77 protein-coding genes and 1 pseudogene are annotated in these 96,515 nt (G+C 69.7%); 32 read left to right on the forward strand and 46 right to left on the reverse strand.

Features of this window, described 5'->3' with window-relative positions; genetic code table 11:
* The 4 genes from GA0115233_RS14660 to GA0115233_RS14675 all read right to left on the reverse strand — a co-directional run.
* Positions 1-1,214, reverse strand: a 1,214-nt coding sequence (locus GA0115233_RS14660; protein ID WP_093720703.1) for a hypothetical protein, incomplete at its 3' end; no start/stop codon positions are given.
* On the reverse strand, positions 1,211-1,855 hold the full coding sequence (locus GA0115233_RS14665; protein ID WP_093720642.1) for a WhiB family transcriptional regulator: 645 nt from the start codon (positions 1,853-1,855) through the stop codon (positions 1,211-1,213). The genes GA0115233_RS14660 and GA0115233_RS14665, both read right to left, overlap by 4 nt.
* 154 nt (positions 1,856-2,009) lie before the next feature.
* On the reverse strand, positions 2,010-2,726 hold the full coding sequence (locus GA0115233_RS14670; protein ID WP_093720643.1) for a zinc finger domain-containing protein: 717 nt from the start codon (positions 2,724-2,726) through the stop codon (positions 2,010-2,012).
* A gap of 2 nt (positions 2,727-2,728) precedes the next feature.
* The gene (locus GA0115233_RS14675; protein ID WP_093720644.1) at positions 2,729-3,616 is read right to left on the reverse strand and encodes a helix-turn-helix domain-containing protein; all 888 of its coding nucleotides are present in this window, start codon (positions 3,614-3,616) and stop codon (positions 2,729-2,731) included.
* A gap of 849 nt (positions 3,617-4,465) precedes the next feature.
* Here GA0115233_RS14675 and GA0115233_RS14680 point away from each other — a divergent pair.
* From GA0115233_RS14680 to GA0115233_RS14705, 6 genes are all read left to right on the forward strand, one after another.
* Entirely contained in the window at positions 4,466-4,936 is a 471-nt protein-coding gene (locus tag GA0115233_RS14680) for an XRE family transcriptional regulator (RefSeq protein ID WP_255310188.1), read from the forward strand.
* Positions 4,937-5,007: 71 nt separating this feature from the next.
* On the forward strand, positions 5,008-5,484 hold the full coding sequence (locus GA0115233_RS14685) for a hypothetical protein (protein ID WP_242705806.1): 477 nt from the start codon (positions 5,008-5,010) through the stop codon (positions 5,482-5,484).
* Positions 5,481-6,689: an MAB_1171c family putative transporter gene (locus tag GA0115233_RS14690; protein ID WP_093720645.1), complete on the forward strand. Its 1,209-nt coding sequence runs from the start codon at positions 5,481-5,483 to the stop codon at positions 6,687-6,689. Before GA0115233_RS14685 ends, GA0115233_RS14690 begins: the two co-directional genes overlap by 4 nt.
* The gene (locus GA0115233_RS14695; RefSeq protein WP_093720646.1) at positions 6,686-8,110 is read left to right on the forward strand and encodes an amidase family protein; all 1,425 of its coding nucleotides are present in this window, start codon (positions 6,686-6,688) and stop codon (positions 8,108-8,110) included. Before GA0115233_RS14690 ends, GA0115233_RS14695 begins: the two co-directional genes overlap by 4 nt.
* 194 nt (positions 8,111-8,304) lie before the next feature.
* Positions 8,305-8,427 carry a hypothetical protein gene (locus tag GA0115233_RS41710; protein ID WP_255310189.1) on the forward strand — a complete coding sequence of 41 codons (123 nt, stop codon included), beginning with the start codon at positions 8,305-8,307 and terminating at the stop codon, positions 8,425-8,427.
* Positions 8,428-8,843: 416 nt separating this feature from the next.
* Positions 8,844-9,278 carry an NUDIX hydrolase gene (locus tag GA0115233_RS14705; RefSeq protein WP_093720648.1) on the forward strand — a complete coding sequence of 145 codons (435 nt, stop codon included), beginning with the start codon at positions 8,844-8,846 and terminating at the stop codon, positions 9,276-9,278.
* An 87-nt stretch (positions 9,279-9,365) separates the two neighbouring features.
* On the opposite strand, the gene GA0115233_RS14710 is transcribed toward GA0115233_RS14705, so the two are convergent.
* The 23 genes from GA0115233_RS14710 to GA0115233_RS14820 form a co-directional block, all read right to left on the reverse strand.
* On the reverse strand, positions 9,366-9,545 hold the full coding sequence (locus GA0115233_RS14710; RefSeq protein ID WP_176711780.1) for a hypothetical protein: 180 nt from the start codon (positions 9,543-9,545) through the stop codon (positions 9,366-9,368).
* A 60-nt stretch (positions 9,546-9,605) separates the two neighbouring features.
* Positions 9,606-10,805: a bifunctional class I SAM-dependent methyltransferase/NUDIX hydrolase gene (locus tag GA0115233_RS42210; protein WP_093720649.1), complete on the reverse strand. Its 1,200-nt coding sequence runs from the start codon at positions 10,803-10,805 to the stop codon at positions 9,606-9,608.
* 28 nt (positions 10,806-10,833) lie between these two features.
* Complete coding sequence (locus tag GA0115233_RS14720) at positions 10,834-11,604, reverse strand: NUDIX domain-containing protein (RefSeq protein WP_255310190.1); 771 nt, start codon at positions 11,602-11,604, stop codon at positions 10,834-10,836.
* A 233-nt stretch (positions 11,605-11,837) separates the two neighbouring features.
* Positions 11,838-13,328 carry an NUDIX domain-containing protein gene (locus GA0115233_RS14725; protein ID WP_093720651.1) on the reverse strand — a complete coding sequence of 497 codons (1,491 nt, stop codon included), beginning with the start codon at positions 13,326-13,328 and terminating at the stop codon, positions 11,838-11,840.
* A 56-nt stretch (positions 13,329-13,384) separates the two neighbouring features.
* A complete protein-coding gene (locus tag GA0115233_RS14730; protein ID WP_093720652.1) occupies positions 13,385-14,524 on the reverse strand; it encodes an NUDIX hydrolase in 1,140 nt (379 codons plus the stop codon).
* 60 nt (positions 14,525-14,584) lie between these two features.
* Positions 14,585-16,525: an ATP-binding cassette domain-containing protein gene (locus GA0115233_RS14735; RefSeq protein WP_093720653.1), complete on the reverse strand. Its 1,941-nt coding sequence runs from the start codon at positions 16,523-16,525 to the stop codon at positions 14,585-14,587.
* A 214-nt stretch (positions 16,526-16,739) separates the two neighbouring features.
* A complete protein-coding gene (locus GA0115233_RS14740; RefSeq protein WP_176711781.1) occupies positions 16,740-17,873 on the reverse strand; it encodes a hypothetical protein in 1,134 nt (377 codons plus the stop codon).
* A 4-nt stretch (positions 17,874-17,877) separates the two neighbouring features.
* On the reverse strand, positions 17,878-19,923 hold the full coding sequence (gene fxlM / locus GA0115233_RS14745) for a methyltransferase, FxLD system (protein ID WP_093720654.1): 2,046 nt from the start codon (positions 19,921-19,923) through the stop codon (positions 17,878-17,880).
* A gap of 35 nt (positions 19,924-19,958) precedes the next feature.
* The gene (locus tag GA0115233_RS14750; RefSeq protein ID WP_093720655.1) at positions 19,959-21,029 is read right to left on the reverse strand and encodes a lanthionine synthetase LanC family protein; all 1,071 of its coding nucleotides are present in this window, start codon (positions 21,027-21,029) and stop codon (positions 19,959-19,961) included.
* Positions 21,026-23,065 carry a lantibiotic dehydratase family protein gene (locus tag GA0115233_RS14755; protein ID WP_255310191.1) on the reverse strand — a complete coding sequence of 680 codons (2,040 nt, stop codon included), beginning with the start codon at positions 23,063-23,065 and terminating at the stop codon, positions 21,026-21,028. Before GA0115233_RS14755 ends, GA0115233_RS14750 begins: the two co-directional genes overlap by 4 nt.
* Before the next feature lie 87 nt (positions 23,066-23,152).
* Positions 23,153-23,338 (reverse strand): FxLD family lanthipeptide, encoded by a 186-nt coding sequence (locus GA0115233_RS14760; protein ID WP_093720656.1) that lies wholly within the window; start codon positions 23,336-23,338, stop codon positions 23,153-23,155.
* A 129-nt stretch (positions 23,339-23,467) separates the two neighbouring features.
* On the reverse strand, positions 23,468-23,935 hold the full coding sequence (locus GA0115233_RS14765; protein WP_093720657.1) for a DUF6082 family protein: 468 nt from the start codon (positions 23,933-23,935) through the stop codon (positions 23,468-23,470).
* Between the two features lie 71 nt (positions 23,936-24,006).
* The gene (locus GA0115233_RS14770) at positions 24,007-24,582 is read right to left on the reverse strand and encodes a DUF6624 domain-containing protein (RefSeq protein WP_093720658.1); all 576 of its coding nucleotides are present in this window, start codon (positions 24,580-24,582) and stop codon (positions 24,007-24,009) included.
* Entirely contained in the window at positions 24,579-25,142 is a 564-nt protein-coding gene (locus GA0115233_RS14775) for a hypothetical protein (protein WP_093720659.1), read from the reverse strand. Before GA0115233_RS14775 ends, GA0115233_RS14770 begins: the two co-directional genes overlap by 4 nt.
* Before the next feature lie 83 nt (positions 25,143-25,225).
* Positions 25,226-25,705, reverse strand: a complete 480-nt coding sequence (locus GA0115233_RS14780) for a LuxR C-terminal-related transcriptional regulator (protein WP_255310193.1) — start codon at positions 25,703-25,705, stop codon at positions 25,226-25,228.
* Positions 25,706-25,845: 140 nt separating this feature from the next.
* Positions 25,846-27,099: an acyl-CoA dehydrogenase family protein gene (locus tag GA0115233_RS14785; protein ID WP_093720661.1), complete on the reverse strand. Its 1,254-nt coding sequence runs from the start codon at positions 27,097-27,099 to the stop codon at positions 25,846-25,848.
* Positions 27,100-27,184: 85 nt separating this feature from the next.
* A complete protein-coding gene (locus GA0115233_RS14790; RefSeq protein WP_093720662.1) occupies positions 27,185-27,826 on the reverse strand; it encodes a GAF domain-containing protein in 642 nt (213 codons plus the stop codon).
* On the reverse strand, positions 27,807-28,454 hold the full coding sequence (locus GA0115233_RS14795; RefSeq protein ID WP_107406432.1) for a GTP-binding protein: 648 nt from the start codon (positions 28,452-28,454) through the stop codon (positions 27,807-27,809). The genes GA0115233_RS14790 and GA0115233_RS14795 overlap by 20 nt, the downstream gene beginning before the upstream one ends.
* Before the next feature lie 7 nt (positions 28,455-28,461).
* Positions 28,462-28,881, reverse strand: a complete 420-nt coding sequence (locus GA0115233_RS14800; RefSeq protein ID WP_093720663.1) for a DUF742 domain-containing protein — start codon at positions 28,879-28,881, stop codon at positions 28,462-28,464.
* Positions 28,878-29,393: a roadblock/LC7 domain-containing protein gene (locus GA0115233_RS14805; protein ID WP_093720664.1), complete on the reverse strand. Its 516-nt coding sequence runs from the start codon at positions 29,391-29,393 to the stop codon at positions 28,878-28,880. Before GA0115233_RS14805 ends, GA0115233_RS14800 begins: the two co-directional genes overlap by 4 nt.
* 32 nt (positions 29,394-29,425) lie before the next feature.
* Positions 29,426-30,937: a sensor histidine kinase gene (locus tag GA0115233_RS14810; RefSeq protein WP_093720665.1), complete on the reverse strand. Its 1,512-nt coding sequence runs from the start codon at positions 30,935-30,937 to the stop codon at positions 29,426-29,428.
* Between the two features lie 26 nt (positions 30,938-30,963).
* Complete coding sequence (locus GA0115233_RS14815; RefSeq protein WP_093720666.1) at positions 30,964-32,865, reverse strand: glycoside hydrolase family 15 protein; 1,902 nt, start codon at positions 32,863-32,865, stop codon at positions 30,964-30,966.
* Between the two features lie 229 nt (positions 32,866-33,094).
* A complete protein-coding gene (locus GA0115233_RS14820) occupies positions 33,095-33,592 on the reverse strand; it encodes a DUF6415 family natural product biosynthesis protein (protein WP_255310194.1) in 498 nt (165 codons plus the stop codon).
* A 189-nt stretch (positions 33,593-33,781) separates the two neighbouring features.
* Between GA0115233_RS14820 and GA0115233_RS14825 the strand changes: the two genes are divergently transcribed.
* Entirely contained in the window at positions 33,782-35,170 is a 1,389-nt protein-coding gene (locus GA0115233_RS14825) for a Tat pathway signal protein (RefSeq protein ID WP_176711782.1), read from the forward strand.
* A gap of 72 nt (positions 35,171-35,242) precedes the next feature.
* A complete protein-coding gene (locus tag GA0115233_RS14830; protein WP_093720709.1) occupies positions 35,243-35,740 on the forward strand; it encodes an SAM-dependent methyltransferase in 498 nt (165 codons plus the stop codon).
* Between the two features lie 280 nt (positions 35,741-36,020).
* Here the strand turns inward: GA0115233_RS14830 and GA0115233_RS14835 are convergent, their stop codons facing one another.
* Positions 36,021-36,362 carry an ATP-binding protein gene (locus GA0115233_RS14835; protein ID WP_255310195.1) on the reverse strand — a complete coding sequence of 114 codons (342 nt, stop codon included), beginning with the start codon at positions 36,360-36,362 and terminating at the stop codon, positions 36,021-36,023.
* 278 nt (positions 36,363-36,640) lie between these two features.
* Here GA0115233_RS14835 and GA0115233_RS14840 point away from each other — a divergent pair, with 278 nt between their 5' ends.
* Positions 36,641-38,044 (forward strand): helix-turn-helix domain-containing protein, encoded by a 1,404-nt coding sequence (locus GA0115233_RS14840; RefSeq protein WP_093720668.1) that lies wholly within the window; start codon positions 36,641-36,643, stop codon positions 38,042-38,044.
* Positions 38,041-38,922 (forward strand): aminoglycoside phosphotransferase family protein, encoded by an 882-nt coding sequence (locus GA0115233_RS14845; protein ID WP_093720669.1) that lies wholly within the window; start codon positions 38,041-38,043, stop codon positions 38,920-38,922. The genes GA0115233_RS14840 and GA0115233_RS14845 overlap by 4 nt, the downstream gene beginning before the upstream one ends.
* 302 nt (positions 38,923-39,224) lie before the next feature.
* Here GA0115233_RS14845 and GA0115233_RS14850 read toward each other — a convergent pair whose 3' ends face one another.
* Positions 39,225-39,743 carry a hypothetical protein gene (locus GA0115233_RS14850; protein WP_093720670.1) on the reverse strand — a complete coding sequence of 173 codons (519 nt, stop codon included), beginning with the start codon at positions 39,741-39,743 and terminating at the stop codon, positions 39,225-39,227.
* 159 nt (positions 39,744-39,902) lie between these two features.
* Between GA0115233_RS14850 and GA0115233_RS14855 the strand changes: the two genes are divergently transcribed.
* The 3 genes from GA0115233_RS14855 to GA0115233_RS14865 all read left to right on the forward strand — a co-directional run bounded on the left by GA0115233_RS14855 (position 39,903) and on the right by GA0115233_RS14865 (position 43,681).
* Positions 39,903-40,208, forward strand: coding sequence for a hypothetical protein (locus GA0115233_RS14855; protein WP_093720671.1), 306 nt, complete (start codon positions 39,903-39,905; stop codon positions 40,206-40,208).
* A 1,864-nt stretch (positions 40,209-42,072) separates the two neighbouring features.
* Positions 42,073-42,378, forward strand: coding sequence for a helix-turn-helix transcriptional regulator (locus tag GA0115233_RS14860; protein ID WP_176711783.1), 306 nt, complete (start codon positions 42,073-42,075; stop codon positions 42,376-42,378).
* A 130-nt stretch (positions 42,379-42,508) separates the two neighbouring features.
* Entirely contained in the window at positions 42,509-43,681 is a 1,173-nt protein-coding gene (locus tag GA0115233_RS14865) for a tyrosine-type recombinase/integrase (protein WP_369691368.1), read from the forward strand.
* A 144-nt stretch (positions 43,682-43,825) separates the two neighbouring features.
* Here the strand turns inward: GA0115233_RS14865 and GA0115233_RS14870 are convergent, their stop codons facing one another.
* Both GA0115233_RS14870 and GA0115233_RS14875 read right to left on the reverse strand, forming a co-directional pair.
* Entirely contained in the window at positions 43,826-45,355 is a 1,530-nt protein-coding gene (locus GA0115233_RS14870; RefSeq protein WP_093720674.1) for a helix-turn-helix domain-containing protein, read from the reverse strand.
* Between the two features lie 140 nt (positions 45,356-45,495).
* Positions 45,496-46,116, reverse strand: a complete 621-nt coding sequence (locus tag GA0115233_RS14875; protein WP_093720675.1) for a DUF6985 domain-containing protein — start codon at positions 46,114-46,116, stop codon at positions 45,496-45,498.
* A gap of 226 nt (positions 46,117-46,342) precedes the next feature.
* Here GA0115233_RS14875 and acnA point away from each other — a divergent pair, with 226 nt between their 5' ends.
* Positions 46,343-49,060, forward strand: coding sequence for an aconitate hydratase AcnA (acnA, locus tag GA0115233_RS14880; protein WP_093720676.1), 2,718 nt, complete (start codon positions 46,343-46,345; stop codon positions 49,058-49,060).
* A 61-nt stretch (positions 49,061-49,121) separates the two neighbouring features.
* Here the strand turns inward: acnA and GA0115233_RS14885 are convergent, their stop codons facing one another.
* Positions 49,122-49,805 (reverse strand): hypothetical protein, encoded by a 684-nt coding sequence (locus GA0115233_RS14885; protein ID WP_093720677.1) that lies wholly within the window; start codon positions 49,803-49,805, stop codon positions 49,122-49,124.
* A 28-nt stretch (positions 49,806-49,833) separates the two neighbouring features.
* On the reverse strand, positions 49,834-50,448 hold the full coding sequence (locus GA0115233_RS14890) for a Uma2 family endonuclease (protein ID WP_093720678.1): 615 nt from the start codon (positions 50,446-50,448) through the stop codon (positions 49,834-49,836).
* Positions 50,449-50,700: 252 nt separating this feature from the next.
* On the opposite strand from GA0115233_RS14890, the gene GA0115233_RS14895 reads away from it, so the two are divergent.
* Positions 50,701-51,795, forward strand: a complete 1,095-nt coding sequence (locus GA0115233_RS14895; protein ID WP_176711784.1) for a lytic polysaccharide monooxygenase auxiliary activity family 9 protein — start codon at positions 50,701-50,703, stop codon at positions 51,793-51,795.
* Positions 51,796-52,021: 226 nt separating this feature from the next.
* Positions 52,022-53,530 (forward strand): GH39 family glycosyl hydrolase, encoded by a 1,509-nt coding sequence (locus GA0115233_RS14900; RefSeq protein ID WP_093720679.1) that lies wholly within the window; start codon positions 52,022-52,024, stop codon positions 53,528-53,530.
* A gap of 201 nt (positions 53,531-53,731) precedes the next feature.
* On the opposite strand, the gene GA0115233_RS14905 is transcribed toward GA0115233_RS14900, so the two are convergent.
* From GA0115233_RS14905 to GA0115233_RS14920, 4 genes are all read right to left on the reverse strand, one after another.
* Positions 53,732-54,937 carry a vWA domain-containing protein gene (locus GA0115233_RS14905; RefSeq protein ID WP_093720711.1) on the reverse strand — a complete coding sequence of 402 codons (1,206 nt, stop codon included), beginning with the start codon at positions 54,935-54,937 and terminating at the stop codon, positions 53,732-53,734.
* A gap of 137 nt (positions 54,938-55,074) precedes the next feature.
* Positions 55,075-56,310: an AAA family ATPase gene (locus GA0115233_RS14910; RefSeq protein ID WP_093720680.1), complete on the reverse strand. Its 1,236-nt coding sequence runs from the start codon at positions 56,308-56,310 to the stop codon at positions 55,075-55,077.
* Positions 56,311-56,363: 53 nt separating this feature from the next.
* On the reverse strand, positions 56,364-57,731 hold the full coding sequence (locus GA0115233_RS14915; RefSeq protein WP_093720712.1) for a hypothetical protein: 1,368 nt from the start codon (positions 57,729-57,731) through the stop codon (positions 56,364-56,366).
* A gap of 137 nt (positions 57,732-57,868) precedes the next feature.
* Entirely contained in the window at positions 57,869-61,657 is a 3,789-nt protein-coding gene (locus GA0115233_RS14920) for a GH92 family glycosyl hydrolase (RefSeq protein WP_176711786.1), read from the reverse strand.
* Between the two features lie 344 nt (positions 61,658-62,001).
* On the opposite strand from GA0115233_RS14920, the gene ngcE reads away from it, so the two are divergent.
* The 10 genes from ngcE to GA0115233_RS14970 all read left to right on the forward strand — a co-directional run bounded on the left by ngcE (position 62,002) and on the right by GA0115233_RS14970 (position 75,647).
* A complete protein-coding gene (gene ngcE / locus GA0115233_RS14925; RefSeq protein WP_093720681.1) occupies positions 62,002-63,447 on the forward strand; it encodes an N-acetylglucosamine/diacetylchitobiose ABC transporter substrate-binding protein in 1,446 nt (481 codons plus the stop codon).
* 78 nt (positions 63,448-63,525) lie between these two features.
* Entirely contained in the window at positions 63,526-64,455 is a 930-nt protein-coding gene (locus GA0115233_RS14930; protein WP_093720682.1) for a carbohydrate ABC transporter permease, read from the forward strand.
* Between the two features lie 19 nt (positions 64,456-64,474).
* Positions 64,475-65,395, forward strand: coding sequence for a carbohydrate ABC transporter permease (locus GA0115233_RS14935; RefSeq protein WP_093720683.1), 921 nt, complete (start codon positions 64,475-64,477; stop codon positions 65,393-65,395).
* Between the two features lie 240 nt (positions 65,396-65,635).
* The gene (locus GA0115233_RS14940; protein ID WP_093720714.1) at positions 65,636-66,835 is read left to right on the forward strand and encodes an ROK family transcriptional regulator; all 1,200 of its coding nucleotides are present in this window, start codon (positions 65,636-65,638) and stop codon (positions 66,833-66,835) included.
* Between the two features lie 133 nt (positions 66,836-66,968).
* Positions 66,969-68,066: a substrate-binding domain-containing protein gene (locus GA0115233_RS14945; RefSeq protein ID WP_176711789.1), complete on the forward strand. Its 1,098-nt coding sequence runs from the start codon at positions 66,969-66,971 to the stop codon at positions 68,064-68,066.
* A gap of 183 nt (positions 68,067-68,249) precedes the next feature.
* Complete coding sequence (locus GA0115233_RS14950) at positions 68,250-69,041, forward strand: ATP-binding cassette domain-containing protein (RefSeq protein WP_176711787.1); 792 nt, start codon at positions 68,250-68,252, stop codon at positions 69,039-69,041.
* Entirely contained in the window at positions 69,038-70,339 is a 1,302-nt protein-coding gene (locus GA0115233_RS14955) for a sugar ABC transporter permease (protein ID WP_093720686.1), read from the forward strand. The genes GA0115233_RS14950 and GA0115233_RS14955 overlap by 4 nt, the downstream gene beginning before the upstream one ends.
* A gap of 203 nt (positions 70,340-70,542) precedes the next feature.
* Positions 70,543-72,462 carry a 1-deoxy-D-xylulose-5-phosphate synthase gene (gene dxs, locus GA0115233_RS14960; RefSeq protein ID WP_093720687.1) on the forward strand — a complete coding sequence of 640 codons (1,920 nt, stop codon included), beginning with the start codon at positions 70,543-70,545 and terminating at the stop codon, positions 72,460-72,462.
* Positions 72,463-72,602: 140 nt separating this feature from the next.
* Complete coding sequence (locus GA0115233_RS14965) at positions 72,603-74,126, forward strand: amino acid permease (protein ID WP_093720688.1); 1,524 nt, start codon at positions 72,603-72,605, stop codon at positions 74,124-74,126.
* A gap of 75 nt (positions 74,127-74,201) precedes the next feature.
* Complete coding sequence (locus GA0115233_RS14970) at positions 74,202-75,647, forward strand: glycosyltransferase family 39 protein (protein ID WP_093720689.1); 1,446 nt, start codon at positions 74,202-74,204, stop codon at positions 75,645-75,647.
* A 2-nt stretch (positions 75,648-75,649) separates the two neighbouring features.
* Here the strand turns inward: GA0115233_RS14970 and GA0115233_RS14975 are convergent, their stop codons facing one another.
* Positions 75,650-76,039 carry an NTP pyrophosphohydrolase gene (locus tag GA0115233_RS14975; protein WP_093720690.1) on the reverse strand — a complete coding sequence of 130 codons (390 nt, stop codon included), beginning with the start codon at positions 76,037-76,039 and terminating at the stop codon, positions 75,650-75,652.
* Between the two features lie 214 nt (positions 76,040-76,253).
* Between GA0115233_RS14975 and GA0115233_RS14980 the strand changes: the two genes are divergently transcribed.
* The 4 genes from GA0115233_RS14980 (at position 76,254) to GA0115233_RS14995 (ending at position 84,924) form a co-directional block, all read left to right on the forward strand.
* Entirely contained in the window at positions 76,254-82,571 is a 6,318-nt protein-coding gene (locus tag GA0115233_RS14980) for a polymorphic toxin-type HINT domain-containing protein (RefSeq protein WP_255310196.1), read from the forward strand.
* Complete coding sequence (locus GA0115233_RS14985; protein ID WP_093720692.1) at positions 82,568-83,074, forward strand: hypothetical protein; 507 nt, start codon at positions 82,568-82,570, stop codon at positions 83,072-83,074. The genes GA0115233_RS14980 and GA0115233_RS14985 overlap by 4 nt, the downstream gene beginning before the upstream one ends.
* Positions 83,075-83,313: 239 nt before the next feature.
* Positions 83,314-83,772: a hypothetical protein gene (locus GA0115233_RS14990; RefSeq protein ID WP_141689511.1), complete on the forward strand. Its 459-nt coding sequence runs from the start codon at positions 83,314-83,316 to the stop codon at positions 83,770-83,772.
* A 138-nt stretch (positions 83,773-83,910) separates the two neighbouring features.
* On the forward strand, positions 83,911-84,924 hold the full coding sequence (locus GA0115233_RS14995) for a hypothetical protein (protein ID WP_093720694.1): 1,014 nt from the start codon (positions 83,911-83,913) through the stop codon (positions 84,922-84,924).
* Between the two features lie 57 nt (positions 84,925-84,981).
* On the opposite strand, the gene GA0115233_RS15000 is transcribed toward GA0115233_RS14995, so the two are convergent.
* From GA0115233_RS15000 to GA0115233_RS15025, 6 genes and pseudogenes are all read right to left on the reverse strand, one after another.
* Positions 84,982-87,111: a 3-hydroxyacyl-CoA dehydrogenase NAD-binding domain-containing protein gene (locus GA0115233_RS15000; protein WP_093720695.1), complete on the reverse strand. Its 2,130-nt coding sequence runs from the start codon at positions 87,109-87,111 to the stop codon at positions 84,982-84,984.
* Positions 87,108-88,334 carry a thiolase family protein gene (locus tag GA0115233_RS15005; protein ID WP_093720696.1) on the reverse strand — a complete coding sequence of 409 codons (1,227 nt, stop codon included), beginning with the start codon at positions 88,332-88,334 and terminating at the stop codon, positions 87,108-87,110. The genes GA0115233_RS15000 and GA0115233_RS15005 overlap by 4 nt, the downstream gene beginning before the upstream one ends.
* A 118-nt stretch (positions 88,335-88,452) precedes the next feature.
* A pseudogene (locus GA0115233_RS15010) lies at positions 88,453-89,473 on the reverse strand (LacI family DNA-binding transcriptional regulator).
* Between the two features lie 154 nt (positions 89,474-89,627).
* On the reverse strand, positions 89,628-90,956 hold the full coding sequence (locus GA0115233_RS15015) for a ribonuclease D (RefSeq protein WP_093720697.1): 1,329 nt from the start codon (positions 90,954-90,956) through the stop codon (positions 89,628-89,630).
* A gap of 174 nt (positions 90,957-91,130) precedes the next feature.
* Positions 91,131-91,790, reverse strand: a complete 660-nt coding sequence (locus GA0115233_RS15020) for a helix-turn-helix transcriptional regulator (protein WP_015657165.1) — start codon at positions 91,788-91,790, stop codon at positions 91,131-91,133.
* A 251-nt stretch (positions 91,791-92,041) separates the two neighbouring features.
* Positions 92,042-92,704: a DUF3000 domain-containing protein gene (locus GA0115233_RS15025; protein WP_093720698.1), complete on the reverse strand. Its 663-nt coding sequence runs from the start codon at positions 92,702-92,704 to the stop codon at positions 92,042-92,044.
* Between the two features lie 115 nt (positions 92,705-92,819).
* Here GA0115233_RS15025 and hemE point away from each other — a divergent pair, with 115 nt between their 5' ends.
* Positions 92,820-93,875 (forward strand): uroporphyrinogen decarboxylase, encoded by a 1,056-nt coding sequence (gene hemE / locus GA0115233_RS15030; RefSeq protein WP_093720699.1) that lies wholly within the window; start codon positions 92,820-92,822, stop codon positions 93,873-93,875.
* Position 93,876: 1 nt separating this feature from the next.
* Here hemE and GA0115233_RS15035 read toward each other — a convergent pair whose 3' ends face one another.
* Positions 93,877-94,698: a rhomboid family intramembrane serine protease gene (locus tag GA0115233_RS15035; protein WP_093720700.1), complete on the reverse strand. Its 822-nt coding sequence runs from the start codon at positions 94,696-94,698 to the stop codon at positions 93,877-93,879.
* Between the two features lie 114 nt (positions 94,699-94,812).
* Here GA0115233_RS15035 and GA0115233_RS15040 point away from each other — a divergent pair, with 114 nt between their 5' ends.
* Positions 94,813-95,121, forward strand: a complete 309-nt coding sequence (locus GA0115233_RS15040; protein WP_093720701.1) for a hypothetical protein — start codon at positions 94,813-94,815, stop codon at positions 95,119-95,121.
* Here the strand turns inward: GA0115233_RS15040 and GA0115233_RS15045 are convergent.
* Positions 95,118-96,503: an FAD-dependent oxidoreductase gene (locus GA0115233_RS15045; protein ID WP_093720702.1), complete on the reverse strand. Its 1,386-nt coding sequence runs from the start codon at positions 96,501-96,503 to the stop codon at positions 95,118-95,120. The genes GA0115233_RS15040 and GA0115233_RS15045 overlap by 4 nt on opposite strands.
* Positions 96,504-96,515: the final 12 nt, after the last annotated feature.

The raw sequence follows: 96,515 nt of genomic DNA on the forward strand, positions 1-96,515 counted from the left end.
CCGGTGGGCTCGGTCCCCGTGTCGGTGTCCTTCGGTCCCCGATGCGGGTCCGGGCCCTGAGCAGGCGATTCTCGCGAAGTTCTGTCGGTCCCCGCGCCTCCCGGGTCCCCCTGCAAGGCTTCCGGATTGGCACGACCGGTCCCCGGGACCGCACCTGCTTCTGGGGCCTCGATCTCCACCCTGATCCCCGCGGTCTCGCCCTCGGTCCCCGCGCTAGCTGGCTCCTTCGGGTCCGCGATTTCGGGGACCGGTCCCCTCGGAGCGCTCGGTCCCCAGTCCCCGACCGACTCGTCGGAACCGTCTACAGGGACCGGCGCTTTCGAGGCAGGCTGTGAGGGGACCGTGGCTGCCGTCGAGGTGGTGTGCGCCGGGGACCAGGGGGAGGGAAGCGGGACCGTGGCGAGCGCGAGTGCGTGCCGGCGCGCGGCGAGCTGGTCGAGCAGCTGCGCGCGCTGGCGGGAGTCGGTCCCGACCGAAGCCCTGCCCACCGCCTTCGACAGGCGCCGCGTCAGCCGCCGACCGCGCCGGCTCTGTTGCTGCTCGGGTGTGCGTTCGGCGAGGCGAGCGGCGAGGGCGACTGCGCGGGCGGTGGCCCGGTCCCGGGTGATCTGCGCCGCGTCGCGGTCACGTGCGGCGATCCCGAGGCGGGACAGCAGCCGCTCGCGTGCTTCCCGCCCCAGGACGGCGATCAGTCCGTGGGAGGCGGCACCCGGGGTGCGCAGGCGCAGCTCGATCCCCATCGCGAGGTGCCACAGCATCGCCGCCATGACCGGCCCGACGAAGGCCCTTACCGTGCCGCCGATAGGACCGCTCTCGGCATAGGCGGGGATCACCTGCACTGTGGTGATCACCCAGACCAGCGTGCCCGGCAGGCCCGGGGCGCCCTCGGTGGCCAGGTTCTGGCGTGCCATCAGCGCCGTCGCGAAGAGCGCCAGCTCGGCCGCGGCGAACATGCCGGCGCGCTCGGCGGCGCCGGCCATGTCGAGGTAGTCGGCGGCAAACCGCCAGCTCGTGTCCGCGGAGTAGCAAGTACAGCCGAGGGCGGCAAGGGCAGCGACCTTGACCGCCGGACCGCTGAGACGTTTCTGCGGGCGCGTGCCCCGGCGCCGGATCGTCCAGGCTGTCAGCACCAGCACGACGGCGGCGGTCACGACGGCGGCGAGGAGGAGAGAGGGGCCCGGAGCGGCGCTGAGGGACAGGAGGGGGTGGGTCATGCGGCCTTTCCGAGAGAGGCGTGCGCCGGAGTCGACGCTGCCGGGCGGGCTGCCGGCTGCTGTGTGCCAGGTGCTGCGGCGGGCGCGGGGCCGCTCGCTGCTGGGGCGGTCTTCTTCCGCTTCTTCTTGGGCCGCGGCACGCCGTAGGTGCGGTCGCGGTCGAACACCTTGTTGGCCGCCTGCCGGAGCAGGTCACGGGCGTGCTTGTGGCTGATCTGCAGGGCGGTGGCGAGCCGGTCGGGCCGCCAGCCGCGTACGTAGGCGTGGTCGATGACGACCTGCCGCTCGGCCTCGGTCAGATGCACGTCGCGTCCCAGGAAAAAGGAGGTGACGCGTCGGTAGTCGAGGCGCTGGTGCAGTCCGTCGTGCCAGGGACGCCGCTCGGCCTCGGTGAGGCCACCCCAGATGCCCTCCTTGAGAACGTTCTCCAGGGCGAAGTTGAGGCAGTCGCTGCGTACCGGGCACCAGCCGCACAGCTCCTTCGCCTCGGCTATGGCTTCGTGGTCCCGCGGGAGCGGGAAGAAGACGGCGTCAGCGTCCTCGACGTCCATGCCGTGGCACGCTCCCTGGGTGTGCCAGCTGGTGTCTCCGATACTGCGCAGGCCGGTGGCCGGCGCGTCGTGGGTGGTGATGTGACGCAAGGGTGGTCTCCGATGTGCTGCCGCGTCGGCCGGCTGGGCGGGCGCTGGGCGCGGCGTCGGGTGCCGGCTACGGCGCGCGGGCGTGCGCCGCATCCGGGGCGGGACGGTGATGTTGGGGTGGCGGTGCGCCGGGAGGCACGCGCCGATGCGCCGGTCAGGCCAGCGCGGGCTGCTGGACCTGCTCGCTCTGCTGGGCCTGCTGGGCGGCGGCGAGGTCGACGCGGCCGGGGTGCGGGGTGGCGCGCGGGGCGGTCGTGCGTACCCCGTCGTCGGGACCGATCCGGCGGCGACGACACGGCTCGCCGGGCTGGGCCAGGCACCACTCGCACTTGACGCTCAGGGCGTCGGGCAGCCCCTGCGCGACGGCGGCCTCGCGGGCTGCGCGGGCGGGCCGGTAGGGGGCGAGGGCGGCGCGGGCGGCGGGCGGTATGCAGGAGCCGATCTGCCGCAGCCTCGCCTCCAGCCTCGGGTCGATCCGGTCGCGACCGCTGGTGATGGCTCTGGCCTGGGCGGGCTGCGCGGTGCCGGCGGCGACGGCGCGGCGGGTGCCGACCAGCTCGGCGGTCCAGGCTGCCTGGTCGTCCGGGTCGGCGGACGGCGTGGGATCGGAGTGCCGGGCCAGGCGGTCCCGCCGGTAGCCGTCCCAGGGGCGGGCCACGTCCGCGGGCAGGATCTGGTACGGCGAGACCCTGATGTGCTGGCGGGCCGCGACGCGGGCGTCCCAGCCGTGCGGAGTGGCCATCGGCACGTCGCCGAGCAGCTCGTGCCACTGGGCGAGCTGGTCGCGTGCCTCGCCCTGGTCGGTGCGGATGGTGCGGGGGTCGAGTCGGCCGATGTAGGCCAGCAGGGCGGCGATTTCGCGGCGGTCCACGGCTACTGCTCCGTTCCGGTCGGCTCGTTCAGGGCGGCGAGGAGGGCGGCGGTGTGGGCCTCTGCCCGCGTCATACCACCGGGTTGGCCGGGACCCGTGCCGGGTACGGCGTAGAGGTTCGGGCGGCCAGGGGGGTGCTCCCGGGCGACCCAGGAGCGCCAGTCGGCAGCCCAGGCAGCCGCCGGCCTCGGCTTGAAGCCGGCCCGGTGGGCACGCCACTTCGCGTCGGCCGCCTGCAGGCCCTGCTCGCCAAGGCGGTCGAGGTGTCCCTGCTGGCGGGCCCAGGTGTGGGTGGCTGGGTCGACCTGCCACTCGGCAGCCGAGAGGACGGCAGCACCACCACTGCTGTACCTCCGGTTCAAATCAGGTTCACTACGGTTCTGTGTGCCGGATTCCGGTACATCGCTGTGCCGGTTTCCGGCACGTCGAGGTGCCGGTTTCCGTCGGGACCTGCCGGATTCCGGTACTGCCGGTTTCCGGGCCCTCGCAGGGGATTCCGGCACCTCACGCGGGCGGATGTTGAAGCGCCGCAGGGTTGAGATGCGGAGCGCCGGGGTGGCCTCAGTCCCCGCCGGCGGCGCATGGTCGCCATCCTCGTCGTCCACGGTCTCTGCCAGGGCCTTGGCGGCGAGGGGGAGGCGGTAGACGGTGCTGCGCTGCGGGCCGGTGAGGTCGTCAAGCTGCTCAAGCTCACCGGCGTCGACCAGACGGTCGATGGCCTCGCGGACCGTGGAGACGGAGGCGCGGGTGCGCTTGGCCAGGCTCGACAGCGAGGCCCAGGAGACGCACTGCTCGTCGCCCACCCGGTCGGCGATGGACAGCAGGACCAGACGCGCCGTCCCCCGGCTGCAGCTGTGCTCCCACACCCAGTCGCGGGCTTCGCTGCTCATCGGCAGCTCTTGACGAGCGGGCGGGTCCAGCGGCTAGGCGGGGCCATAGTGGTGCGGTCCGGCTCGGGGCGCTGAGGCGCCGAGGCGGAGATGGCTGCTGCGCAGGCCAGGCGAAAGGGCCTTTTGCGCAGGGCAGGAGGCATGCGATACTCCCCTTTGCAGTGTTGCCACGCTGACGCGCCCCTTGGAAGGACTCAGCGTGGTGATGGTGGGCAATCTCCGCCCTTGCCGGGGCGGGTATGCCGCTTAGCGTTCGGCGTCCGTGAGTTACCGCTCCCGGGCGCCGTCGCTGTTTGTGGACCTTCGCGGTCCGGTCCGTCCTCGTGCTCTCCTCATGTCCGTCGCTGCGGGCGGGCTGCCCGGGACGACGAACATACGCACGGACCCGTATCAAGATCCAGACTTGGTTCTTAAACTCTGTACTGGTTGCAGAGAGTCATCGGATGATCGTGTGCCGCAAGTGTCCGTACGGCGCGACCTGAGGCGCACCGCCGCGTCGAAGCGCACCATTGCCGCGGTTGCCTCGAATGCCGAGAGCGTGTCACTGTGTCCGAATTGGAACGGGTGTCTGTTATTCCCTGCAGTGGAAATGCGAGGCGGATGGGGTGTTTCCACTGCCGCCTCCGCGCTTTCCGATCGAAGATAAAATCCTGCGTGCCAGACGTGACCTATGTCGCTGGCTGAATGTGGCTTATGCCACGTCACCCGGCATACTCCTGCCGGTGGAAACGGACAGGCCGACCTGAAACAGGCGGTACGCGTCGCACGGAAACGTGCTGGCGGGGTAGAACTTTCCATACAGTGGATCAGCTCGTCAACTCACGTTTATCGCGGGGTAGGGTGCTTGAAGTGACGACGAAGTCCACCCAGGAAAGGATCATGAAAGAATCGACCGAAGGTCAGGTGAGCCCCAAGGGGCTCATGGACCGCCTAAACCGCCTGTTCGACACAGTGCACCCGCCCGACCGTGGCCCCTTCAGCAACGCCGAGGTGGCCGAACTCATGGAGAAGCGCGGGCTGGGCAAACTGTCGGCCCAGTACCTCTGGCTCCTGCGGACCGGGCAGCGCGATAATCCGACGAAGCGTCACCTCGAAGCGCTAGCAGGGTTTTTCGGCGTGGATCCCGCATACTGGTTCGACGACGCCGTCGCCGAAAAGACCGTGCAGGAACTTGAGTTGCTTGCACTACTTCGCGACGCGAAGATCAAAAACGTGCTCCTTCGCCTGTCCGACGTTTCCGCAGACGGAAAGGATGCCGTCCTGGGGATCGTCGAGAGCGTACGAAAATCCGAGGGGTTGCCACCCTCAACTGGCTTGTAAAACGGCCGCGTTCAGTAAGTGATCAAGGAAAAGCAATGTGGTCCGCACGTAGGCTGCGCCGGCCTGACCTCTTGGCCGAGCTGCAGCTCCCGCACGTCACCAATATCCGCGACCTCAGCGACGAGGTCTCACGCCGCACGGGACGGAAGGTGGTCCTGGAGGCCCGTGAGCAGGCGCCCTCCGTGTGCGGGGCATGCGCCGTCACGGAGAGTGCCTTCCACGTGTACTACGACCCGCGGACCAGCTCCCTGCACCAGGACCACATCATCGCCCACGAGTTCAGCCACCTGCTGCTCGGCCACCACAAGAACCGCCCGGCGTCCGCGCTCTCCTCAACGATCTTCACCAGCGTGGGCTCGGCCACCGTCGAGATGATGTTGGGCCGTACCAAGTACGACGAGGACGAGGAGCGGGACACCGAGCTCCTCGCCTCGTTGATCCAGCGCCGGATCATCGACCGGTGGCTGCGCAGCGACGAGTCCTCCGGTGACGAAGTGCAGGACCGGGTCACGCACACGCTGCTGCGCCGACGGGAGGCCCGGCCGTGAAGGACCTGCTCCACCCGATCAGCCTCGTCATCGCCACGCTCGGCTTCCTCTGCTTGCTGCGGGACGTGCCGACCCGCCGCCGAGACCCCGCCTTCACCGCGCTGGCCGCCGTCTTCCTGCTGTCAGGGCTGTCGTTCCTGTTCTCCATCACACTGATGTGGCAGTACCTCGACCATGTCCTGGGCGTGGTGAACCTCTCCGTACCCCTGGCGATGGGGTGCGTGGTCGCGCTGCTCGCCTGCCAGCAGATCGTCCTCACCTACTGGGGATCACCCCCCGAAGTTGCCCGCAGGAGGGCACAGGAGTGGCTAGCCGCAGGCTTCGCTGTGATCGCCGGGCTGCTGGTGCTGTTCGCCCTGCTGACACCGAACGCGCCGCGACCGATCAACTTCACGCTGTACTACGCGCATGATGGCTGGTACGCCGCGTATCTCACCCTGTACGTTACGGCCTACACCATCGGTGAACTGTCCCTCGCCCGTGCCTGCTGGCGCCTGGCCCGCCGCAGCACCCGCGGGTCCGTCCGTATCGGCTTGCGCATCGTCGCCCTCGGCGCGACCGTCACTCTCGGATACAGCGCCGTGCGCATCGGGAACGTGATCGCCGGCGCCTTCAACGCGTCGCTCGCAGAGTGGGAGGGCTTCGCGTGGACCTGCGGCGATGTCGGCGCCATGCTCACGCTCATCGGCTGGCTAGTGCCCACAATCAACGATCAGGCTCAGAGCCTCCAGTACCGGATCAAGCAATACCGCAGCTACTACGGCCTACGACCCCTGTGGCTGGCGTTCTACAGCGAGGCGCCCGAGATCGCACTGCCGATCGACCGAGTCGACCCGGCCCAGAGGCGCCGCTTCCGCAGCATCTCGATCCGGCTCTACCGCCGAGCAGTCGAGATCAGAGACGGACGGTTCGTGATCCGTCAGTACCTTGATGCCGCAGTCCGCGAGGCCAGCGAAGCCCGCCACCGGGCCCGAGGGCTTCACGGAGAAGAGCTGTCCGCGGCCGTCACCGCCGACCAGATCCTCGCCGGAATCGCCGCCCGGGCTGCCGGCGCCCGCCCGGAGACCGACCAGCTCGCCGAGTTCGCCGACTCCGAACGCCAGACCAGCAGGCCCATGGACGACATCGACGCTCTCCTCGACGTCGCGCGCCACCTGCCCCGCCAGCCCGCACGAGCCCCCCACCTTGAGCAGGTCTCCGCATGACGACCGACCTCACCCACCAGCCCGCCCACGTCCAGCTCCAGGCCCTGGATCGCCGCGAGATCTCCAGCCGCGAACTGCTCGACCTCCACCTGGCGCAGATCGACGCCAGCCAGATCAACGCCGTCGTCACCCGCGACGACAGCACCGCCCACGCCGCCGCGCATGCGGCCGACGAACGCCGCGCCCGCAACGAGAGCACCGGCATCCTCGACGGCCTTCCCCTCACCATTAAGGACAGCTTCGAGACGGCCGGCCTGCGCACCACCAGCGGCGCCGAAGACCTCGCCGATCACGTCCCCGCACGCGACGCCGTCGCCGTCGCCCGGCTCCGCCACCAAGGCGCCGTCATCATGGGCAAGACGAACACCCCGGCGTACTGCCAAGACCTGCACACCGACAACAGCCTGTTCGGCCCCACGCTCAACCCGCACGACCCCAAGCGCACTACCGGCGGCTCCTCCGGCGGCCCCGCCGCCGCCGTCGCCGCACACCTGACCCCCGCCGACCTCGGCAGCGACCTCGCCGGCTCTCTACGGCTCCCCGCTCACTACTGCGGCGTCTACGGCCTGCGCCCCACGCATAGACTCGTCCCGGCTCGTGGCCACATCCCGCGCCCGCCGGGATGGATCACCAGCAGCGACATGGTCACCCCAGGCCCCCTGGCCCGCCACCCCCGCGACCTCGACCTGCTCCTCGACGCGCTGACGACACCGTCGCCCGCCGAGAACAGTCCCTGGATCATCAAGCTGCCCACGGCGCGGCGCCCAGTCGATCAGCTCCGCGTGGCGGTGTGGGCCGAGGACGCGAGCTGCCCCGTCGACCGTGACACCGCCGATGCTCTCGCCGCCGTGGAGCAGGCACTTGCCTCCGCCGGCGCGAACGTCCGCCGCACCGCGGGACCGGTCCGCTTCGCCGACTCTCTGCAACTGTTCGAGCAGCTTCTCCACGCCACCGCGACGGCCACCACCGACGATGAAGCCGGCGCGGCCGAACTCGCGGCGGCGCGAGACCTGCGCGAGGACGACGCGAGCCCCCGGGCCGCCTTCCTCCGCCACCGCACGCAGACACACCGCTCCTGGCTCCGCGCCAACGAGGAGCGCCTCCGGCTTCGGGAGACGTGGCACCGGTTCTTCGCCGACGCCCAGCACGACGTCCTCATCACCCCCGCCGCGCCCACCGCGGCGATCCCGGCCGGCAGCCGCTGTCTCACGGTTGACGGCGTCGAGCGTAGCTTCTTCGACCAGACCGGCTGGGCCAACCTCACCAGCCACGTCGGCCTGCCCAGCCTCGTCGTACCCGTCGGTCGGAACGCGGACGGTCTCCCGATCGGCGTGCAGCTCGTGGGACCGGCGCACGCGGACCGGACCCTGCTGGCCATGGCCGAAGACCTGACGTCGCTTCTCGGCGAGGCGGCCGGATAACTCAGCTCCCGATGCCTGCGGTCAGGGGGACGAGAGTGCAGTTCGGACCGTGTTCGGGATCCAGCGGCGATCCCGCGGGCCATTGAACATCTCACGGGGCAGTGGGACCGCCTCGCTGCTGAGCGGTTCAGGTGGATCGCGCGGTGCAGTCCGTCAGGGAGGCGGCGCTGCACGCGACGCCCGCTACCGTCACCATGAACCCTGTGTGGCCAGGCCCGAGCACCGTGACCATCGCCATCTACCTCGAGGAACCGCTCGCCGCCATCAACGCCCTGGTACGCGACGCGCGGCCAGACCCGGTCTCCGGCTTCGCGTAATTTGTACACCGGGCGCGGTCGAGATCCTCATGGGGCGGCCGGAGTTCGAGCGGTGGGGACACAGCGAGCACCTGTACGCGGCTGTCGAGGAAGAGTACTCGCCTGCCGACGAGCTAGAGGCCCAGCCACTCTTACGCGGGAAACAGGTCTGGTTCCGGCTCAGCAATACCGCTGATGGTGTCGTAGCGGAGGGGCAGTGCTGACCACCCGGAGGCTGTCCAGCCTCTCCTCACCTTCCTGATCCGCAAGCCAGTTCGACTATTTTCGGGCTGTCGGAACATCCGGTCGCACGGCCTAGACTCAGGGCCGTTTGCCCGGCGTCAGCTGCCCGTCACCGGGAGGTGTACGCGGCTGTGCGTCATGTTCTCGGGCGCCGACCGTGCGTTCGGTTCCGACGTATGAAGAGGGGTGTTCCCGTGCCCGAGAAGGTCACTAAGGACAAGGTGCTGTGCTACGTCGTGCGCGCCGGAAAGCTGCTGGTGTTCCGGCACACCGACTACAGCTACGAAGAGGTTGGCATCCAGGTCCCGGCCGGCAGCATTCGCGACGGCGAGACTCCGGAGGACGCGGCCCTGCGCGAGGCCCGCGAGGAGACCGGCCTGAAGGACTTCAAGCTCGTGCGCAAGCTCGGCGAGACCGAGTACGACATCAGCCCGTACCGGTTCGAGCTCCAGCGCCGCCACGTCTTCCACCTGGAGCTGACCGAGCCCACCCCGGAGCGGTGGATGAGCCAGGAGGATCACGACGGCGAGCAGGTGCCCACCCACTTCGAGTGCTTCTGGATCCCGCTGGAGGCCGCCCACATCCTCCAGTCCGGACAGGGTGCTCTGCTGGGACGCCTGTACGACTGATCCCCATCCGGTCACGGCCACGCGCTGGAGCGCGGGGGACCGGTAGCCCTCGACGATGAGGAGGCGAAGTCCCGTCGGGAGAAGCTGCTAGGCGTGTTGCAGCCGGTCGACGAGGCCGCGCCGTAGCTGCGCGTAGTGGCCGTCCTTGTCCCGCTTGCGTTCATCGACGAGGAACAGACCGGTTGCCCGGGTGTCGATGAGTCCCTCGCCGCAGTCTTGGACAGGGATGGCGGCCACATGGGGGTCGGAGATCAGCACGATCTTCAACTACGTCTCCTTCGGGGCGAAGGTCGAGGTGGCGCCACAGGCTCGAGTCTGTGCTGGCTGTCATGCCAGCGTGTCGACCGGCGTGGTGGGTGTGCCGGGGGCGAATTGAGTGAAGTGCGCGGGCGGGTGATCGATGGCCAGGTCGGGCCGCCATGCGGTGAGGATCTGGGCGCTGCACACGAACAGGCCGTCGGGGAGCTGATCGAGGGGGTGCCACGTCCAGTCGCCGACGCTCTCGTCCAGCTGTGTGGCTGGCTGTCCCTGCCATGCGTGGACGAGTGCGCCGACGGTGACCCGTAGGACCCCTTCGACGTGGTCGACGAGCGTACCCAGAAGCCTGACGTCCCCGACGCGCGCGATCAGGCCGGTCTCCTCAGCGAGTTCACGGATCACCGCGGCTTCGAAGGACTCACCGGCCTCCACGGTCCCTCCCGGCAGTTCGAGGGTGCCGCGATGGTGACGGCCCAGCAGGACGCCCTGCTCGCTCAGGAGGATCGCTCCGACGCCGACGGCTGCGTGTGCCGTGGGCGCTTTGGCGCTGCGGGGGCGGCTGGAGATCCGTGCCGGCCGGTCGGGCAGGCGCCGGGCTCGGATGAGCTGCTGGATGACCGGGGCGCTCTCGTCGGGGTGAGGCAGCAGGTCGATGGCCTCGACGCGGAAGCCGTACTCGGTGAGCAGGTCCTCCCACAGTTGCGGTGCCAGGACCCACATCTGCGTCGGCAGGGGTGGATCGTCGCGCAGCAGGATCATCTGCTCGCGCGGAGCCACCTCCGTGGACGGACCGCTGCCGTGCAGGTCGGTGTGCAGGAGCGAGAGAATAAGGGGTGCGCCGGGACGCAGTCCGTCGCGCAGTGCCGGCAGCGAACGGTGCGGGTCGATGAACCCCAGTGTCCCGATCGCGTACGCGGCGTCGAACGGCTCGGCCCTGGCCAGGTACTCGGTCGCATCTCCTTGGACGAACTCCACGTCTTGAACGTTCGTGTGGGTGGAGACGGCGCGTTCGTGCTGGGTCGGAGACAGCTCGATTCCGGTGACTCGGGCGCCGTGAGCCTGTACGAGATGGACGGCGTGGTGGCCGGCTCCGGAGCCGACGTCCACGACGCGGCGGCCGGTGATGTCCCCCAGGATTTCAGCTCCCGGTCCGACCCCCTCCCAGGGCGTCCAGGACATCCGGTCGGGGATGGGCGGCGTGTAGGCGCGGGCCAGTTGGCGCTGGCCGTAGACCTTCCAGGCTTGGGTATTGATGTCTTCGACAGGCAAGATGCCTCCTGGTGGGCGCGCTCCGAGTTCAGGTGTGCGTGATGAGGTAGGAGGGGCCCTCGCCGCGACGGGCTCGTTCGATGGCGTCGAGACGGGCGAAGGCCCGCGGCGCCATCAGCTCCTGCCAGGTGGCGAGGTCGTGGGCGGCCCACATGTCGTGTTCGGCGGGATCGAGTCGGATCCGGCCGAGCTCGTCTGCGGTCAGCTGTCCTCCGTCGAAGATGAGACCCACCTTGTTCAGCGGCAGGCGGGGCCCGGCGTGCAGGAAGTGGGTCAGGAGCAACCTCGGTGTATTCAGGCCGAGTTCGAGGCCGGTCTCTTCGACCGCTTCGCGCCGGGCGGTCTGGAGCGGGTCCTCTCCCTGGGCGTCCAGGTTGCCACCCGGGAACTGCCAGAGGCGCGAGCCGTAGACCGAGCGCAGCTGGACAGGCCGGTCGAGCTCGTCACGGATGTACAGGCACCCGTACACCGTGTGGTGGGGAACGGTCTGTGCGTACTGCGTGGGCGTCATCGGCATCGGGCGGCCCGGACGCGCAGGGCGATGGTCGAATTCGAGGGCGAGGACGCTGAGCGCTTCCTTGGCCGCCGGGTAGATGCTCTGGAGGTTGGCGAGGAGTGCTCCGGGAGGCCCGTCCGGGTCGATGCGCGTGATGTCCTCCGTGCCCAGCAGATCCTCGAAGGAGGGGTATCGGGTGATCCGCTGCACGATGACGTCGAGTTCCCTGCCGGTGTCCCGGTCGTGGAAGACGACCGTGTCGCCGACTGCGACAGCGAGCTTTTGCGGGGTGGCTACCCTCACTTCGACCGTCTTACGGCCTGCCTCCACTTGACGGTAGTACTGCGGGAGCAGGTGCATGTGATGCTCTTGCCGTTCATCTCCTGTCGCCGGACTAGGGACGGCTGAGATCGCCTGTTGGGTGTCGTCAGGCACGCGTGCCTCCGATCGCTGATGTGGCTGGTCGGTTGCGGTCTGTGGCCCGTGGAAGACGAACCGGGGTCGCTGCGCGGCAGAGTTTTCGGGCGTGGCCGTGCTCATGCCCATCCCGCTTCGGAGTAGAGGCGGCCGGCTCGGATGCCCTCGATGACCACCCGCGTGTAGGGGACGAGGTCTTCGGGGAGTGCCGCCGGGTCCCAGAATGTCCACTGGGTGCACTTGTCCGGCTCGCGCAGTTCGGGCTCGCCGGTCCAGGTCCGGGCGCGGAAGAACAGGCCCATGCGGGGCTGGTCCCCGGCATTGTCAATGTGGTGGACGACGTGGACGAGTTCGACGTCCTGCGGCTCGATCTGCAGACCGGCCTCCTCTCTGGCCTCCCTGATCAGGCACGTGATCGCGCTCTCCTGCTCGCAGTGACCGGCCAGGACGTGCCAGGTGGAGGGCGCGAACGCGGAGTCGGGGTGGCGCAGCCCGAGCAGCACCGTTCCGTCGGGACGCTCCAGGTAGAGGTGCACGCCGATGACGTTGAGGACCGTCCCGTGCGGGGAGGTTGGTCGGCGCTCATCGTTCGGTGCGGCCCCGCTCTGCGACGCAGTGCAGGAAGCACTGGCCGTACGGCTGGCGGCGTGGCGTCGTACGAGGTCCCTGGTGGTGGGTGCGATGCGTAGGCGGTGGAGGTCGTCGGGGCCGAACCAGGCCAGCATCACCCCTTCCGTCAGGTGGAGTTCGCGGGGATCGCCGTTCCAGCGGCCGGCGTAGATGGCGATGGGCACGGTCGCGCCGGCGTCGTTGGTTGCTTCCTCGATGCCGAACGGGGTCAGGTCGGCGATGTGGAGGCCAGCTTCCTCGTCCAGCTCGCGCCGCACGGTGTGTTCCAGGGTGGCGTCCTGGGGCTCTCGGCCGCCGCCCAGCAGTGACCACATGCCCGGCTCCCAGATCTGGCCGGGGAAGTAGTCGCGCAGGTGGAGCAGGTACTCGCCTCGGTCGTTGTAGATCAGGGCCGAGGCATTGGCGGTCTCCGGTTCGACGCCGGGCGTGAGCTTGAGCAGCTTCTCGCGCAGGGAGGGGGAGGTCACCTTGTCCATGGGCCTCCACTCGATGCCACCGACTTCTTCTTCCTGCAGCACAACCGGCACCTCCGTCGCCGTGTGCAGGCGGAAGAGGAAACGCAGGTCGAAGTGCTGGTGCCCGGGTTCGCCTTTGTCCGGGCGGACGTCGATGTCGTGGATGTCGATGTCGAACGGCACGGTCTCGTATCCGGGCCACGGTGCCACGGCCTGGGGTGAGATCCCGGTCTCCTCGTGCAGCTCCCGAAGGGCTGTCCCTGCCAGGGACTCGTCTTCGGGCTCGGCGTGTCCGCCTGGAGGGAGTACCTTCCCGCTTGCCAGGTGAAGCACGTGCAGGACGCGGCCGAGCTGGTCGACGACGATGGCGCCGCAGGTAACGTGCCCGGAAAAGGTAAAGCGACTGGCGATGCTGGTGGGCAGCTCGAGGGCTTCCAGGAGGCCGCCGAGTTGCGGCCGCTCGTGAGGGTGACGAGCGAGGTAGGTCTCGACGGTGGTGCGGATGTGGTCGTGCGACAGCGGCATGGGTGTACCTCAGAGAGCGCAGAGCGGAACGAGTCGAGGCGGGGTGGTCCTTCGCGTCAGCTCAGCCGCATCCCCTCCACAGGGACTTCCTCGATCCTGGTGCGGCCAGCGGTGGGCAGGGCCCAGCGCTCCCGGGCGGTTTCAGCGGCGAGTCGGGCTTGCCGCTCCCCTGGCGGCCCCCATCCCAGAAGGGCGGCTGCCTGGACGGGGGAGACGAGCAGGCGGGCGAAGGGGCGGCCGGTGGCAGGGTCGACGGCCGCTGGCCCGATGGCGGTGACCTGGGCGGCCAGGCGGAGCCGGGCGTTGGGCCCCACTCCGCCGTAGACCTCGCCGGTCTCGTCCAGCACCCATCCCAGTCGCACCGGGTCGGTCAGAGTCAGCTGAGCTTCCTCGGCGGCTTCGCGGTGGAGGGTGTCCTCGGGCGTCGTGTCGGTCTTCTCCACGGTTCCGCCGGGCAGCATTGGCAGCGCGCCCCGGGGGCCGGGGTCGGCCACGAGGACGACCCGGCCGTCGGGGACGAAGCACCACGCCCAGGCTTGCTGCACGGGGAGCCGCTCGGGGACAGGCGCACGGTTGAGGGGGCTGTCCCACAGGGGCCGGTAGCGGACGTGGACGTCATGGCGATCCAGCGCCGGGACGTCGAGGATGTGCCGGCCGTCGGCGAGGTGGGCGGTGGCGGTGTTCCCGAGCCGGGCACGGTAGGCGGCGAGCATGATCTGCCCGTCGACGGGGCGCAGCCGTTGCACCGCGTCCCGGGTCTCGAAGAAGGCGAACTCGGACAGCTCCTCGCGAGGCAGGCGGATCGCCTCCACCTGGTCGGGGGTGAGGGATCCGCCGTCGAAGACGTATCGGATCTCTCCGGGACAGGGCATGCCGGGCCTGATGTCGGGATGGTGCGGCGAGAGGGAGTGGACGGCGAGCACGCCCGACAGGGGCAGGTCCGGCAGGCCCAGTTCCTCGGTGATCTCGCGTCGGCAGGCGACGTGCGGGTGTTCGCCGGGTTCGACGACTCCTCCGGGTAGCAGCCACCGGCCGTCCTTGCGGTAGGTGGGGTGCACCAGCAGGACGCGGCCGACTTGGTCGGTGACGATCGCGGCGGCGCCGAGCCACACTGCGTGCCGGGACGCGGCGTACTGCGCTGCGGACAGGGTGGCACGCGGTGCACCGTGATCCGAAGGTGAGAGGGGAGAGGTCACGAGACTCTGCCTTTCAGAACGGTGGGCGGACGTGTATGCGGCGCGGCCGGGGAGTGGTGATCAGGGTGTGCCGCCGCTCATCCGGCGCTGCAGCTCCCACAAGGACTGGAAGAGCCCCGGCTCCTGGGTGAGCTGGTCGTAGGTGCCCTCCTGGACGATCCGTCCCTCGTCCAGGACCACGATCCGGTCGGCGACGGCCACATTGGTGAGCCGGTGCGTGATCAGCAGAATGGCGCGGTCCTTGGCCAGTTCGCGCAGCCCGGAGAAGATTCGGTGCTCCGCCCGTGCGTCGAGGGCGGCCGTGGGTTCGTCCATCACCAACAGCGCCGCCTGCCGGTGGAATGCGCGGGTGAGGACGAGGCGCTGCCACTGTCCGCCGGATAGCTGCTGACCGCCGAACCACTCGCTGGTCAGGAGGGTGTTCAGGCCGGAGCGGAGGTTGGGCAGCATCTCCGCGGCGCCTGAAGCCTCGCACGCGGCGAGCAGCGCCGCGTCGCTGGTGTCGCCCTGTCCGAAGGTGATGTTGTCGCGCATCGTCAGCGGCAGATACGTGAACTTCTGCGGCACCAGAGCGACGTGCTCCCACGACCTCCATGGGTCCAGGTCCGCCGTGGAAGCGTGATCCCAGGCGACGTCACCCTCGGTGGGCAGCAGCAGTCCGCACAGGAGGCGGGAGAGGGTCGTCTTGCCGGAGCCATTCTCTCCGACCAGCGCCACGATCTCGCCGCGGCGCACGTGGAGGGAGACGCCGCTCAGGCTGTCCTTCGGCGCGCCGTCGTAGCGGTAGGTGACGTCGCGGACCTCGAAGCGCTCCGGGGCTGCGGTCAGGGCCGCGGTGCCGCGGGAGTCGGTCATCGCCTGGCCGTGGGCGTTGTCGAGGAAGTTCTGCCAGTCCTGCACGTACCAGCCGGTGCGCACCAGGCGGGCCCCGCCGTTGATGATGCCGCGCACCGAGCCGGTGGCCGTCTGAAGAGCGAAGACGGCGCCGCCGCCGGCCGCCAGGCTCATGCGGCCGGAGGCCAGGAGCCACAGCAGTGCTGCCCACACGGCGGTCGAGGCGATCCCGCCCGCGATGGCTCCGGCCAGTCCCATCCAGGCGCCGGTGTTGGCGGCCTTGCGTTCGGCCGCGTTGACCGAGGCGGCCAGCTTCCGATACCGGCCGATCAGGAAGGGGCCGGCCAGGCAGGCTCGCATCTCCTCGCTGGACTCCATGTAGGCCATGTGCCAGCGCAGTTTGCCCAGCATCCGGCGCCGCCCGGAGGTCTCCAGGCTGGCGAGGTAGATCACGCGGGCGGACCGGACGTAGGCGGCGGCCTGCGGCAGGCACGCGAGGAAGAGGAGAGGAAGGAGCAGCGGGTGCAGGACGGTCAGGACGGCTGCGCCGGCCGCGAGCGTCGCGGTCGCCGCGAGGACGTCCTGTGCTTCTTCCACGAGGTCGGGGGTGACCTGGGCGCCGCGGTCGGCGATGTCGTAGGCGTCGTTGTAGCCGGGCTTGTTGTTGGCGGCCAGTTCCGCTCCGAGCGCGGCCTCGACCATCGTCAGCTCCGCTGCCCGGCCGAGCACCGGGCGCAGACGCCCGGTCAGCCAGACGACGGTGATGCCCAGCAGCGTGCGCAGGCCGGTGGCGGCGGCGATGACGGTCAGTTGCGGAGCGGCGTCCCACAGCCGCTTGGTGATGTCGCCCGAGGAGATCAGTGCGGTGATCGTGCCCGTGACGGCCAGGAGGCCGAGGGCCGCGAGGACGCCCGTCCCGATCTGGCACACCAGCAGTCCGATGGTTGCGCCGCGGTCCACCCGCCAGGCCATCTGCACCGAGCGCCGTACGAGCGAGGGCAGACGCCGAGCCATGGTGCGGGAGGTCAGCAACGATCCTGCCTGGAGCCGTGATTCGTCGCGATAGAGGTATTCCTCCTCTCGAACACCGGCCCCCTGCGGTGAGTCGTCCTGCGAGGTGCTTTCCGATGGTTGTGGCGGCTGATCCTGTGTGATGGCCGAGGTCATCGTTCCCCCTAGGACGGTCGCTGCGGCAGAGTCATGAGGTCTAACGACATGGCAGCGATATCGAACACACGTCATTCGGTCGGGCTGGGAAGCCCGCTCTTTCCTGCGTGAGGAGACCTAGCGAGCCCGTGATCCCTGGTCTGGCAGGGAGCAGCTCCGGGCCGGAAATGGCCGAAACGCCGACACCGCCGAGCGGCGAGGACGCTACGGCAGGTCATCCCGGTCGGCGCCCCGCCTGGCTCAGAGCGGGCGCGGTCCGCAGCAGCCCTTCCAGCTCTGTCTCGGCGTGGACGACCGCGCCCGTCAGCGCCTCGCGGTGGTGGGCATGCAGGACGCCGGCGCCCAGTCCCGCAGCCGCGATCACCGCGCTGAGAGCGTCTGTCGAGTCGGCGCTCAGGGCGGATGCGGCGACGGGATGGTGCAGTACGTCGCGTGCCGCGTAGGCGTCGAGCCGGGCGACCTCGACGAGGGCGTCGAGCATCGGGGCTGCGTGCCGCCCGGAGGAATCCAGTTCCAGGGCAGACAGGCCCGTCCGGGTCTGGAAGGCGGCGGTCGACGGTTCGGAGCGGGCAAGGATCAGGGTGGCTTCGTGCAGGGTGCGGTCGAGGTCGGCTTCGGCGACGGGTGTGTTCGTGGGACGGCAGTGGGCGTGCAGGAGGAGGGCAATGGCTCTCTCCCAGGGCTCCGTTGGCTGGGTGGTGTCGATCAGGTCGCGGGCTTGCTGGTCGAGGCCCTGTTCCATCAGGGCCATGATTTTGATCTGGCGGCCGTCGAGGAGCCGGTTGCCGATGCCGTGGTGCTGGGCCATGGCTTCGGCTGCTTCGGTCCACCGGCCTATGCGGGCGAGTGCGCGGGCGCCGTCCACGAGCAGGGTGACGTACAGCTCCTGGCACACCGTGCGATGGTCCTTTTCCGTACCGGTCAGGGCGGACAAGTCGATGGTGCGGCCGTCGATCTCGGTTTTCTCTCGCTGCCGCGCGGCGTGGTTGAGGCGGACCAGCAGGTCGTAGGCGGCTTCGCCCTGGCCGTCGCGGGTCAGCAGCCGGGAGAGGTTGACCAGCGGCATCAGCGACATGACCGCGATCGATCCGCTCAGGCGCCCGGCGTCGGCGAAGACCTGGTGCTGGCGCCAGCACAGGTCGGCGGCCAGGTCGGGTAGGCCGACGTCGGAGGCGATAAGTGCGGCGTAGTTGAGGACCCCGCAGGCGCGGGCCACCAGGTCGTGGTGGCCCGCGCCCGCGGGCGCGACGGTCAGCCCGGTGAGGTGGTTGATGCGCTCCTGCAACGGGAGCGCGGGCGCCTTGGTGCGGCGGACCAGGGGGATGCGGCTGGCTATCGCGGGGATCACCGGCTCAGCCCTTGCGCGCCCAGTCGACGACGAGTCGGCTGTAGGGCTTGTCGACGATGAAGCGTGGATCGTCCGCAGTCAGCCGCTCACGCTTATCGGCGACGGCCATCCGGAAGGCCGGCTCAGGGGCGTCGTTGCCGCCGCTGGCGTCCCAGGCACGGATCTCGTTCACGACGCGCTCGGCGAGTTCGGCGCCGGCATCGCCGTGGCCGATTACGCCGACCTCCCAGTAGCGGCCCTTGTCGTCTTCGCCCTCGCGGATGGTCAGGTACGCCAGCGATCCACCGTCGAGGGCGGCCATGGAGCCCCACCCGAAGTGCGGGGTGAATCCCGGGCGCTGGCCCGGCAGGCGGGACAGACCGTTGGGCAGCACGCAGGCCAGGTACAGGTAGAGCCACTCCCACGGCGAGCCCTGTCGGAACTTCACCCCGGTGTAGATCTTGGTCTGCTGCTGGTCGAGGACGCAGCGGAGTGCGTAGCGGTCGACGTCCTGCTCGCTGAACGTCTCCAGGCGGACGTTGCCCTCGCCGGCCATCGGCACGAGGGTGTAGACGTCGTCGCAGACGCCCTTGCGCAGGGGGATGAAGGTAGCCATCTCGCAGGAGACGGTCTTCCACGTGTCTCCGTCGCGTTCGAAGGCGAAGGAGCGGGAGATGCTGCCGCGGATGCGCATCGGCAACACCAGGCGTCCGTCGGGGGCGAGCTGGTCGAGGATCTTCACGGGGACGTCGCCGGCGCCGACGGTGAAGATGATCCGGTCGTAGGGGGCGTGCTCAGTCAGACCGGCCGCGCCGTCGGCCATCACCGCGGTGGCGTTGTCGACGCCGCCCTGGGCGAGGTTCTTGCTCGCGCCGGCGACGAGGTCTTGGTCGACGTCGAGGGTCCATACCTGTCCGCCGGGGGAGACGATCTTGCCGAGGAGGGCGGCGTTGTAGCCGGTGGCGGCTCCGGCTTCCAGGACCTTGTGACCGGGCTGGGCGTCGAGCTGTTCGAGCTGGGTGGCGACGATGGACGGCGCGGAGATGCAGGAGATCATCTCCCCGTGCTCGTCGTGCTTGATCGGCACCGCGTCCTCCTTGTACGCGGCGTCCAGGTCGATGCCGGGCAGGAAGGCGTGCCGGTCGGTGGTGCGGAAGGCGTCGATGGCCGCCTTGCTGCGCAGGTGACCGCTGTCGACGAGTCGCTGGGTGAGGGCTTCGCGCAGCTCGTGGGGGTCGGTTACGGGTGTCACGGTAGTTTCCATCCGAGGGAGGTTAGGGTCCGCCGGGGCGGACTTGCGGGTAGACACGTCAGCTCCTTCTCCGGTGGAGAAGGCGACGTGACGGCCGAGCCATGCGGTGGCGGCCTGCATGTCGGCAGGCACGCCCGCACGGTTGAACGCGAAGATCGCGTGGTGGGCGATGACGCCCCGGATTCCGCGTATCAATCGGCCGTCGGCGGCGAGCCGGCGCAGGCGGCGGCCGGCGTCCTCGAACGCGGTGACACGTTCGTCCCAGCCCGCCTCCGCGTCGGGGCGTCGGGCGGCGTCCGCGTTCATCAGCCGCCGCATCGCGGAGACGGCTTTTTCCAGCGCGGGTCCCTGGGGCGGGGAGATGGTGGGCCGCAGGGCGGCCCACCGGGCGTAGACGTCTCCGGCTTCGAACGGGTCCAACCCGGCCTCGCGGATCATGGAGGACAGCAGCATCACGCTTCTCTCGCGGGCACCGGGGTTGCCGGTCTCCGCGAGCGCGGCCGGGCTGTCGGCGCAGAACACGTCGTGCGCGACCTGCATGCCCTCGGGGCCGCCGAAGGCGTGCGTCTCCGGCTCGTAGATCCCGCTCGTCCAGCCGATGATGTGCTGCTCGGCGACGAGTTGGTCGAGCAGGTCGGCGGCGGGCTGTTCGATGCGCAGGCGCACGCCGGCGTCCTTGCGCAGGAAGTGGAAACGGCGCCCGGTCAGTGCGGTCGCCAGGGCGTGGGCTGCGTCCGTGTGCGGGTCGGGGAAGGCTACGGAGGCGTGCCACCAGGACGTGTCCGGTGGGATCGGCAGGTTCTCGTCGTCGAGGGTCATTGGCAGGAATCTCCTTGCGAGGTGGCGGGGGAGGGTCAGGTGAGCAGGAGGACGCGGGTCCAGCCGGTGGTGTCGGTGCCCTTCAGGGCGAGTTGGGCTCCGGCGCGGCCTTCCATGAATCCGGGTTTGGGCAGGCGTTCCCAGTCGGCGGCCAGCCGTTGGTGCAGGTCCGCGGTGATCGGGGTGAAGCGTGCGGGTGCGGGGCTGTCGGCGGCGACTGCGCGGGTGAGAGTCAGCAGGCCAGCCCAGCCGTGGCAGAGGGTCGAGTCGGTGATGCGGGCCAGCTGCAGCGGATCGGTCAGGAGGGTCTCGACGGTGTCCTCGGCTGCTTGGCGCCGAGCGGTGTCGCCGAGGGCGAGCGCGGCGAGCTGCTGGGCGCGGGCGATGCCGGGCTGGCCGTAGCACCAGGAAGGTCGGCCCGGTTCCGCTGCGGACGGCTGAGAGGCGTCCAAATGTGCTGCGGTGACCCAGTAGTGGGCGCCGTGCCGGTCGAGCCAGGTCGTGAACGTGCCGACGGCTTCCTCCTGGCCGGGGACGCTGACGCCGGCGCGCAGGGCGAGGGCGAGCACGGCCAGAGGTCCCGCGATGCCGTGGGCCATGCCGTTGTTGCCGTGCCCGCCGGTCATCTCCTTCCCGTCCGGGCCGACCGGCGACCACCACCCGGGAAGCATTCGGCCGTCACTGCGGCCGGGGTGTGCGAGCGCGACCAGGCAGGTGAGTACGTCGGGCAGGCGGGGCGCGGTCGGGCGGCGGTCCAGCAATAGGGCGGCGAGCCCGGTCAGGCCGCGGATGAGGTCCCATTCGGCGAGGTGGGGCAGCGCGCCGGCCGCTTGACGGTGGTGAGCGGCGGCGAGCCGGGCATCCACGACGTGGTCGACGGCCGCGCGGACGTCGTCGCTGGCCGCGTGGGCGCGGGCAAGGACGAACTCCAGGGCGGGTGCACCGTGGAAGAGGGATGCGTTGCTGCCTGTGCTCACCCCCCGGGCGGTGGCCTGGGCGAGGTGGCGGCGGGCGGTGGACAGGTCGTGGCGCTCGATGTCGAGCAGGGCCATCCCCAGGGCGCCCTCGGACAGGTCCTGCGTACGCGGAGCGGTCGCCGTGGTCATGAGGCCCTGGCCAGGGGCAGAACGATGCTGTGGGCCCGGCCGCCGATCCACCCGTCGGCGTCCGGCGGGGGCGCCTCGTGCAGCGTGGCGATGCCGAAGGGGGTGGCGTCCAGGTGCGCGCGCAGCAGGTCCAGGTCGACGTCGCGGGTGAGGTCAAGAGGCAGCTGCTGGTCGTCCTCGGCGAGCAGGACCTGCCCCGGCACCCGGAAGCGGGCACGCCAGGCTTGGAGTTGGTCCGCCCACTGCTGAAGCGGTGCGGTGCGGTCAGGCAGTGTCCGGCTGCGGATCTTCCACCGGGCGGCCGTGAGGATGGTGCGTCGGTAGGTGAGGGCCGGGGTGAAGGGCAGGGTCCAGGCGGCGCCCCAGTCGAACCAGGTCACCTGCGGGGTGGCGGCCCGGCTGATCTCGCCGAGGAAGCGGGCCATGGGCGGGGTGTAGTTGTTCCACAGGAAGTTGATGGCGGTGGGGGCCAGCAGCTCAAGTCGCCTGCCCGTCGCGGACTCCACCAGCTGGGGGCGGCCGTCGGTGACGGTGACCGACAGGTCGCGGGGGAAGAGGACGTACGGGGCGGGATGGCGGAATTCGCCGACGCTGACGATCCGGGGCAGGGCCTGCGGCGCGCGGGTGAGCAGGTCGGCCGGGATCCGCCCGGCGTGGAAGGAGAGCTGCGCCAGTTCTGCCTCCGGATCGACGGTGGGCAGGTGGGTGTACGTCGCCTCGGTGCCGGGGAACAGGTGCCAGAACCGACCGGTCATGGAACCGGCTGAGCGGGAGACGGTCACAACGCGCAGCCGGAAGTCGCCCCGGTCAAGGGCTGGAAGAGAGACGGCGTGGACTTGGGCGGCGAGTTCGAGGTGGGGCGCCATGTCGTGGGGCTTGTCGCCAGCTGCCGCTTCCAGTTCCTCGATCATCGCCCCGGTCACCGCGACGGTGCGGCTGCCCTCGGCGGCGGCGGTGCCGGCCAGTTCCAGCAGCAGGCGGTCGCGCCGAGACATCGGCCGGGGTGGTTCGCTCGCGGTGACGAATCCATCTGGGAAGCCCACCCCCCGGTCGGGGTCCGTGGCCATCTCCACCGGAACGTTGGTGTTCTCGCCGTAGCGCTCGGTGAATTGCTCGATCCACCGGCTCCAGGTCGGTGTCCCGTTCGGATGGGTGGCCAGGCGAGCCAGGACGGTCGCCGCGGTCCCCGCTTCGGCCAGCACCTGATTCGGCAGCCGCACTTCGGCGTTCAGCCGCAGGTCGCACGCTGTCCGCAGGCCGGCTGCCGTGGTGCGCGCCGCAGGCGGTAAGACGACCGTGGGGTCGGCGACGGTGGCGGGTGCGCGCAGTGAGGAGCGCAGCAGCCGCACCCGCAGCAGTTCGCCCAGGAGCCGTTGGCATGCTCTCTCGCCCACGGTGGGGAACTCCGCGGCCAGCTTGTCGACCAACTGCCGGTACGGGACCGGAGAGTGGGCGAGGTCGAGCACGAGACGCAGGGCGGGATTGAGAGCGAGGCGGAATTCGGCGTCGCCCTCGGACGGCACGTGGATGTGCTGGCCGCGCTGCCAGATCAGTGTGTTGACGCACACCTCCGTGTCGGCCATGTGCGCGGCGTTGCTCTCCCAGGCACGGAGCATCTCGTCGAGCCCGACCGGGTCGGGGCGGGTGACGGCCTGATGCTCCTCACCGAAGCGGAGGGACGCGGCCGGGCCGAAACTGAGCGGTGCGACACCGGCGAAGCGGCCATAGGGGGTGGAGCGGCGGGCGTAGCGGATCGCGTAGCGGGCGGTGGCCAGGGCTGCCCGGCGCATCCGTCGCACCTTCGGTGTGCGGCCGTTAAGGATGGCCTGCACCTGCTCGGCCAGGTGAGGGCTTGCCTCCGAAACGGTTCGGCGAAAGGCAGTGTCGGACCACACCTTGCTCAGCCACGCGCGCCACTGTTCCACGGGTTGCGTGGACGCCGGCCAGGGCGGCATGGCGGGCTCGCTCGCGTGAACCGCGGCGCGCAGCAGGGCCTGCCCGGTGCCCTCGTACAGGTTGGGCCGTCGCCGTGTCATCGACGCTCTCCTTTCTTCTGGCGTGGCGGGCGGTGCGGGCCGGAGGGGCAGAGCCCCGTCCGGCCCGCACCGCCGGGGCGGCCTGGCTTACGAGGTGGTGCAGGCGCTGGGGCAGGAGCTGCCGCAGGTGTCGCCCGTGCTGCACATCAGGGCCGTCTCGGTCGCCGGCGTGCCCTCGATGAAGGTGATGTCGAGCCTGAAGGGGTCGTCGTCGGACTTCACGAGGTCCGCCTGCACGGGAGCGGTCGGCCTTTCGGTCTGGATGGCGGTCACGCTTGCCTCCTAGGAGTGGTGGATGGTGCGGAATACCGAGACCCGGTCGGGTCCCGGAGATCGGTGCCAGACGGCGGTGGCCGGCGAAGTCGCCTGACCCGCGGTGTCTGGGGTGGGTGTGCGGTGCCGTCAGGCCGCTGCGGGCTGCGATTGCGCGCGGTGCTTTGCGGCCTGGTCGAGCACCTTGGTGAAGTGCTCGGCGCGCTCATCACCTTCGGCCTCCTGGGTGCGGAGGTCGCCGAAGCGGTCCCAGTAGCGCCGGCAGACCTCGCTTTCCATCAGCTTCGCGGCGTAGAACGGCAGGTGGCTGTGACGGACGAAGCCGAGGCGGTCGCGCAGGCTGAGGATGCAGATGAGCTGGTTGGCTTTCACCAGCTGCATGTACTCCTTGACGTCCATGTCCTCGGGCGCCCAGAGCTTGGCGAGGTCGGGGTTGGTGGACAGCTGCGCCAGCCAGTCGAGCTGGTTGCGCGTGAGGACAGCGTCGTTCCGCTCGCTCTGGTGCCGCGCGTTCTGCTTCAGCTGGGCGACTCCGACCGCGGCGGTGGTGAGGGAGAGGGCGGCGCCGACGGTGAGGACGGCGGTGGTGAGCTTCACGGGGAGAACAGTCCTTTCGGAAGGCGAGGTTGTGGACGAGCGTCCAGTCGGCGGAGGGGCAGCGGCTGCGTTCATGCGACCTGCCGGAGCGCGACGGCCAGGGCGTCCTCGGCGCGGTGATCCGGGGCGTACCGGCGGCGCACCGCTTCCAGGGCGACGGCGATGGGGGGCAGCCCCACGCTGGCCCTTCGCTCGTCCAGCAACTGCGGCGCATGCACTGGGTACAGCACGACGCCGTCAGCGCGGAGGAGGAACTGGGTGCCGTACATCTGGACGCGCCCGCTATTGACCAGGGCGCGGTCGTGCAGGTGCGCCCAGTGCTGGACGAGCGCATCGCCGGCCCGCACCGCCCGCTCCAGCAGGGTGGTGGCGGCGCGCTGGAAGTCGGGTGCGTCGTCGCTGTGAAGAGCGATGCTCCAGGCGGCGCGGGCGGCGGCAGGGCCGACGAGGCGGTGGCCGGGCCAGTCGTGCTCGGCCAGGATGCGGCGCAGCACGTTGGTGTTGGCGTGGTCGGAGTGTCGGCCCTGGCCGAGTTGGACGGCGTCGAGCTGGTTGCGCGCTCGTTGGGCCCTGCGGGTGGCCGCCTCTGCCGCGCGGGCGAGCAGCTCGCGGGCAAGGTCAGGCCGCTGTGGTCCGGCGGTCCTCACGCGCTGCCCCGATCGTCCGAGGCTGCCTGTGGCTCGTCGACGCGGCAGCCGATCAGCGCACTCAGCCCGGACCGGCGCTCGGCGGCGAGTTGAAGGCGGGCGACTCGGTCACCCTCTCGTCCTGTGCCGGCCCCCTGTGCATCCCAGCCCATGTCGGTGAGCCGGCGCAGCAGCGTGGCGGTGGGCTGGGCGTCGAGGGCATGACGGGCCGGTGTTTCGGCCCGTACGAGGGGGAGGTCGAGGCGGGCGGCGAAGTCGGATGCCCACAGGGTGATCAGCCGGGTGATGTCGTCGGACTGGCCGGGCAGGGTGTGGAAGCAGTGGAGGAAGAGGCACGGCCCCTCGCCCCATCCCAGGGCGGGTCCGCGCTCGGGGATCATGCAGGCCAGCAGCTTCCCGTCCTCGAACATGCCGGCCGGCCGCGTCTGAGGGTCGCGGAAGAGCGCCGGGACGTCGGTTCGGGCCGGTACCGGCAGACCACGCAGGGTGAGCCAATGCTGCCGGTCCTCGACGAGGGCGGCAGCTTCCTCCCGCTCGGCGTCCGTGCGTAACGTGCGCACCTCATATACGGCGGCCAGGGGCGGCGGGGCAAGCGGTACCGCAGCCGCTCGCTCCTCACCGTGCGTGGGAGCCGGGGGCCAGCTCACTGGTCCGCTCCGCTCCGCGTCGCGTGGGCTTGCCCGGCCGTCAGCAGCCTCCAGCCGTGCGCCAGGATCACCAGCCGGGTGGTGTCCTGTGCGTCCGTGTCAGCCAGGAGCTGGTCGAGTGCGGCACGCAGGTCGGCCGGGGCGATCTTGGCGGCGACGGCGATGTCGCGGGCGTCGCTGTGCTCAGCGACGGCTCGCAGCAGCAGCAACTGCTCCGGGCGGAGTTCCGGCGCCGACCTGTCCGCCGTGGGAGAGTCCACCTGCTGAAGGGTGAACAAGCGGTGCACGATCACCGGGGGCTTGCAACGAGGCGGGCAGTGGAGGCTCTCGCGTATGTCGCGGATGTACTGGCGGACGGTGACGGCCGACAGACCGGTCTGCGTGGCGATCTCTTGGGCGGTGAGGCCGCTCGCGAAGTGCTGGGCGACGCGTTGCAGGGTCGGCGTCAGGGGAGTGATCGGTGCGCTGGTCGTCACGGGCGGAGTCACGGTGTCTCTTTCTCGGCTGGGGTGGACGGTCACTGGGCGGGGTGCCGTCGGTCCCCGCGGGGGACGGGGGCCGGCGGCACAGGCCCGTGCGCGGCGGTTGGGATGCACGGGGCGCCGCGCACGGGGGCTTATGCGGGTGTCGGGTCGGGGCGTGCCCAGGCGGCTTCGGCGGCGAGGCGTTCGGACCACTGGATGAGGTCCTCGTCGAAGGCGGCGTCGGCCAGGCGTATGCGCTGGACCTCGCCGGTTCCGGCGGGCGGGTAGGTGTGCTGGATGTCGCGCCACAGGCGTTGGAGGACGTACTCACCGTCGAGGGCCTGGGCGCCGTGAAGTTCCATGGCGTCCTGGACGGATTGCATGGCCCACTGGTGGCCGAGGTACTTGGCGTTGATCAGTTCGGGGTCGCAGGGCAGGCCCTGGTCGAGAAGGTGCACGGACTGGTAGGCCAGGATCCGTGCTGCGCGCAGCCGGGCCTCCATGTCCCCGACGCGGTCCCGCACGACCGGCAGATCAGACAGTGCGCCTCGGTAGCGGGAGCGCGCCTTGAGGCGGGCGGTGGTGGTGGCCAGGACGGCTTCATGGATGCCCAGGCTGACGGCGGTCAGGTTGGGGCGGCCGTACAAGATGCTGCTGCTCTGGGCCACGGCCAGCCCCTGGCCGATCTCTCCGACCACGTTGTCCTCGGGTACGCGGACGTGGTCGAGGTCGAGGCGGCCGGCGGAGAAGCCGTGCAGGCCGAGGCCGGCCTGGTGGTCGGGGATGGAGAGTCCGGGGCGGTCGGCTTCGACCATGAACGCGGTCAGGGCCTGGGAGGTGCTCACGCACGTCACGGCGGTGCGGGCGATGACGAGGTGGGCTCCCGCGAGGTGGCTGTTGCCGATATGGATCTTGCTGCCAGTGATCACCCACTCGTTGCCGACGCGTTCGGCGGTGGTCTCGATGCCGCCGATGTGCCCGCCGGCGGTCGGTTCGGTCACGGCGATCGACAGCAGCAGCGACCCGTCCGCGACCCGGGGAAGCCAGCGGCCCTTCTGCTCGTAGGTAGCGAAGTGCAGCAGAGCGCCTACAGGAATCAAAGTGGCCTGCAGAATGGCTGCGGCAGCCGCCGAGATGCGCGCGAGGCGGTGGATCAGGATGGTCTTGGCCACGTGTCCGGCACTCAGCCCGCCGAAGGCGGCCGGGACGGTGACGGCGAACCAGCGCCGTGCGGCCATCAGGGCGGCGACCTTGCGCTCCACTCGGCCCGGAGCGGCCTCCATCCGCACGGCGCGCGGTGCGGCGTGCTCGGCCGCGAAGGCGTCCGCTTCCTGCCAAAGCAGTTCGTGGCGGGCGGTGAGGTAGGGACGCAGCGCCGGTGGCGGCGGGGTGAGTGTGGCGGACATGGTCTTCCCTCTCCCTGGCTGAAGGTCGCAACGTGGAGCGGCTGGGGATCGCCTGCGGCTCCCGGGTGGGGGGTGGTGGAACGGCCTAGCGGACGGGGGCGCGGGTGATGTGGTCCATCACTTGGGCACCGGCGTCGATGACGATGTCTCTGAGCCGTCGGGCCTGGCTCAGGGGCCGCTTCTCGGGGTCGATGACGCACACCGTGCCCAGCACGGTGCCGCTGTCGTGAATGAGCGGGGCGCCGAAGTAGGAGCGGATGCCGACCGCGTCGACCACGTGGTTGCCGCTGAAACGGGGGCTGGCGTGCACGTCGTGCAGGGGCAGGGCCTTCCTTCGGGCCATGACCTCCGGGCACCAGCCGTGGTCGCGGCTCATGGTGCGGCCCACGATGACGTATCCGCTGTCTGCCGGCGGCTGGTGCAGCCCGACGAAGGTCTGCTCCTCCAGGAAGAGGTTGACGAACCCGTACAGGAATCCGGCCCGCCTCGCCATCTCGCAGGCCAGCTCGTCGAAGTCCTCGCTGGCCACGGTGGACACGCCCAGGCGTTCGAGCAACTCGTAGCGCTGCGCCAGCTCAGGTGCCTGCTGCCCCTGGGGGCCGGTGGCGGCGGTGGCGGAGGGCACGAAGAGGCCGCGAGCGGTGTCCCGGCTGTCGCGACGTGGCAAGGACATCGCAGCCGGGGGGATCGGCGGTGCGAGTTGGGGATTACTGGGGTGCTGTGACATCAGGCGTCCTGGAGAGTGGTAGGGGTGCGTGATCAACACGGCTCGCGGATGACTTCACGGCGTGGTCGACGAGGGTCAGCAGGACGCCGGCGACATGGTTCGGGTCGCGGGCGTCGCAGGTCACCACCGGTACTGAGGCGGGCAGTTCGAGGGCGGTGCGGACCTGCTCGGGGTGGTAGCGGTGGGCTCCGTCGAACTGGTTGACGGCGACGACGAAGGGCAGGTGGATGTCTTCGAAGAAGCTGACGGGGGTGAAGCTGCTCTCCAGGCGGCGGGTGTCGACCAGGACGACTGCGCCGACGGCTCCCCGGGAGAGGTCGTACCAGAGGTCGACGAACCGGTCCTGGCCGGGCGTGCCGAACAGGAACAGCTCCAGGGGCACGGGCGCGTCGGGCAGGCTGAGCCGGCCGAAGTCGAAGGCGACCGTGGTGGTCTGCTTGGCCTCGACGCCCGCCAGGCTGTCCACGTCCGCGCTCGCCTCGGTCAGGTACTCCTCCGTGCTCAGCGGTGTGATCTCGCTGACGGCGCCCACGGCGGTGGTCTTGCCCGCACCGAAGCCGCCCGCGATCACGATCTTCAGCACGGTCGGTGCGCCGCCATGCGGGCGAGACGGCGTCCGCAGCACCATGGCCGGGTCACCCGGCCTGCGGGTAGGCGATGGCATGAGGCCACTTCCTCTTCAGGCCCGCCGAGAGGGCCGCCAGTAACTGGGTGGAGGGACCGGCATCCGAGTCCGAGTCCGTGTCGGATGCGGCATAGGGGGAGGTGACGGGGACGACCAGGGCGTCGGCGTCCAGAAGGTCCGAGACGAGGACCTTCACCGCGGTGACGGGGCGGCCGAGCCGACCCGCCAGCTCGGTCACCGAACGCCGGCGCTTCCGGCACAGGGCGAGGATCTCCACGCATTCCTCGGCCTGCGCCGGGCCGGGCCTCCCCGGTCCGGCGTCCAGCACGGTGTCCAGAGCGAGCGGGTGCCGCGGCCTGGTCCGCCCGCGCGTCAAGGTGTAGGTCCGCACGAACGCCGACTCCTCGGCCGCGCGGCCGTGCGCGGTCACCGGACCTCAGCACCCGTGCCGACGCGGACGGGGATCTGCATGTAGGGGGCGAACTTCTCCACCAGCCGGCCCGTCTCGTACCCGACGGTGCCCGCGTCGGCGTCCGTGGTGGCGATGACCGCCAGAACGGTGTCCACCACCCCGCGTTCGTTGCCCGGGTGGTTCTCGAAGGCGGCGCTGCGACCGGCGCTCTGGACGAAGAACAGACAGTCGTCCCGCTCGATGATGACCTGCCGGGCCGGCCTCTTCTTGTGGGTGGGGCCGGTGATGTTCGCCGCGAGGGAGGACACTCCGCTGAACGCGGCCGACAGCTCGTCCGCCCAGTCCTTGTCAACGTCGCTGTCCAGCAGCCGCAGCCCGTCCCTCGACAGCAGCACGGCGTGCGTGACGCCAGGGACGTCGGAGGCGAACTGCCGCAGCAGCCAAGCCATGTTCTCCCGCTGTCCGCTTGGTGTCGTTCCGGGCGCGGGGGCGCCGCCGGTCGCGTTGTTCATCTCAGGGTGGGTGCTCATAGAAGTCGCTCCAATGGGGGGAAGGGGGCGAGTCAGGGCTTGGGCTGCTCTGCCGCAGGCGGCGAAGATCCGGCGGTTGCGCTGGCCTGGTAGCCGTTGCGGAAGGCGGCTGCGAGCCCTGGCGTCGCCGCGGTCAGGGGGGCTTGCTCCCGCTCACCTGGCGGACGGAACGAGCCGGCCTGACGCCTACGCGTGGGAAGAGCGGGCGCAGCAGAGTGATGTGCCTCTGCGGCGTCCGGCGTCCCTGCCGCGCCGGAGTGTGCGGCCTGCTCCGCTCCCGGGGTGGCTGGAGCGGCGGCAACCGGCTGTGGCTGCGGCACGGTGGTACGGGTGTCCATGGACGGCGCGCTCGCACTGTCGACGGGAGGAATCGCTACCAGGAGCCGCGCCGGGATGACGACGAGGGCGGTGGTGCCTCCTGTCACGTTCTCCTGCAGGAGAACGGACATCCCGTGTGACTGGGCGATCTTGGCCGCGACCAGCAAGCCGAGTTGGCCGGCCCGGACCTGGCCGCTGACGTCGACCTCGTCCGGGGCTTGGAGCAGGCGGTTCATCTGCACTCGCGTCTGCGGATGCATGGGGATGGCCCGGTCCTCGACCTCGACCGCCAGCCCGTTCGCCACCCGCTGCGCCCGCACCATCACCTTCGTCGCCGGATCGGAGCACTCACAGGCGTTCTCGATCAGCTCGGCCAGCAGGTGTGTCAGGTCCGGACCCACATGGCCGGGAAGGCCCAGTTCGGCACCCACCGACCCGGCGGCGACGGCAACCCGCGGATACTGCACGACCTCGGAGACGGCGCCGCGTAGAGCCGTCGCGACAGGCACAGGCTGGCGCACACTGCGCAGGGACTGCCCGCCCAGCACCGCCGTGCTCTCGACCTGGCGACGCATCCGCGTTACCAGGTGATCGATCTCGAAAATCTTCGCCAGCAGCTCCGGGTCGTCGGTCAGCATCTCCAGCTGGCTCAGGGCCTGTAGCGCCTTGCCGACCAGGGCGTGCTCGCGCATGGCCAGGCGGCGCAGCACTTCCAGGAGAACGACGGACTGGGACTCGTCGTGCACCCGTATCAGCGACGCGATGGCCTGCGCCTGCAACGCGCTGAGCGCCTTGTCGATCTCGGTGTGGGCACTGGGCGATGGTGAAGCCTGCAGGTTGGGCAGCGGCGGGCGCTCCCCGCGGCACAGCTCGTCTGCCGACCACTGCACCGACTTCTCGACGGCCGCCGCTGCACCCGCGACCGCCGTCAACGCCGCTGCCCGGGCCTCTTCTGTAGCCGCCTGCACGGCTGCTGCGACCGTGCGCGCTCCGCGAGCCGCCACGGCGGTGACCCCAGCCAGACCGCAGACCAGGCTGACCAGCACCCAGCCCGGTCCTGCCGCGGACACCGACCAGAGAGGCAAAAGGGCACTCAGCAGCGCGGCAAGTAGCACCAGGGGCAGTGCCACAGCACGGCGGGCATGGTGCAGCGTGCCCCCGTCGATCTCAGGTCGCCGTCTGCGGTGGCCGGTGGCCGGCCGTGCCGGGAAGGCGCTGTCAGGCATGGGAATCCTCGTCAGAGTGGGGGTGGCTAGGCGTGCTGCGGCATCAGGTCTGCACGGGTCTGGCGTGTGCTGGGCGAAGTGGAACAGGGCGCCGGAACTGCGACCGCACCGTGGGGGCGGGAGGACCGCATCGCCAGCAGATGCAGGAGTCGGGCGCTCTGGATCAGCCCCATGTGGCTGAATGCCTGCGGGAAGTTGCCGACCTGGCGCTGCCGGACGGGGTCGTACTCCTCAGCCAGGAACCCGAGGTCGTTACGCAGCGCGAGGAGACGTTCGAACAGGGCGTGGGCCTCGTCGAGGCGGCCGGTCAGGGCCAGAGCGTCGACGAGCCAGAAGGAGCAGAGGACGAAGGTGCCCTCGTCTCCGGTCAGGCCGTCCATTCCGGCGCGGCCCCCTGTGGTCGGGTAGCGGCGCACGAGCCCGTCCGGCGTGGCCAGTTCACGACGTACGGCGTCCACGGTGCCGATGACGCGCGGGTCGGTCGGCGGCAGGAAGCCAACGCAAGGGATCAGCAGCGTGGCGGCGTCCAGTTCCTGGGAACCGTAGGACTGGGTGAAGGTGTTGCGCACCCGATCGAAGCCCTTGGTGCAGACCTCGTTGTGGATGGTTGCCCGCAGCTCGATCAGAGGGGCCACGTCGATGTCGAGGGCGCCGGCCTCGGCCAGGCGGATGGTGCGGTCGACAGCCACCCAGGCCATGACCTTCGAGTGGACGAAGTGCCGGCGTGCCCCGCGGATCTCCCAGATCCCCTCGTCGGGCTCCTGCCAGCGCCGGGCCAGGTGCTCGACGAGCCGCTGGTGCAGCACGGCGGTGTCGGCGCAGTGGGCCACCCCGCTCTCGTGCGCAAGGTACAGGGTGTCGATCACCTCGCCGTACACGTCGAGCTGCAGCTGGTCCGCTGCCCCGTTGCCGACCCGCACCGGGGTTGAGCCCTCGTACCCGGGCAGCCAGGGCAGCTCCCGTTCCTGCAGATCACGCTCCCCGGTGATCCCGTACATGATTTGCAGGTTCTCCGGATCACCGGCCACGGCACGCAGCAACCAGCGCCGCCATGCCTGCGCCTCTTGCAGGTACCCGGTGCCCAGCAGCGCGGCCAGCGTTGTGGAGGCGTCCCGCAACCAGGTGTAGCGGTAGTCCCAGTTCCGGTTGCCGCCGATCTCCTCCGGCAGCGACGTGGTCGGCGCCGCGACGATTCCACCGCTCGGCTCGTACGTCATCGCCTTCAGCGCGATCAAGGATCGAACCACGGCCTCGCGATATGGCCCCTCGTAGGTGCAGTCCCGTGTCCAGTCCTCCCAGAACGTGAGTGTCTCGGTCAGCGCGGCCTCGGGGTCGGGAACGTCGGGCGCCGCTGCGTGGGACGGGCACCAGCTGAGGACGAATGCCACGCTCTGCCCGGCGGCGACGGAGAAAGCACTGACCATGACGCCGTCCTTCTCCACCTGCGGGACGCAGGTGTCGAGCCACAGAGCGTCCACGCCGGCCTCCGCGACCATGCGCCCACCGACTTCGTGAATCCACGGGCTGACGCTGCCGTACCCCGGCCGTGGACGCATGGCCGAGATCATGGAGACCTCACCGGTCAGGCCCTCGACGATCCGGATCACCTGCGGTGCCCCGTCGCGCGGTGGCATGAAGTCCCGGACACGGACCGAACCGGCCTCGGTGCGCCATACGGATTCGAGGACGAGCGAGTCACCGCGGTACCGGCGCTCGGCGACTGCTTCGGAGCTCGAACGGTCGGCAGGAGCGGCCGGAGCGATCCGCCAGGTGCCGTGTTTCGGCGTGCCGAGCAAGCCGGTGAAGACGGCCGGCGAGTCGAACCGGGGCAGGCACAGCCAGTCGATCGAACCGTCATCGCAGACGTGGGCACTGGTCTGCATGTCGCCGATCAATCCGTACTGCTCGATGCGCGGAATCCGTTTCATCGTGTGGATCTCCGTGAGCCCCGCAGGTCCGGGGCGGTATCGGGGCCGCCGCAGCGGCCGGGAACGGTGGGAAGAGGAGAGGCCGGTGGTTACCGGAGTGAGGAAGGGGCGTTCCGGGGTGGCGGCAAGTCCTCGTCGACCCCTGCAGGGCCGGCCGCGCCCTCGCCGTGAAGAACCAGCCAGGCCATCGGCCCGAGGACCAGCCCTATGACGATGGCCCCGGTCACCGTCATGTCCGCGGTACCGAAGCGGCGAAGACCAGACAGGCCAGGGCGACGGCGAAGACCGCCCCGCGCAGCGCGTTGATCTGCGGCTTCCGCCAGCGCCGCCCGCGTTTCGATCGGATCGGTCCGGGACCGCCCCGTTCCACGTGTGCCATCAGCTCCCGGGTGGCTTCGGCGAGCTTGACCAAGTACACCCGGCTCGGCATGTAGCCCTCGGGAATGCTTTCGGAGCAGAGCCGTTGCGCTCGCACCAGGACGGGGCTGCCCACAGCGGTCCGTGCTCCCAACTGCGCGACATGACCGCGCAGAAGCCGAACGAGGTCCTCTACATCGGCAGCGTTCTCAGGCAGAGGTGAATCCTCGCCCAGCACGAGCGTTACCGTCTCCGACGCGGCAACCACGTGATCGCGCTCTGGCACCAGCACCACGGTGGCGGACTCTCGCCGCCCGCGCCCGCCTCCGAGCTGGCTGTCGCCTCGGCGAGGGTCCAGCGAAAGGCGCATGACACAACTCCTGTTCGGATCAAGCCAAAGTGAGCCCAAGTCACCAAGTAGCACCGACGACTGGCGTGCGAAGTGAGTGATCTGGTCGCTACGTTGAGCGAACCGTGAATTACGGCCGAGCGGTATGCCCACACCGCCCGCAGGGCCGTCAAAGGCGTCAAAGATCATTTCGGAACCGAGGGGCAGTCCATGGCCCGTGAACGTAACGTCGCCCTCGCCGCACTTCTGCGCGAAGCAGGCTGGTCTCAGGCACAAGCAGCCGCCGCGGTGGCCCGCGTGGCCGCTGAGAGTGGCGTGCGCGAACTCGACGCGATCTCTCGCTCGCACATCGCCATGTGGGTCCAGGGCACAAAGCCCAGCGGCAGAGCACCGCATATCCTGCGCGAGACGCTGTCCCGCAGACTCGGCCGCCGCCTCTCCCTGGCCGATCTCGGGCTGGAAGAAGAGCCGACAGGCACGACCGACAGCGGTTCCGACTGGAGCCTCGACCCTCTGACCGCACTGGCCGAGCTGGGAAGCGACGATCTCGACATGCACCGACGCAAGCTGCTGGCCACCGCCGCCTACTCCGCGGCCGGCCTTGCCCTGCCCACTACCTCGTGGTGGGCAGCCGCCCCCGCTGCAGCGGCGAACCGCCGACCGGCCTCCTCGCGCTCGGTGACCCAGGCGGACATCGACGACGTCCGCGACCTCACGGTCTACTACTCCGCGCGCGACCAGCAGCGAGGCGGCGCATCCGGCCGCAAGGCCCTCGCCAGCCACCTGCTCGACAGTGCGGTACCGCTGCTCGACGGCCGATTCCGCACAGATCAGCTCCGCCGCGACACGTACTCCGCCGTGGCGGAGATGACCTACCTCGCCGGTTGGATGGCCTTCGACGCCAGCGAACACCGCACTGCCCAGCGCTACCTCACCATTGCCGCCCGCATCGCGGCGGAAGCCGGAGACGGACCGCTCGGTGGTCACGTCCTGCGCGCCCTCGCCCACCAGGCCGTGGACCTCGGGCATCCACGCCGGGCACTGGCCCTGGCCGACGCCTCGATGTCCCGCGACCGCTACGGCCAGGCCAGCCATCGTGAAAAGGCGCTGCTGGCGATCGTCCATGCACGCGCCCTCGCGTCCGACGGCGAACGGGCCGGCACCCTCGCGGCCATTAGCCGCGCGGAGCGGGACCTCGCCCGCGCCGACGCCACCGAGGCACCGGCCCGCGTCGGCTTCTTCCAGGAAGCCTCCCTCGCCCACGAGACGGCCTGCGCCCTGCGCGACATGGGCCAGCCTCGGGACGCGGAGATCCACTTCAAGCGCAGCGTGGCCACGCGCCGACGCCAGCAGTTCGCCCGTACCCACAGCGTGACGCTCGGCTACCTCGGCGCGGTGCAGGTCCAACGGGGAAGCCTCGACGAGGCATGCGCCACCTGGAACGAAGCACTGGACGCCATGACGGGCGTCCACTCCGGCCGGGCGCGTGACGTCATCGTCCGCATCCAGAGCGACCTCTCGCCCGTCCGGCAACGCGGAGGCCGCAACGTCACCGAACTGGACCGCCGGGCCCGCAGCATGCTGCGGGCCATAGGCTGATCGCGACACGAACGTTCGATGCCCGGCGACAGCCCGCAGACCAGTATCTCGCAAGGAGAGGAGCCGATACCGGTGACGACGTACGAGGTCGGATCGATCGCAACGGTCGTCGGCGGCCACACCTACGTTCAGGACGACTACCAGGGCGGGGTCCAGTCGGTGATCCGAGTCAACGAGGCATACCCCCTGGAAACGCTGCAAGGTATCGACGAGTTCTCCCACCTGACGGTGACGTGGCGCTTCCACCTGGCGCATCCCGAGGACGTCCAGCTCCACGCCCGTAGCCCCAGGGGCAACGCGCAGTGGCCGGCGACCGGAACGTTCGTCCATCGAAACCATCGGCGCCCAAACCAGTTGGCTGTCAGCTACCCGAGGCTGTTGGGTGTGGACGGCCGCGACCTTCTGGTGACCGATCTCGACGCAGTCGACGGGACGCCAGTGGTTGACCTGGCCCCCTACTTCCAGGAGATGGGGCCCCGAGGCTCCGTCCGCCAGCCGACCTGGCCGGGCGAGATGCTCGTCGACTACTGGCGCGACGCAGCGGAGCGCCCGGGGCCAGGCTTGCCGTAACTCCTCGACGCTGGAGTCCCTGCAGGCATACATCAAGCCCTGCCCGCGGGGATACGGGAGGTAGACCAGGAAGTATGAGCGTCCTCGCTAACGTCTCCCTCCCGAAAGAGGTTGCGTGCGAGGGCAGGGCCCCAACCCGAAGCCGCTTTCGATGTTTCCGAACTCAGCGTCGCTGGCGATGAACCGCCGTCGGCCTTTGCGTCGGCCCTGGGGAACGGCGGCGATTGCCGGCACATGGTGGTGGTCCCTTCGGGTTTCGTGAGAGGCAGGGAAACCGCGACTAAGCGGAGTGCAGGATCGTGGCCCAAACGTCTTTGCCGTGAGCAGTAGACGAGCAGCCGTATCTGTCGCTGAGCTTCTTGATCAGCATCAGGCCGCGACCGCCCTCGTCGTTGTCGCCAGTCGAGACGGGGGCTGGGAGCCAGGGGTGCGGGTCACTGACGCACAGGAAGACCCCGTCGGGGGTGCGGGTGAGGACGACCTTCACTGGAACCGAGGACTCATCCTCCTTGCGGGCGTGCTGGAAGGCATTCGTCAGTAGTTCGGACGCGGTGAGAGTGACCCGCCAGTCGAGTTCGGTCAGGCCCCACAGATGTAGGCACGCACTGACGAGGTCACGCACGCCCGAGACGGCAGCGGCTGTCAGAGCGACGTCGATTTCGCATGCTCCGGAACTCGTCCGGACCGCAGCGCTTGTGCCTTCCGTAGCAGGCTGCTGAGCCTCCATCAGGTGTGCCTTCACGGGGAGTCCCTCGTTCGACGAAATCTCTCCAACCGGCGCCGGATGCGGTGTGTACTGGGGTGGCGGCCGTGAGCAACCATTGAGCCAGGCCGACAGAACTGCGTGTAGATCTTGATTCGGAAACCTCGATCTTCCGTTTCGCGAGCGAGGAACAGCCCATGCCAAGACCCGAGAAGCAGTTGACCCCAGACGCGTCTCCGCGTGACTGGTTCGGTCATGAACTGCGGACCTGGCGCAAGAAGCGCGGCCCTCTCACGCACGCCGAGTTGGGTGCGAAAGTGCAGGTCAGCGGTTCACTCATTGAGAAGATCGAGAAGGGGACTGCTACCTGCTCGAAGGACTTGGCTGAGCGCTTGGACGAGGTCCTGCAGACGGGCGGAGTCCTCACCCGGGCGTGGGGGATGGTGTTCGGGCAAACGGAAAAACCCCGCCCCGAAACGGAAAGTGCACCCCCTGGCAGGGCGGAGACGTCGGTTCAGATCCATGAAGGCCGCATCCTGGGCAGAGGTAGTACAACACCTCCAAGCGGGAGCCTTGCCTCTGTGGACCGTCGCGCCTTCCTCGCCACGAGCGGCCTTGCCGCCATCGCCCCCATAGACCTCGTCCAGCTCGTGACCCCAGCCGCCCCCCGGGAGATCCCGACTCAGATCCGCCCGCGCGAGATCAGGCAGCTGAAGTCGCTGGCCGATGTCATCCATCGCCAAGACAACGAGTACGGAGGCGGCGGCGCGGTGCGAGAACTCGCCCGCGGTGCCATCATGTGGGGCGCCTCCCTGCTGCCGGTGCCCTGCCCCGAGCCCCTGCGGCCTGAACTCCTAGCCTCTGTAGCCCGGCTAGGGATCGTCGTCGGCGCCTCGCAGTTCGACGCGTACGCCCACGACGATGCCCGAGTCAGCTTCCGGCTAGCCGCTGAGTGCGCGGAAGAAGCCGGGGAGTGGCACCTGCGCGCCAAGACGTACTCGTTCATGGCCCGGCAGGAAATCTGGGTGGGAGATCCGGATACTGGCCTAACCCACGCAGAGAAGGGTCTGGTGCGCTCCGACCGACTCACCGCGACCGAGCGTGCCATGCTGCACACCGCACGCGCCCGCGCCTTCGGCAAGATGCGCGACGTAGCCAACACCCTGCGCGCGGTCGGAGAAGCCGACGCCGCGTTCGAACAGTCCGACCCGGCACAGGATCCGCCGTGGATGGCCTACTACGACTACGCCCAGCACCACGGCGACACCGCCCACGCGCTGTTCGATCTCGCGGTCCACGCGAACCAGGACCCCGGGCAGGCGGCCCGCCGCTTCGAAATCGCGGTGAAAGGCCACGGCAACGCCTTCGCCCGCTCGCGCGCCATCTCCGAGACAAAACTCGCTTCCCTGGTCATGGCCAAGGGCGACGATCCGCGGCACGCGGTCGTGCTCGGCCACCGAGCACTGGACGACGTCGGCAAGCTGACCTCCTGCCGGGCCGCCGATGACCTGCGGGAACTCGCCCGGTTCGCAGGCCGTCACCGGCAGCTCCCCGAGGCCAGCGACCTGCGCGAACGCATCGCGGCTACGGTGCAGGCGTGACCACTTCGCCCACGCCCACCCAAGCCGTACTTGAGGAGGCGTGCCTCGCCGCCGGCCTCGACGCGACCAACGCCCAACCGATACGGATCGCCGAGAACGCCATATGGCGTCTGCCCGGGGGGGTGGTGGTGCGCATCGCTCGGCCCGGCCAGTCCGCCGCCGCAACGCGCGAGGTTCAGGTCGCCCGCTGGCTGGCCGCCCAGGGCGTGCCCGCCGTACGCGCCCTTGACCTGCGGCAGCCGGTAGCAGCCAGCGGGCACCCGGTGACCTTCTGGCTAGAGCTGCCGCCACATGAAATCGGAACCGTCACCGACGTCGTCGTGCTCCTCAAGCAACTGCACGCCCTGCCAAAACCAGACTTGCCACTGGGTGAGCTAGACCCGTTCGTCCGGTTGGTTGAGCGTATCGACGCAGCGAGCACAATTTCTGACGATGACCGGCAGTGGCTGAACGGCCGGCTTGAAGATCTCAAGCAGCAATGGGCTTCGAGGCCGGAGGGCCTTCCCGAGTGCGTAGTCCACGGGGATGCATGGGTCGGCAACGTGGCGCGCACGGAGGCCGGCCCGTTGTTGATGGACTTCGAGCGCGCTTCGTTTGGCCCGCCGGAGTGGGATCTCGTGTCGACCGCGGTGAAGCTCACGACGACCGGTGCGGTGTCTGCAGAGGAGTACGCCGCGTTCTGCGAGACCTACGGCGTTGACGTCACGGAGTGGGAAGGGTATGAGCTCCTCGCTGGTGCACGCGAGTTGCGTATGGCGACGTACGCCGCGCAGCACGCTGCCAGCCGGCCGGAGTGGAGGCGCGAGGCGCAATACCGCATTGACTGCTTGCGCGGCCGGGCCGGGGCACCGCCGTGGCGATGGAAGGGGATCATGTAGCCAACGACCGGCCTCACTAACGGAATTATGCGACGGGTGAATACGGCGATTCGAAGCGCATGCCTGGTATTGGTCGGGGCTGGGCACCATCACCAGAGCCCCTTGAACACCCTCTGTCGTTGAATAGCGGAGAGGGTGGCCCGGTACCGGCTGAAAGGGCCACGTGGAGGGGACCACCCGCGTCACGGCGGTAAAGGAAGACCAGCTAGTGCAGCGTAACCTCAGTATCTGCTGGCCACGCCCAGTGACCCACGGTGCGCAATGACCCGGCCAACCTCACACGTTGCCGGGCCGGATGAAACCTACGCCTTATCTCCGAGGTCGTCCTGGTCGTCGTCGATGTCCTCGATAAGTCTGGGGCCGCGACCGTCGTTCTCATACACACGGCGCTCCCAGGCGGCGCGGAAGGCAGGCAGGTGCTCCTCATCGAGGTAGTAGCCAGCCGTCTTCGACCAACCCTTCTGCGGGTCCGGCGTCGTCGGGCGCACCGGGTTCGGGATGTCCGGAGACCACCAACCCTCCTTCGCGCCCCGCTTGATGGCCTTCGTCAGAGCAGCTGACGGCCCGCGAAGCGAGTTCTGCCCCCACTTCTCGCGATAGGCGTAGGCGTCCAGCCAGCCGTCTCCCTGCACCAGCTGGCTCATGAACAGCTGTACGCGGGTGTTGGTGTGGCGCAGCAGCCGGTATGCGCGGTCGGCCGTCCATACGGTGTCCGGCGCTTCTTGCGTGGCGACCGTTACGCCCTCGGCTCCGGCGAACATCGCCAGCACCTCGCGGGCAAAGTCCTCGGTCGCGTCCTGCACGTGGATGGTCAGGTCCATCCGCCCCCCTCAGAGAAACAACCACAGAATGGTCTCGGTTCGACCTGACTGACAGGCTGGCACATGGCGCCATGTCAGACAATGTCGATTCTAAGGTTATTCAAGCTCAATCATCCCGGATCCGACGTCGAACGCACCGTCAGGCAGCCACAGAGCCGTATGTCTGGTCTGAGTCGTTCGGTTCGCTCCAGGAGCAGACCGACGCCGAAGCCCGCGCCCGGCGAGCGGACCGCGTCCGTCGGCGCCGCGCATCCGGGCAAGCAGTACGACAGCGGCCGGGCGCTGACGGCGCCGCGGTCAGCGGGCGCGGTTCCACCACTCGGCGGCACTCAGCACCAGTACCTTCTGCTCCAGAGCCTCGGCCGCCGTGCCGCTCTTGACGCGCATGCGGAGAACCAAGCCGAGTACTACGCCGAGCACGACGCCGAGTGCGAGGCCGAGATGCGGTCCGCCATGGACTACTGAAGGCACCGCGGCGGCGGCCGCGCGCCGTCTGGGAGGATGTGAGGTCCTCAGCAGCTGGTGTCCGGGGCGGCTCCGCGACGGGCGACTGCCCAGGGTCTCGCAGCGCATCCGGGTCCTCGTCCTCGAAGAGGCGAAACACCTCGATGCGGCTCCACTCGTCGGACAGCCGGTACTGGTAGTAGATCGGCACGGGCAGAGCGTCGTTCGTGCCGGTGCGGATCCAGTGGCTCGCCAGGATGGCACCTGCCTCCAGGTAACCGAGAGCCAGGTCGAGATCGTCCTCGTGGGCACCTCCGAGGACAGCGATGCTGTTCCACTCTGACCGGCGCGGAGGCAGCCGGGTCATATCAAGCGCGTCATCCCCCGCGGCGTCCACGTCATCCACAAGCGCGTCGTCCATGGGAGCCATGGTGGTGGTCCGGGCACCCGACACGCCCCGCATTTTCGACTCCTGTGTACTTCCCGCAGGGCTCGAACCGCAAGTTCGGCCGGCGCCGCGCTGGCAAGCGCTCCGACCAGGGGGCCGCCGCTTCGGAGCCCTCAGCATGCTTCGCGTCGACGAGGAGACCGCGTAACACTACTGGCCGGGCCACCGCGTCGCCGCCCGCCATCTGCGGCAAGTCGGCAGGCACCCTAGGTCCTCGTGGTCCTGGCCCACTCCGAGAAGCAGGACGCCGGTCATGTCCTTGATTTCCGCGGCTGAGTGGCCCGCTGCGCCGAGGTTGGTCGGTACGCAGGCCCGGAGGCCGTGCGCGGTGACCTCATAGGCGACAAGTGAGCCAGGGACCGCGGAGCTTGACCGCGTGTCACGTAAGGAGAGGGATAACCGAGACCCTGCCCGCCGTGTCGGCCGACACCGACGTCGTCGACGCCGAGCTGGACTACAACGACCCACCGAACCTCCCAGGCGTCCCGGTCGACACCAAACAGCTCACTCCCGAGGCCAACGAGGTGATGGCCAAATCCCGCTGCGCCAGAACCCGCCGCACCTACACCGAGCGCTGGAGGACATTCGCCTACGGCAGACAAGAAAGATCACAGAAGCACTGGATAAGTGCGCGAGGGCATGTCAACGTACAACGTCCCGCAAAAATCCAGGCCAGGCGGTGCCATTGCTCGGCTGCGATCACTTCTCCGAAACCACTCGGATGGGCGTCGCGAGGTTGGCCCGCTGGCATGGCTCCACCTTGGGAGGCCCGTCTGTCTGAGTCTGCTATCCGATGCGCTCGCTTCACTTCCCCGGTGCTCTTTGCCCTCGGCGGCCTGAACGCCTGGATCGGCCGAAAGGCCGGTGACTACCCTGCGGTCTCCACGGGACTCTGTCTCTCCGTCTGCGCGGCCGGCCTTTTCGGTGAAGACCTCCTACAGCGAGGCTACCGCGACGATCGTGTCGTCCTCGCGCACGTGGCACGGCATCCGGGTGCAACAACACGGCAAGCGTGCCCTCGGGGCTCGCGAGCGCCGCGTCACGGTGAATCTCGACCGGCTCGCGGACGGCGGTCTGCTAACGGTCGCCTCGGACGGCGCGCCCGTAGCCGCGCATTCGTACGCACTTCCCTCTGCCGGCGGGGAAGCCAGGTAGGCGTTGGGCGCGTGACGCGGCGGGCAACATAGCCGACGATCGCCGGTTAGCCAAACCGGCGATCGTCGCGAACATGAAGGTGTTCGCTTTCGGCTGCGCTTGGCGGTGGAGTCGTGGCGGACGCGGGCGGCTTCGCGTTGCAAGAGGAGGCGCGGGGCAGCTCTGCTGCGGCGTATTGCCGTAGGCAGCGTGTGCCGCGCAGGTGGCCGTCCTGGCGCACTGCGCGAGGCGATGCTGCCGCGCCCCTGCCGCTCCTCGCTCTCCCCGCAAGGAAACCCTGCCATGCACCGATCGGCGATACCGCCTGCCCCTGCAACTTCCGCCGTAGCCGTACGTACGGCCTTTCTGACCGTGAAAGACGCCGCCGATTACCTCGGCCTCTCACCTCACACCCTCTACGTCTGGCGCCATCGTCGGCAGGGACCCCCGAGCTTCCGCATGGGCCCTCGTGGTCGCGTCATGTACCGGGTGGAAGCCCTCGACGCCTGGGTCCGCGAGCAGGAGCAGGCTGACTCCCGCTCCAACCCGGCCCTCAACCCGCTTAGTGCCCGGCCGCAGGAGCGTTCCGCCCGCATTACCGCTGCCTGACTGCTCCCAAGCGCCGTAGAACGCCGTCGGCGCCCCCATTGCAAAGGAGTTTCAACTGGCTGGCTACATAGAAGACCGATGGCTGAAGAAGCGCCCGAATCCGAAAACCGGCAAACGCGATCGCACCGCCATGTACGGCAAGTGCACCCGCTACCGCGTCAAGGGCATTCCCGGCGTCAAGGACCGTTCCTTCGACGCCCTCCAGGACGCTAAAACATGGCTCGCCCAGGCCCAGACCGATGCACGCCGAGGCGAGTTCGTCGATCCCCGCGATGGGGCCATCTCCCTTAAGGACTACATCGCAACGCATTGGTGGCCAACGCAGAGCGGTGACCCGTCCACGATCGAGCGGATCGAGCAGAGGGTCCGGCGGCACATCGTCCCCCACCTGGGTACTCAGCCGCTCAACGCCATCGGGACGGAAGTCCTGCGCCACTGGAAAAAGCGGTTGGAGAAGGACCTCGGTCCGACCTCGATCCGTCTTGTCTGGGCAACGCTCTCCAGCGTCCTCCAGGCTGCCGTCGAGGACCGTCGCCTCGGGCGTAACCCATGTCGGTCCAGCACGGTCGGTCCTCCGGCCGCGACCCCCGGCAGGGTTGACGCGTGGCTGCCTGAACGGGTGCTGGCCGTACGGGAGGCTCTGCCGGACCGCTACCGGCTCCTCCTTGTGATTGGAGCGGGTCTCGGGCTCCGCCAAGGGGAGGCGCTCGGGCTCGCAGCAGATGACATCGACTTCGAGAAGGGAGTCGTGCACGTCCGGCGGCAGGTCAAGATGGTGCGAACGAAGCTGTGTTTCGCGCTCCCCAAGGGGCGCAAGGTCCGCGATGTGCCGCTGCCGTCCAGCGTGGCCCGGGCCATCCGGCAGCACATGGAGCAGTTCGCGCCGGTGCCGGTGACGCTGCCCTGGGACGACCCGACTCCGGCCGAGACGCCGGTGGAGGCCAAGCACCGGCGGCCGAGGACCTATGACCTCTTGGTGACGGGACGCGAGCGGAAGGCCATCAACCGGAACTACTTCAACTCCTACGTGTGGAAGCCCGCTCTGGCAACGGCGGGCGTGATCGCCCCGCTGGACGAGGGCAGCACCGACGGTGCTCGCGTGTGGGAGCCGTCCCGGGAGCACGGCTTCCACGCCCTCCGCCACTTCTACGCCTCCGAAGAACTGGAGGCTGGCGAATCGATAGTCTCCCTGGCGCGCTGGCTGGGGCACTCCGACCCTGGGTTCACGCTGCGGAAGTACTCCCACTTCTTGCCCCGAGCCGGCGCACGGGGCAGTGCCGCCATCGACGCGATCTTCGCGTAGCCGCGGCTGGTCGGCAGAGCCCGTGGAGCGGTGGCTCATAGCCCGCCGCAAGCCCAAAGTCCCAGAGAAATCCCAGAGATGCCGCCGCACCCCTCCCTGACCTGCTAAGTAGCAGGTCAGACGGGGTGCGGCGGCATCCTCACGTCAAATGTCCCGGAAGATCTCGATCTGCGCCCCGATCGAGTTGAGCCGCTCCGCGAGATCCTCGTAACCCCGGTTGATGACGTACACGTTGCGGAGCACTGACGTGCCCTCCGCCGCCATCATCGCCAGGAGGACGACCACCGCCGGGCGAAGGGCCGGTGGGCACATCATTTCGGCGGCGCGCCAGCGGGTGGGGCCCTCGACCAGGACGCGGTGGGGGTCCAGGAGCTGGAGGCGGCCGCCGAGGCGGTTGAGGTCGGTCAGGTAGATGGCGCGGTTGTCGTAGACCCAGTCGTGGATCAGAGTCTTGCCGGAGGCGACGGCCGCGATCGCCGCGAAGAACGGCACGTTGTCGATGTTCAGGCCCGGGAACGGCATGGGGTGGATCTTGTCGATCGGCGCCTCCAGCTTGGAGGGCCGGACCGTGAGGTCCACCAGGCGGGTACGGCCGTTGTCGGCGACGTACTCGGGCGTGCGGTCGTGGTCGAGGCCCATCTCCTCCAGGACCGCCAGCTCGATCTCCAGGAACTCGATGGGCACCCGGCGCACGGTCAGTTCGGACTCCGTCACCACCGCCGCCGCCAGCAGGCTCATCGCCTCCACCGGGTCCTCGGAGGGGGAGTAGTCAACGTCCACGTCGATGGTGGGGACGCCGTGCACGGTGAGCGTGGTCGTGCCGATGCCCTCGACCTTCACGCCCAGCGCCTCCAGGAAGAAGCACAGGTCCTGGACCATGTAGTTGGAGGAGGCGTTGCGGATGACCGTCACGCCGTCGTGGCGGGCGGCGGCCAGGAGGGCGTTCTCGGTCACGGTGTCGCCGCGCTCGGTCAGCACGATCGGGCGGTCCGGGGAGATCGAGCGGTCCACCTGGGCGTGGTACAGGCCCTCGGTCGCCGCGATGTCCAGACCGAACCGGCGCAGCGCGATCATGTGCGGCTCGATGGTGCGCGTACCGAGGTCGCAACCGCCCGCGTAGGGCAGCTTGAAGGCGTCCATACGGTGCAGCAGCGGGCCCAGGAACATGATGATGGAGCGGGTCCGGACGGCGGCCTCGGCGTCGATGGCGGCCATGTCCAGCTCGGCCGGCGGCACCAGTTCCAGGTCGACGCCGTCGTTGATCCAGCGGGTGCGCACACCGATGGACTGCAGGACCTCCAGCAGCCGGTAGACCTCCTCGATCCGCGCCACCCGGCGCAGCACCGTGCGCCCCTTGTTGAGCAGGGAGGCGCACAGCAGGGCCACGCACGCGTTCTTGCTGGTCTTCACATCGATGGCGCCGGAGAGACGACGGCCGCCCACCACCCGGAGATGCATCGGACCCGCGTAACCCAGGGACACGATCTCGCTGTCCAGGGCCTCACCGATTCGGGCGATCATCTCAAGGCTGATGTTCTGGTTGCCGCGCTCGATCCGGTTGACGGCGCTCTGAGAGGTGCCGAGCGCCTCGGCCAGCTGCGTCTGTGTCCAGCCCCGGTGTTGCCGGGCGTCACGGATGAGCTTTCCGATACGTACGAGGTAGTCGTCTGCCATGGGGTTGAGGCTATCTCAGATATGAGATGGCGCCTCCCGTGGGGGCCGTTCGGGTGAAGGGGTGTCAAAGTCGCCTGGTGGTACGGGAGGCGGCCATGGGGCAGCTCCGGGAAAATCGCCTGATGACCGTTTACGTCCAACTATGTCGACTTGGCGTACTGGGGGCCGTAGACGAACGCTGGGTCGAACGTGATCGACATCACCGGTTCGGCCGAGTCCACCGGCACCTCCGGTCCCACGCGGTACCGGTGCCGCCTCGCCTCCCCGGTCTCCGGCGGCGACCGCACCTCCAGCACCCCGGGCTCCGGGCAGTGCCAGGTCAGGAGTTGCGCATCCTCCATGAAGGCGTTCGTCACGCTCGCCCAGCCTGTGCCGTCGGCGCGGAGTTCGAAGTCGGAGCACTCCATCACGCCGTAGTCGAAGGGCACGGTGCTCCAGTGGCCGAGGAGGCTCTCGTCGAGGCCCGTGCGCGGGTCCCGGGCGTCGCGCTCGGCGAGATCCGTCCTGGCCGCGAGGTCGGCGGTGCCCACGGCGACCACGCGCGTGCCGTGCAGGAGGACGCCGACGCCGTGCTCCGGGTTCCGGAGGCAGTCCAGGGCGATGCCGGTGTAGGGCACGCCCTCGCGGGTGACTCGAAGCTCGTGGACCGCTCTGACGGTGGCCAGGTCCTCCGCCTGCTCCTTCTCTTCAGGGTCGAGCATCGCGTAGTGCGCCTGGAGCGAACGCCAGAGACTGTGGGGCAGTGGGGTGGTGTGCTTCATGAGTACAGGAGCACACCATGGCGTGCCGGGCAGCGGCAAGCAGGGCCGGGCATGACCATCCGGCCCCCATGTACTAGAGTTATCTCGACATCGAGATATCTGCCGAGGCGTACCGCAGCCGCCACCTAGTAAGGGTTACCTAACTTAGCCTGACCTTAGCGGATCGGCCAAGTCGCCGTGGCGGCAGGATGCGGTGGGAACGCGCACATCAAAGAAGGAGACTGTCGTGTCGGCGAACAGCTTCGACGCCCGCAGCACGCTGCAGGTGGGCGACGAGTCGTACGAGATCTTCCGGCTGGACAAGGTGGAAGGCTCGGCCCGCCTTCCGTACAGCCTCAAGGTCCTGCTGGAGAACCTGCTCCGCACGGAGGACGGCGCGAACATCACCGCCGACCACATCCGCGCGCTCGGCGGCTGGGACTCGCAGGCCCAGCCCTCCCAGGAGATCCAGTTCACGCCCGCCCGCGTGATCATGCAGGACTTCACCGGCGTCCCCTGTGTCGTGGACCTCGCCACCATGCGTGAGGCCGTCAAGGAGCTCGGCGGCGACCCGGCGAAGATCAACCCGCTGGCCCCGGCCGAGCTGGTCATCGACCACTCCGTCATCGCCGACAAGTTCGGCACCAACGACGCGTTCGCGCAGAACGTCGAGCTGGAGTACGGCCGCAACAAGGAGCGCTACCAGTTCCTGCGCTGGGGCCAGACCGCGTTCGACGAGTTCAAGGTCGTCCCGCCGGGCACCGGCATCGTCCACCAGGTGAACATCGAGCACCTGGCCCGTACGGTCATGGTCCGGGGCGGCCAGGCCTACCCCGACACCCTGGTCGGCACCGACTCGCACACCACCATGGTCAACGGCCTCGGCGTCCTCGGCTGGGGCGTCGGCGGTATCGAGGCCGAGGCCGCGATGCTCGGCCAGCCGGTCTCGATGCTCATCCCGCGCGTCGTCGGCTTCAAGCTCACCGGTGAGCTGCAGCCCGGCACCACCGCCACCGACCTGGTGCTGACCATCACCGAGATGCTCCGCAAGCACGGTGTCGTCGGCAAGTTCGTCGAGTTCTACGGCGAGGGCGTCGCCGCCACCTCGCTGGCCAACCGCGCCACCATCGGCAACATGTCGCCGGAGTTCGGCTCCACCGCCGCGATCTTCCCGATCGACGACGAGACCCTGAACTACCTCAAGCTCACCGGCCGCTCCGAGCAGCAGGTCGCGCTCGTCGAGGCGTACGCCAAAGAGCAGGGCCTGTGGCTGGACCCGAAGGCCGAGCCGGACTTCTCCGAGAAGCTTGAGCTGGACCTCTCCACCGTCGTCCCGTCGATCGCCGGCCCGAAGCGCCCGCAGGACCGTATCGTCCTCGCCAACGCCGCCGAGCAGTTCAAGCAGGACGTCCGCAACTACGTGGACGACGTGGACGAGGCGGGCAAGGAGTCCTTCCCGGCCTCCGACGCCCCGGCCGTCTCCCCGAACGGCGCCCCGTCCAACCCGGTCACCGTGACCGCCCCCGACGGCTCGACGTACGAGATCGACCACGGTGCCGTGACGGTCGCCGCCATCACCTCCTGCACCAACACCTCCAACCCGTACGTCATGGTCGCCGCCGCGCTCGTGGCGAAGAAGGCCGTGGAGAAGGGCCTGACCCGCAAGCCGTGGGTCAAGACCACCCTCGCCCCGGGTTCGAAGGTCGTCACCGACTACTTCGACAAGGCGGGCCTGACCCCGTACCTGGACAAGGTCGGCTTCAACCTGGTCGGTTACGGCTGCACCACCTGCATCGGCAACTCCGGCCCGCTGCCGGAGGAGGTCTCCAAGGCGGTCAACGACCACGACCTCGCGGTCACTTCGGTCCTCTCCGGCAACCGGAACTTCGAGGGCCGGATCAACCCCGACGTCAAGATGAACTACCTGGCCTCCCCGCCGCTGGTCGTCGCGTACGCCATCGCGGGCTCCATGAAGGTGGACATCACCAAGGACGCGCTGGGCACCGACCAGGACGGCAACCCGGTCTACCTGAAGGACATCTGGCCCTCCGAGGCCGAGGTCAACGACGTCGTGGCGAACGCCATCGGCGAGGACATGTTCAACAAGTCCTACCAGGACGTCTTCGCGGGCGACGCCCAGTGGCAGGCGCTGCCGATCCCGACCGGCAACACCTTCGAGTGGGACGCCGAGTCCACCTACGTCCGCAAGCCCCCGTACTTCGAGGGCATGGGCATGGACCCGGAGCCGGTCTCGGACATCTCCGGCGCCCGTGTGCTGGCCAAGCTGGGCGACTCGGTCACCACCGACCACATCTCCCCGGCCGGCGCCATCAAGGCCGACACCCCGGCCGGCCAGTACCTCACCGAGCACGGTGTGGCGCGTCGTGACTTCAACAGCTACGGCTCCCGCCGCGGCAACCACGAGGTCATGATCCGCGGTACGTTCGCCAACATCCGCCTGCGCAACCAGATCGCGCCGGGCACCGAGGGCGGCTACACCCGCGACTTCACCCAGGACGGCGGTCCGGTGTCGTTCATCTACGACGCCTCCCGCAACTACATCGAGCAGGGCATCCCGCTCGTCGTCCTGGCGGGCAAGGAGTACGGCTCCGGCTCGTCCCGCGACTGGGCCGCCAAGGGCACCGCGCTGCTCGGCGTCAAGGCCGTCATCGCCGAGTCCTACGAGCGCATCCACCGCTCCAACCTGATCGGCATGGGCGTGCTGCCCCTGCAGTTCCCGGAGGGCGCCTCGGCCGAGTCCCTCGGTCTGACCGGCGAGGAGACCTTCTCCATCACCGGCGTCGAGGAGCTGAACAACGGCACCACGCCGCGCACGGTGAAGGTCACCACCGACACGGGCGTCGAGTTCGACGCGGTCGTCCGCATCGACACCCCCGGTGAGGCCGACTACTACCGCAACGGCGGCATCATGCAGTACGTGCTGCGCAGCCTGATCCGCAAGTAAGCGGTACGGCACGGCACTTGAGGGCCGCATCCCCGTTCACCGGGGGTGCGGCCCTCCGCCGTCACCCGCCCGCCCACGGCCCGGGAACGGCCTCGCGTACGGCGTCCAGGGCCTCGGGCGTCCGCCCCCGCACGTCGATCCACGCGCCGCCACCGGCGACCCGGACGAGCGCGTCGGGCCCGCTGAACCACCGGAAGTCCTGGCCCACGGCAGGCAGTTCGTCGTACAGCCGCTCCAACTCGGGGACGGCGTCCGGGCTTTCCGCGTGATCCGAGAGTCCGTCCTCCAGCATTAGCACCTCGGACATGACCATCGCCAGCAGGGCCACGGACAGACTGGGCTCGTGCGGCTCCCACCGCGCCACCGGCGAGGTGTCCGGCCGCCGCACGGTAGCGGGATCGGCGTCGCCGAGATCCGCCACCGGTACACCCCAGCAGGCGCGGTCCTGGTTCGCCACCCGGTACACGAGCGTGCCGTCGGCGACGTACAGCTCCTCGGGCGCAAGGAACGTGTCGTGATTGCCGGTCAGATCCCGCCGCCGCCCGAACAGTACGTACGCCTCGCACAGCGCCGCGGGCAGCCCCACCCCCAACCGTCGCCCCGCCGCGCCGACTTCCTCCACCCCGAACCCGTCCCCGGCGCGCAGGGGCCGCCCCCAGTAGGCCGCGAACTCCCGAACGAACCGCCAGGCCACCCCCCGATCCCGAGGCGCTTCGGCCAGGGCCCGCTGCATATCGAAGGTCATGCCCGTACGGTACGCGTCCGGCGCGCGGTCAGAAGCCGAGTACGGCGTCCAGGTCGACCTCCACGGGGAAGGGGAGTTCGGTGACGAGCTTGCCGTGGTGCACCGGGTGCATGGGAGCGGGGATGTAGGACTGGGTGTCGGCGTTCAGCCAGTACTCGTGCACGGCGAGTGTCCTGTCGCGTTCGAGCTCCGCGCGCCAGTAGCAGGCGACCTTGCTCGCGGCGAAGAGAGCGGGCTTGCGTACGCGGTCGTCCTGGCGGGAGCCGGGGGAGACGACCTCCACGACAAGGGCGACCTTCCGTACGGGGACACACTCGACCTCGAAGAAGTCCAACTGCCGAGGGTCAAAGACGATCACGTCGGGCTTGGGGGTGTTCTGGTCGTCGACCATGACACACTGCTCGGCCACTACTTCGTACGGCGCGGATCGCGCCGCGTCCAGGGCGGCGGCCAGCCTGTCCCGAACCCGGTTGTGCCAGAACTTGGTCTGTCCCCGAACCACGATCCGCCCATCCACGAGTTCCCAGTCGAAGGGCAGCTCCAAGTGCTTGACCTGGTCGAAGGTCCAGCCGTCGGCCGGGGGAAACATCCAGGTGTCCTCGGTGGCCCGTCCGTGCTGGGGTGTGGTCATCACTGCTCCCATGGCCGCCAGTGTGGATGCCGATACGCGGCGTGATCGTACGTACGAAGGTACCGCCACTCGATCCGGCGAGCCATGAACACACCCTTGACGCCCCTGCGCCGGCCGTTTACAACCGCCCCCCGGCGCGCTACTTTCCGATTCAAGTGAGGTGGGAGCGCTCCCACTATTGGTGGACCGGAACCCGCCCGGGGTGCTCCCGCCTCACCCGCATCCCGTGGCACCCGTACCCCGAGGGAAGGGAACTGAAATGTCATGATCCTGACAAAACCGCCCGCGCCCGACAGGCCCCCGCGACGATTAGCGCTCGCCCTCCGTGCCCATGCCCTCTTCCTGGTCCTCGTCTCGCTGCTCGCCACCGTCCCCGCGATCGCGCTCGTCGTGTCGGCCGGGGTGGAGGCGGAGGCGCACGGGACGCCGATGAAGCCGGGCAGCCGTACCTTCCTGTGCTGGCAGGACGGGCTGACCGACGCCGGGGAGATCAAGCCGGTCAACCCGGCCTGCAAGGCGGCTCAGCAGGTCAGCGGGACGACCCCGTTCTACAACTGGTTCTCCGTGCTGCGCTCCGACGGCGCCGGCCGCACCCGTGGCTTCGTGCCGGACGGCGAGCTGTGCAGCGGCGGCAACACCAACTTCACCGGCTTCAACCAGCCCCGCGACGACTGGCCGCTGACCCATCTCACCTCGGGCGCGACCGTCGACTTCTCCTACAACGCCTGGGCCGCGCACCCGGGTTGGTTCTACGTGTACATCACCAAGGACGGCTTCGATCCGACCTGGCCGCTCACCTGGGACGACATCGAGGAGCAGCCGTTCCTGAGCGTGGACCACCCGCCGCTGAACGGCTCCCCGGGCACCGTCGAGGCCAACTACTCCTGGACCGGACAGCTCCCGGCGAACAAGTCCGGCCGCCACATCATCTACATGGTCTGGCAGCGCTCGGACAGCGCCGAGACGTTCTACTCCTGCTCCGACATCGTCTTCGACGGCGGCAACGGCGAGGTCACCGGCATCAAGGAGCCCGGCAACCCGACCGAGCCGGTCCCGGGCACCTGTACCGCCACCCGCAGGACCACCGGCAGTTGGAGCGGCGGCTACCAGTCCGAGGTGACCGTGACCAACTCCGGCGACGTCCCCATGCTCGGCTGGATGGTCGACTGGACCCTCCCGAGCGGCCAGACGGTCGACAGCCTCTGGAACGGCACCCCGACCTACAACGGCCAGTCCGTGATGGTTCACAACGCCGACTGGAACGGCTCGCTCGACCCGGGCGAGAGCACCACCTTCGGCTACGTCGTCACAGGGGACGGGGGTGATACGGCCGCCGAGCTGCCCTGCCGGGTCGGCTGAGAGACGCCTCGCAGAGATCGGTCAGGGGATGGAAACTTGCGGAGGCAGGGGTGGCTGATGAGCCACCCCTGCCTCGGCTTCAACGCCGCGACAGTCGCCTGCCGCACCCATTGACAGCGGTTTCTGACCGCATCTAAGTTGCGCGAAGTTACCGGTAGGGATTCGAAAGTTTCGGTTTCATCCCCGTACCAAACACATCCCACGAGCGCTTCCGGAAGGAGAACGGGTGATCCGCGTCCCCGCCGAGCCGTCCGGCCGGCTCCCCGAGGCATGGCGCCACTGCGTCGGCACCGGCCGCATCGACCTCGCCCTGCGCCGCGACTACCAGGACTCCCTCGCCCTGGTCCAGCGCGACATCGGCTTCCGGTACATCCGGGGGCACGGGCTGCTCAGCGACGGCATGGGCGTGTACCGGCCGTACGAGTGGGAGGGCACCCGGCGGGTGCGGCACTCCTTCACCTACGTCGACCAGGTCCTCGACGCCTACCAGGAGCTCGGCATCCGCCCCTTCCTCGAACTCGGTTTCATGCCCTCGGAGTTGGCCTCGGGCGAGCAGACGGTGTTCTGGTGGCGCGGCAACGTCACCCCGCCGCGCTCGCACCGGGAGTGGGCGGAACTGGTCAAGGCCACGCTGACCCATCTCGTCGACCGCCACGGCCTCGACGAGGTGCGCACCTGGCCGATCGAGGTGTGGAACGAGCCGAACCTGACCGACTTCTGGGCGGGCGCCGACCTCAAGGCGTACCTGAAGCTGTACGAGGTGACCGCGCACGCCGTGAAGGAGGTGGACGCCGCCCTCCAGGTCGGCGGGCCCGCGATCTCACCCGGGGCGGACGAATGGCTGGACCGGTTCGCCGAGTTCGCCGAGGAACGGGACGTCCCCGTCGACTTCGTCTCCAAGCACGCGTACACCTCCGGCCCCGCCCAGCCCGTGCCCTTCGGCGTCCACCAGACCCTCGCCCCCGCAGAAGACCTCCTCGACCAGTTCGCCACGCCCCGCGCCCGGCTCAAGGGCACCCGGCTGGCCGAAGTCCCGGTGCACATCACCGAGTTCAACTCCTCCTACTGCCCCGACAACCCGGTCCACGACACCGCCTTCCACGCCGCCTACCTGGCCCCCGTCCTCGCCCGCGGCGGCGACCTCGTCGACTCCTTCTCGTACTGGACGTTCAGCGACATGTTCGAGGAGGCGGGTGTGCCCACCTCCCTCTTCCACGGCGGCTTCGGGCTGCTCACCCACCGGCAGATCCGCAAACCGGCCTACCACCTCTACGCGTTCATGGCCCGGATGGGCCCCGACCTGCTCGCCCGGGGCGAGGACCACCTGGTCACCCGGCACCCCGACGGCCGGGTCACCGTCCTCGCCTGGGCGCCCGTCGACCCGAGCGGCGAGACACCCGGACCGTCCCGGCACCGGCTGCGCCTGAACCTGCCGATCAAGTCCCGGCAGGCGTTCGTACGCCGGTCCGGCGTGGACGAGGAGTACGGCAACGCCCGTACCGCCTGGCAGGCCATGGGAAGCCCCCGCTCGCCCGACGCGCATCAGCTCGCCGTACTGCACGAGGCGGCCGAGCCGGTACGGCGGCACCAGCGGCTGCCCGTCGAGGGCGGCGCAGTGGACCTGGACCTCACCCTCCAACGGCACGAGATCACGCTCGTCGAGGTCACGCCGGTCGAGGACGAGAGCCCGCCCTGGGCGGACGAACGACGGCTGCTCGGCGGGCAGCCCCGATGAGCGCGCCGTCGCTCCCCTTCGGCGCGGGCCCCCTCTCCCGCGCCACCGCCCTGATCCACACCCTCTCACCGACCTGCTCACCGCCCCGCTCACCGGCGAGCCCGCCGAGCGGGGCGACCCGCTGTCCCTGGCCCGCTGTCCCAGGCCCGCTGTTCTCGACCCGCCGTCCCTGGCCCCGCTCGGTGTGGCTGTGCTGCGTCTTCAGCCGATGGTGACAACACGCGCCCAGGACGGCGGGCCGTCCGGCTCGTAGTCCGGGTCGTTCTCGTTCACCCGGCGGGCCGGGCGCGGGAAGAGCCCGACGACCGTACGGCACGACGGCTGCTCGGACGGCCAGGGCGTCTGGCCGTCCGTCAGCGCGACGATCACGTCCGGGCGGGGCGTGGAGCGCAGCGCCCGGGCGAAGCCGGAGCGCAGATCCGTGCCCCCGCCGCCGATCAGCTCGATGTCCTCGGCCCGGCAGATCGGCACGGCGACCCCGGCCGCCGCGTCGCAGGAGATCACCGAGACCAGATCGCGCCGTCCGCCCACGGCCCGCGCGATCGCCGCCACCTCCAGCAGCGCGCTGCCCAGCTCGGCGTCGCTCACCGAACCCGAGGTGTCGATCACCACGCACACCCGCGGCGGATTGCGCCGCAGACTCGGCAGCACCACCCCGGGCACGGCGGACGAACGCCGGGACGGCCGCCGGTAACTGTGGTTCTCACCCGCGCCCGGCGCCCCGGCGGCCGACCGCACGGCCGCGCCCAGCAACTGCCGCCACGGCTGCGGCGGATGGAACGCCTCCTCCGCCCAGCGCTTCCACCCCTCCGGAGCGTCGCCAGGCCGGCCCTTGATGCCCTCCGCGACCCGGAAGCGCACCGCGTCCCGCTGCTGCCGGGACAGCCCGTTGGCCCCTTCGGGCCCCAGCTCCCACGGCCTGCCCTCCCCGTCGGCGCCGCCGCCGCAGTCCAGCCAGGCCAGATCGGAGGTGAGCCCGCTCATGGAGGAGGTGCGCAGGTACTCCTCCATCAGCAGCCCGTCCGGCAGCCTCAGCAGTGACGGCAGCACCGCGCCCTTGGGCATGGGCAGGCCCTCGCCGTAGATGTCGTCGTTGATCTCGAAGTCGGCGGCGATGTTGCGGCGCAGCCGCTCGCCCGGCCCGTACTCCTCGTTCTCGCGCGCGTAGCGCAGACCGCGCTCGTGGTGGTCCCGGAGCAGGTGGGAGACCTCGTGCACCCAGACGCCGGCCAGTTCCTCGACCGGCGTGCGGGCCACGAACCCGGGGGAGACGTAGCAGCGCCAGTACGCGTCGACCGCCATCGTCGGCACCGAGCGGTCCTCCACGATGTGCAGCGCGAAGAGCGCGGCGGCCAGGTAGGGGCGGACCTGTACGGCGTGCAGGCGGGCGGACAGGAGCTTGTCCACGTCCAGCGGGAGTCCGGGCGGGTTGTCCGGGGCGCGGCGCCGGACCGGCGCGGCGGGGACGGAGACCTGGAGCGGGCGGGGCGGGGGAGGCGGCGGCATGGGGCGCGGGAGCGGGCGCGCGGCGCCCGTGCGCCCGGTCATCGGCGTACCTTCGGGGCTCGCGCCACCGCCACCGACCGCTCGGCCCGCTCCGACAGGCCCACGATCGCGGCCAGCCGCTCCACCGCCGCCGGAATCTCCCAGTCGTCGCGCCGCACCGCCGCCAGCGCCTTCGCCGGGGCGACGAGCAGGTCCGGCGCCCCGGTCTCCAGGGCGTGGACCAGCACCGCCCAGCCGGCCTCCCAGCGCCGCCGTTCCGGGCGGGCCCCGACGGCGGCCACCACCGCCTCCAGCGCGGCCTGCCTGAGGTCGCCGCGCTCGGGCAGCCCGGCGTTGTCCGGGTCGGCGAGCAGCAGTTCCGGGTCCGGCAGATCCATCCGGTCGAGGTGGGCGAGGAGTTCGAGTCCCGGCCCGTCCCCGACCGCGCCGCGCACCAGCAGCGCCAGCACCTCCCGGGACACCCCTGCCGCCGTACCGAAGGCCAGCAGGGTCAGCGCGGCCTCCCAGCTGCGGGGCGAGGGCCAGGCACCGCCGCGCCGGGTCTCGCTGCTCGGCAGCCGGTGGATCAGCGTCGGCCGGGCCTCCAGGAAGCCGCACACCGCACGCCGGGCCAGCGCCACGGCCTCCGCCAGCCGCTCCGGCTCCAGCCGGGGCAGCTCGGCCCGGGGCCACACCCCGCCCAGGCCGCGTACCACCACATCCTTGTCGTGCACCCAGTACAGATGTACGAACCGGTTGGCCAGCGGCGGGCTCAGCTCCCACCCGTCCGCCGCCGACGCGCGCGGGTTGGCGGCGGCCACGATCCGTACGCCGGGCGGCAGTTGCAGGGCGCCGACCTTGCGCTCCAGGACGACCCTGAGCAGCGCGGCCTGGACGGCGGGGGTGGCGGTGGACAGCTCGTCCAGGAAGAGCAGGCCCCGCCCGGCGCGTACGAGGTCCACGGCCCACTGCGGCGGGGCCATCGGCACACCGCGCACCGCGGGATCGTCGCCCACGATGGGCAGGCCGGAGAAGTCGGTGGGTTCGTGGACGCTGGCGATCACCGTCGTCAGCGGCAGGCCGAGGGAGTCGGCGAGCTGGGTCAGGGCCGCGGTCTTGCCGATACCGGGTTCGCCCCAGAGCAGGACCGGCAGGTCGGCGGCGACGGCGAGGGTGAGCGCTTCGAGCTGCTCGTCGGGTCGGGGTTCGGTGGTGGTTGTCCGAAGGAGCGTCAGGAGGTCTTCGGCGAGGGCGAGTTGGGGGTCGACGGCGGGCATGAGGGCAGCGGAAGACATGGGCATCACCAGGTGTGTTGGGAGAACGGGACAGCCGCGTGGGCTGACGTGGGTCAGGAGAACAGGCCGGTGCGGGGACGGGACCGGTTGCCGCGCTTGCGGCGCCAGTGCGGAGGTGTGTGCCGGTCGAAGCGGCGCGCGGCCGCGTCGGCCCCGCCACCGGCGGCGGGGTGCACAGGCAGGAGTCCGGAGCGGAACAGTCCGTGCTCGACACGGCGGGCGGCGGCCGACTCCAACTCCTCCCGGAGCGGCCCGTCCCGCAGCACGGCACCGGGACCGAGCAGCCCTTCGACCACGGCCAGCGCCCCGGCGACATCACCGTGGCGCAGCCGTTCCCGGACCGCCGGCAACTGATCGGGGCTGCGGTGCACGGTGTCGATCACCCGCAGGCACGCCAGCGGCGGTCCGCCGAGCGCCACCAGCAGCTCCTCCCGGCGCACTTCGGCCGGGTCGTGGTCGACGGCGGTGAGCACCCCGTCCCGCAGCTCGATCCGGTGCACCTCGCCCCGGCACTCCACGCGGAAGGGGTCGTCGGGTTCGGGAACCGGGGAAGAAGCGACCCGGGCCGGGCCGGAGACCGGCAACGCGGCGGCGACCAGCGGATGCAGCCGCCCGGCCGGGACCAGCCCCGCCCGCACCAGCTCCACGTCCGGCAGCACCCGCGCCGCCGCCTCCGGCAGCACCGGAAGCGCGGCGGCCTCCTGCGCGGGCAGCTCCACCGCCCGGACCGCCGGCGCATGACTGTCGTCGGGAGCGACGAGTTCGAGCACCGCGCGACTGCGGGCCCCCAGCCGCACGGCGAATGCCCCGCGAGGACCGAACCCGTCGGCCCGCAGCAGCAGTTCACCCTCGGCGGGCCAACTCTCCGTGGCCCACGGGGAGTCCTCGCCCACCGCGCAGCGGCGCGCCAGTTCCCCACTGCGCCCGGCGTCCCACAGGTGCCGGTGCAGATCGAGCCGGAACCGCCGGTCGGGATGCGGGTGCGGATGGTGCCCGCAGGAGTGCCCGGTGCCGGACTCCTCCCACAGCGACAGCGACATCCGCTGCCCGGCGTCCGCCCGGGCCGGTGGCGTACGGACCACCAGGTGCAGTGCGCCCGGGTAGCGGACCAGAGTGAGGGTGAGACCGGGGCGGAGCCGTCCGTCGGGGGCGATGCGGGGCATGTGCCAGCGCAACAGGTCCGGCGCGAGGCGACGCAGGTCCGCACGGAGACGGGAGGCGACAGCGGTGCCGTGGCGCTTGCGCACGGCGCGCAGATCGAGATCGACGTCGACCCGGGCGGCGGCACAGGCACCGGCCCAGTCACCGACGAGACGCCGCGCGGTCGCGGTCTCGATCATGGACGGTGGCACGGCGTACTCGCGTACGCGCTGCCACATCGACAGGCGGGAGGGAATCGCGGGCGCGAAGTGAAGTGCCATCAGCACTCACCTTGCGCGGACGATTCCTCCAATCCACAAGAGGAGAAGGTCTTCATCGCCCGCATCATAGGCACGGCGATCACGATCTGTCAGCAGAGGGACCCGCCGGCCGTCACCGGCAGGTCCCTCGACTCACCTCATCCCGCGAGGAGTTCGACCTCCGAAAGTGTCCCCTCGCCGTCCAGCACCAGGCGGTACTTCTGGTAGCTACCCGGTGCCTTCACCGAGAACGCCCGGGTCTGCCGGTCCCAGGCGAAGGACTCGCCCGTGCGCCGGTCGAGCGTCTTCCACTCGGCGCCGTCCTGGGAACCCTGGAGGGTCCAGCCGGTCGGCGCCTTGGCGCGGTCCGCCGAGGTCAGCGTGTACTGAACGGCCTCGGCGCCCTCGGGCGTCGGCAGGTCCACCGACGTCACCGTCGCGTTGGTCCCGGAGGTGTTGTCGAACAGCGCGCCCTCGCCCTTGATCACGTCCGCGCGAGGTGCGGGCACCTTGTCGTCCTGGGTGATCGACACCGGCGCCGCGTTCCTGCCGGTGCCCCAGGCGGACGGCTTGGACCCCATCTCGAACTCCAGCACCGCGCCCTTGGCGAGCACCGAGTGCGGCAGCGAAGTGGAGTTCCAGGAGCGGCCGTTGACCTTCAGGCCCTGGACGTAGACATTGCGGGCACTGTTCCTCGGCGCCTTGACCACCAGCTTCCGGCCGTTCTCCAGGTGGACGGTCGCCTTGGTGAACAGCGGGGAGCCGACCGCGTACTCGCCGCTGCCCATGACCAGCGGGTAGAAGCCGAGCGCGGAGAAGAGGTACCAGGCCGACTGCTCGCCGTTGTCCTCGTCGCCGTGGTAGCCCTGGCCGATCTCACTGCCGGTGTACAGGCGGGAGAGCACCTCGCGGACGTTCTTCTGCGCCTTCCACGGCTGCCCGGCCGCGTCGTACATGTAGATGGCGTGGTGGGCGACCTGGTTGGAGTGCCCGTACATGCCCATCCGCACGTCCCGCGCCTCGGTCATCTCGTGGATGACCCCGCCGTAGGAGCCGACGAAGTCGGGGGAGGCGGTCTCCGGGGTGGAGAAGTACTCGTCGAGCTTGTCGGCGAGCTTGGTGCGGCCGCCGTAGAGGTTGGCGAGACCGCGGGAGTCCTGCGGGGCGGTGAAGGCGTAGCCCCAGCCGTTGGTCTCGGTGTAGTCGTAGCCCCACACGCGCGGGTCGTACTTCTTCGACTCCACCCGCCAGTCGCCCTTGGCGTTGCGGCCCTGGAAGAACCCGGCCTCGGAGTCGAAGAGGTTGACGTAGTCCTGCGCCCGGTCGAGGAAGTACGCGGACTCCTCCTGGTAGCGCTTCTTGCCGGTCTTCTTGTAGAGCTCCTGGCCCATGCGGGCGATGCCGTAGTCGTTGAGGTAGCCCTCCAGCGCCCAGGACAGGCCCTCGTGGGTGTCGGTGCTGGTGTAGCCGAGGAACGGCGAGGTCGCCATGCCCTTGCGGCCCACCCCGGAGGAGGGCGGCACCACGGTGGCGTTCTTCACGGCCGCGTCGTACGCCGCCTCAGCGTCGAAGTCGACGCCCTTGACGTACGCGTCCGCGAACGCCACGTCGGAGGAGGTGCCGGTCATCAGGTCCGCGTAGCCGGGGGAGGACCAGCGGGAGGTCCAGCCGCCGTCCTTGTACTGCTGCACGAACCCGTCGACCATCTCGCCCGCCTGAGAGGGCGTCAGCAGCGAGTACGCGGGCCAGGTGGTCCGGTAGGTGTCCCAGAAGCCGTTGTTGACGTACACCTTGCCGTCGACGATCTTCGCGCCGGTGTGCGTCGGCGTGTCCGGGTTCGGCATCGGCGAGAAGGGCGAGGCGTACTGGTACTTCGAACCGACCTTCTCGAAGCCGGAGTTGGGGTACAGGTAGAGCCGGTACAGGCTGGAGTAGAGCGTGGTCAGCTGGTCCGGCGTGGCGCCCTCGACCTCGACCTTGCCGAGGATGCGGTCCCACTGGCGCTGGGCGCGCTTCTTGACGGCCTCGAAGGAGGTGCCGTCCGGGATCTCCTGGCGCAGATTGGCCTTGGCCTGGTCCACGCTGATCAGCGAGGTCGCCAGGCGCAGGGTGACCTTGCGGTCCTTCCCGGCGTCGAAGCGCAGATAGCCCTTCACGCCGCTGGAGTCGCCCTCGCTGACCGGCTTGTCGAACTCGCCGTACACGAACAGCCGGGTGGCGCCCGTGGACAGCCCGGACTTCACGTCGGAGTAGCCGGTGAAGGTCCCGCTGTCCTTGTCGAGGGTGAGGCCCGCCTGGTCGGTGACGTTGTCGAACAGCACGCTCGCGTCGCTGCCGGGGTAGGTGAAGCGCATGACCGCCGCGTGGTCGGTCGGCGCCATCTCCGCCCGCAGGCCGTTCTCGAACCGCACCCCGTAGTAGTACGGGCGCGCCGTCTCGTTCTCGTGCCGGAAGGCCAACTCCCGTGCCTCGCGGCCGGTCTGCGGGGTGCCGGAGGCGGCCGACGGCATCACCTGGAAGGTCTGCCGGTCGCCCATCCAGGGGCTCGGCTCGTGGCTTGCGCTGAAGGCCTGGACGGTCGGCAGGTTGTCGTCGTTGTTCGCACGTGCGTAGTCGTACAGCCAGCTCAGCGAACCCGCGTTGGTGACCGGGGTCCAGAAGTTGAAGCCGTGCGGCACGGCCGTCGCCGGGAAGTTGTTGCCGCGCGAGAAACCGCCGCTGGAGTTGGTGCCGCGGGTGGTGACCGCGTAGTCCGACAGATGCGCCTTCGGCTTCTCCCGGGGCGCCCGCTCCAGGGTCACGTCGTCCAGCCAGCCGCGGAACTTCGCCGGGCCCTTGGGGGAGTCGTAGGCGACCAGGATCCGGTCCACGGTCTTGCCGGCCGCGACCGAACCGATCCGCGAGACCACGTTGTTCCACTGGTTGACGTAGAGGATCTTGGAGTCGCCCTGGCCGCGCGGGGTCAGCGGGAAGCCGTGCTGGTCGGTGGCCCGCAGATCGCTCAGGTAGGTGCCGTCGGTGAAGGCGAGGTCCACCGAGACGTTGGTGGCGTCGTAGTCGAGATCGCGGTCCGCCATCGACGGGAAGATCCGGTAGGAGAGCCGGGTGTCCCGGCCGACCGCCACGTTCACATCGAAGATCTTGTTGTACGAGTAGGCCCGGCCGTCCGCCGTGTGCCGTCCCGCGTAGCGCAGTGCCCGCTTGCCGGTGAAGCCCGCGCCCGCCTTCGCCGTCGGCGAGCCGCTCGGGCCCCGGTCGACCAGCGAGAGCATGTCCTGCGGCACCGGGGTCTCACCGCCGCCGGTGGAGAACTGCACATCGGCGAGCTGGAGTATGCCCGAGGCGCCGTTGTTGCGGGTGACCTCCAGCCGGAAGTGCCGGTACTCGCCGGGCTCGGCGATGTCGTAGATCTTGGTCTGGAAGCGCTCGGCGAAGGTCTCGCCGGAGCGGGTGTCCAGGGTCTTCCAGTCGGTGCCGTCGGTGGAGCCCTTCAGGGTCCAGTCCTTCGGATCACGGCCGGAGAAGTCATTGGCCGAAGTGAGCGCGTACTTGGTGATCCGGGTGGTTTTGTCCAGGTCGAACTCGACCCAGCCGGTGGACTCGAAGACCAGCCACTTGGTGCTCGGCTCCCCGTCGACGAGGTTCTCCTTCACCTCGCCGCCGCCGGTGTTCTCCCCGTTCGCCCGCACGTCCGTGACATGGTCGGTCACATTGCCCGGAATGCCCGAGCTGTATCCGCCGTCCACGCCCTCGGCCCGCTTGCTGCCGTCCGGCGCCGTGTCGACCGTGCTGAGCCAGTCCGGGGCAGGGTCGCCGCTCTCGAAGGAGGAGCTGAACTCCCGGTCGACGGAGGGGGCCTCCGGAAGGGCGACCGCGACGCCCTGCGACCCCACGGCCAAAGCGAAGGCGGTCGTCCATACGACCGCCGTGCCGCGTCTGTGCCTCATCAACAAGCACTCTCCCTGCGCTGTGGACAACGTTGTCAGCTTGATGCGCAAGGATTAGTTGTGTCTCAAGTCGACAGTTGTGTCAAGGGTGTTGAGCGGGGTGTCCGGAAGGGATGGCAGGGATATTTCCCCCGACCGGTGCACACCCCGCTCATATTTCCGCGAGGTCTCAACTCGGAAAAGACAGTCGGTGAACCTTGCATTCGATCTTGCTCAGCCGCCGGGAAGTGGACTATACCTGTCGGCGATTCACGGTGTTTCTGCACGACCCTGCTTGACCTGACCGCGGTGCCGGCGAGGATCCGGTTCACCGCCTGAGTCCTGGAGAAGGCGAGGACTTGAGCATGGGATCCAGCTCCGAACCGACCACCACCGAGGGCGGCACCAGCCGCCGCGATCTGATCAAGCGGTCCGCCGCACTTGGTCTGATCACGGTGCCGACGATGAGCTTCCTGTCCGCCTGCGCGAGCGGCGGCGGGGACGACGACTCGGGCGGCGAGACCAAGGGCGAGACGTCCGAGAAGAACCCCTTCGGCGTGAAGAAGGGCACCAAGCTGGACGTGGTCGTCTTCAAGGGCGGCTACGGCGACGACTACGCCAAGGCGTGGGAGGCGTCCTTCCAGAAGAAGTGGGGGGTCACCTCCACGCACACCGGCACCCAGGAGATCACCGGCAAGCTCCAGCCGCGCTTCAACGCGGGCAACCCGCCGGACATCGTGGACGACTCGGGCGCCCAGCAGATCCCGATCGACGTGCTCCACAAGAACGGCCAGCTCCTCGACCTCGCCGAGGTCCTGGACGCCCCGTCCGTCGACGACCCGAGCAAGAAGGTCCGCGACACCCTGATCCCCGGCACCCTGGACGCCGGTATGCAGGGCGGCAAGGTCGTCGCCCTCAACTACATCTACACGGTGTGGGGTCTGTGGTACTCCGGCAAGCTCTTCGAGGAGAAGGGCTGGGAGGCGCCCAAGACCTGGGAGGACTTCCTCGCCATCTGCAAGGACGCCAAGTCCCAGGGCATCGGCGGTCTCGCGCACCAGGGCAAGTACCCGTACTACATCAACGTCGCCATCATGGACCTGATCGCCAAGACCGGCGGTCTGGACGCGATGAAGGCGATCGACAACCTCGAACCCAACGCGTTCGTCGGCTCCGAGGCGGCCACGGCCGCCGTGGAGGCGATCTACGAGGTCGTGGAGAAGGGCTACTTGATGCCCGGCACCAACGGCCTGACCCACACCGAGTCGCAGACCCGCTGGAACCAGTACAAGGCCGCCTTCATCACCAGCGGTTCCTGGCTGGAGAACGAGCAGCTGAAGACGACGCCGGAGGACTTCGACATGAAGTTCCTGCCGATGCCGCTGCTGCCCGACAGCAAGCTGCCCTTCGAGGCGATCCGGGCCGGCTCCGGCGAGCCCTTCATCATCCCGGCCAAGGCGAAGAACCTGCCCGCGGCCAAGGAGTTCATGCGGATGATGCTGTCCAAGGAGTGGTCGACGCTGTTCGCCAAGGAGGCCAACTCGCTGACCATCCTCGCGGACGGCGTGGACGACAGCGTCCAGCTGCGCCCCGGTACGCAGTCGACGGTCGAGGCGTCGAAGGCGGCCGGTGACAACACCTTCCGCTACCTGTACACCGAGTGGTACAGCGAGATGGGCACGGCCATCGAGAACGCCTCCAACGAGCTGATGGCCAAGCGCATCCAGCCCAAGGAGTGGCTGAAGCGCGCCCAGGCGGCCGTGGACAAGCAGGCCAAGGACCCCGAGTCCAAGAAGAACCGTCGGGACTGATCCCGCTCGCGACCGACCGCGTTCCGGGCCGGGAATCACCCGGCCCGGAACGGCACCTCAGGGGCAGGAAAAACGCCTATGCGTAAAGGGCAGTACCGGTTCGTCGCGGGGTTTCTCGTCGTTCCCGTGGCGCTGTACATGGTTTTTGTCATCTGGCCTTACATTCAGACCTTCGGCTATTCGCTGACCGACTGGAAGGGGCAGTCGCAGGAGTTCAGCTTCGTCGGCCTGGACAACTACACGACGTTGTTCAAGGACGACGTCTTCATGGGGGCGATCTGGCACAACATCCTGTTCCTGATCTTCATCCCGGCGATCACGATTCTGCTCGCGCTGTTCTTCGCGTTCATGCTGAACGCGGGCGGGCGCGGCCGGGCCGGCGGAGTGGCCGGTGTGGCCGGCTCCGGGTTCTACAAGATCGTCTACTTCTTCCCGCAGGTCCTGTCGCTGGCGATCCTCGCCGTGCTGTTCGGCGCGGTGTACCGCAGTGACAGCGGAGGCATGCTCAACGGCGTCCTGATCAAGCTCGGCCTGGTCGACGAGGGCACTCCGGTGGAGTGGCTCAACGAGCCGAACATGGTGCTGTGGGCGCTGATGGCGGTCGTCGTCTGGCACGGCGTCGGCTTCTACCTGGTGCTGTTCTCCGCCGCCATGCAGTCCATCCCCCGGGACATCTACGAGGCCGCGCTGATCGACGGCGCGAGCCGGGCCCACACCTTCTTCCGCATCACCCTGCCCCTGCTGTGGGACTCCGTGCAGACCGCCTGGGTCTACCTCGGTATCGCCGCGATGGACATGTTCATCCTGGTCACCACCATGACCTCGGGCGACTACGGCGGCGGCCCCGATCACCACAGCGAGGTCATGGCGACGGTGATGATGCGCAACTTCCTGCTGTACGGAAAGAGCGGCTACGCCTGTGCCATGGGCGTGATCATGCTGCTGCTCACCCTGATCGTGTCCGTGGTCACGCTGCGCGCCACCCGCCGCGAGCGCATCGAGTTCTGAGCGGGAGGGACGACGACACATGAGCGCACCCATCAAGGAATCGGCACCCCCGGCCCCGCCCGCGGTCCGCAAGGCCCCCGCCCGGCCGGGCGACGAACGCAGCGAAGGCGTCGTACTGAACGTCTTCTCGCACGGCTTCCTCGCCCTGTGGGCGCTGCTGATCGTGCTGCCGCTGCTGTGGCTGGTGCTCAGCTCCTTCAAGACCGACGCCCAGATCGGCGGCTCGGCCTTCGGCTGGCCGGAGAACTGGGACCTGGGCGTCTTCTCCCGGGCCTGGGACAAGGGCATCGGGGACTACTTCGTCAACACCGTCATCGTGCTGATCTTCTCGGTGCCGCTGACGATGCTGTTCGGCTCCATGGCGGCCTATGTGCTGGCCCGCTACCGGTTCTGGGGCAACCGGTTCCTGTACTACTTCTTCGTCGCCGGCGCGATGTTCCCGGTGTTCCTGGCCCTGGTCCCGCTGTTCTTCATGGTCAAACGGCTGGACATGCTGAACACCTACCAGGGTCTGATCCTGGTGTACGTCGCCTACTCGATGCCGTTCACGGTCTTCTTCATGCACGCCTTCTTCCGGACCCTGCCCACGGCGGTGTTCGAAGCGGCGATCCTGGACGGGGCCTCGCACAGCCGGGCCTTCTTCCAGGTCATGCTGCCGATGGCGAAGCCGGGACTGCTGAGCGTAGGCATCTTCAACACGCTCGGCCAGTGGAACCAGTTCATCCTGCCGACGGTGCTGATGCAGCCGCAGAGCGGCGACGACCCCGAGCGCTATGTGCTCACCCAGGGGCTCATCCAGCTCCAGCAGCAACAGGGGTACGCCTCCGACCTTCCGGTGCTCTTCGCGGGCGTCACCATCGCGATGATCCCCATGCTGGTCGTGTACCTGTCCTTCCAGCGGCAGGTGCAGGCGGGCCTCACCTCCGCCACCCTGAAGTGACCCTCACCTCCGCCGCCTGGAAGTGAGCTTCGAAGCTTGAGGTAAGCCTCGAAGTAACCCTCGGCACACAACCGGACGCACGCCGTTCCCACCCCTGGGAGCGGCGTGCGTCCGTGTGTGGTGCGCCCTGGATAGTGTTCAACCTCTTGACGGGAGGCAACCCGAACGGCTCAGCTTAGAGTTCACTAGTTGGACATAGACGGGGCCTCGCTGAAGCGGTCCCGCGCGCAGGAGGTCGTCGTGGAGACTCCGGGGTCGCAGTCGTCGCTGCACCGAGCCAACCTGGAACGGGTCGTTCGTGCCGTACGTCTGGCGGGCTCGCTCACCCAGGCGGAGATCGCCAGGACCACAGGGCTCTCGGCTGCGACGGTCTCCAATATCGTCCGGGAGCTGAAGGACGGCGGAACCGTCGAGGTCACGCCCACTTCGGCGGGCGGACGCCGGGCTCGCAGTGTGAGTCTGAGCGGGGACGCCGGGATCGTCATCGGGGTGGACTTCGGCCATACCCACCTGCGGGTCGCGGTGGGCAATCTCGCCCATCAGGTACTCGCGGAGGAGTCCGAGCCGCTGGACGTGGACGCATCTTCCACGCAGGGCTTCGACCGGGCGGAAGAGCTGGTCAACCGGCTGATCGCGGCCACCGGGGTGGACCGCTCGAAGATCGCCGGGGTGGGCCTCGGCGTGCCCGGTCCGATCGACGTGGAGTCCGGCACCCTGGGCTCGACCGCGATCCTGCCCGGCTGGGGCGGCACCAAGCCCGCCGAGGAGCTGCGGGGGCGGCTCGGCGTGCCCGTGCACGTGGACAACGACGCCAACCTGGGCGCTCTCGGGGAACTCGTCTGGGGGAGCGGCCGTGGGGTGCGCGATCTGGCGTACATCAAGGTCGCGAGCGGTGTCGGATCCGGGCTGGTCATCAACGGGAAGATCTACCGGGGTCCCGGCGGCACAGCGGGCGAAATCGGACATATTACACTTGATGAATCCGGCCCGGTCTGCCGCTGCGGAAACCGTGGCTGCCTGGAGACCTTCACCGCCGCGCGCTATGTGCTGCCGCTGCTCCAGTCCAGTCACGGCACCGATCTGACCATGGAAGGCGTTGTGCGGCTGGCCAGGGACGGGGATCCGGGCTGCCGTCGGGTGATCGCCGACGTCGGCCGCCACATCGGCAGTGGAGTGGCCAATCTGTGCAATCTCCTGAACCCGAGCCGGGTGGTCCTCGGCGGCGATCTCGCCGAGGCCGGCGAGCTGGTTCTCGGGCCCATCAGGGAGTCCGTGGGCCGGTACGCGATCCCCAGCGCGGCACGTCAACTCTCCGTTCTCCCAGGGGCCCTTGGCGGCCGTGCGGAGGTGCTCGGGGCGCTCGCCCTCGCGCTCAGCGAGATGGGTGATTCGACCCTTTTGGACGGCACCCTGCACGCTGCCGCACCCGCCTTCACTTAGAGAACGATTGGCACCGTTGCCAACCCGTTAAGGATTTACTTCTTGACGTCGCACGCGTGGCCGAGTTGACTTCCAGCCACCTCGGCCGCAAGGACGCGGCCTCGTCAGGGAGGTTTCTGAAGTGAACACGCGTATGCGTCGTGCTGCCTTTGCCGTTGCCGCCGGTGCGATGGCCATCTCGCTCGCCGCTTGTGGCAGCGCCGATGAGGCAGGCGACAACGACTCCTCGTCTTCCGCCCCGAAGAAGGGCGACGACATCAAGGTCGGTCTGCTGCTCCCGGAGAACCAGACCGCGCGGTACGAGAAGTTCGACCGCCCGCTCATCGAGAAGAAGATCGGCGAGCTGACGAACGGCAAGGGCGAGGTCGTCTACGCCAACGCCAAGCAGGACGCCAGCCAGCAGGCCCAGCAGGTCGAGTCGATGATCACCAACAAGGTGGACGTGATCATCCTGGACGCGGTGGACTCCGCGGCCATCAAGTCCTCCGTGCAGAAGGCCAAGGACGCGGGCATCCCGGTCGTCGCCTACGACCGTCTGGCCCAGGGCCCGATCGACGGCTACACGTCCTTCGACAACGTGACGGTCGGCAAGACGCAGGGTGAGGCCCTGCTGAAGGCGCTCGGCGACAAGGCCAAGGACGGCCAGATCGTCATGATGAACGGTTCCTCCACCGACCCGAACGCCGCCCAGTTCAAGGAGGGCGCGCACTCCGTCCTCGACGGCAAGGTGAACGTCGGCAAGGAGTACGACACCAAGGAGTGGAAGCCGGAGAACGCCAACGCCAACATGGAGGGCGCGATCTCGGCGATCGGCAAGGACAAGATCATTGGCGTCTACTCCGCCAATGACGGCATGGCCGGCGGTATCATCACCGCCCTCAAGGCCGCCGGTATCAAGGTCCCGGTGACCGGCCAGGACGCCGAGCTCGCGGGTGTGCAGCGCATCGTCTCCGGTGAGCAGTACATGAGCGTCTACAAGCCGTACGCGCCGGAGGCCGACGCCGCCGCCGAGATGGCCGTCGCGCTCGCCCAGGGCAAGTCGCTCGACTCCGTCGCCAAGGACAAGGTCGACAGCCCGACCAACAAGGGCATCCCGGCCGTCCTGGTCGGCGTCACCTCGCTGACCCAGGACAACATCAAGGACACCGTCGTCAAGGACGGCGTCTACACGGTCGCGGAGATCTGCACCGCCAAGTACAAGGCGGCCTGCGAGAAGATCGGCCTCGAGTAAAGACAGCTGAAGTCCCCAGAGCGAGTACCGGAACCCTGGACGTGGGTTCCGGTACGGGACTGAAAGCCCCAGACTCCTCCGGCGCCCCGCGCATCAGACAGCCCCGCAAGCTCGCCGCGGGGCGCCGGACGGATCCCCCCAAATCTTCTGCACAACCTCCCGCCGGGTCAGGCGGCGAAGGAGATGGTTCACGTGTCCGCTACGCCCGTGCTGGCGTTGCGCGGGGTCTCCAAGCGATTCGGTGCCGTTCAGGCGCTCACCGATGTCGAGCTTGAGGTCCACGCCGGTGAGGTGGTCGCCCTGGTCGGCGACAACGGCGCCGGAAAGTCCACGCTGGTCAAGACGATCGCCGGCGTGCACCCCATCGATGACGGTGTCATCGAGTGGGACGGCAAGGCCGTAACGATCAACCGGCCGCACGACGCCCAGAACCTGGGTATCGCGACGGTCTACCAGGACCTCGCGCTGTGCGACAACATCGATGTCGTCGGCAACCTCTACCTGGGCCGGGAGCTGCGCAAGCGCGGCGTCCTGGACGAGGTGGAGATGGAGCGCCGCTCCCGCGAGCTGCTGGACACGCTGTCGATCCGCATCCCCAGCGTGCGTATTCCGATCGCCTCCCTCTCCGGCGGTCAGCGCCAGACGGTGGCGATCGCCCGTTCCATGCTGGGCGAGCCCAAGCTGGTCATCCTCGACGAGCCGACCGCCGCGCTCGGTGTCGAGCAGACCGCCCAGGTCCTGGACCTGGTCGAGCGACTGCGCGAGCGCGGTCACGCGGTCATCCTCATCAGCCACAACATGGCCGATGTGAAGGCGGTGGCCGACAAGGTCGCCGTGCTGCGCCTCGGGCGCAACAACGGCGTGTTCGAGGTCAAGTCGACCTCGCAGGAAGAGATCATCTCCGCCATCACCGGCGCCACGGACAACGCCGTGACCCGCCGTGCGGCGCGCACCAATGGGGAGGTCAAGAAGTGAGTATCGACAAGACCTCCGCGACCAAGGACACCGCTGAGGACCACGTCGTGGAGAACCCCGAGGCGGCGCGCGGCTCCGATGTGGCGGTCGACCCCCGCCTGCTCGTCCGCGAGCAGGGTCTCGCCGGCTACGTCTCCGAGTTCAAGCGCAAGGTGAAGGCCGGTGACCTGGGCTCCATCCCGGTCGTCATCGGTCTGGCGGTCATCTGGATCATCTTCCAGAGCCTGAACTCCAACTTCCTCACCGCCGGCAACCTCTCCGACATCTCCGTGGCCATGGTCGGCACGGGCATGATCGCCGTCGGTATCGTCTTCGTCCTGCTGCTGGGCGAGATCGACCTGTCGGTCGGCTCGGTCTCCGGTGTCGCCGGCGCCTCCTTCGCGGTGCTGAACGTCACCCACGGCATGAGCGAGTGGCTCGCCTTCGTGCTGGCCATCCTCACCGGTACGGCCGCCGGCGCCATCCACGGCTTCTTCTTCGCGAAGATCGGCGTCCCCGCCTTCGCCGTGACCCTGGCCGGTCTGCTGTTCTGGAACGGCTTCATGCTCAAGATCCTGGGCGACAACGGCACCATCAACCTGGACAGCGAGGGCCTCGTCGCCAAGCTGACCAGCTACTACTTCTCCGATGTGGCCGCCGCCTACGGTCTCGCCATCGCCGCGACCGCGCTGTTCTTCCTCAGCTCCTTCTACGGCAACCGCCGCCGCGAGGCCGCGGGCGTGCCCTCCCGGCCGCTGAGCGACACGATCCTGCGCACCGTGCTGCTGGCCATCCTGTCCTTCGCGGTGGCCGCGGTCTACAACTCCTACAAGGGCCTGCCGCTGGCGGTCGTGCTCTTCATCGGCATCCTGCTGCTCACGGACTTCGTCCTGCGCCGCACCGCCTACGGCCGCAAGGTGTTCGCGCTCGGCGGCAGCGTCGAGGCGTCCCGCCGTGCCGGTATCAACGTGGAGATGGTCCGGATCTCGGTCTTCGCGATCTCCGGCACCTTCGCCGCCATCGGCGGTCTGTTCATCGCCTCGAAGATCGCCTCCGCCAACCAGGGCGCCGGCGGTGGTGACCTGCTGATGAACGCCATCGCGGCGGCCGTCATCGGCGGTACCTCGCTCTTCGGTGGCCGGGGCCGCACCTGGAACGCCCTCCTGGGTGTTCTGGTGATCGTCTCCATCCAGTACGGCCTGGCCCTGGAGGGCATCGCCTCCCCGGTCCAGTACATGATCACCGGTGGCGTGCTGCTGGCGACCGTCGTCATCGACGCGGTCACCCGCAAGACGCAGAAGACCGCCGGTCGCGCATAGCGCCCAGCGGGAGCCCCATACAGGCGTGACCGTGCCCGGCACCACCAGGTGCCGGGCACAGTCATGTCGTAGGTACGTCGCAATGTGGGTACAGCCGATCGCGTGACGTACGACGCACCGCCCGTGCGCAGGCCGCAACGGCGGAACATTAGACTCGACAAGCCCGGCAACAGCTCGATCAGCTCTACTGCAAGGAGGCACGGGTGCCGCTGCTGACCCGCATCAGGGGACCGCGCGATCTGGACCGGCTCAGCCTGGAGCAGCTGGACCAGCTGGCCGGCGAGATCAGGACCTTCCTCGTCGACGCGGTCTCCAAGACCGGCGGCCACCTCGGCCCCAACCTCGGTGTGGTGGAGCTGACCATCGCCCTGCACCGGGTCTTCGAGTCCCCCAGGGACAAGGTGCTGTGGGACACCGGCCACCAGTCCTACGTGCACAAGCTGCTCACCGGCCGCCAGGACTTCTCGAAGCTGAAGATGAAGGGCGGCCTGTCCGGCTACCCCTCGCAGGCCGAGTCCGAGCACGACGTCATCGAGAACAGCCACGCCTCCACCGTGCTCGGCTGGGCCGACGGCCTGGCCAAGGCCAACCAGCTGCAGAAACGCGACGACCACGTCGTCGCCGTGATCGGTGACGGCGCCCTGACCGGCGGTATGGCCTGGGAGGCGCTGAACAACATCGCCGAGGCCAAGGACCGCCCCCTGGTCATCGTCGTCAACGACAACGAGCGCTCCTATGCGCCCACCATCGGCGGCCTCGCCAACCACCTGGCGACCCTGCGCACCACGGACGGCTACGAGCGCTTCCTCAGCCGCACCAAGGAGATCCTCGACCGCACCCCGGTCGTCGGCAGGCCGCTCTACGAGACCCTGCACGGCGCCAAGAAGGGCCTGAAGGACTTCATCGCCCCGCAGGGCATGTTCGAGGACCTGGGCCTGAAGTACGTCGGCCCGATCGACGGCCACGACATCGAGGCCCTGGAGTCGGCCCTGGCCCGCGCCAAGCGCTTCGGCGGCCCGGTGATCGTGCACTGCCTCACCGAGAAGGGCCGCGGCTACCAGCCCGCCCTCCAGGACGAGGCCGACCGCTTCCACGCCGTCGGCAAGATCCACCCCGACACCGGCCTGCCGATCGCCACCTCCGGCGCCGACTGGACCTCCGTCTTCGGCGAGGAGATGGTCAGGCTCGGCGAGGAGCGCGAGGACATCGTCGCGATCACCGCCGCCATGCTCCAGCCGGTCGGCCTGGACAAGTTCGCCAAGCGCTTCCCCGACCGGGTCTACGACGTCGGCATCGCCGAGCAGCACGGCGCCGTCTCCGCGGCCGGCCTGGCCACCGGCGGACTGCACCCGGTCTTCGCCGTCTACGCCACCTTCCTCAACCGCGCCTTCGACCAGGTCCTGATGGACGTGGCCCTGCACAAGTGCGGGGTGACCTTCGTCCTGGACCGCGCCGGGATCACCGGCACCGACGGCGCCTCCCACAACGGCATGTGGGACATGTCGATCCTCCAGGTCGTCCCCGGACTGCGCCTCGCCGCCCCGCGCGACGCCGACCAGGTCCGCGCCCAGCTCCGCGAGGCCGTCCAGGTCGAGGACGCGCCGACCGTGGTCCGCTTCTCCAAGGGCGCCGTCGGCCCCGCCGTCCCCGCCGTGGGCCGCGTCGGCGGCATGGACGTGCTGCGCGAGCCGGGCACCGACCGGCCCGACGTACTGCTGGTCTCGGTGGGCGCCCTCGCGCCGATGTGCCTGGAGATCGCCGACCTGCTCGACAAGCAGGGCATCTCCACCACCGTCGTCGACCCGCGCTGGGTCAAGCCCGTCGACGAGGCCATGGCCCCGCTCGCCGAGCGGCACCGCGTGGTCGTCACCGTCGAGGACAACTCCCGCGTCGGCGGCGTCGGCTCGGCGATCGCCCAGGCCCTGCGCGACGCCGGGGTCGACGTACCGCTGCGCGACTTCGGCATCCCGCCGCGCTTCCTCGACCACGCCTCGCGCGCCGAGGTGATGGCCGAGATCGGCCTGACCGCCCCGGACATCGCGCGCCAGGTCACCGGCCTGGTATCCAAGCTCGACGGGCGCTACGACCGCACTCCCGCGGAAGTCGAGCCCGCGCGGGACTGACGTACCCCCGAACGGACCGGTGCCACCCCCCTTTCCGGTGGTGGAACCGGTCCGTCCGTGTGACTTCGCTTGTGTCGGGGAACGCGCACCTCACCCCCTCTCGATCATCGTCGAGGACGACAAGCGTGGGAGGTACGCCCGTGACCAACACCATCTTCCGGACGAAGAGGGTCGAGCAGTCCATCCTCGATACCGAGGAGCCCGAGCACGCGCTCAAGAAATCCTTGTCCGCGCTCGACCTGACGGTCTTCGGCGTCGGCGTCATCATCGGTACCGGCATCTTCGTGCTGACCGGCACCGTCGCCAAGAACAACGCCGGTCCCGCCGTGGCCCTGGCCTTCGTGGCGGCCGGTGTCGCCTGCGCGCTCGCCGCGCTGTGCTACGCCGAGTTCGCCTCCACGGTCCCGGTCGCCGGGTCCGCCTACACCTTCTCCTACGCCTCCCTGGGCGAACTGCCCGCCTGGATCATCGGCTGGGACCTGGTCCTCGAATTCGCGCTCGGCACGGCGGTGGTGGCCGTCGGCTGGTCCGGCTACGTCCAGTCGCTCATGGACAACGCGGGCTGGGAGATGCCCGCCGCCCTCGGCAGCAGGGAGGGCGCGGACGGGTTCGGCTTCGACATCCTCGCCGCCGCGCTCGTCCTCGTCCTGACCGTCATCCTCGTGCTCGGCATGAAGCTTTCGGCACGGATCACCTCGGTCGTCGTCGCCATCAAGGTGGCGGTCGTGCTGACCGTGATCGTCGCGGGCGCCTTCCTGATCGAGGCCGACAACTACGACCCGTTCATCCCCAAGCAGCAGGCCGTGGACGCGGGGGAGAGTCTCCAGGCGCCACTGATCCAGCTGATGTTCGGCTGGGCGCCCTCCAACTTCGGCGTGATGGGCATCTTCACCGCCGCCTCGGTGGTGTTCTTCGCGTTCATCGGCTTCGACGTGGTGGCCACCGCCGCCGAGGAGACCAAGAACCCGCAGCGCGACATGCCCCGCGGCATCATCGGCTCGCTGCTGATCTGCACCACGCTGTACGTCCTGGTGTCGATCGTGGTCACCGGCATGCAGCACTACAGCGAACTGTCCGTGGACGCCCCCCTCGCCGACGCCTTCAAGGCCACCGGGCATCCCTGGTACGCGGGCTTCATCAGCTTCGGCGCCGCGGTCGGCCTGACCACGGTCTGCATGATCCTGCTGCTCGGCCAGACCCGGGTGTTCTTCGCGATGAGCCGCGACGGACTGCTGCCGCGCTTCTTCTCGCGCGTGCACCCGCGGTTCAAGACCCCGCACCGCCCGACCATCCTGCTCGGCGTCATCATCGCGATCCTGGCCGGCTTCACTCCGTTGACCGAACTGGCCGCCCTGGTGAACATCGGCACCCTGTTCGCCTTCGTGGTCGTCGCCATCGGCGTCCTGGTCCTGCGCCGGACCCGCCCCGACCTGCACCGATCCTTCCGCACCCCGTGGGTGCCGGTGATCCCGATCCTGTCGGTGTGCGCCTCGCTGTGGCTGATGATCAACCTGCCCGCCGAGACCTGGATCCGGTTCGCCGTCTGGATGCTCGCCGGCTTCGTCGTCTACTTCCTCTACGGCCGCTCCCACAGCCGACTCGCCAGAGGGGAGGAGCTGTCGGTCGGGGACGCCATGAAGCCGCCGAGGGGCGACACGGAGTAGTCGAACCCGCCCGACACTCCGGCCCCGTATGTCCCGCCCAGGCAGGGACTGCGGGGCCGGATAGCGTGCGGTTCCATGTACGCCGAGCCCGCCGCTCCGCAACGCTCCGCAGCCGCCCCGCGCGCTGGTGACGGCTACTGGCGCCGCCTGCTGCCGCTCCTGCTGCTCCTGGCCTGCCTGACCCGCGTGCCGTCCTTCGCGCACCCGCTGTGGAACCCCGACGAGGGCTATCTCGCCGTACAGGCCCGCATACTGGCGCACGGCGGGGAGCTCTACGAGACGGTCGTGGACCGCAAACCGCCCCTCGTCCCCTGGCTCTACCAGGGGGCGTTCGCCCTGGCGGGCTCCGACTCGCTGCTCCCGGTACGGCTGCTGGCCGTCCTCGCCCACCTGGTGACCGCGGCCCTGCTGGTGTCACTGGCCCGGCGCCGCTGGGGGAACGCGGCGGGGCGCACCGCGGGCGTGCTGTACCTGCTGATCTCCGTCGGCCTGAACCCCGAGGACGCGCAGGCGGCCGGCTTCGAGGTGTTCATACTGCCGTGCACGGCGGCGGCCGTGTGGTGCGCGGACCGGCGCCGCTGGGCCGCGGCGGGCCTGGCCGTGGGCTGCGCCTTCCTCACCAAGCAGACCGGCGGGGCGGTCCTGCTGCCGGTGCTGTGGCTGTGCGGCCCGTCCTGGCCGGGGCTGCTGCGGATCGGCGCGGGAGCGGTGCTTCCGGTGCTGGCGGCGGCCCTGGTCACCGACCCGTCCGGCTTCCTGTTCTGGACGGTCACCGGCTCGGGCGCGTACGCCTCCTTCACCGGCTCCGAACTCCACGTCCTGGCCCGCGCACTGGCGAACTCGGCGCTCCTGACGGGGGCCTGCGCGGGCCTACTGACGCCACTGGCACGGGGTTTGCGGAACCGCCCCGGTGACTGCGCCGACCTGTGGCTGTGGACGGGCTCCTCGGCAGCCGCGGTGATCACGGGCTTCCACTTCTTCGGCCACTACTACCTCCAACTGACCCCACCCCTGGCCCTGCTGGCGACAGCGGCCCTACGCGGCCTGCCCACCCCCCAGCGCACCCGCGCCCTGGCCACCACGGCCCTGTGCACCGCCCTCTTCCTGACCTGGGGCCTGCTCGCCCCCCGCCCCGAACTCACCCACGCCCAGCGTCTTGCGGAGGCGATCACCCGCCACACGTCCCCGCACGACCGAGTCCTCCTGTGGGGCATGCACCCGGAGACGTACTGGCTCTCCGACCGCACCCCGGCCACCCGCTATCTGACGGCGGGTTTCCTCACGAACTACAGCGGCGGACGCGACGGCCCGAACGTGGGGGAGCGGTACGCGATGAAGCACGCCTGGCGCACCTTCCACCGCGAACTCGCCACGCAGGCCCCCCGCTTGATCGTCGACGACTCCCGCGGCAAGCCGTACGCCCCGGACCGCGTCCGCCCACTGCGGCGCCTGCTGGAGGGGTACGAGGAGGTGGGGGCGGTCGGCGGCGCCGTACTGTACGCCAGGGCCGCCTCCCGCTGACCCTATGGCCGCACCGTCCTCGGCCCGGCCACCTCCGCCCCCAGTTCCGTGACCCTGCGGCGCAGTTCGCGGTCGGCGGTGACGACCAGACACGGCCGCCCCGGCTCCCGTGCGGCGACCAGGGCGACCATGTGATCGTCCCCGCTCCCCGGCGCCGACTCCACCCGCACACCCGCCACGGACGCGACCCCACGCGCCGCGCCCTCCACCACCAGCACGATCTCCACCGCCTCCGCCCTGCCCGGCACCCCGTTCGCCGCCAGGGCGTCCCGCAACCGCTCGGCGGCACCCCTGCGATCACGCCACCAGCCGTCGGGCACGGATCCGACGACGTTCGCGGCGTCGACGATCACAAGCAGGGGAGCGTCCTCGTGCGGAGCGGCGGCGTTCATGCGGCAAGGATGCCACTCACCCATGTGATCAAGATCATGACGGCAGGTGTGAGGAGCTATCCGGCATGCCCAAAATCTCCTCTCGATCACCACTCCAACACCTAAGTACAGTCCGGCGACTTGATGCGCCCGGCTCCGACTGGTCCAGCTGCCCGCCTGCGTCCTGAAGACGCCGGAGCGGGACAAGTGCCGTACCCAGACACCGGTCGAGACCGTGAACAACACGGAGGACGGAGCGCTCACCGCCCCGTCCGTGCGGCTCAGGTCCGCGCAGGCGACCGTGCTCGCCGCCGTCGCGGACGACAGCGCGGCCACCGGCGACTACAAGGCGACCACCCTCTCCCCGTCCGCGACCTGGCAGACCAACCTCAACACCGGTGACTTCGCCTGGTCCTACGACCTGGGCGTCCCCGAGGTGCCCGGCGGGCTGAAGCCGAGCGTCGGCCTCGGCTACTCCTCCGGCTCGGTCGACGGCCGCACCACCGAGACCAACAACCAGGGCTCCTGGATCGGCAGCGGCTTCGACCTGTGGCCGGGCTACATCGAGCGCCGCTACAAGGCATGCGCCGACGACGGTGTCGAGAACAGCGACGGCATGAAGCCCGGCGACCTGTGCTGGGGCTACGACAACGCCTACATCAGCTTCAACGGCAAGGGGGGCGAACTCGTCCCCACCGGCACCGCGGACGAGTTCAAGCTCCGCCAGGACGACGGCACCCGCATCGCGCGGCTGACGTCCACCAACCGCGGCAACGGTGACGACAACGGCGAGTACTGGCGGCTCACCGACCCCGACGGCGTGCGCTACTACTTCGGCTACCACCGGCTGCCCGGCTGGGCCGACGGCAAGAAGACCACGAACTCCACGTGGACCGTGCCCGTCTACGGCGACGACTCCGGTGAGGCGTGCCACGCCGCCGCCTTCGCCGACTCCTGGTGCCAGCAGGCATGGCGCTGGAACCTCGACTACGTCGTCGACCCGCGCAGCAACGCCATCGCGTACTACTACACCCAGGAGAAGAACTCCTACGGCCGCAACCTGGAGGCCGACGACGACACCCGCTACACCCGTGGCGGCTACCTCGACGAGATCCAGTACGGCCTCAAGTCGTCCTCCATGTACGGCACTCCGGCGCTCGCGAAGGTCGTCTTCAACAACGCCGAACGCTGCCTGCCCAACGCGCAGACCACCTGCTCGTCCATCAGCAGCGACTCCGAGTACTGGTACGACACACCCTGGGACCTCAACTGCGACGAGGGCAAGAAGTGCGACGAGGGACGGCTGTCGCCGACGTTCTGGACGCGCAAGCGCCTCAGTGAGGTGTCCACGCAGGTCATCGACTCCGCCGGCGCCTACCAGAAGGTCGACTCCTGGAAGCTGACCCACCGCTGGGGCACGGCCGACATCGACTACCAGCTGCTGCTCGACTCGATCCAGCACACCGGCCACAGCGCCACACCCAGCATCACCCTGCCGAAGACCACCTTCGCCTACACCCAGTTGGAGAACCGGCTCGACAAGACCGGTGACGGCTTCGCCCCGTTCGTCAAGTCGCGCCTGTCGACGATCGCCGACGAGTACGGCGGCCAGATCGACGTCAACTACTCGGCACCGGCCTGCGACTGGGCGTCCCTGCCCACCCCGCAGACCAACACCACGCGCTGCTTCCCGACGTACCTGGACGGCAGCGCCACGGAGGACCCCGAGCGGCACTGGTTCAACAAGTACGTCGTCACCTCCGTCACCGCCACCGACCGCACCGGCGGGGCGCCCGACCAGGTCACCCGGTACGAGTACCTGGGCGGGGCGGCCTGGCACTACGACGATGACGACGGTCTGACCAAGGAGAAGTCCAAGACCTGGTCCCAGTGGCGCGGTTACGGGCACGTGCGCGTCAAGACCGGCGGGCAGGGCGGCGACTCCGCGATGAAGTCGCAGTCCGACTCCTACTTCCTGCGCGGCATGGACGGCGACCGCGAGTCCCCCTCCGGCGGGACCAAGAAGGTCAGCGTCACCCTCGGCGCGGGCGAGGGCGACCCGATCACCGACCACGAGGCGCTGGCCGGCACCGCCTACAAGACGGTCGGCTACTCCGGCAACGGCGGCAAGATCCTCACCAAGACGGTCAACCGCCCCTGGTTCCACCAGACGGCGAAGAAGACCCGCTCCTGGGGCACGATCACCGCCAACTTCACCGGCATCGGGCACTCGAAGACCTGGACCTCCCTGGACGGCGGAGCCGGTGAGTCCTGGCGCACCACGTCCACCGCCACCTCGTACGACACCGTGGCCGGGCGGGTCACCCAGGTCGACGACTTCGGTGACAACTCCACCGCGGCGGACAACCGCTGCACCCGCACCACCTACGCCACCAACAGCACCGCGAATATCCTGAACCTGCCCGACCGCGTGGAGACCGTCGCGAAGTCCTGCGACGCCTCCGTCAACCGCGCCGAGGACGTCATCGCCGACGTCCGCACCGCCTACGACGGCGGTGCCTACGGGGAGGCCCCGACCAAGGGCGACGTCACGGCCACGGCCCTGCTGAAGGAGCACGACGGCACCAAGGCCACCTACCTGGAGTCCGGGGCGACCTTCGACTCCTACGGCCGCGTCCTGACCAGCACCGACCTCACCGCGACCGTCACGGTGACCGGCACGGGCGCCCCCGTGCGCACCGCGCGCTCGGACGGCCGTACCACCACCACCGAGCGCACGCCGAGCACGGGGTTCGTCCAGGAGACGACCACGACCACGCCCCCGGCGAAGGCCGGCGACGCGAGCACGGCCCTGGCCAGCCGCGCCACCCATGACCCGCGCCGCGGCCTGCCGCTGACCCAGACCGACGCCAACGGCAAGGTCACGACCCTCACCTACGACGCCCTCGGCCGCTCCGCCAAGGTCTGGCTCCCCGACCGCCAGACGACCCTGACCCCCAGCTACGAGTTCGACTACCTCATCACCGAGGGCCAGCCGGTGGCGGTCGTCACCAAGGCGCTCGGCACCAACGGCAGCCAGGTCGCCGCGTACAGCCTGTACGACGGATTCCTGCGCCAGCGCCAGACCCAGACGCCGGGCCCGGACGGCGGGCGCCTGCTCCCGGACGTCTTCTACGACGAACGCGGGCTGGCCGCCAAGAGCTTCGAGACCTACTACGCCACCGGCGCTCCCTCGCGGACCCTGTTCAAGCCCGCGGACGCGCTCTCGGTCGAGACCCAGACCCGCACCACGTTCGACGGCCTGGGCCGGCCGACCGTGAGCGAGCAGATCGCGGGCAACGGCGACGGCGGGGCGGTGCTCAACACCACCCGCACCGTCTACGGCGGTGACCGCACCACGGTCATCCCGCCGGTGGGCGGCACCGCGACCACCACGGTCACCGACGCCCGTGGCCAGACGACCGAGCTGCGCCAGCACCACAGCCGCTCGGCCGAGGCCGCGTTCGACACGACCCGCTACAGCTACACCCCGCGCGGCGAGCTGGAGAAGCTGACCGACCCGGCGGGCAACGTCTGGAGCTACACCTACGACCTGCTCGGCAACGTCAAGACGGCCGTCGACCCGGACCGGGGCACCACCTCCACCGAGTACGACGACCGCGGTCAGGTCCTCTCCGTCTCCGACGAACGGTCCACCGACCTGTACTACGTCCACGACGGGCTCGGCCGCCGGACCGAACTGCGGGAGAACAGCGCCACGGGCAAGCTGCGCGCCAAGTGGGTGTATGACACCATCAGCGGCGCGAAGGGCCAACTGGCCGAGTCCACCCGCTACGTCGGCTCCGACGCGTACACCACCAAGGTCGTCGCGTACGACCGCCTGTACCGCGTGCTGCGTTCGACGGTGACGATCCCCGCGAGCGAAGGAGCGCTCGCCGGTACGTACCTGTCGGCCACCGCGTACAACGTGGACGGTTCGGTGCGCACGGCCGGCCTCCCGGCCGCGGGTGCCCTGCCCGCCACCACGGTGGCGTTCACCTACGAGGACCAGACCCAGCGGCTGATCGCCCTCAGCGCCAGCCAGGGTGTCGACGCCGCGACCGGTTACAGCCTCACCGGCAAGCCGCTGCAGCACGAACTCTCCAACGACGGCGGCAAGAAGACCTGGGTCACCAACACCTACGAGTGGGGCACCCAGCGACTGGCCACCTCCCGGGTGGACCGTCAGGACGTGCCGGGCGTCGACCGGCTCAACAGCTACCGCTACGACCAGGCGGGCAATGTCCTGTCCGTCTCGGACGTGTCCCGCTCCGGCACGGACACACAGTGCTTCGACTACGACTACCTGCGCCGGCTTACGACGGCCTGGACGCAGTCCACGGCCGCCTGCGCCGCGGCCCCGAGCAGCCAGACCGTCGGGGGCCCCGCGCCGTACTGGCACTCCTACACCTACGAAAAGGTGGGCAACCGCAAGACGGAGACCCTGCACGACGTCACCGGTGACACGGCGAAGAACACCGTGCGCACCTACGACTACCCGGACCCGGGCGACCCGCGTCCGCACGCGGTGAAGACGATCACCCAGACCGGTCCCGGCGGCACCGCGCAGGACTCCTACGGGTACGACGTCGTCGGCAACACCGACACCCGTACCCTCGCGGGCACCACCCAGGACCTGGACTGGGACGCCGAGAACCACCTGGTCAAGGTGGTCAAGCCGGTCGAGGGCAAGCCGGACGACGTCACCGAGTACGTCTACGACGCCGACGGCAACCGGCTCATCGCCCGCACCTCGAAGGAGAACACGCTCTACCTCGGTGCCACCCGGATCACCGTGGCCAAGGGCAGCGGCACGGCCAAGGCCGAGCGCACGCTGGACCTCGGCGGCGGGCACCAGGCCGTGATCGGCAACGACGGCTCGGTCTCGTTCACCATCGCCGACCACGTCGGCACGGGCCAACTGGCGATCGACGCGGCCAGCCAGCAGCTGACCCAGCGGCGGACCCTCCCCTTCGGCGGCATCCGCGGCACGAAGCCGAGCGCATGGCCCGGTGTACGGGGCTTCGTCGGCGGTGTGGACGACACCGAGTCCACCGGTCTTCAGCACCTGGGCGCACGCGAGTACGACCCGGCGACGGGCCGCTTCGTCTCGGTCGACCCGCTGCTCACCCCGGAGGACCCGCAGGCGCTGAACGCCTACGCGTACAGCAACAACAGCCCGCTCACCTTCAGCGACGCGAGCGGCCTGGGCTGCATCCACGGCGCGCCGGGCGGCGGTGCCGACGGCATCTGCGCGGGTGTCGAGGGCGACACCGACGGCGTCATCGACGGCACCTCCAACAACTGCCAGCGGACGCAGTCCTGCTACGGCACCGCGGTCAAGATGTCGCGGGAGGCCAAGCGCAACGGCACCTACGGCAAGAAGCCGATCATTGTCCAGCGCTCGGGTGACTCGGTCACCATTCAGGGCACCTACATCCCGACGCAGGCCGAACTGGCCGAGAATTTCCCGTATTACAGCGAGCGTCTGGACTACCAGCACAACCTGCAGAACTGGGTGCGAACCAAGTGCACACGCCTCGATGCCAGGGGCCCCAGCGCTTTCTGCAACGCGGTCGGCGAACTCGGCTGGTTCGGGGACCAGGACGGTCCGGGCATCCTGGAAGTCCTCGGCATCGACGACTACGTCGGCTGCGCGAGGGGCTCCGGCAGCTCCTGCAAGTCCGCCGCGATCGATGTCGGCATCGCGGTGGGCACCGGTCTGATCGGCAAGGGCGCAAGGGTCGTCTTCAAGGGCTTCAAGGCCGCCTTCAAGAAGGCGGACTCCGTGCCCATCCAGTGCCTGGTCCAGGGGGCTCACAGCTTCACGCCGGGCACGCTGGTCCTGATGTCCGACGGGTCGACCAAGCCCATCGAGGACGTCAGGATCGGCGACGAGATCGTGGTCACCGACCCCAAGAGCGGGCTGACCACGACGCGGACCGTCGTCGCCACGATCGTCACGGAGGACGACAAGCACTTCGTCGACCTGACGGTCTCCACCAAGGGCTCCGACAGCACGTCCTCGCTGACCGCCACCACCACTCACCCGTTCTGGTCCCCCTCCGAGGGCGCCTGGGTGAACGCGGGCGACCTCAAGCCGGGCATGACCCTGCGCACGGCTTCGGGCACCACGGCCGAGGTCGAGCGGACACACCAGTACAGCAGGATGCAGCGCACCCACGACCTCACCGTCGACGGCATCCACACGTACTATGTGCTGGCAGGCGACACGCCGCTTCTCGTTCACAACACCAACTGCCCCATCGCATCGGTGACCGGACCTGGCGGAGAGGTATTGCCACTGCCCAAGGGAGCCGCCGGAACTCCGGTCAACTCGGGTAAGGGCTGGGCTTACGACATTCCGGCCGGAACCAAGGGCCTCGATCCTCGGGTCGTGCGAGTTCGGGTGATGGACCCTGTCACCACCGGCAAGTATCAGTACCCGAAGGGCTATGTGGTGTACATGAACAAAGCAGGTCAGTCAGTCAATCCCATCACTGGTCAGACGGTCAGCAAGGCCGACCCCTACAACCACATCCCGATCCCATGACCTTGGTAAAGGATCTCGTCCACGCCAGGCCGTACCCGGAATCGCTCGGCTCGGTCGACATGGACCCCTTCCGTGAAGCGGACGCGCTCCAAGAGGCGCAGCTGCTCGACTCGCGGGTGTGCCACTTGACCGCCACGGCGGCTCTTCTCTTCGAACTGCGTACCTCTCTGCAGTTCGAAGAGGGAAACGCTGCGCTGCTTGTGGTCCGGGGCCTGCGCTCGTTCGGCTGGAAGTCACCGGGCAAGCAGGTTCCTCTTGCGGCACTGACCGTAGTAGCCAGTGCCGCTGAACGGGAGGACGATTCACTCCGTGTAAGTTTCGAATTCTTCCCGGAGGCGCGTCTTGTAGTGGAGGGCGATCTGGCGGAGTTCTACGTCCTCGAAGTGGAAGGAATCGGCGACGTGCCACCCGACTATTCGAGTGGGGATCTGAAAACGGTTCAAGGTGCCTTGCCGTCTTGGTCCTCCGCATGCAGCCTGCTTCAGGCGTCTGTCTCGCACTGAGGCAGCAAACGCGGTGGATTCGTCATGCTCGCGAGCCGGCGAATCAAGCCCCGCCAGGTGACTCCTGGCGGGGCTTCCGCGTGGTCTGACGGTCACACCGAATACGACGACGATCTGACAGGGCGTCCCTGGAACTTCGCCCTGAGGAGGACTGATCACATGTGCCCATGGGCAGCCCGCTCCGCGGGCAAGCAGGTTGGTGACACGGTGCGCCGGCGGCTTGCCGCCCCTGGCACGTGGTGACCACGGCGAGTCCGGGCGCCGAGATCAGTCGGATGCTCACGGGCGCCGGCGTCCGATCCATCGGCAGGGCCGCGGACATGGGCGTCGTCGAGTTCGACGGCGCCCAGGGCGGGGCGGTCGCGGTCCACATGCAGTGCCCTTTCCGGGTCGTACGGAAGGGGAAGGTCCTCGTGGGTTCCAGCGACATGCGTTACCCGCAAAAGGGCGCCGGGCCGCAGGCGTTCGCAGAGTTCCGCACGGTCTACGACGCCCGGGCGGCCACGCTGAACGGGGTGCTCGGGCAGCTTCGTCCGGTCGTCGAGCAGGTGACCGTCGGCGAGGCGGGGGAGCTCACCGTGAGGTGGGAGCAGGGCTTCCGGCTGGAGGTGTTCCCCGACTGCTCGGGGAACGTCGAGGCTTGGCGGATCTTCGTCCGTGGTGGTGATCACTACGGGTTCCCGCCGGCGACCGTCTGAGGCGGTCCGGTAGCGACACCGCGGCCCCCTGCTCCCGGACGACCCGGGAGCAGGGGGCCGCCGTGTTGTGCGCCGCCAGCCCGGAGGCGCCGTCAGCCCGGGGGCGCCGCCCGCAACGCCCCCGTTTAAAGTGATCCGGTGAACGGCGACTGGCTCATACGCGGCCGAGACGGCCGCCTCTGCGTCTACTGGCACACCGAGGACGCCGTGCTGTGCCGTGCGGAACGTGTTCCGGGCGGCGTCTGGGAGGCGCCCCGGAGAGTGGGCGGCGAGCAGCAGGTGCGGCCGGGGTTCGCGGTGGGGCAGGGGCCCGACGGGTACGGGCATCTTGTCGCCTGGCGGCCCACCCGGGCGGGTGAGTCGGGGCTCGTGCACTCCACGCACTTCCGGCCGCTGCTCGCGCCCCTGGACTGGAGTCCCGTCGGGCACCCCAACAAGGCGGGCAAGCGCACCGGCGACCCCGCCGTCGCCGTGGACGCCGAGGGCCGCGCCTATCTCTTCGTACGCAACCGCGGCCGGGGCGTCCACACCGTCAACCAGAAGGAGCGCGGCGGCTGGAACGCCTGGCACGACCTGAAGGGCAGCAAGGTCGGTGAGGAACTCGTCGCCCTCACCGGTGAGTCGGGGCTCGTCGAGGTGTACGCGACCACCCCGACCGGCGTGCTGCGGTGGATACAGGAGGAGCCCGGTGCACGGCCGGTCGCCGCCGATCCGCTGGCCGCGCGGGTCGAACCCGGCACGCTCAGCGCGCTGCCGACCTCCAAGGAGCACACCACGCTCTTCTACAGCGACCCCGAGGGCATGCTGCACGCTTGGCGCCCGGACGGCGAATCGATTCCGCTGCTCCCCGCCGCAGGGCCCGGGCCGGTCTCGGCCGTGCGTTGCGAACTCGACGGGCACGACTGCACGTTGCTCGCCCAGCGCTCGTCCTCGGGGCGGGTGGCGTTCGCCGCGTACCCGACCGAGCAGGAGTCCGCGGGCCTGTGGTGGACCGAGTCCGGTCCCGCCCTGCCCGCCGGTACCCGTGTCGCCGTGGCCGAGGACGCGCAGGGGCGGGTCGTCGCCGCCAGCCTCACCCCGGACGGTGTCCTGCGCGTGGCCCGGCAGAAGGACGAGCCGGGACTCGCCCTCGCCGCCTGGCAGGAGTTCTAGACACGACGGTGCCCCGCACACCACGCGGGCGTGCGGGGCACCGGCCGGTGCTGGTGCTTACGCGGGGACCGAAGCCACGCCCGGCGCCAGGAACTTCTTGCCGTTCACGCGCTCCGAGACACCCTCACGGTCCAGGTACGGCGTGATGCCGCCCAGGTGGAAGGGCCAGCCGGCGCCGGTGATCAGGCACAGGTCGATGTCCTGGGCCTCGGCGACGACACCCTCGTCGAGCATGATGCCGATCTCCTGCGCGACGGCGTCCAGGACGCGGGCGCGGACCTGCTCCTCGGTCAGGACGACATCGCCCTGCTTGAGGAGGGCGGCGACCTCGGGGTCCAGTTCCGGCTTCCCGGAGTCGTAGACGTAGAAGCCGCGCTTGCCCGCCTCGACGACCGCCTTGAGGTTCGGGGAGACCTTGAAGCGGTCCGGGAAGGCCCGGTTGAGGGTCTCCGAGACGTGCAGGCCGATCGCGGGGCCGACCAGCTCCAGCAGGACCAGCGGGGACATCGGCAGGCCGAGCGGCTCCACCGCCTTCTCCGCGACCTCGACCGGGGTGCCCTCGTCGATGACGTTCTGGATCTCGCCCATGAAGCGGGTCAGGATGCGGTTCACGACGAACGCCGGGGCGTCCTTGGTGAGCACCGCGGTCTTCTTCAGCTTCTTGGCGACGGCGAACGCCGTGGCCAGCGAGGCGTCGTCGGTCTGCTCGCCGCGGACGATCTCCAGCAGCGGCAGCACGGCGACCGGGTTGAAGAAGTGGAAGCCGACGACCCGCTCGGGGTGCTTCAGCTTCGAGGCCATCTCCGAGACGGAGAGGGAGGAGGTGTTGGTGGCGAGGATCGCGTGCGCCGGGGCGACCGCCTCGACCTCCGCGAACACCTGCTGCTTGACACCGATCTCCTCGAACACGGCTTCGATGATGAAGTCCGCGTCCGCGAAGCCCTCCGCCTTGTCCAGCACACCGGTGACCAGGGCCTTGAGGCGGTTGGCCTTGTCCTGGTTGATCCGGCCCTTGCCGAGCAGCTTGTCGATCTCGGAGTGGACGTAGCCCACACCCTTGTCGACCCGCTCCTGGTCGATGTCGGTCAGCACGACCGGCACCTCAAGGCGGCGCAGGAAGAGCAGCGCGAGCTGGGAGGCCATCAGACCGGCGCCGACGACACCGACCTTGGTGACCGGGCGGGCCAGGTTCTTGTCCGGGGCACCGGCGGGACGCTTGCCGCGCTTCTGCACCAGGTTGAACGCGTAGATACCGGCGCGCAGTTCGCCACCCATGATCAGGTCGGCGAGCGCCTTGTCCTCGGCGTCGTAACCCTGCTGCAGGTCGCCGTTCTTGGCGGCGGCGATGATGTCCAGGGCGCGGTAGGCGGCCGGGGCGGCGCCGTGCACCTTGGAGTCGGCGATGAAGCGGCCCTTGGCGACGGCCTGGTCCCAGGCCTCGCCTCGGTCGATCACCGGGCGCTCGACCTCGATGTCGCCCTTGAGGACCTGGGCGGTCCAGTTCAGCGACTGCTCCAGGAAGTCCGCGCCCTCGAAGAGGGCGTCGGCGATGCCCAGGTCGAAGACCTGCTGCCCCTTGAGCTGCTTGTTCTGGTTGAGGCTGTTCTCGATGATGACCTGGACGGCCTTCTCGGCGCCGATCAGGTTCGGCAGGATCGTGCAGCCGCCCCAGCCGGGCACCAGACCGAGGAAGACCTCGGGCAGCGAGAACGCCGGGAGCGCCTTGCTGACGGTGCGGTAGGAGCAGTGCAGACCGACCTCGACACCGCCGCCCATCGCGGCGCCGTTGTAGTACGCGAAGGTCGGCACGGCGAGCGCGGCGAGGCGCTTGAACACCTCGTGGCCGCCCTTGCCGATGGCGAGCGCGTGCTCGTGCTCCTTCAGCAGCTCGACGCCCTTGAGGTCGGCGCCGACCGCGAAGATGAACGGCTTGCCGGTGATGCCGACGCCGACGATGTCACCGGCGGCGGCCTCGGCCTCGACCTGGTCGATGGCGGTGTTGAGGTTCGCCAGCGACTGCGGTCCGAAGGTGGTCGGCTTGGTGTGGTCGAAGCCGTTGTCCAGCGTGATCAGGGCGAACCGCCCGGCGCCGAACGGCAGGTCGAGGTGGCGTACGTGCGCCGAGGTGACGACCTCGTCCGGGAACAGCTCGGCGGCGCCCTTCAGAAGCTCAGCGGTGGTGCTCACTTGTTGCCTCCGGCGTCCTTGTGGTGCGGGTTCTCCCAGATCACGGTGGCGCCCATGCCGAAGCCGACGCACATCGTGGTGAGGCCGTAACGGACCTCCGGCTGCTCCTCGAACTGGCGGGCCAGCTGCGTCATCAGACGCACGCCGGAGGAGGCCAGCGGGTGACCGAACGCGATGGCGCCGCCGTACTGGTTGACGCGCGCGTCGTCGTCGGCGATGCCGTAGTGCTCCAGGAACGCGAGGACCTGGACGGCGAACGCCTCGTTGATCTCGAACAGGCCGATGTCGTCGATGGACAGACCCGCCTGGGCGAGGGCCTTCTCGGTGGCCGGGATCGGACCGTAGCCCATGACCTCCGGCTCCACGCCCGCGAAGGCGTAGGAGACCAGGCGCATCTTCACCGGGAGGTTGTTCTCGCGGGCGAAGTCCTCGGAGGCGATCAGGGAGGCGGTCGCGCCGTCGTTCAGACCGGCCGCGTTACCGGCGGTGACCCGGCCGTGGACGCGGAACGGCGTTTTCAGGCCCGCCAGGTTCTCCAGCGTGGTGCCCGGACGCATCGGCTCGTCGGCGGTGACCAGGCCCCAGCCGGTCTCGCCGGCCTCGGGGTTGGTGCGGCGCACCGAGATCGGTACCAGGTCGGCCTGGATCTTGCCGTTGGCGTACGCCTTGGCGGCCTTCTCCTGGGAGCGCACGGCGTACTCGTCGGCGCGCTGCTTGGTGATCGTCGGGTAGCGGTCGTGCAGGTTCTCCGCGGTCATGCCCATGAACAGGGCGGACTCGTCGACCAGCTTCTCGCTGACGAAGCGCGGGTTGGGGTCCACGCCCTCACCCATCGGGTGGCGGCCCATGTGCTCGACACCACCGGCGACGGCGATGTCGTAGGCGCCGAAGGCCACCGAACCGGCGACCGTGGTGACGGCGGTCAGGGCGCCGGCGCACATACGGTCGATGGAGTAGCCCGGCACCGACTGCGGCAGGCCCGCGAGGATGCCCGCGGTGCGGCCGATGGTCAGGCCCTGGTCGCCGATCTGCGTGGTCGCGGCGATGGCGACCTCGTCGATCTTCTTCGGGTCGAGACCGGGGTTGCGGCGCAGCAGCTCCCGGATCGCCTTCACGACGAGGTCGTCGGCGCGGGTCTCGTGGTAGATGCCCTTCGGGCCCGCCTTGCCGAACGGGGTGCGGACGCCGTCGACGAAGACGACGTCCCTGACGGTACGAGGCACGATGGCTCTCCTCCAGGGTGCGGGACTGCACTGCTGCCGGCACGCTGAGCGCGCGCTCAGGCCCATGCTACTTACGAGTAACGTACCTGCCCAGTCCCGGGGCCCTTAGCGGCGAAGGTCACACCTTCGGCGGAGCGGTTGACCCTCTGGGCGTCAGTAGGGGAGTGGCCACGGGATGCGACTCGCCGTCCTCCCCGGTGATGACGCCGAACAGGGTGCGGGCGACCTCGGCGCCGAAGGCGTGCACGTCGTGGCTCATCGCCGACAGGGTCGGATGCGTCAGGCGGCACACCTGCGAGTCGTCCCAGGCCGGCAGCGACACGTCCGCCGGCACCCGCCGGCCCATCTCCGCCGCCACCGACAGCCCCGCCACCGCCATGATGTCGTTGTCGTACACGATCGCCGTGGGCCGGTCCGGCGCCGCCGCCGTCAGCAGCGACGGCGTGGCCCGTGCCCCCGCGTCCCCGGAGAAGTCCGTGGCGACCTGCGACGCCCCGGCGAGCGCCGGCTCCCGCGCCGCCTCGTCGAAGGCCGCCGTACGGATCGCCGTGTGCCCGAACGCCGCGGACCCGCCCACCCGGGCGATCCGCCGGTGCCCCAGCGCCGCCAGATACCGCACGGCCCGCCATCGTGGTCGCGTCGTCCGTCCACACCGAGGCCAGCCCCCCGGTCAGCTCGGGATGCCCCACGGCCACCACCGGCATCCCCAGCCGCCGCACCGCCGCCGGCCGGGGATCGTCGGCCCGGAAGTCGACCCGGATCGATCCGCCGACCTGCCGCCCCCGCCACCAGGCCCCCTGGATCCCGATCTCCTCCTCCACTGTGCGCACCAGCCGCAGCAGCAGCGAGCAGGAGTGCTCGGCCAGGACGCTCTCCACGCCCGAGACGAACTCCATGCAGAAGGGTTCGAGCCCGAGCATCCGCGCCGGCCCCACCACGTCCACCCGGGCCCCGGCCAGCGACCGCGCGGTCGGGTTCGGCGCCCAGCCCAGCTCCCGGGCGGCCCGGAAGATCCGCTCCCGGGTCGCCTCGGACAGCCCCGGCTTCTGGTTGAAGGCGAGCGACACCGCCCCCTTGGACACACCGGCGCGCGCGGCGACGTCCTTGATGGTGACGCGGGGACCGGGGGGAGAGGCCATCGGGCGGACTCCACGCGGTCGAGGGCACGACGGGCGGGACGGGTACGACGGGCGGACCCGCCGTCCGGCATCCCGATGGTCGCCTCCGGGGTCCCCCGCGCGAAAGGCGTGATCCCGACGTCGCCGTTCCGCTTCGGCGGTCCCCCGGCCGTCCTCAGGCGGACAGCGCCGCCACCAGCACGGGAGTCACCTGCTCGATCTGCCAGGGCCGGGCGCCGTGGCCCGCCAGAGCCGCGGCAACGGTGTCGGCGGTCACCTGCTCGGGCGGCTCCCAGCACACCCGGCGCACGGTGTCCGGCGTGATCAGGTTCTCCTGCGGCATGTTCAGCCGCTCCGCCAGCGCGGAGACCCCGGCGCGGGCCGCCGAGAGCCGGGCCGCGGCGGCCGGGTCCTTGTCCGCCCACGCGCGGGGCGGCGGCGGACCGGTGACCGGCTGGCCGGGCTGCGGGAGCTGCGACTCGGACAGTGCCTTGGCGCGGTCCACCGAGGCCTGCCACTGCTCCAGCTGCCGCCGTCCCATGCGGTGTCCGAAGCCGTTCAGCGCGGAGAGCGCGTGCACGTTCGCCGGGAGGGCGAGCGCGGCCTCCACGATCGCGGCGTCCGAGAGCACCTTGCCGGGCGACACATCGCGCCGCCGGGCGATCCGGTCCCGCGTCTCCCACAGCTCGCGCACCACACCGAGCTGGCGGCGACGGCGCACCTTGTGCATCCCGGAGGTCCGGCGCCAGGGCTCCTTGCGGGGCTCCGGCGGCGGCGCGGAGGCGATCGCGTCGAACTCCTGCCGGGCCCAGTCCAGCTTGCCCTGCCGGTCCAGCTCCTTCTCCAGCGCGTCGCGCAGGTCGACCAGGAGCTCCACGTCGAGGGCGGCGTAGCGCAGCCAGGGCTCGGGCAGCGGGCGGGTCGACCAGTCGACCGCGGAGTGGCCCTTCTCCAGCACGTACCCGAGTACGTTCTCGACCATGGCGCCGAGCCCGACCCGCGGGAACCCGGCGAGGCGTCCGGCCAGCTCGGTGTCGAAGATCCTGGTCGGGACCATGCCTATCTCCCTGAGACAGGGCAGGTCCTGGGTGGCCGCGTGCAGCACCCACTCCACGTCGGACAGCACCTCGCCGAGACCCGACAGGTCGGGACAGGCGACGGGGTCGATCAGCGCGGTGCCCGCGCCCTCGCGGCGCAGCTGCACCAGATAGGCGCGCTGTCCGTAGCGGTAGCCGGAGGCCCGCTCGGCGTCCACGGCGACGGGGCCGGAGCCCGCCTCGAACGCGGCGATCGCGCGGGCGAGCGACTCCTCGTCGGCGATCACGGGCGGAATGCCGTCGCGCGGCTCCAGCAGAGGAACCGGCTCGGCAACCGGCTCGGAGCCGGTACCGGGGCTCGCGGCCCCGGCGGGCGCCCCCGTAACAGAAGATCCGCCGTCGTCCGGAGGGGCGCCTCCGGTGGTTCGCAGTGAACTGTCTGCTGCGGTGTCTTGGGCGTCGGTCACCTGTCAAGGGTATCCGTGTGTGGACAGCGCCCGTCGACGGAACGTTCCGTCGACGGGCGCCTGGGGGTCGCAAACCAGTCAGGTCGGTGAATCGTCCGGTTCACGACGTGGGGGTGGGGGACGGAGCGGACCGGGCACCGGTCCGTTCACGTCCGTGAAGGGTGGGGGAGGGGGTCAGTGGATGATGCCGGTGCGCAGGGCCACGGCGACCATTCCGGCGCGGTCGCCCGTGCCGAGCTTGCGGGCGATACGGGCGAGGTGGCTCTTCACGGTGAGTGCGGACAGTCCCATCGAGACGCCGATGGCCTTGTTCGACTGGCCCTCCGCCACCAGCCGCAACACCTCGACCTCGCGGCCGGACAGTTCGCGGTAGCCGCCCGGGTGGCTCGGGGCACCCGGGGGACGGCGGTGCATACGGGCGGCGGCGCCGATGGGGGCGGCACCGGGCCGGGTGGGGAGCCCGACGTTGGTGCGGGTGCCAGTGACGACGTAGCCCTTCACGCCGCCGGCGAGGGCGTTGCGGACGGCGCCGATGTCGTCGGCGGCGGAGAGGGCGAGCCCGTTGGGCCAGCCCGCGGCGCGGGTCTCCGACAGCAGGGTCAGGCCGGAGCCGTCGGGCAGGTGGACGTCGGCGACACAGATGTCGCGCGGGTTGCCGACGCGGGGACGGGCCTCGGCGATGGACGACGCCTCGATGACATCGCGGACACCGAGTGCCCACAGGTGTCGGGTGACGGTGGAGCGGACTCGGGGATCGGCCACGACCACCATGGCGGTGGGCTTGTTGGGCCGGTAGGCGACCAGGCTTGCGGGCTGCTCAAGGAGAACGGACACCGGGCCTCCTGGGGTGCGGGACGGCTTTGAAGGTCACAGTCGTCTTCGGCACCGAGCCGGGAGTCCTTTAGAGAATGATCACGATCTAGTGAGTAACAATTAGTGCAATTCGGACGTACGGTCGATCGTTCGGTGAGCGAATCGGTTCGTTCGAGTGTCTGCTGATGACTGAAAGTGGTCGTATCGACAAAGTGATGCCCACGATCCCGTGACTCATGCCACGCTCCCGTAACTCCGGTGGATCGCCCGCGCTAGCGCGACTGCGGGCCCCTGCGCTGCGGCAGTGTCACCACCGCCGCGTCACCGGGACCGGCCGGCGGCAGCCCCGCCACCTGCGCCAGCAGATCCGCCCACGACGCCAGGTGCGCCGCCGTGTCCGGCACCCCGCCCAGACCCTCGCGGGGCGTCCAGGAGGCACGGATCTCGATCTGCGAGGCCGGGGGACGCTCCGACAGGCCGCCGAAGTAGTGGGAGCTCGCGCGGGTGACGGTGCCGCTCGGCTCGCCGTACGTCAGGCCGCGCGCCTGGAGCGCCCCGGTCAGCCACGACCAGCACACCTCCGGCAGCAGCGGGTCCGCCGCCATCTCCGGCTCCAGCTCCGCCCGTACCAGCGTCACCAGCCGGAACGTGCCCCGCCAGGCGTCGTGCCCGGCCGGGTCGTGCAGCAGCACCAGACGCCCGTCCGCCAGATCCTGGTCGCCGTCGACGACCGTGGCCTCCAGCGCGTACGCGTGCGGGGCCAGCCGCTGGGGCGCCCTGGTCGACTCCACCTCGATCTGCGGCCTCAGCCGACTGGCGCGCAGGGCGTCCACCGCCGCCCTGAAGACCGGGGGAGCCGCGCTGTGCCTGCCCGCCTCCCCGGAGTCCTTCGCGTCATCCATTCCACCCGACAGTCGTCCCTGAGCCGCAGCCATGCGGGAAGGTTAAGGGGAATCCGGGCTTGGCGCGGGTCTAGACACGGGAGACGGAACCCGCGCCAGGGGCGGGCGTCGGACGGGGCACCGCCCGGCCCGTGGGAGACTGACCACCGTGAGTGCCAACGACACGCAGCCGACAGCGACGTACGACTCCGCCTTCCTCAGGGCGTGCAGGCGCGAGCCCGTGCCGCACACCCCGGTGTGGTTCATGCGGCAGGCCGGCCGCTCCCTGCCGGAGTACCGCAAGGTGCGCGAGGGCATTCCGATGCTGGAGTCCTGCATGCGCCCCGAGCTGGTCACCGAGATCACGCTCCAGCCGGTGCGCCGCCACAACGTGGACGCGGCGATCTACTTCAGCGACATCGTCGTCCCCCTGAAGGCCATCGGCATCGACCTCGACATCAAGCCCGGCGTCGGCCCGGTCGTCGAGCAGCCGATCCGCACCCGCGCCGACCTGGCCCGGCTGCGCGACCTCACCCCCGAGGACGTCTCCTACGTCACCGAGGCCATCGGCCTGCTCACCCGCGAACTCGGCGCCACCCCGCTGATCGGCTTCGCGGGCGCGCCTTTCACCCTCGCGAGTTACCTCGTCGAGGGCGGTCCGTCGCGGACGTACCAGAACGCCAAGGCGATGATGTACGGCGACCCCGAGCTGTGGGCCGACCTGCTCGACCGGCTCGCCGACATCACCGGCGCCTTCCTGAAGGTGCAGATCGAGGCCGGCGCCTCCGCGGTGCAGCTCTTCGACTCCTGGGTCGGCGCGCTCGCCCCCGCCGACTACCGGCGCTCGGTGATGCCCGCCTCCGCCAAGGTCTTCAAGGCGGTCGAGAGCTACGGCGTCCCGCGCATCCACTTCGGTGTCGGCACCGGTGAGCTGCTGAACCTCATGGGCGAGGCCGGCGCGGACGTCGTCGGCGTCGACTGGCGCGTCCCGCTCGACGAGGCCGCCCGCCGGGTCGGTCCCGGCAAGGCGCTCCAGGGCAACCTCGACCCCACGGTGCTGTTCTCCACCACCGAGGCCGTCGAGAGCCGCACCCAGGTCGTGCTGGACTCCGCCGCGGGCCTGGAGGGTCACGTCTTCAACCTCGGCCACGGCGTCATGCCCGACACCGACCCGGACGCCCTGACCCGGCTCGTGGAGTACGTCCACACGCACACCGCGCGCTGACTCACCACGGTTCACGGGGCCGCGCCCGCCTGCCGAACAGCAGGCCGGGCGGCTCCGGGGGCGGCGTGGTGCCCGGCTTCAGCGGCCAGGCCAGCAGCATGCCGACGAGGAAACCGACGACATGCGCCGTGTACGCGACGGTGCCGGCGTCGGTGACGCCCTCGCCGGAGGAGTACACCGCCTGCAACGCGAACCAGAACCCGAGCACCAGCCAGGCCGGCAGCCGCAGCGGCAGGAAGACCAGGAACGGCACCAGGACCCACACCCTGGCCCTCGGATAGAGCACCAGGTACGCGCCGAGCACCCCCGCGACCGCGCCCGAGGCGCCGATCAGCGGGTCGGCGGAGTCGGCGTTGAGGAACGCGAAGCCGTATCCGGCCGCGTAGCCGCAGACGACGTAGAACAGGAAGAACCGCACATGGCCCATGCGGTCCTCGATGTTGTTGCCGAAGATCATCAGGAACAGCATGTTGCCGAGCAGGTGCAGCCAGCCGCCGTGCAGGAACATCGACGTGAAGACCGACAGCACCGGTGACTTGTCGTAGCCCGGCTCGCCGATGACGCAGCCGGGTCCCTGCGGGCCGACGGCGACCTCGCCGGTCGGGACGAGACCGGGCAACTGATCGTGGATCAACTCCCGGGGGACCGCCGCGTAGTGGTCCAGGAACGCGTGCAACTGGCACACCTGCGACAGGTGGCTCTCACCGGCGGCGGCGAAGGTGCCGGGCATGGCGAGGAAGACGACGACGTTCGCGGCGATCAGACCGTACGTCACCCACGGGGTGCCGCGGACGGGGTTCACGTCATGGACGGGGATGACCACAAGGTGCTTCTTCCCCGGACCGGGCCGGGGAATCGGTGAACGCCGCCGTCCTCCCGCCCGTATGGCCTCTCGACCGGGACCACCGGGACCACGCGGACTGTGTGAGGACAGGCGATGAACGATCGAGTGACCCCCGCGATGCATGCCCTGCCCGACGGCGAGGCGGAACTCTCCCTGGTGGTACGGCTGCCCTGGGAGGACGTTGCCAGACTGGGTCAGGAGGCCGGACGGCTGGCCGCGCAGACCGGACGCCCGGTGACCCTGGACGAGGCCGTCAGCAACCGCCTCCGCTCGGTCCGCGCCTCGGCGGCCCACGCCAAGCCGAGCACCAGCGCCGCCGCGACCGGGGGCGAGCAGCCGCAGGCGACCCCGGCGGGCGGCGGCTCGGTGGCGTCCCTGCCGCGGATCAGCGGCACGGCCTAGCTGTCGCGGACGGCCTTCGTCGCCTTGCGGGCCGCGACCAGGACCGGGTCCCAGACCGGGCTGAACGGCGGGGCGTAGCCGAGGTCCAGGGCCGTCATCTGCTCCACCGTCAGCCCCGCGGTCAGCGCCACCGCGGCGATGTCCACCCGCTTGCCGGCGCCCTCCCGGCCGACGATCTGCACGCCCAGCAGACGGCCCGTGCGGCGCTCGGCGAGCATCTTCACCGTCATCGGTGAGGCGCCGGGGTAGTAACCGGCCCTGCTCGTCGACTCGATGGTCGCCGTCACGAACTGGAGGCCCGCCCGGCGGGCGTCCTTCTCGCGCAGGCCGGTGCGGGCGATCTCCAGGTCGCAGACCTTGCTGACGGCGGTGCCGACCACGCCGGGGAAGGTGGCGTAGCCGCCGCCCGCGTTGGTGCCGATGACCTGGCCGTGCTTGTTGGCGTGGGTGCCGAGCGCGATGTACCGCTCCTGGCCCGAGACCAGGTCGAGGACCTCCACGCAGTCCCCGCCCGCCCAGATGTTCTCGTGGCCGCGCACCCGCATCGACCGGTCGGTGAGCAGCCCCTGGTGCGCGCCGAGCGGGAGTCCGGCGGCCCGCGCGAGGCCCGTCTCCGGCCGGACGCCGATGCCGAGGACGACGACGTCGGCCGGGTACTCGGAGTCCGCCGTGGCCACTCCCCGGACCCGTCCGTCGTCCCCGGTCAGCATCCGGGTGACCTCGGTGCCGGTGACCATGGTGACGCCGAGCCCGGTCATCGCCCTGTGCACCAGCCGCCCCATGTCGGGGTCCAGCGTGGACATCGGCTCGGCGCCCCGGTCGACGACGGTCACCTCGTAGCCGCGGTTGATGAGCGCCTCGGCCATCTCCACGCCGATGTACCCGGCGCCGACGACGACCGCGCGCCGCCCGCGCGTGCCTTCCAGCGTGTCGATCAGCGCCCGCCCGTCCCCGAGCGTCTGCACCCCGTGCACGCCCGGCGCGTCCACGCCCGGCATGTCGGGCCTGATCGGCCGCGCGCCGGTGGCGATCACGAGCTTGTCGTACGACGTCCAGGACTCGGCCCCCAAATCCACGTCACGCGCGCGTACCCGCTGCCCGGCCACGTCGATCTCCACGACCTCGGTACGCATCCGCAGGTCGATGTCCCGCGCCCGGTGCTCCTCGGGCGTACGGGCGATCAGCTCCTTTGGACCGGACACCTCACCGCCCACCCAGTAGGGGATGCCGCACGCCGAGTAGGAGGTGTAGTCACCTCGCTCGAACGCCACGATCTCCAGCGCGTCGGGGCCCTTCATCCGCCGCGCCTGCGATGCCGCGGCCATCCCCGCGGCATCCCCACCGATGACGACCAGTCGCTCCCGCCCACCGTCCATACCCATGCGAACACGCTA

This window comes from Streptomyces sp. DI166 (assembly GCF_900091315.1).
In the GTDB taxonomy this organism is placed as follows: domain Bacteria; phylum Actinomycetota; class Actinomycetes; order Streptomycetales; family Streptomycetaceae; genus Streptomyces; species Streptomyces fuscus.

Bases quoted from the DNA above. Each gene is read 5' to 3' on its own strand.
- GA0115233_RS14790 (WP_093720662.1), bottom strand. From the start codon at position 27,826: ATGTCACAGCACCCCAGTAATCCCCAACTCGCACCGCCGATCCCCCCG.
- ngcE (WP_093720681.1), top strand. From the start codon at position 62,002: ATGGGATCCAGCTCCGAACCGACCACCACCGAGGGCGGCACCAGCCGC.
- GA0115233_RS14970 (WP_093720689.1), top strand. From the start codon at position 74,202: ATGTACGCCGAGCCCGCCGCTCCGCAACGCTCCGCAGCCGCCCCGCGC.
- GA0115233_RS14975 (WP_093720690.1), bottom strand. From the start codon at position 76,039: ATGAACGCCGCCGCTCCGCACGAGGACGCTCCCCTGCTTGTGATCGTC.
- GA0115233_RS14895 (WP_176711784.1), top strand. From the start codon at position 50,701: ATGATCCTGACAAAACCGCCCGCGCCCGACAGGCCCCCGCGACGATTA.
- GA0115233_RS14855 (WP_093720671.1), top strand. From the start codon at position 39,903: ATGTCTGGTCTGAGTCGTTCGGTTCGCTCCAGGAGCAGACCGACGCCG.
- GA0115233_RS14675 (WP_093720644.1), bottom strand. From the start codon at position 3,616: ATGAGCAGCGAAGCCCGCGACTGGGTGTGGGAGCACAGCTGCAGCCGG.
- GA0115233_RS14850 (WP_093720670.1), bottom strand. From the start codon at position 39,743: ATGGACCTGACCATCCACGTGCAGGACGCGACCGAGGACTTTGCCCGC.
- GA0115233_RS41710 (WP_255310189.1), top strand. From the start codon at position 8,305: ATGAACCCTGTGTGGCCAGGCCCGAGCACCGTGACCATCGCCATCTAC.
- GA0115233_RS14810 (WP_093720665.1), bottom strand. From the start codon at position 30,937: ATGCCTGACAGCGCCTTCCCGGCACGGCCGGCCACCGGCCACCGCAGA.
- GA0115233_RS14755 (WP_255310191.1), bottom strand. From the start codon at position 23,065: ATGACACGGCGACGGCCCAACCTGTACGAGGGCACCGGGCAGGCCCTG.
- fxlM (WP_093720654.1), bottom strand. From the start codon at position 19,923: ATGACCCTCGACGACGAGAACCTGCCGATCCCACCGGACACGTCCTGG.
- GA0115233_RS14885 (WP_093720677.1), bottom strand. From the start codon at position 49,805: ATGACCTTCGATATGCAGCGGGCCCTGGCCGAAGCGCCTCGGGATCGG.
- GA0115233_RS14820 (WP_255310194.1), bottom strand. From the start codon at position 33,592: ATGCGCCTTTCGCTGGACCCTCGCCGAGGCGACAGCCAGCTCGGAGGC.
- GA0115233_RS14785 (WP_093720661.1), bottom strand. From the start codon at position 27,099: ATGTCCGCCACACTCACCCCGCCGCCACCGGCGCTGCGTCCCTACCTC.
- GA0115233_RS14875 (WP_093720675.1), bottom strand. From the start codon at position 46,116: ATGAAGCACACCACCCCACTGCCCCACAGTCTCTGGCGTTCGCTCCAG.
- GA0115233_RS14840 (WP_093720668.1), top strand. From the start codon at position 36,641: ATGCCAAGACCCGAGAAGCAGTTGACCCCAGACGCGTCTCCGCGTGAC.
- GA0115233_RS15045 (WP_093720702.1), bottom strand. From the start codon at position 96,503: ATGGGTATGGACGGTGGGCGGGAGCGACTGGTCGTCATCGGTGGGGAT.
- GA0115233_RS14695 (WP_093720646.1), top strand. From the start codon at position 6,686: ATGACGACCGACCTCACCCACCAGCCCGCCCACGTCCAGCTCCAGGCC.
- GA0115233_RS14750 (WP_093720655.1), bottom strand. From the start codon at position 21,029: ATGACCACGGCGACCGCTCCGCGTACGCAGGACCTGTCCGAGGGCGCC.
- GA0115233_RS14825 (WP_176711782.1), top strand. From the start codon at position 33,782: ATGGCCCGTGAACGTAACGTCGCCCTCGCCGCACTTCTGCGCGAAGCA.
- GA0115233_RS14725 (WP_093720651.1), bottom strand. From the start codon at position 13,328: ATGCCGCTGTCGCACGACCACATCCGCACCACCGTCGAGACCTACCTC.
- GA0115233_RS14935 (WP_093720683.1), top strand. From the start codon at position 64,475: ATGAGCGCACCCATCAAGGAATCGGCACCCCCGGCCCCGCCCGCGGTC.
- GA0115233_RS14870 (WP_093720674.1), bottom strand. From the start codon at position 45,355: ATGGCAGACGACTACCTCGTACGTATCGGAAAGCTCATCCGTGACGCC.
- GA0115233_RS14815 (WP_093720666.1), bottom strand. From the start codon at position 32,865: ATGAAACGGATTCCGCGCATCGAGCAGTACGGATTGATCGGCGACATG.
- GA0115233_RS14860 (WP_176711783.1), top strand. From the start codon at position 42,073: ATGCACCGATCGGCGATACCGCCTGCCCCTGCAACTTCCGCCGTAGCC.
- GA0115233_RS14735 (WP_093720653.1), bottom strand. From the start codon at position 16,525: ATGACCTCGGCCATCACACAGGATCAGCCGCCACAACCATCGGAAAGC.
- GA0115233_RS14865 (WP_369691368.1), top strand. From the start codon at position 42,509: ATGTACGGCAAGTGCACCCGCTACCGCGTCAAGGGCATTCCCGGCGTC.
- GA0115233_RS14945 (WP_176711789.1), top strand. From the start codon at position 66,969: ATGCGTCGTGCTGCCTTTGCCGTTGCCGCCGGTGCGATGGCCATCTCG.
- GA0115233_RS15025 (WP_093720698.1), bottom strand. From the start codon at position 92,704: ATGGCTGCGGCTCAGGGACGACTGTCGGGTGGAATGGATGACGCGAAG.
- GA0115233_RS14915 (WP_093720712.1), bottom strand. From the start codon at position 57,731: ATGGCACTTCACTTCGCGCCCGCGATTCCCTCCCGCCTGTCGATGTGG.
- GA0115233_RS14930 (WP_093720682.1), top strand. From the start codon at position 63,526: ATGCGTAAAGGGCAGTACCGGTTCGTCGCGGGGTTTCTCGTCGTTCCC.
- GA0115233_RS14920 (WP_176711786.1), bottom strand. From the start codon at position 61,657: ATGAGGCACAGACGCGGCACGGCGGTCGTATGGACGACCGCCTTCGCT.
- GA0115233_RS14795 (WP_107406432.1), bottom strand. From the start codon at position 28,454: ATGGTGCTGCGGACGCCGTCTCGCCCGCATGGCGGCGCACCGACCGTG.
- GA0115233_RS14985 (WP_093720692.1), top strand. From the start codon at position 82,568: ATGACCTTGGTAAAGGATCTCGTCCACGCCAGGCCGTACCCGGAATCG.
- GA0115233_RS14805 (WP_093720664.1), bottom strand. From the start codon at position 29,393: ATGAGCACCCACCCTGAGATGAACAACGCGACCGGCGGCGCCCCCGCG.
- GA0115233_RS14910 (WP_093720680.1), bottom strand. From the start codon at position 56,310: ATGTCTTCCGCTGCCCTCATGCCCGCCGTCGACCCCCAACTCGCCCTC.
- GA0115233_RS14890 (WP_093720678.1), bottom strand. From the start codon at position 50,448: ATGGGAGCAGTGATGACCACACCCCAGCACGGACGGGCCACCGAGGAC.
- GA0115233_RS14950 (WP_176711787.1), top strand. From the start codon at position 68,250: ATGGTTCACGTGTCCGCTACGCCCGTGCTGGCGTTGCGCGGGGTCTCC.
- GA0115233_RS15040 (WP_093720701.1), top strand. From the start codon at position 94,813: ATGAACGATCGAGTGACCCCCGCGATGCATGCCCTGCCCGACGGCGAG.